This window comes from Streptomyces clavifer (assembly GCF_036345975.1).
GTDB classification, from domain to species: Bacteria; Actinomycetota; Actinomycetes; order Streptomycetales; family Streptomycetaceae; genus Streptomyces; species Streptomyces clavifer.
Genome location: NZ_CP107793.1, coordinates 2,177,027 through 2,289,129 on the forward strand (window position 1 = coordinate 2,177,027; position 112,103 = coordinate 2,289,129).

General features: G+C 71.8%; 105 protein-coding genes, 1 tRNA gene, 1 other RNA gene and 2 pseudogenes (1 of these 109 cut by a window edge). 56 read left to right on the top strand and 53 right to left on the bottom strand.

What is annotated here, in order from left to right:
* Positions 1 to 43: 43 nt before the first annotated feature.
* Together OG927_RS09315 and OG927_RS09320 are read left to right on the top strand one after the other, a co-directional pair.
* The gene (locus OG927_RS09315; protein WP_056784644.1) at positions 44 to 625 is read left to right on the top strand and encodes a GNAT family N-acetyltransferase; all 582 of its coding nucleotides are present in this window, start codon (positions 44 to 46) and stop codon (positions 623 to 625) included.
* A 611-nt stretch (positions 626 to 1,236) separates the two neighbouring features.
* On the top strand, positions 1,237 to 2,586 hold the full coding sequence (locus OG927_RS09320; protein WP_330319965.1) for an ABC transporter substrate-binding protein: 1,350 nt from the start codon (positions 1,237 to 1,239) through the stop codon (positions 2,584 to 2,586).
* Positions 2,587 to 2,839: 253 nt separating this feature from the next.
* Here the strand turns inward: OG927_RS09320 and OG927_RS09325 are convergent, their stop codons facing one another.
* Both OG927_RS09325 and OG927_RS09330 read right to left on the bottom strand, forming a co-directional pair.
* Entirely contained in the window at positions 2,840 to 3,310 is a 471-nt protein-coding gene (locus OG927_RS09325) for a GNAT family N-acetyltransferase (RefSeq protein ID WP_319101509.1), read from the bottom strand.
* A complete protein-coding gene (locus OG927_RS09330) occupies positions 3,304 to 5,166 on the bottom strand; it encodes a serine/threonine-protein kinase (RefSeq protein WP_330319966.1) in 1,863 nt (620 codons plus the stop codon). The genes OG927_RS09325 and OG927_RS09330 overlap by 7 nt, the downstream gene beginning before the upstream one ends.
* Before the next feature lie 228 nt (positions 5,167 to 5,394).
* Between OG927_RS09330 and OG927_RS09335 the strand changes: the two genes are divergently transcribed.
* Positions 5,395 to 6,609, top strand: a complete 1,215-nt coding sequence (locus OG927_RS09335) for a M23 family metallopeptidase (protein ID WP_408058127.1) — start codon at positions 5,395 to 5,397, stop codon at positions 6,607 to 6,609.
* 238 nt (positions 6,610 to 6,847) lie between these two features.
* On the opposite strand, the gene OG927_RS09340 is transcribed toward OG927_RS09335, so the two are convergent.
* From OG927_RS09340 to OG927_RS09375, 8 genes are all read right to left on the bottom strand, one after another.
* Positions 6,848 to 8,146: an NADase-type glycan-binding domain-containing protein gene (locus OG927_RS09340; RefSeq protein WP_330319968.1), complete on the bottom strand. Its 1,299-nt coding sequence runs from the start codon at positions 8,144 to 8,146 to the stop codon at positions 6,848 to 6,850.
* Entirely contained in the window at positions 8,143 to 8,742 is a 600-nt protein-coding gene (locus OG927_RS09345) for a phage tail protein (RefSeq protein ID WP_056785922.1), read from the bottom strand. Before OG927_RS09345 ends, OG927_RS09340 begins: the two co-directional genes overlap by 4 nt.
* A 62-nt stretch (positions 8,743 to 8,804) precedes the next feature.
* The gene (locus tag OG927_RS09350; RefSeq protein ID WP_056784668.1) at positions 8,805 to 10,763 is read right to left on the bottom strand and encodes a putative baseplate assembly protein; all 1,959 of its coding nucleotides are present in this window, start codon (positions 10,761 to 10,763) and stop codon (positions 8,805 to 8,807) included.
* Positions 10,763 to 11,206, bottom strand: a complete 444-nt coding sequence (locus OG927_RS09355) for a GPW/gp25 family protein (protein ID WP_056784671.1) — start codon at positions 11,204 to 11,206, stop codon at positions 10,763 to 10,765. The genes OG927_RS09350 and OG927_RS09355 overlap by 1 nt, the downstream gene beginning before the upstream one ends.
* On the bottom strand, positions 11,206 to 13,026 hold the full coding sequence (locus tag OG927_RS09360) for a VgrG-related protein (protein WP_056784675.1): 1,821 nt from the start codon (positions 13,024 to 13,026) through the stop codon (positions 11,206 to 11,208). The genes OG927_RS09355 and OG927_RS09360 overlap by 1 nt, the downstream gene beginning before the upstream one ends.
* On the bottom strand, positions 13,026 to 13,748 hold the full coding sequence (locus OG927_RS09365; RefSeq protein WP_056784679.1) for a CIS tube protein: 723 nt from the start codon (positions 13,746 to 13,748) through the stop codon (positions 13,026 to 13,028). Before OG927_RS09365 ends, OG927_RS09360 begins: the two co-directional genes overlap by 1 nt.
* A gap of 3 nt (positions 13,749 to 13,751) precedes the next feature.
* The gene (locus tag OG927_RS09370) at positions 13,752 to 14,189 is read right to left on the bottom strand and encodes a phage tail protein (protein WP_056784683.1); all 438 of its coding nucleotides are present in this window, start codon (positions 14,187 to 14,189) and stop codon (positions 13,752 to 13,754) included.
* Positions 14,190 to 14,313: 124 nt separating this feature from the next.
* The gene (locus OG927_RS09375) at positions 14,314 to 14,688 is read right to left on the bottom strand and encodes a hypothetical protein (RefSeq protein WP_330319969.1); all 375 of its coding nucleotides are present in this window, start codon (positions 14,686 to 14,688) and stop codon (positions 14,314 to 14,316) included.
* A gap of 643 nt (positions 14,689 to 15,331) precedes the next feature.
* Here OG927_RS09375 and OG927_RS09380 point away from each other — a divergent pair.
* Complete coding sequence (locus OG927_RS09380; RefSeq protein ID WP_330319970.1) at positions 15,332 to 16,828, top strand: hypothetical protein; 1,497 nt, start codon at positions 15,332 to 15,334, stop codon at positions 16,826 to 16,828.
* A gap of 1,420 nt (positions 16,829 to 18,248) precedes the next feature.
* Here OG927_RS09380 and OG927_RS09385 read toward each other — a convergent pair.
* From OG927_RS09385 to OG927_RS09400, 4 genes are all read right to left on the bottom strand, one after another.
* Positions 18,249 to 18,407: a DUF6760 family protein gene (locus tag OG927_RS09385; RefSeq protein WP_164494201.1), complete on the bottom strand. Its 159-nt coding sequence runs from the start codon at positions 18,405 to 18,407 to the stop codon at positions 18,249 to 18,251.
* Entirely contained in the window at positions 18,404 to 18,886 is a 483-nt protein-coding gene (locus OG927_RS09390) for a hypothetical protein (RefSeq protein WP_056784696.1), read from the bottom strand. Before OG927_RS09390 ends, OG927_RS09385 begins: the two co-directional genes overlap by 4 nt.
* The gene (locus OG927_RS09395; protein WP_056784699.1) at positions 18,886 to 19,329 is read right to left on the bottom strand and encodes a phage tail protein; all 444 of its coding nucleotides are present in this window, start codon (positions 19,327 to 19,329) and stop codon (positions 18,886 to 18,888) included. The genes OG927_RS09390 and OG927_RS09395 overlap by 1 nt, the downstream gene beginning before the upstream one ends.
* 75 nt (positions 19,330 to 19,404) lie before the next feature.
* Positions 19,405 to 21,027 carry a phage tail sheath family protein gene (locus OG927_RS09400; protein WP_330319971.1) on the bottom strand — a complete coding sequence of 541 codons (1,623 nt, stop codon included), beginning with the start codon at positions 21,025 to 21,027 and terminating at the stop codon, positions 19,405 to 19,407.
* Between the two features lie 344 nt (positions 21,028 to 21,371).
* On the opposite strand from OG927_RS09400, the gene OG927_RS09405 reads away from it, so the two are divergent.
* The gene (locus tag OG927_RS09405) at positions 21,372 to 22,922 is read left to right on the top strand and encodes a COG1470 family protein (RefSeq protein ID WP_330319972.1); all 1,551 of its coding nucleotides are present in this window, start codon (positions 21,372 to 21,374) and stop codon (positions 22,920 to 22,922) included.
* Between the two features lie 82 nt (positions 22,923 to 23,004).
* On the opposite strand, the gene OG927_RS09410 is transcribed toward OG927_RS09405, so the two are convergent.
* The 3 genes from OG927_RS09410 to OG927_RS09420 form a co-directional block, all read right to left on the bottom strand.
* On the bottom strand, positions 23,005 to 25,170 hold the full coding sequence (locus tag OG927_RS09410; protein ID WP_330319973.1) for an ATP-binding protein: 2,166 nt from the start codon (positions 25,168 to 25,170) through the stop codon (positions 23,005 to 23,007).
* A complete protein-coding gene (locus OG927_RS09415) occupies positions 25,167 to 25,856 on the bottom strand; it encodes a DUF4255 domain-containing protein (protein WP_056784712.1) in 690 nt (229 codons plus the stop codon). The genes OG927_RS09410 and OG927_RS09415 overlap by 4 nt, the downstream gene beginning before the upstream one ends.
* Positions 25,857 to 26,136: 280 nt before the next feature.
* Positions 26,137 to 26,775 carry a helix-turn-helix transcriptional regulator gene (locus OG927_RS09420; RefSeq protein ID WP_056784715.1) on the bottom strand — a complete coding sequence of 213 codons (639 nt, stop codon included), beginning with the start codon at positions 26,773 to 26,775 and terminating at the stop codon, positions 26,137 to 26,139.
* Positions 26,776 to 26,904: 129 nt separating this feature from the next.
* Between OG927_RS09420 and OG927_RS09425 the strand changes: the two genes are divergently transcribed.
* The gene (locus OG927_RS09425; protein ID WP_330319974.1) at positions 26,905 to 29,871 is read left to right on the top strand and encodes an AAA family ATPase; all 2,967 of its coding nucleotides are present in this window, start codon (positions 26,905 to 26,907) and stop codon (positions 29,869 to 29,871) included.
* A gap of 272 nt (positions 29,872 to 30,143) precedes the next feature.
* On the opposite strand, the gene rnpB is transcribed toward OG927_RS09425, so the two are convergent.
* Both rnpB and OG927_RS09435 read right to left on the bottom strand, forming a co-directional pair.
* An RNA gene (rnpB, locus tag OG927_RS09430) (RNase P RNA component class A) lies at positions 30,144 to 30,545 on the bottom strand.
* Positions 30,546 to 30,563: 18 nt separating this feature from the next.
* Positions 30,564 to 31,106: a TetR/AcrR family transcriptional regulator gene (locus tag OG927_RS09435; RefSeq protein WP_056784718.1), complete on the bottom strand. Its 543-nt coding sequence runs from the start codon at positions 31,104 to 31,106 to the stop codon at positions 30,564 to 30,566.
* 137 nt (positions 31,107 to 31,243) lie between these two features.
* Here OG927_RS09435 and OG927_RS09440 point away from each other — a divergent pair, with 137 nt between their 5' ends.
* Positions 31,244 to 31,996, top strand: coding sequence for a MerR family transcriptional regulator (locus OG927_RS09440; protein ID WP_209470621.1), 753 nt, complete (start codon positions 31,244 to 31,246; stop codon positions 31,994 to 31,996).
* A complete protein-coding gene (locus OG927_RS09445) occupies positions 31,993 to 32,850 on the top strand; it encodes a hypothetical protein (RefSeq protein WP_245376811.1) in 858 nt (285 codons plus the stop codon). Before OG927_RS09440 ends, OG927_RS09445 begins: the two co-directional genes overlap by 4 nt.
* Here OG927_RS09445 and OG927_RS09450 read toward each other — a convergent pair.
* Positions 32,801 to 34,240: an RNB domain-containing ribonuclease gene (locus OG927_RS09450; protein WP_245376810.1), complete on the bottom strand. Its 1,440-nt coding sequence runs from the start codon at positions 34,238 to 34,240 to the stop codon at positions 32,801 to 32,803. The genes OG927_RS09445 and OG927_RS09450 overlap by 50 nt on opposite strands.
* A gap of 144 nt (positions 34,241 to 34,384) precedes the next feature.
* Here OG927_RS09450 and yaaA point away from each other — a divergent pair, with 144 nt between their 5' ends.
* A complete protein-coding gene (yaaA, locus tag OG927_RS09455; RefSeq protein ID WP_056784727.1) occupies positions 34,385 to 35,185 on the top strand; it encodes a peroxide stress protein YaaA in 801 nt (266 codons plus the stop codon).
* Between the two features lie 63 nt (positions 35,186 to 35,248).
* A complete protein-coding gene (gene eda, locus OG927_RS09460; RefSeq protein WP_124282537.1) occupies positions 35,249 to 35,899 on the top strand; it encodes a bifunctional 4-hydroxy-2-oxoglutarate aldolase/2-dehydro-3-deoxy-phosphogluconate aldolase in 651 nt (216 codons plus the stop codon).
* A gap of 71 nt (positions 35,900 to 35,970) precedes the next feature.
* Here the strand turns inward: eda and OG927_RS09465 are convergent, their stop codons facing one another.
* Genes OG927_RS09465 through OG927_RS09480 form a run of 4 tightly spaced genes read right to left on the bottom strand, consistent with a single transcriptional unit; the run spans position 35,971 to position 39,578 of the window.
* Positions 35,971 to 36,759, bottom strand: coding sequence for a sulfite exporter TauE/SafE family protein (locus tag OG927_RS09465; RefSeq protein WP_056784732.1), 789 nt, complete (start codon positions 36,757 to 36,759; stop codon positions 35,971 to 35,973).
* Positions 36,760 to 36,766: 7 nt separating this feature from the next.
* The gene (locus tag OG927_RS09470) at positions 36,767 to 38,002 is read right to left on the bottom strand and encodes a bifunctional RNase H/acid phosphatase (RefSeq protein ID WP_056784736.1); all 1,236 of its coding nucleotides are present in this window, start codon (positions 38,000 to 38,002) and stop codon (positions 36,767 to 36,769) included.
* Entirely contained in the window at positions 38,002 to 38,745 is a 744-nt protein-coding gene (locus OG927_RS09475) for a zinc ribbon domain-containing protein (protein WP_199862856.1), read from the bottom strand. Before OG927_RS09475 ends, OG927_RS09470 begins: the two co-directional genes overlap by 1 nt.
* On the bottom strand, positions 38,742 to 39,578 hold the full coding sequence (locus tag OG927_RS09480) for a Nif3-like dinuclear metal center hexameric protein (protein ID WP_056784743.1): 837 nt from the start codon (positions 39,576 to 39,578) through the stop codon (positions 38,742 to 38,744). Before OG927_RS09480 ends, OG927_RS09475 begins: the two co-directional genes overlap by 4 nt.
* 885 nt (positions 39,579 to 40,463) lie before the next feature.
* On the opposite strand from OG927_RS09480, the gene OG927_RS09485 reads away from it, so the two are divergent.
* On the top strand, positions 40,464 to 41,723 hold the full coding sequence (locus OG927_RS09485; RefSeq protein WP_371613364.1) for a hypothetical protein: 1,260 nt from the start codon (positions 40,464 to 40,466) through the stop codon (positions 41,721 to 41,723).
* Positions 41,724 to 42,074: 351 nt separating this feature from the next.
* Here the strand turns inward: OG927_RS09485 and OG927_RS09490 are convergent, their stop codons facing one another.
* Positions 42,075 to 43,571 (bottom strand): MFS transporter, encoded by a 1,497-nt coding sequence (locus tag OG927_RS09490; protein WP_371612241.1) that lies wholly within the window; start codon positions 43,569 to 43,571, stop codon positions 42,075 to 42,077.
* Positions 43,572 to 43,812: 241 nt separating this feature from the next.
* On the opposite strand from OG927_RS09490, the gene OG927_RS09495 reads away from it, so the two are divergent.
* From OG927_RS09495 to OG927_RS09510, 4 genes are all read left to right on the top strand, one after another.
* A complete protein-coding gene (locus OG927_RS09495; protein ID WP_056784748.1) occupies positions 43,813 to 45,336 on the top strand; it encodes an MFS transporter in 1,524 nt (507 codons plus the stop codon).
* Between the two features lie 65 nt (positions 45,337 to 45,401).
* Complete coding sequence (locus OG927_RS09500) at positions 45,402 to 46,097, top strand: class I SAM-dependent methyltransferase (protein WP_371612242.1); 696 nt, start codon at positions 45,402 to 45,404, stop codon at positions 46,095 to 46,097.
* A gap of 22 nt (positions 46,098 to 46,119) precedes the next feature.
* Entirely contained in the window at positions 46,120 to 47,043 is a 924-nt protein-coding gene (locus tag OG927_RS09505) for an N-acetylmuramoyl-L-alanine amidase (protein WP_056784754.1), read from the top strand.
* Positions 47,044 to 47,228: 185 nt separating this feature from the next.
* The gene (locus OG927_RS09510; RefSeq protein ID WP_056784757.1) at positions 47,229 to 48,071 is read left to right on the top strand and encodes a DUF5336 domain-containing protein; all 843 of its coding nucleotides are present in this window, start codon (positions 47,229 to 47,231) and stop codon (positions 48,069 to 48,071) included.
* 59 nt (positions 48,072 to 48,130) lie between these two features.
* On the opposite strand, the gene OG927_RS09515 is transcribed toward OG927_RS09510, so the two are convergent.
* Entirely contained in the window at positions 48,131 to 48,910 is a 780-nt protein-coding gene (locus OG927_RS09515; protein WP_056784760.1) for a maleylpyruvate isomerase family mycothiol-dependent enzyme, read from the bottom strand.
* Positions 48,911 to 49,195: 285 nt separating this feature from the next.
* Here OG927_RS09515 and OG927_RS09520 point away from each other — a divergent pair, with 285 nt between their 5' ends.
* Positions 49,196 to 49,489, top strand: a complete 294-nt coding sequence (locus tag OG927_RS09520; protein WP_056784763.1) for a hypothetical protein — start codon at positions 49,196 to 49,198, stop codon at positions 49,487 to 49,489.
* A gap of 55 nt (positions 49,490 to 49,544) precedes the next feature.
* Here the strand turns inward: OG927_RS09520 and OG927_RS09525 are convergent, their stop codons facing one another.
* The 3 genes from OG927_RS09525 to OG927_RS09535 all read right to left on the bottom strand — a co-directional run bounded on the left by OG927_RS09525 (position 49,545) and on the right by OG927_RS09535 (position 52,737).
* A complete protein-coding gene (locus OG927_RS09525; RefSeq protein ID WP_056784765.1) occupies positions 49,545 to 50,627 on the bottom strand; it encodes a prenyltransferase in 1,083 nt (360 codons plus the stop codon).
* A complete protein-coding gene (locus OG927_RS09530; RefSeq protein WP_056784768.1) occupies positions 50,624 to 51,355 on the bottom strand; it encodes a class I SAM-dependent methyltransferase in 732 nt (243 codons plus the stop codon). The genes OG927_RS09525 and OG927_RS09530 overlap by 4 nt, the downstream gene beginning before the upstream one ends.
* Positions 51,356 to 51,423: 68 nt before the next feature.
* Positions 51,424 to 52,737 (bottom strand): glycosyltransferase family 4 protein, encoded by a 1,314-nt coding sequence (locus OG927_RS09535; protein WP_330319975.1) that lies wholly within the window; start codon positions 52,735 to 52,737, stop codon positions 51,424 to 51,426.
* Between the two features lie 276 nt (positions 52,738 to 53,013).
* Here OG927_RS09535 and OG927_RS09540 point away from each other — a divergent pair, with 276 nt between their 5' ends.
* On the top strand, positions 53,014 to 53,619 hold the full coding sequence (locus OG927_RS09540) for a TetR family transcriptional regulator (RefSeq protein ID WP_056785942.1): 606 nt from the start codon (positions 53,014 to 53,016) through the stop codon (positions 53,617 to 53,619).
* A 224-nt stretch (positions 53,620 to 53,843) separates the two neighbouring features.
* On the opposite strand, the gene OG927_RS09545 is transcribed toward OG927_RS09540, so the two are convergent.
* From OG927_RS09545 to OG927_RS09560, 3 genes are all read right to left on the bottom strand, one after another.
* Positions 53,844 to 55,811: a helix-turn-helix domain-containing protein gene (locus OG927_RS09545; protein WP_330319976.1), complete on the bottom strand. Its 1,968-nt coding sequence runs from the start codon at positions 55,809 to 55,811 to the stop codon at positions 53,844 to 53,846.
* 35 nt (positions 55,812 to 55,846) lie between these two features.
* The gene (locus tag OG927_RS09550; RefSeq protein ID WP_124282530.1) at positions 55,847 to 56,641 is read right to left on the bottom strand and encodes a 3-hydroxybutyrate dehydrogenase; all 795 of its coding nucleotides are present in this window, start codon (positions 56,639 to 56,641) and stop codon (positions 55,847 to 55,849) included.
* Between the two features lie 334 nt (positions 56,642 to 56,975).
* Positions 56,976 to 57,464 (bottom strand): hypothetical protein, encoded by a 489-nt coding sequence (locus OG927_RS09560; RefSeq protein ID WP_056784781.1) that lies wholly within the window; start codon positions 57,462 to 57,464, stop codon positions 56,976 to 56,978.
* A gap of 415 nt (positions 57,465 to 57,879) precedes the next feature.
* Between OG927_RS09560 and OG927_RS09565 the strand changes: the two genes are divergently transcribed.
* From OG927_RS09565 to OG927_RS09585, 5 genes are read left to right on the top strand one after another with little or no spacing between them, the layout of a single operon-like run.
* Entirely contained in the window at positions 57,880 to 59,133 is a 1,254-nt protein-coding gene (locus tag OG927_RS09565) for a prenyltransferase/squalene oxidase repeat-containing protein (RefSeq protein ID WP_330319977.1), read from the top strand.
* A complete protein-coding gene (locus OG927_RS09570; protein WP_330319978.1) occupies positions 59,130 to 59,810 on the top strand; it encodes an SCO2322 family protein in 681 nt (226 codons plus the stop codon). Before OG927_RS09565 ends, OG927_RS09570 begins: the two co-directional genes overlap by 4 nt.
* Positions 59,807 to 60,958, top strand: coding sequence for an energy-coupling factor transporter transmembrane component T (locus tag OG927_RS09575; RefSeq protein WP_056784794.1), 1,152 nt, complete (start codon positions 59,807 to 59,809; stop codon positions 60,956 to 60,958). The genes OG927_RS09570 and OG927_RS09575 overlap by 4 nt, the downstream gene beginning before the upstream one ends.
* A complete protein-coding gene (locus OG927_RS09580; protein ID WP_330319979.1) occupies positions 60,955 to 62,691 on the top strand; it encodes an ABC transporter ATP-binding protein in 1,737 nt (578 codons plus the stop codon). The genes OG927_RS09575 and OG927_RS09580 overlap by 4 nt, the downstream gene beginning before the upstream one ends.
* Positions 62,688 to 63,512 carry an ECF transporter S component gene (locus tag OG927_RS09585; RefSeq protein ID WP_330319980.1) on the top strand — a complete coding sequence of 275 codons (825 nt, stop codon included), beginning with the start codon at positions 62,688 to 62,690 and terminating at the stop codon, positions 63,510 to 63,512. Before OG927_RS09580 ends, OG927_RS09585 begins: the two co-directional genes overlap by 4 nt.
* Positions 63,513 to 63,614: 102 nt before the next feature.
* Here OG927_RS09585 and OG927_RS09590 read toward each other — a convergent pair whose 3' ends face one another.
* The 3 genes from OG927_RS09590 to OG927_RS09600 all read right to left on the bottom strand — a co-directional run bounded on the left by OG927_RS09590 (position 63,615) and on the right by OG927_RS09600 (position 66,560).
* A complete protein-coding gene (locus tag OG927_RS09590) occupies positions 63,615 to 65,405 on the bottom strand; it encodes a bifunctional sugar phosphate isomerase/epimerase/4-hydroxyphenylpyruvate dioxygenase family protein (protein ID WP_330319981.1) in 1,791 nt (596 codons plus the stop codon).
* 97 nt (positions 65,406 to 65,502) lie between these two features.
* Positions 65,503 to 66,366, bottom strand: a complete 864-nt coding sequence (locus OG927_RS09595; RefSeq protein WP_124282524.1) for a shikimate dehydrogenase — start codon at positions 66,364 to 66,366, stop codon at positions 65,503 to 65,505.
* Positions 66,363 to 66,560, bottom strand: coding sequence for a hypothetical protein (locus tag OG927_RS09600; protein ID WP_056784817.1), 198 nt, complete (start codon positions 66,558 to 66,560; stop codon positions 66,363 to 66,365). Before OG927_RS09600 ends, OG927_RS09595 begins: the two co-directional genes overlap by 4 nt.
* 206 nt (positions 66,561 to 66,766) lie before the next feature.
* Here OG927_RS09600 and OG927_RS09605 point away from each other — a divergent pair, with 206 nt between their 5' ends.
* The 3 genes from OG927_RS09605 to OG927_RS09615 all read left to right on the top strand — a co-directional run bounded on the left by OG927_RS09605 (position 66,767) and on the right by OG927_RS09615 (position 70,060).
* Positions 66,767 to 67,429, top strand: a complete 663-nt coding sequence (locus OG927_RS09605; RefSeq protein ID WP_056784820.1) for a TetR/AcrR family transcriptional regulator — start codon at positions 66,767 to 66,769, stop codon at positions 67,427 to 67,429.
* Between the two features lie 237 nt (positions 67,430 to 67,666).
* Positions 67,667 to 69,028, top strand: coding sequence for an MFS transporter (locus OG927_RS09610; protein ID WP_330319982.1), 1,362 nt, complete (start codon positions 67,667 to 67,669; stop codon positions 69,026 to 69,028).
* Between the two features lie 69 nt (positions 69,029 to 69,097).
* The gene (locus OG927_RS09615; RefSeq protein ID WP_408058054.1) at positions 69,098 to 70,060 is read left to right on the top strand and encodes an AEC family transporter; all 963 of its coding nucleotides are present in this window, start codon (positions 69,098 to 69,100) and stop codon (positions 70,058 to 70,060) included.
* Positions 70,061 to 70,182: 122 nt separating this feature from the next.
* Here the strand turns inward: OG927_RS09615 and OG927_RS09620 are convergent, their stop codons facing one another.
* Positions 70,183 to 72,264: a bifunctional glycosyltransferase 87/phosphatase PAP2 family protein gene (locus OG927_RS09620; protein ID WP_124282519.1), complete on the bottom strand. Its 2,082-nt coding sequence runs from the start codon at positions 72,262 to 72,264 to the stop codon at positions 70,183 to 70,185.
* Positions 72,265 to 72,519: 255 nt separating this feature from the next.
* Positions 72,520 to 73,626, bottom strand: a complete 1,107-nt coding sequence (locus OG927_RS09625) for a serpin family protein (protein WP_330319984.1) — start codon at positions 73,624 to 73,626, stop codon at positions 72,520 to 72,522.
* Between the two features lie 59 nt (positions 73,627 to 73,685).
* On the opposite strand from OG927_RS09625, the gene OG927_RS09630 reads away from it, so the two are divergent.
* Entirely contained in the window at positions 73,686 to 74,162 is a 477-nt protein-coding gene (locus OG927_RS09630) for a GNAT family N-acetyltransferase (protein WP_056784838.1), read from the top strand.
* Positions 74,163 to 74,205: 43 nt separating this feature from the next.
* Here OG927_RS09630 and OG927_RS09635 read toward each other — a convergent pair whose 3' ends face one another.
* Positions 74,206 to 76,248, bottom strand: a complete 2,043-nt coding sequence (locus tag OG927_RS09635; RefSeq protein WP_056784842.1) for an MDR family MFS transporter — start codon at positions 76,246 to 76,248, stop codon at positions 74,206 to 74,208.
* 138 nt (positions 76,249 to 76,386) lie between these two features.
* Here OG927_RS09635 and OG927_RS09640 point away from each other — a divergent pair, with 138 nt between their 5' ends.
* Positions 76,387 to 77,400: a peptidoglycan-binding domain-containing protein gene (locus OG927_RS09640; protein WP_056784845.1), complete on the top strand. Its 1,014-nt coding sequence runs from the start codon at positions 76,387 to 76,389 to the stop codon at positions 77,398 to 77,400.
* Positions 77,401 to 77,610: 210 nt separating this feature from the next.
* Positions 77,611 to 78,273: an HAD-IA family hydrolase gene (locus OG927_RS09645; protein WP_124282517.1), complete on the top strand. Its 663-nt coding sequence runs from the start codon at positions 77,611 to 77,613 to the stop codon at positions 78,271 to 78,273.
* 34 nt (positions 78,274 to 78,307) lie between these two features.
* Here OG927_RS09645 and OG927_RS09650 read toward each other — a convergent pair whose 3' ends face one another.
* Positions 78,308 to 79,042 (bottom strand): ABC transporter permease, encoded by a 735-nt coding sequence (locus OG927_RS09650; RefSeq protein ID WP_056784852.1) that lies wholly within the window; start codon positions 79,040 to 79,042, stop codon positions 78,308 to 78,310.
* A gap of 316 nt (positions 79,043 to 79,358) precedes the next feature.
* On the opposite strand from OG927_RS09650, the gene OG927_RS09655 reads away from it, so the two are divergent.
* From OG927_RS09655 to OG927_RS09670, 4 genes are all read left to right on the top strand, one after another.
* Positions 79,359 to 80,003: an HNH endonuclease family protein gene (locus OG927_RS09655; protein ID WP_056784855.1), complete on the top strand. Its 645-nt coding sequence runs from the start codon at positions 79,359 to 79,361 to the stop codon at positions 80,001 to 80,003.
* Between the two features lie 116 nt (positions 80,004 to 80,119).
* Positions 80,120 to 81,844: an alkaline phosphatase D family protein gene (locus OG927_RS09660; RefSeq protein ID WP_124282515.1), complete on the top strand. Its 1,725-nt coding sequence runs from the start codon at positions 80,120 to 80,122 to the stop codon at positions 81,842 to 81,844.
* A 108-nt stretch (positions 81,845 to 81,952) separates the two neighbouring features.
* Positions 81,953 to 82,411: a DoxX family protein gene (locus OG927_RS09665; RefSeq protein WP_124282514.1), complete on the top strand. Its 459-nt coding sequence runs from the start codon at positions 81,953 to 81,955 to the stop codon at positions 82,409 to 82,411.
* A 233-nt stretch (positions 82,412 to 82,644) separates the two neighbouring features.
* Entirely contained in the window at positions 82,645 to 83,289 is a 645-nt protein-coding gene (locus OG927_RS09670; RefSeq protein ID WP_164494200.1) for a DedA family protein, read from the top strand.
* 16 nt (positions 83,290 to 83,305) lie between these two features.
* Here OG927_RS09670 and OG927_RS09675 read toward each other — a convergent pair whose 3' ends face one another.
* The 5 genes from OG927_RS09675 to OG927_RS09695 all read right to left on the bottom strand — a co-directional run bounded on the left by OG927_RS09675 (position 83,306) and on the right by OG927_RS09695 (position 85,920).
* The gene (locus tag OG927_RS09675) at positions 83,306 to 83,527 is read right to left on the bottom strand and encodes a DUF2277 domain-containing protein (RefSeq protein WP_056784870.1); all 222 of its coding nucleotides are present in this window, start codon (positions 83,525 to 83,527) and stop codon (positions 83,306 to 83,308) included.
* Positions 83,528 to 83,568: 41 nt separating this feature from the next.
* Positions 83,569 to 84,918: a DUF1254 domain-containing protein gene (locus OG927_RS09680; protein WP_330319985.1), complete on the bottom strand. Its 1,350-nt coding sequence runs from the start codon at positions 84,916 to 84,918 to the stop codon at positions 83,569 to 83,571.
* A 1-nt stretch (position 84,919) separates the two neighbouring features.
* Entirely contained in the window at positions 84,920 to 85,177 is a 258-nt protein-coding gene (locus tag OG927_RS09685; protein ID WP_330319986.1) for a hypothetical protein, read from the bottom strand.
* Between the two features lie 177 nt (positions 85,178 to 85,354).
* Positions 85,355 to 85,699 (bottom strand): hypothetical protein, encoded by a 345-nt coding sequence (locus OG927_RS09690; RefSeq protein WP_209470604.1) that lies wholly within the window; start codon positions 85,697 to 85,699, stop codon positions 85,355 to 85,357.
* Positions 85,700 to 85,704: 5 nt separating this feature from the next.
* Positions 85,705 to 85,920, bottom strand: a complete 216-nt coding sequence (locus tag OG927_RS09695; protein WP_056784883.1) for a hypothetical protein — start codon at positions 85,918 to 85,920, stop codon at positions 85,705 to 85,707.
* Positions 85,921 to 86,107: 187 nt separating this feature from the next.
* On the opposite strand from OG927_RS09695, the gene OG927_RS09700 reads away from it, so the two are divergent.
* Positions 86,108 to 86,644: a hypothetical protein gene (locus tag OG927_RS09700; RefSeq protein ID WP_330319987.1), complete on the top strand. Its 537-nt coding sequence runs from the start codon at positions 86,108 to 86,110 to the stop codon at positions 86,642 to 86,644.
* A 241-nt stretch (positions 86,645 to 86,885) separates the two neighbouring features.
* On the top strand, positions 86,886 to 87,425 hold the full coding sequence (locus tag OG927_RS09705; protein ID WP_307840667.1) for a flavoprotein: 540 nt from the start codon (positions 86,886 to 86,888) through the stop codon (positions 87,423 to 87,425).
* A 99-nt stretch (positions 87,426 to 87,524) separates the two neighbouring features.
* On the opposite strand, the gene OG927_RS09710 is transcribed toward OG927_RS09705, so the two are convergent.
* Positions 87,525 to 87,845, bottom strand: coding sequence for a hypothetical protein (locus OG927_RS09710; RefSeq protein WP_242413185.1), 321 nt, complete (start codon positions 87,843 to 87,845; stop codon positions 87,525 to 87,527).
* Between the two features lie 1,060 nt (positions 87,846 to 88,905).
* On the opposite strand from OG927_RS09710, the gene OG927_RS09715 reads away from it, so the two are divergent.
* The 4 genes from OG927_RS09715 to OG927_RS09730 all read left to right on the top strand — a co-directional run bounded on the left by OG927_RS09715 (position 88,906) and on the right by OG927_RS09730 (position 90,812).
* Positions 88,906 to 89,178 carry a hypothetical protein gene (locus OG927_RS09715; RefSeq protein ID WP_056784896.1) on the top strand — a complete coding sequence of 91 codons (273 nt, stop codon included), beginning with the start codon at positions 88,906 to 88,908 and terminating at the stop codon, positions 89,176 to 89,178.
* Positions 89,179 to 89,271: 93 nt separating this feature from the next.
* Positions 89,272 to 90,180: a helix-turn-helix transcriptional regulator gene (locus OG927_RS09720; RefSeq protein WP_330319988.1), complete on the top strand. Its 909-nt coding sequence runs from the start codon at positions 89,272 to 89,274 to the stop codon at positions 90,178 to 90,180.
* Complete coding sequence (locus OG927_RS09725) at positions 90,177 to 90,665, top strand: hypothetical protein (RefSeq protein WP_330319989.1); 489 nt, start codon at positions 90,177 to 90,179, stop codon at positions 90,663 to 90,665. The genes OG927_RS09720 and OG927_RS09725 overlap by 4 nt, the downstream gene beginning before the upstream one ends.
* A gap of 24 nt (positions 90,666 to 90,689) precedes the next feature.
* Positions 90,690 to 90,812 (top strand): hypothetical protein, encoded by a 123-nt coding sequence (locus OG927_RS09730; RefSeq protein WP_330319990.1) that lies wholly within the window; start codon positions 90,690 to 90,692, stop codon positions 90,810 to 90,812.
* A gap of 672 nt (positions 90,813 to 91,484) precedes the next feature.
* On the opposite strand, the gene OG927_RS09735 is transcribed toward OG927_RS09730, so the two are convergent.
* Together OG927_RS09735 and OG927_RS09740 are read right to left on the bottom strand one after the other, a co-directional pair.
* A complete protein-coding gene (locus tag OG927_RS09735) occupies positions 91,485 to 92,033 on the bottom strand; it encodes a DUF6313 family protein (RefSeq protein WP_330319991.1) in 549 nt (182 codons plus the stop codon).
* 372 nt (positions 92,034 to 92,405) lie between these two features.
* Positions 92,406 to 92,567, bottom strand: a pseudogene (locus OG927_RS09740) (SAM-dependent methyltransferase); the annotation flags it as partial.
* A 910-nt stretch (positions 92,568 to 93,477) separates the two neighbouring features.
* On the opposite strand from OG927_RS09740, the gene OG927_RS09745 reads away from it, so the two are divergent.
* The gene (locus OG927_RS09745; protein ID WP_330319992.1) at positions 93,478 to 95,007 is read left to right on the top strand and encodes a ParB N-terminal domain-containing protein; all 1,530 of its coding nucleotides are present in this window, start codon (positions 93,478 to 93,480) and stop codon (positions 95,005 to 95,007) included.
* Positions 95,008 to 96,062: 1,055 nt separating this feature from the next.
* On the opposite strand, the gene OG927_RS09750 is transcribed toward OG927_RS09745, so the two are convergent.
* The 4 genes from OG927_RS09750 to OG927_RS09765 form a co-directional block, all read right to left on the bottom strand.
* Positions 96,063 to 97,028: an HNH endonuclease gene (locus tag OG927_RS09750; protein ID WP_330319993.1), complete on the bottom strand. Its 966-nt coding sequence runs from the start codon at positions 97,026 to 97,028 to the stop codon at positions 96,063 to 96,065.
* Between the two features lie 204 nt (positions 97,029 to 97,232).
* Positions 97,233 to 98,720, bottom strand: a complete 1,488-nt coding sequence (locus OG927_RS09755; RefSeq protein ID WP_330319994.1) for a hypothetical protein — start codon at positions 98,718 to 98,720, stop codon at positions 97,233 to 97,235.
* Between the two features lie 498 nt (positions 98,721 to 99,218).
* Entirely contained in the window at positions 99,219 to 99,593 is a 375-nt protein-coding gene (locus OG927_RS09760) for a hypothetical protein (protein WP_330319995.1), read from the bottom strand.
* Complete coding sequence (locus tag OG927_RS09765; RefSeq protein WP_330319996.1) at positions 99,590 to 100,060, bottom strand: NUDIX hydrolase; 471 nt, start codon at positions 100,058 to 100,060, stop codon at positions 99,590 to 99,592. The genes OG927_RS09760 and OG927_RS09765 overlap by 4 nt, the downstream gene beginning before the upstream one ends.
* Positions 100,061 to 100,078: 18 nt before the next feature.
* On the opposite strand from OG927_RS09765, the gene OG927_RS09770 reads away from it, so the two are divergent.
* The 13 genes and pseudogenes from OG927_RS09770 (at position 100,079) to OG927_RS09830 (ending at position 108,059) form a co-directional block, all read left to right on the top strand.
* Positions 100,079 to 100,858 carry a GntR family transcriptional regulator gene (locus OG927_RS09770; protein WP_330319997.1) on the top strand — a complete coding sequence of 260 codons (780 nt, stop codon included), beginning with the start codon at positions 100,079 to 100,081 and terminating at the stop codon, positions 100,856 to 100,858.
* Positions 100,859 to 100,997: 139 nt separating this feature from the next.
* Entirely contained in the window at positions 100,998 to 101,351 is a 354-nt protein-coding gene (locus OG927_RS09775) for an SCO3933 family regulatory protein (protein ID WP_330319998.1), read from the top strand.
* 2 nt (positions 101,352 to 101,353) lie between these two features.
* A complete protein-coding gene (locus OG927_RS09780) occupies positions 101,354 to 102,709 on the top strand; it encodes an FtsK/SpoIIIE domain-containing protein (RefSeq protein ID WP_330319999.1) in 1,356 nt (451 codons plus the stop codon).
* 84 nt (positions 102,710 to 102,793) lie between these two features.
* The gene (locus OG927_RS09785) at positions 102,794 to 102,979 is read left to right on the top strand and encodes a hypothetical protein (protein ID WP_030876218.1); all 186 of its coding nucleotides are present in this window, start codon (positions 102,794 to 102,796) and stop codon (positions 102,977 to 102,979) included.
* Positions 102,979 to 103,668, top strand: coding sequence for a DUF2637 domain-containing protein (locus OG927_RS09790; RefSeq protein ID WP_330320000.1), 690 nt, complete (start codon positions 102,979 to 102,981; stop codon positions 103,666 to 103,668). Before OG927_RS09785 ends, OG927_RS09790 begins: the two co-directional genes overlap by 1 nt.
* A gap of 21 nt (positions 103,669 to 103,689) precedes the next feature.
* Complete coding sequence (locus tag OG927_RS09795) at positions 103,690 to 103,881, top strand: mobile element transfer protein (RefSeq protein ID WP_330320001.1); 192 nt, start codon at positions 103,690 to 103,692, stop codon at positions 103,879 to 103,881.
* A gap of 19 nt (positions 103,882 to 103,900) precedes the next feature.
* Entirely contained in the window at positions 103,901 to 104,056 is a 156-nt protein-coding gene (locus OG927_RS09800) for a hypothetical protein (RefSeq protein ID WP_330320002.1), read from the top strand.
* 23 nt (positions 104,057 to 104,079) lie between these two features.
* Positions 104,080 to 104,391 carry a SpdD-like protein gene (locus OG927_RS09805; protein ID WP_330320003.1) on the top strand — a complete coding sequence of 104 codons (312 nt, stop codon included), beginning with the start codon at positions 104,080 to 104,082 and terminating at the stop codon, positions 104,389 to 104,391.
* 90 nt (positions 104,392 to 104,481) lie between these two features.
* Positions 104,482 to 105,033 (top strand): GGDEF domain-containing protein, encoded by a 552-nt coding sequence (locus OG927_RS09810; protein WP_330320004.1) that lies wholly within the window; start codon positions 104,482 to 104,484, stop codon positions 105,031 to 105,033.
* A gap of 103 nt (positions 105,034 to 105,136) precedes the next feature.
* Positions 105,137 to 105,334: a hypothetical protein gene (locus OG927_RS09815; protein WP_330320005.1), complete on the top strand. Its 198-nt coding sequence runs from the start codon at positions 105,137 to 105,139 to the stop codon at positions 105,332 to 105,334.
* 53 nt (positions 105,335 to 105,387) lie between these two features.
* Positions 105,388 to 106,714: pseudogene (gene repSA, locus OG927_RS09820) on the top strand (replication initiator protein RepSA).
* On the top strand, positions 106,711 to 106,923 hold the full coding sequence (locus OG927_RS09825; RefSeq protein WP_330320006.1) for an excisionase family DNA-binding protein: 213 nt from the start codon (positions 106,711 to 106,713) through the stop codon (positions 106,921 to 106,923). Before repSA ends, OG927_RS09825 begins: the two are co-directional and overlap by 4 nt.
* Complete coding sequence (locus OG927_RS09830) at positions 106,923 to 108,059, top strand: tyrosine-type recombinase/integrase (protein ID WP_330320007.1); 1,137 nt, start codon at positions 106,923 to 106,925, stop codon at positions 108,057 to 108,059. The genes OG927_RS09825 and OG927_RS09830 overlap by 1 nt, the downstream gene beginning before the upstream one ends.
* Positions 108,060 to 108,159: 100 nt before the next feature.
* On the opposite strand, the gene OG927_RS09835 is transcribed toward OG927_RS09830, so the two are convergent.
* Positions 108,160 to 108,234: transfer RNA gene (locus OG927_RS09835), tRNA-Val, on the bottom strand.
* Positions 108,235 to 108,455: 221 nt separating this feature from the next.
* Here OG927_RS09835 and OG927_RS09840 point away from each other — a divergent pair.
* From OG927_RS09840 to OG927_RS09855, 4 genes are all read left to right on the top strand, one after another.
* A complete protein-coding gene (locus tag OG927_RS09840) occupies positions 108,456 to 109,223 on the top strand; it encodes a DUF4097 family beta strand repeat-containing protein (RefSeq protein ID WP_319099841.1) in 768 nt (255 codons plus the stop codon).
* Positions 109,224 to 109,293: 70 nt separating this feature from the next.
* Entirely contained in the window at positions 109,294 to 110,661 is a 1,368-nt protein-coding gene (locus OG927_RS09845) for a hypothetical protein (RefSeq protein WP_056784927.1), read from the top strand.
* 282 nt (positions 110,662 to 110,943) lie between these two features.
* Positions 110,944 to 111,513: a DUF4383 domain-containing protein gene (locus OG927_RS09850; protein ID WP_056784930.1), complete on the top strand. Its 570-nt coding sequence runs from the start codon at positions 110,944 to 110,946 to the stop codon at positions 111,511 to 111,513.
* Positions 111,514 to 111,522: 9 nt separating this feature from the next.
* The gene (locus OG927_RS09855; RefSeq protein WP_330320008.1) at positions 111,523 to 111,744 is read left to right on the top strand and encodes an FmdB family zinc ribbon protein; all 222 of its coding nucleotides are present in this window, start codon (positions 111,523 to 111,525) and stop codon (positions 111,742 to 111,744) included.
* 166 nt (positions 111,745 to 111,910) lie between these two features.
* On the opposite strand, the gene OG927_RS09860 is transcribed toward OG927_RS09855, so the two are convergent.
* Positions 111,911 to 112,103, bottom strand: partial view of an HAD family hydrolase gene (locus OG927_RS09860; RefSeq protein ID WP_330321308.1) — the end only. 665 nt of this gene lie beyond the right edge of the window; 193 of the gene's 858 nt are visible here — the last part of the coding sequence; its start codon lies beyond the right edge, outside the window; it ends in the stop codon at positions 111,911 to 111,913.

Sequence of the window (112,103 nt, forward strand, 5' to 3'; positions counted from 1 at the left end):
GTCGCACCCAGTTCGCGGCCCCGTCCGGTACAGGATGACGGCCATGGCACAGCCCCTGACCGTCCCCAGCATGACCGCCGGCCCCGACTTCGTCCTCCGTCCCTGGGAGATGAGCGACCTGTCCCTCGTGCGCGAGGCGGCGGCGGACGACTACATCCCGCTGATCACGACCATCCCCTCGCCGTACTCGGACGAGGAGGCCGAGGCGTTCGTCCGGCGCCAGTGGGAGAGGGCGGAAACCGGTGCCGGATACCCGTTCGCGATCGTCCGCACCCGGGACCGGCGTCCGGTCGGCTCCATCGGACTCTGGCTCGGCGAGTCCGCCGAGGGCCGGGCGACGGTCGGCTACTGGATGACCGGCCCGGCCCGGCGGCAGGGGGTGGCGGGAGCGGCACTCCGCACGGTCACCACCTGGGCCCTGCACGAGCTGGGCATCCCGCGCGTCCAGCTCCTCGTCGAGCCCTGGAACACCGCGTCGGCGCGGACCGCCGAGAGCGCCGGGTACGTGAGTGAGGGGCTGCTGCGCAGCTGGCAGCGGATCGGTGACCGGCGCCGGGACATGGTCATGTACGTCCGGCTCGACGACGACCGCACCGCACAAGGGCCGTCGGCCGCCCGCGGCTGAGCGCACACCCTGCGTGGGACGGTGTCCTCGAACAACTCCGGGGCCGCCGCCCCCGCCCGTTCCGTTGACGGCCGGCGCACCTCCGCGGGCGCGTCACCGACTCCTCCGGCAGCCGGGCGCTCCCGGCCGGTACCTCCCACGGAGCTCCCACCACAGCCCACGGGTCGGACCCCCTCCGCGCCCCGGGCGCCACCGACCGCTGCGCCTGGCCGACCCCGCGGTATTCACCGGTCTCGGCCCGCCGGCCCCGCACAGGCCACGGATCGAGCCGCCGCACCGCTCAGCCGGCCCCGCCCGTACGGGTGTTGCGGAGGAAGCAGGGGCGACTGAGGGCTCGCCCTCGCGTCGTCACCCGAACCGACCAATCTTGACCGTACTCGAGCGGACGTGTAAACACGTTCCATCTCAAGTTAACTGCGCAGGTGACCAGTTGTAGCCGCGACCTGCAGCACGGTGGACTACCACCAGGCGGTTGCAGTGTCAACTACCTGCGCTTCAGGGCTGGCACGCTCACCCTCAGCCGGCGATGTGCCCTCCCGGACTTCCGTACGTCTACGTGCGGATCGCTCGACGGTTCATGAACCACCCTCACCACAACGGAGTAAAGCGATATGAGAACGACCACCAGACGCGCGATGCGCGGCGTCGGCCTGCTGTGTGCGGCTGCGCTGAGCCTCACGGCGTGCGGGTCCGACGGCACCGGTGACGACGCCGGTTCGGACAAGGCCGTAACGGGTGGTGATCTCCGGGCGGCTCTCAAGGAGGGCGGCTCGATCACGGTGTGGGCGTGGGAGCCGACGCTGAAGCAGGTGGTCAGCGATTTCCAGGAGAGGTATCCCAAGGTCAAGGTGAAGCTGGTCAACGCCGGTACCGGCAACGACCAGTACACCGCCCTGCAGAACGCCGTGCAGGCCGGAGCCGGTGTGCCGGACGTCGCGCAGGTCGAGTACTACGCCCTCGGTCAGTTCGCCCTCGGCAAGTCCCTCGAGGACCTCAGCAGGTACGGCGCCTCGGACTTCAAGCGCGACTACTCGCCGGGCCCGTGGAACGCCGTCACCATCGACGACGCCGTGTACGCCCTGCCCATGGACTCCGGCCCGATGGCGCTCTACTTCAACAAGAAGGTCCTGGACAAGCACCAGATCGCCACACCCACCACCTGGGACGAGTACCTGGACGCCGCGCGCAAGCTGCACGCCGCCGACCCGAACGCCTACATCACCAACGACACCGGTGACGCGGGCTTCACGACCAGCATGATCTGGCAGGCCGGCGGCACCCCGTTCAAGACCCGCGACACCAGCGTCACCGTCGACCTCGTCGCCGACAAGGGCGTCACCGCCTACACCGAGGTGTGGCAGAAGCTCATCGACGAGAAGCTCCTCGCGCCCATCAGCTCCTGGAGCGACGAGTGGTACGCGGGGCTGGCCGACGGCACCATAGCCACCCTCGCCACCGGCGCCTGGATGCCCGCGAACTTCGCCTCGGGTGTGAAGGCCGCCTCGGGTGACTGGCGCGCGGCCCCGCTCCCGCAGTGGGAGAAGGGCGCCGAGGTGAGCTCCGAGAACGGGGGCAGCTCCCTCGCGGTGATGAAGGCGGGCAAGAACAAGAAGCTGGCCTACGCGTTCAACGAGTACGCCAACCACTCGGAGGGCGTGCAGTCCCGGGTCGAGAACGGCGCCTTCCCGGCGACCACCGCGGACCTGACCTCCACGACGTTCCTCAGCACCACGTTCCCGTACTTCGGTGGCCAGAAGGCGAACGAGATCTTCGCCCTGTCCGCCACCCAGGTGCCGGAGGAGTGGTCCTACCTGCCCTTCCAGGTCTACGCCAACTCCATCTTCAACGACACCGTGGGCAAGGCGTACGCCACCGACACCACGCTGGCCGACGGACTGAAGGCCTGGCAGAAGGCCTCTGCCGACTACGGCACCGAACAGGGCTTCGACGTCAACAAGTGATGCGGTCCCTCCCCTTCGTCATGGTCCCGGCTGCTCGCGCACCGGCTTGACGGGGCTGTAGGTGGCACCTCGCCGTCCGTGCCCCCGAACCGGATCCGGTTCGGGGGCACGGACGTCTTGCACGGTCCAGCCCTCCGTGCCGGCAGAGCGGCACCGCCGGCCGGTACGGGGCGGGCACCTGCGGCAGCTTGCCGGAGTCGCGGGACGGCACCCGCTCGGCCCGGGGGCCGCGGGGCGCGGCCCCCGGGCCCGTTCAGGCGGCGGCTGTCCACCGGTACTGCACGTCGGGCTCCCTCTCCTCGTTGCGGCTGCCGTCGTCGTAGGCGACCGCGACGAACCCGTGCTGCTCGTAGAAGGCGCACGCGGCGGTGTTGCGGCGGAAGGTGTACAGGCTCAGCTCCCCGCGCGAGGCCGCCTTGACCCGGTCCAGCAGCCGCGTCCCGATGCCGCGCCGGAGTGCGTCGGGCCGCAGGTAGAGCTGGTCGAGCTCGTCGCCGTCCAGGGAGGCGAAGCCCAGCAGCTCCCCCGCGCCGTCCTCGGCGACCCATGTCCTGCTGCCGGGCAGCAGGACATGGGTGATCCAGGCACGGGTCTCCTCGTCGCTGTGGACCCGGGGGAGATAGGGCAGGACCGCCGCGCGCGAGTCCAGGAAGACCCGGGTGACGGCCTCCGCGTCCTCGGACGTCGCCGCGCGCAGCCGTATCCCGGCGGACGGTCCTAGCATTTCGTCAGCACCGGTTCACCCGGGGAGGGCTGCCTCATGACGGGCTCCAGGTGCCGGCCGTACAGCACGGCCCACGCGGAGGGCTTTCCGCCGGCCGGCTTCATGATGCTCGCCAGGGCGCCGCACACCTCCTTGTGCAGACCGGCCTCGTTCGCGTCCATCGCGACACCGTAACCTTCCGTACCGCCCTCGATGTTGTCGAGGGCCTTCGTCTTGTCGGAGTACTTGTCGGCGAGACCGGCGACGATGACGTCGTCCGTGGCCACGGCGTACACCGGGGTCGCGGGGTCCAGGAGCGCCTTGACGCAGTCCTCGAAGCCGGGGCGCAGCACCTGCTGGCCGGCCAGCCCCTCGTTCCTGATCCAGGTCTCGTATACCGACTTCCTGGCGGTGCAGACCTTCGCGCTGGGGTCGTTCCGCAGGTCGCTGACGTCGTTGTAGGGCCTGTTCTTGCGTACCAGGAGCCCTTTGAGGGCCTGGTAGTAGGGACCGGCGAAGACGACGCCGTCCTTCTTCTCGCGTTCGTCGTTGATGCTGTACGAGGCCAGCACGATGTCCGCCCGGTCGGCCGCCTTCAGGTAGTCGCTGCGGTTTCCGGAGTTGACGCGCACGAAACGCACCTGGTCCTCGTCGAAGCCCAGGTGCCGGGCGATCTCCTTGCCCAGGTCGACCTCGAAGCCCTTGAAGGTGCTTCCGTCCTGCACGCTCAGTCCCGGCTGGTCCTGTTTGACGCCGATCCGCAGGACCTGGTGCGTGTCACTGAACGTGGACGCGGCCCCGCTCCCGCCCGTCGTGCCCTTGCCGTGCGCCGCGTCGTCCCCCGTGCCCGTCCCGTCCTGCTGTCCCCAGACGTACCACGCCCCTCCCGCGAGGAGCGCCGTACAGAGCACGGCGACCGGCACCGCCCACCGGTCCCGGCGCCTGCGTGCGCGCACCTGGGGGCGGCCGCCGGAAGCGGGGGGCGGGTCGTGCCGGGCGGGCTCCGGGGGCCGCGGGCCGGCCGGTGTGTCGAGCGCGACGTCCCGGGTGACGGCCTGCAGCATCCGCTCCGCCGCGGCCGCGTCCGGGCGCTGCAAGGGGTCCTTCCGCAGCAGTCGTTCGACCAGCGGGGCGAGCGGCCCGGCGTACTGCATGGCCGGTACGGGCGACTCGCGCACGGCGATCAGCACCTCGTAGCCGGTGGATCCGTCGAAGGGCCGCCTGCCCTCCACCATCTCGTAGAGCGTGACGCCCAGCGCCCACAGGTCGGACGCCGCCGTCGCGGGATGGGGCTGCGCCGCCGTGCGGCTGAGCAGTTCGGGTGCGAGGTAGTGCGGCGTCCCGATGATCTCGTGCGACCGGGTCACCTGCACGGCGCCCTCGAAGGTGGAGATCCCGAAGTCCATCAGGAGGGCGCGCCCGTCGGGCCGGAACAGGATGTTGTGGGGCTTCACGTCACGGTGCAGGACTCCGGCCTCGTGCACGGCGGTCAGTCCGCGCAGCACCTGGAGCCCTATCCGTGCCGCGTGCGGCACGGACAACTGCTGCTGCTCCCGCAGGAGGTCGGCCAGGGAGCGGGAGTTGAGCAGCTCCATCACGATCCAGACCTGGTCGCCGTCCTCGATCACATCGTGCACGGCGACCACGTTCTGGTGCCCGATCCTGGCGATGGCCTGGGCCTCGCGCCGCGCCCGGTTGACCCACTGCCCCTGCGTGGCCGGTGTCACGGCCCCGGGGTACAGCAGGCCCTTCACGGCCACCTTCCGGTCGAGGCGGGTGTCGAGGGCCTCCCAGACCACTCCCATCCCGCCGCGTCCGAGCTGTCTCTGCAGTCTGTAGCGGTCGGCGATCACCGTGTCCGGACCGATGCCAGTCATGCCCTCGCCGTCCATCCGACCCCCCGGTTCGTGCTGTTGTGGTGAGCAACAATAGACGCTCCGTCAGGACGGCGGCGGGCGGTCGGAGAAGGGGTCCGAGCCCGTTCCCGGCGCTCGGGGGAGAGTGGGTTCCGAGGGGTGTCCGGGCCCTCCGCGGCGGATGGCATAGTGAGTCCCACCGCGACGGTCGAGTAGGGGAGTGTCGGACCTGTGAGGATCGCTCGCTGGATGGTGCCGGTCATCGTCGGGGTCGTGGTGACGCCGATATCGATCGGCGTCGGATCCGTTCTGCTCGGGACCTCCGACGACAGCGAGGCGGCCGGCGGAGACGTCCCCACGCCGATGAGCACCGAGCTGAAGGCGGGCGACGTGGGTGTTCCCGTCATGTACGCCAAGCTCTTGCGCGACGCCGCGGCCGACTGCGACGAGAAGCCGCTCACCGCGCCCGTGCTGGCAGCGCAGTTGAAGCGGGAGAGCAACTTCAACCCGAGGGCCAGGTCGGTCGCGGTCGACACGGCGACGGGCGACGAGGGCTCGCTGACGGACCCGCGGAGTGCGCAGCAGCGGGCGGAGGACGGGAAGACGGGCGAACAGCCGGTGGAGGACACCCTCTCCGGCGGAGGCACTCCCACCGCGCCCGGCTCGTCAGAGGTTCCTTCGGGCGAGGCTCCGCCCGACGTGGCGCAGGCCGCACGGCCCGTCACCCGGGGCATCGCGCAGTTCTCCGACGCCGACTGGGCGGCCGAGGGGGTCGACGGCAACAACGACGGCGTCAAGGACGTCCTGGACCCGGCGGACGCCATACCGTCCCAGGGCAGGAAGATGTGCGGACTCCTGCGGACCGCGGAGCAGCACCCCGGCTACCGGGGCACCCAGCTCGAACTGGCTCTGGCCGGCTACCACATGGGCTGGGAGACGGTGGAGCGGTACGGCGGTGTCCCGCGTGCCAGTGGAGCGGACGGGGAGACGTACGAGTACGTCAAGGCCGTCGTGAAGTCGTCCTCCCAGATGGTCGTCCCGGTCGGCGGTGACGTGGCCGGCGGCTGGACCCTGCCCGTCGAGGGACCGGCGGGCACCCCGTACCACCAGCGGGGCTCAGCCTGGTCGACCGGTCTGCACACCGGCGTCGACTTCGTGATCCCTGCCGGTACGCAGGTCAAGGCCGTCGGACCCGGCGAGGTCGTCACGGCGGGGGCGGGCGGCGACTACGGCAACCAGGTCGTCATCCGCCACGAGGACGGTACGTTCAGTCAGTACGCCCACCTCTCCGAGGTGAAGGCCGTCGTCGGCCAGAGCGTCCAGGGCGGCACACTCATCGGCTGGTCCGGCGATACCGGCAATTCCTCGGGGCCGCACCTGCACTTCGAGGTGCGTACGGGGCCCGGGTTCGGGAGCGACGTCCCGCCCGTCCCGTTCCTTCGCACCAAGGGCCTGATCCTCTGAGGCCGTGACGGTGGGAGGCGTGGAGCACGGCCTTGACGTCGTCGCGCCCGTCCGGTCGGGTGGTCCCCGGGCCTGTGACTCCCGGGCGTCCACCGGGGGTGCCGGTGCGGGGCATCCGCCCGGACGCGCCTCGGGCCTCGCGCCTCGGGCTTGAACGCGACCGCCTCCTCGCTGCGGCCCCTGGGAAGGGGCCGCAGCGAGGAGGCGGGGGCTGTTCGGGAGCGGCGGGGCAGGGCCCCTACGTGCCGCTGGTCGTGGCGCGGGTGAAGAACTCGATCTCGGCTATCGAGACCTGCTTGTCGGTTCCCGCGTTGAACGCCGAGCGGATGACGAAACGGACGCTGACGACGTTCTCCGCGCGGAACTTCCGCTGCTGGGGGCCGCTCACCTGGTCGAGTTTGATGTGGCGCGTCGTCTTCCTCCCGTCGGTCGTGGTGATGATCGCGTCCATGCGGTGCGGCAGCGCGGCCTCGGAGAGGTCGGCCGGCTTGACGGAGATTCCGGACGTGATGAGGATGTTCAGCAGACGGGTCGGTTCCTGGAAGCGCGCCTCGACCCATTCGCCCTCGGCGGACTGCGAGACGCCGGGTCCCCACCAACTGTTGTTGACCTTGTCGAAGAGCGCCTTCGGCGGATGGCCGCCGAAGGAACGGGACGCCTCGGCGGAGTCCGGAGTGACCGGCGCCCGCTTCGCGAAGTGGTCACGTGCCGCGTTCCACGCCGTACTCACGTTGAACGCCGCGTAGATCACCAGCCCGAGCGCGAGGCCGTACACGATCCAGGTGAAGATGCGGCCGATTCCCCGGCGCAGCCTCGGACGGTCGCCCGCCCACGGCGCGGGGCCGTTGCCGAAGTCCCGCATCCGGCGCCACCAGGGGCGCCGTGCCTCCGGGGCGCCGGGGCGGTCCGCGAGGGACATGGCGCAGCGCCGGCAGAAGTGCCGGTCGGGCCGGTTGGCGACCTCGCACCAGGGGCACGGGGGGCCGGTCTCGTCGGTCGGTCCGCTGCCGGGTGCCTGGACCAGGGGGCGGGCCGCGGCGGGCACGCCGGGGAGGACCGGGGCGACTTCCGGTGCCGGTGCGGCGGCACGCTGGTCGGCGACCGGCACGAGCAGCGCCCTGGCGCGCGCGCTCGCGTCCGGCTCCGGTTCCGGGGTGGGCGCCGGAGCGGCGGAGGTCACCGGGATCGTGGGCAGGGTGTCGTCCTCCTCGGGCGTCACCGCCGGCACGTCGGCGCGTACGGGTTCGCGCACCCCGTCCGTGCTCCCGGCCCCGGCATCCGCGTCGGCCGATGTGACCGGGCCGGGGTCGGAGCCCGGAGCGCCCGACGTGTCCGTGCCGGACTGCCGGCCTGCCGCGCCCGCCGCCCGGTCCCTCCTGTCCGGGGTCCAGCTCAGTACGGCGCCGCAGCCGTCGCAGAAGGACTGCCCCGGGGTCGGCGGCGTGCCGCACTCGGCGCAGTTACGTGGCTCGTTCCCCGCGCCGCCGGCCCCCGCGGTCGAGGGTGGCGTGGAGGGAGAAGCCTGCTGACTGGTCACCTGTCGGAAGTCCTTTCGGCGGAGGTCACATGGACCGTGTAAGGCATATGGGCGGGGCGAGCTGCCGCTACGAGACGCTCCAGCCGGTGTTCGGCGGCGGGGTCGGGCACCGGCAGCCGTACGGTGACGTGCAGATGGGGGCGGCTCTCGCCGGGGAACGGGCCCAGGGGCCTGGCGTCCCAGGCGGCGGCGCCGCTTTCGGTGATCTCCGGCTCCACGCCGAAGGCGAGCCGTACCGCCTCGGACAGTCCTTGCCGGGTGCCGCGGATGCGGTGCAGCCGGACGGCGGCGGTCACCGCGGCGCGCAGCGCCACGGTCGCCTCGGTGTCCTGCGGAGGGCCGGTGGACGGAGTGGTGGACGCGGCCTCCGTCAGGTCGCGGCCCGCGGCTTCGTCGGCGCGCCCGGCCGTGTCGGGACCTTCGGTCTCCGCGCCCACCCAGCCGCCGAGCCAGCGGGTGAAGTCCGCGGGCGCCAGCGACGGCGTGAAGTAGGCGTCCAGGCAGTCGAGCACGTTGTGGAGCGGCGCGAGGACCTCGTCGATACCCGCGACGAACCGCTGGGCGAGGTCGTCCTCGGCGAACACCGCCGGCAGCATCACGCCCAGCGGTGCCGAGGAACCGAGTCCGTCGACGGAGCCGCGCGTGCTCCCGCTCGTGGTCACGAGTCGTCCCCTATCACCCGGACGCGGTGGTCGAACGAGAAGACGAGCGCGGGGGGTTCGAGGTCGATCCGCTCCGTGGGGTCGCCGCGTTTGCCGCTGAGCGGGTCGGCGGGGTGCAGCAGCACCTCGTCCACCAGCTCGACGCCGGGCACCCGCTGCAGCACGGCGAACACCTCGCCCGCCTGTACCGGGCGGCCGAAGGGCCAGCCCGTGCCGTGGGCTCCGCCGGTCAGCGGGTCGAGGTGGCGGTACAGGGCGTCGTGCGCCTGCCGCCTGACCCGGTCGGTGTCGGTGCCGCGGAAGGCGTGCACCGTCGCGACGACCGTCACCCCCTGGTAGAACGGCGGCCCGACCGCCAGCCGGGTGCCGATCAGGCGCCGCTCGTCCAGGTACCGGGTGATGCGCCCCAGCAGGGCATCCCCGGGGACGAGCTGCTCGAAGCGCAGCCGGCCGCCCGGATCGGACACCGCCTGCGGGACGACCAGCACCCGGACGGCGTGCGCGCCGTGCTCGTCCGGCTCGGCCGCGAGGCAGGTGATGCGCGCGGTCTCGGGCGCCGCGCGCCGTGCGAGTTCCTCGTAGTCCCGCAGGGTCACGGCGCGGTCCTGCGCACTCAGCGCGATGGGCGCCCGGCGCTTCGCCTCCTCGACGGTCTCACCGTCGACCCCGCCGCGCGCGGCCTCCCGGTTGATGACGTCGGAGATGTAGGGGACCGAGTCGCGCAGCACCTGGATGGCACCCCGCGCGACGTTGCCCGCCTTCCCGCCACCCGTACGGTAGCGGCGGGCCCGGATGGGCGCGCCCTTGGGCGGCACGGCCCCGTACTGGCGCAGGGTGCCGTCCGGTTCACGGACGGACGGGCCGAAGGCGATCTCGCCGGTGGTCGCGTCCAGGGTGATGTGCCGGTCGGCGGGGCCCGAGGCGGCGAAGTGGCCGACGGTCTCCCAGTCGATCCAGCCGTCGCGCTCGGCGACCTGGAGGAGCAGGGGCTGCGCGCCGCCGACGACGGGGCTGTTGGCCAGCCGTAGCCGGTGTCCCGGCAGCCCGGTGGACTCCCCCAGGGCTTCGTCCCGCACCGTCTCGGCGTGCACGACGCCGGTGGTGCCGCCGATGCTGAACGCCTCGGCGGAACGGATGGTGGGCGAGGTGGTGTAGAAGGGCTGGCCCTGTGCGGGCTCGGTGACGCGGCAGCGCAGCCAGCCCGCCTCGCGCCGCCCCGTGCGGGAGAGCGCGTGGCCGCCGGGGACGTGCAGCACGACCTCACCGGGGCGGTTGAGTCCACCGGTGGTGTCCCGCTCGACGTCGCAGGCGATCCAGCCGTCGGCGGTCCACGCCTCCCAGGCGAGCGGCGGCTGCCTGGGGTCGACACCGACACCGTCCACCTGGCTGTCGAGCTCCAGGACGACCACGCACTCCGGTACGGCGGCGCTGAGCCCGAACAGCATGCGGTCACCGGGGTTCGGTGCCTCGGCGAAGCAGTGCACGTCCTTGGACTCGACGAGGTCCGAGGTGCGGTCGACCGCTTCCTGATCGGCCCGCTGGATCACGAGGTACGACAGCTCGCAGGGCACCACGGTGAGTTCGCGCTCGGTGGCGAAGACCACCGCGTCCTCGGTCTGGGTGCGCGCCGTGGCGACCTCGGTGCCCGTCGCGAGCACGACGGGCTGCTGCTGCGGGGCGGACAGCCAGAACGTGACGTCGGCGCGCGCCGCGGACGGAGGGAAGAGCGTGATCCCGATGAGGTCCAGGAACGCGAGGTGGTTCTTCTCGGGCACCCGGTTGAGCCGGTACACGATCTGGTCGGCCATGTGGGCGACCGTCTCGACGAGGGTCACGCCCGGGTCGGAGACGTTGTGGTCGGTCCACTCGGGGGCGCGCTGCTGGATGTAGCGCTTGGCGTCGTCGACGAACTGCTGGAAGCGCCGGTCGTCGAGGTTCGGGGAGGGCAGGGCCATCAGCGGTCGCTTCCAAAGTGCTCGTCGGGCGTGCCGGACCCCTCGGGCCCGTCGTGGGAGGGGATCACGTAGAACGGGAAAACCAGGCTGCGCGGGTTGTTGGTGCCCGTGATCGAGTAGCGGACGTCGATGAAGAGCACGCCCTGTTCCGCGCCGGCCGTCACCGTGACGTCGTCCACCTCGATGCGCGGTTCCCAGCGGTCCAGGCAGCTGTGCACCTCGTGCTGGATCCGGCCGGCGGTGGCTTCGTTGACGGGCGCGAAGACCATGTCGTGGATGGCGCAGCCGAACTCGGGCCGCATCGGCCGCTCACCGGGCGCGGTGGAGAGGACGAGCCGGATGGCCTCCTCGACCTCGCGTTCCCCGCTGACCAGGGCGATGCCGCCGGTGGGACCGATGCGCAGCGGGAAGGCCCATCCGGAGCCGACGAACTGTTCCGCCATCAGATCACCGGCTTCAGGTTGGAGGTGAGGATGCCGAAGGACTTGACGTTGAGCGCCTTCAGGCCGATGTCGATGGCCGCGGTCATCTGCAGGGAGGCCCCCGCGGTCAGGGACAGGGCGCTCGCCGCGCTGATGTTCATCGGCCCGCCGCTGCGGATCGTCAGGGAGCCCACCGCGTTCAGCGAGAGGTTGCCGCCCGCGTTGATGGCGACGGCGCCGGTCCCCCGGATGGAGACCTTTCCCTTGCTGTCCACGACGATCTCGGTCTTCGTCCGGTCCAGATTGATGGTCAGCCGGTTGTCGCCGGTGGAGAGCCGCACCCCGCGCTTGAGGCCGACGCTCTGGTCGAGCAGGTCGATACGGTTGTTGCTGCGGTCGGACAGGGTGCGCCGGGTGACCTTCCCGCGCGTCGGGTCGAACACCGGCACGTCGACGGGATCCGGCTTGTCGACGCCGTTGTAGAGGCCGCCGATGACGTACGGGTGGTCCAGGGCGCCGCGGTCGAACGCCACCAGCACCTCGTCGTCCACGTCCGGTGAGATCATGCTGCCGCCCTTGACCCCGCCGAACTGGACGGTCCGGGTCCAGTCGCTGACGTACATGTCGTCCAGCCACGGGAACCTCAGCTTGACCCTGCCCTGCCTCAACGGGTCCTTGATGTCGGTGACCAGGGCGTTGGCGACGCTCGGCAGGCCGGCCGGGCCCGTCCCGCCACCACCGGAGGTGAGCCCGTACAGCGAACGCCACTGACGGCCGCTGACGTTCAGGTACGTCTCGTAGTGCTCCTGGTCGCCGAAGGTGTGGCGGGCCGCCGTGACCGTGTACTTGCCCTGGAAGGGCTTGCCGACGTCCGTGACGGTGACGGCGACCCCGGGGCGCAGTTCGGTGTTGCCCCGCGCCGTGACCTCCACCTCGGCGAAGGAGGAGGTCACGTCGTCGGCCACGGCGTCGGCGGCGTGTTTGACCTCGTCCAGCTTGTCGTAGGGCGTGTCGGTCACGACTAGTTCGGCCTTGCCGAACGTCTTGGACACCTCGGACGGCGTCGTACCGATGGCGAAGCCGGTGTTGGCCAGAGCGGGCGACTTGGAGACCAGAGGCTGCTTGGTGGTGACGTTCCAGCCGCGTGCCTCGACGGCGGTCACCTGGTCGGCGGAGGTGACCGCCGCGCGGCAGCGCAGGATCTCCTCGCCTCCCCGCAGGAGGAGCGCGGCCTTCACGCTCGGCGTGCTCGGTGTGCTCTCCGGGGGAGCCGACGCCGCGTGCTGCCGCTTGACGAACTGGAATCTGCCCTTCGAGTTGATGGACATCACCATCTCGTTCTCGTCCGCGAGCCGTTGGACGAAATCCCAGTCCGTGACGTTGGCCTGACTGATGAACTCGTACTGGCCCTTGGTCCGTTGGGTCTTCCCCATCGGAATGCCGCTCTTGCGCGCCAGCTCGACCGCGATCTCGGTGGCGGTCTTGTTCCTGTACGCCGCCACCCTGCGCTGCCGCAGCATGCGGTGACCCTTGTCGTAACCGCGGATGACGGTGAACGTACCGGTGCGGTCGTAGTCGGTCTCCAGGGCGGTCACCTCCCCGGTGATCAGCGGCGTGCCCTTGCCGTCCGAGAAGGGGGCGATGACCACCGGCACGCCGATCTCGACGTTCAGGTTGGAGAGGATGTCCTTCTTCTCGTCACGGAAGGTGAGCTGGAACGCCCCGGGCACGCCCGCACCGAAGTCGACCCGGCCCGCCACCAGTTTCTTGTCGTCCGGGGACTTGAGCTTCTTGCCGGCGATCTGCACCGTGAGGATGTTGGAGAAGCCGATATCGGGCATCAGGCGCCGACCTCTTCAGCGGCGGGAAGCATCAGTTCGACGCCGGGCGTCAACGTCTTCGGGTCGTCGATGTCGTTGGCCTCGGCGATCGTGCGCCATGCGGTCGCGTCGCCGTACTCACGCCAGGCGAGGAGCGGGAGCGAGTCGCCGGCCACGACCCGGTGCACCCGGCGGGAGGTGAGCGCGCCGGAGGTGGGGTTCTGGCCGAGGGTACTGCTCGGGATCTCGTGGAGGTTCACCTGGCAGGTGGCCCGGATCGGCATCCCGTTGGTGTTGAAGAGGGTGTACTGGGCCTCCACGGAGCTGACGTAGGCGTTGAAGCGGGCCGTGGAGAACGCACCCCACTCGAAGATCACCCACGGAGTCGACGGCTGCTTCGCCGCGATGCTGGCAGTGGTCGTCTCGCAGCAGGAGAAGAGGGCTTCGACCTTCCTGCGCACATCGTTGCTGTCCGGTTCCTCGGAACGGTCGAGGAAGATCTCCACCGTCATCTCCCGGGGCTCGGGCCCCATGAACTCCGGGACCGCCCCGTCCCGCACCGCGGCGGTGGGCGTGGTCTTCCACTGGGCCCTGCGGGTCAGCGACAACTGGGACGGGTTGAAGTCGAAATCGAACGTCTTCATCAGCGCGCCGGGTTTGGTGCTGCTGCCGATCGGCGGCTGATGGATGGCGAGCGTCGCCCGCACCAGGCTGTCACCGATGCCGAAACTGGGGAACTTCATCGGCTACGCCTCCCCCGCGTCCGTGAACCCGTGGTGGGCGATCTCCAGGACCTCGGTGGCCACGGCGGGGCTCGCCGGGTCGAAGGAAGGTCCGCGCCAGCTCACCGGGAGTACGTCGATCAGCCCCCACTGGGCGACCATCGAGCCGTCCGCGCGCAGCGCGGCGATCTGCCCGGTGGGCCGGGTCACCCCCGTGGCCACGGAGGAGATCCACTCCGCCACCTTCGCGGTGTCCTCGGTGAGGGGGCGGGTCAGCGTGATGTTGGAGAAGGTGACACGGGTGGGCAGCTGCCAGACGAATCCGTTGTTGCCGCCCTCCTGCCGCTGCTCGATCTCGACCTGGGACGAGAGCCCTTCGCAACCGTTGAAGTTGCCCAGGCTCTCACCGTCGATGGTGAGGTTGAAGAAGATGGTGGAGCCTGCGTCGAGTTCCTGGGGCATCGGGTGGGGGCCTTCCTGCGGTTCCACGTGCGGTTGGGGCGGGTTCCGGCGGGGCCGGACCCATGGGCTTGCGGGACTGCGGGCTTACGGGACGGACCGTGCGGACCGGCGCTCGCGGGGGCTGTCAGTGGCGTGGGTCGCGCAGCTTGCCGATCCGCTCCCGGTCCAGCCGTAGCTCGGTGCGCAGCAGCCGGGTCATCGGCCCGATGAGCCGGTGGACCAGCTCCGCCACCTGGTCCTCCTTCAGATCACGCGGGTGGAACTGGCTCGTGACGGAGGGCGCGGGCCTGGCCGTGGAGCCCTGGCCGCCACTGCTCCTGTGCACGGCTACGGGCGCGGCGCGGCGCTGCACCCCCACTGGGGCGGGGGCGGGGGACGGCGCCCGGGCCGGAACCGGAGGCGCGGCCGGGGACTGGGAGGCCCGGGCTGCCGGGACGGCGGGCGCCCGCTGCACGGGGAGCGCGGCGGCCGGAGCGAGCCGGGCGGGTGCCAGGGACACGACGGGGCTCCGGACGGGCAGGTCCACGGAGGCGGCCGGGGCACCGGATGCTCCTGGAGCGTGGAGGGCCCGGGAGCCGCCGGGGGCGTCCGGCCCCGGCGTACGAGCGATCCCACCGGGGACGGGCGGCGCCGACGCGGACGCGGAGCGCTGAACGACCGGGAAGGCCGCGGCGGCGCTGTGGAGACGGTGCCCCCCGTCACCGGGTCCCCCGGGCGACGACGACACGGCGGGGGCAGCGGAACGGGCCGCCGACCCGCGCTCGGGACGGACAGCGCCAGGAGACGCCGACAACGGCACCGCGGAACGCTGGACCACCGGGAAGGCCGCGGCGGCACTGAGGAGACCGTGCCCCCCGTCACCGGGTCCCCCGGGCGACGACGACACGGCGGGAGGAGCGGAACGGGCCGCCGACCCGCGCTCGGGACGGACAGCGCCAGGAGACGCCGACAACGGCACCGCGGAACGCTGGACCACCGGGGAGGCCGCGTTCGGCGCCGGGGCGCGCTGGACCACCGGGGAGGCTTCGGCAGGCGCCGCCGAACGCTGAACGGCATGCGGGCGGGCGCCGACGGTTCCGCCGGCCCCGGAGGCCGAACCCGCGGAGGCCCCGGAGGCCGAACCCGCGGTGACCGAACCCGCGGTGACCGGACCTGCGGTGACCGGACCCGCGGTGACCGCGCTGCGGACGCGGTGCATACGCACGACGGGCGGGGCGCTCTTCGTCGTCGGCGCGGGGGCCGGCGACTGCGAGGTGCGTGGTGCGGCGCTGCGGACGCCGGGCAGGGCGGGCGCGCCGGGAACGGCGGCACGCTGGACAGCGGCCGGAGAGGCACCGGGCACCGGGGCCGCTGCGCGTCGCCGTGGCGCGGCTGCGGGAGCGTTGCCCACCGCGGCAGGGGCTGCGGGCCCCGTCCTCACCGGCGACGGGGTGAACCCGGCGGCCGTGACCGGCCGCGCGGACCCCACCAGCGGGGCGACCGGCATGGCCAGCGACTTCGGCGCCGGAGGAGCGTCGGCCGGCGGCGCGGGCACGGCAGAAGGAACGGAGGCGGCGGACGATCGCTGCACGGGAGGCAGGGACCTCGTCGGGGCCGCGAGGGTGCGGGAGGGCCGGGTGGCGGCGGGGATCCGGGGCGGGGTCCCGGGCGCGGGCGCGGGCGCGGGCTGGGCGAGGGGTGACCGCTGCACGGGCGGCGCGCCGCCCGGTCGGCCGGGTCCGGGTGCGTCGTCAGCGAAGGGCCGCACCGGCCGGCGACTCGCGGAGCCGGTGCCGGCTGCCGGACCGCCGCCGGATGCGGGCAGCGACCGTGTGGGGCTCACCGGCGGGACGGCCGAAGCCGCTCCCGGCCGCCGCACCGGCACGGCGGGCAGCGCAGCCCGCTGCACGGGCACCGCAGCGGTCGGCCGGGCCGCCCCGGATCCGCTCGTCGCCACGGACCGCGTCGAACTCGTCGTCGGCGCCTCCCTGTTCGCTCCGTCCCCGGCGGAGCCGCTCGTCAGCCGTACGGCCGCGCCGGGCACCGTCGCACCGGAGGCTGCTGCCGGACCACCGGCCACCGGGCCTGAACGGCGCACCGCAGCCGAAGGCGCCGGTTCCGAAGGAGCACCGGTGCGGGGGCCGGGCGCGGGCACCCGGCCCGCTGCGGGAAGCCGCCGCACCGACGGTTCACCCGTCGTACGGGGCCCACCACCCGGACCGCTCGGCGTCCGCACAGCACCGGGGCCGGCCGACCCCGGAGCGGCGAGCCGCTGTACCGGCGGTGAACCAACGGCCCTTCCCGCGGTCGTACCGGACACCACCGCGGAGTTCGCACGCGTCGGCACCACGGGTGCTCCCGTGGTGCCGGGCCCCGCCACGACGCCGCTCGCACGCGTACCGGAGACGGAGGAGCCGGAAGAGACCGAGGGGCCGGAGGACTTGGGGAGGCCGGGCCCGGGAACCGGACCCGTCCCGGTGCTCGTGGGCCGTTGCCCGCTCGACGACGCGCCGTCGGCAACGGCGCGCCGCTGTACGGGCAACGCCGGTGCGGAAGCGGAAGGCGGCGCCACGGGCCCCGGCGCCGGCCGCGCGGGCGGCGCCGGGAGGGCGCTCGGCCGGCCGCCGGCCGCCGACGAACGCTGTACGTGGGGTGCGTGACCGGGAGCCGGGGCACCGGCCTGCCGACGCACCGCCGGGGCAGCCGCCGGGTTCGCCGCCCGAGCGTCGGCGGGGCGGCTCGACGGAGCGCCCAGTCCGGGCCGGACGACCGGACGCGGCGCGGGTGCGCTCGTCCCGGACGTACCGGCCCCGGGTGTCACCGACGGACCGGCCGTGCGCGCAACAGCATCCGGCCCGGCCGGGGGTGTCCTGCGTACGGGAGGCGTTGCGCTCTTCCCGCTGCCGCCGAACGCAGGGGCCCGCCCCGACGGCGCTTCGCCCCCGGAGGTGCCCAGGGGCGTGACGGCCGGCGATGCCGGTGCTTGCGGGGACGGTCGTACGACGGGAGCGGCGATACCGGGACGCTGCTGCGCCGGGGAGGTCCGCGCGGCCGGTGGCGTCGGGGGCGCCACCGGTCCCGACGACGGAGGGCCGAGCAGCGGGCGCCGGGGTGGCGTGGAGCCCGCCGGTCCGGCCGACCGGCCGGGAGCGCTCGCCGCGCGTCGCTGCACGGGGAGTGAGGAGGTGGGTGCCGGAGGAGTCCTGTCGGACGGCGACGCGGCCCCCGAAGCCCCCGTCGGGCCCGGCCGCCGGGGGGCCGGCGGCTCGATCCGCGCGGATCCGCCGCGGGGGCCGTCCTGCTCCCCGTCCGAGCGCTGGACGTGGGCAGCGGAAGCCGGAGGACCGGAGGCAGGAGCAAGGGGGGAACGGGCGGCGAGGACCGGAGCAGGTGTGGCGGAGGGCGGGGACACGGGCTTCGGAGCGCTCGTCGGCGCGGACACCCGTGCGCCTGCCCCGGCAGCCGGGGCAGGCGTCGTCGCCCGCGGTGCCACCGCGGGCAGCACTCTGCGCCGGACCGTCGCCGGAGCGGAGGCCCGGGTCAGCGCGGAGGGCGTGGGCGCCGGCCGAGGCCGGACGGGCGCGACCCGCGGGCCCTGGGCGCGCTGGACCGAAGGCCCCTGCCAGTCGCCCCGGCCACCCGGATCGCCGCCCTCCCTGTCACCGCCGCTGGGGACAGCGGCGGCCGGGAAGAGCCTGGTCCCGCCGGGGGACACCGGCCCGGAGCCCAGGGCGAACGACGCCACGTCCTTGATGAGTCCGGTCGGAGCGTCGTCCAGGACCGCGTGCGAGAGGGTCCCGGAGAAGGAGTGGTTCTGCCAGGAGGCCAGCGAACCGGCGAATTCCGCGGACGCGACCGTCTGCCGCGCCGGCGCGAGCATCGCGCGCTGGATCGGCGGCAGACCGGCCCAGCCCCCTCCCCGGCCGGAGACACCGGCACCGCCGCCGACGGACGCCTCGGGGGCCGAGGCAGGGGCGGGAGCGAGGGCGGGGGCGGGTGCCGCACCGCCCGCACTCCGCTCCCGGCCCCGACCCTGGTCACTGCCTCGGTCCCGGCCCTTGAGCCGGTCGAATATGCCCATCACCGCTCCGTTGCAGCACGCGTCACCAACGTGGCGATCTGCTCGGCGTACCGCCGACGCTCACGGTGTTCCATGTCCAGAATGTCGTCCAGGTTCCAGTGGAAGTGGTAGGCGATGTACGCGATCTCCTCATGGATCCGGTCGGTCGCGTACGTCACGATTCCCCCAGGCGGCTCCCGCCGAGCTCGACCTCGAAGGCCTGCTCGCAGTGCGGGCAGGACACGCCGGCCCTGGTGTGGCCCTCGGCGTTGACCTGACGGTAGAAGTCCTGCAGGAAGGCGAGGTCGGAGGCGAACATGTTCTCCACCACGCCGTCGTGCATGTGTGCCACGGTGCCCAACTGGGTGATGACCCGGCCGAGCAGTACCACCGAGAGGTACGCGGGGTTCTCCTGCACCCGCATGTCCCGCAGCGGGATCAGCTCGTCCCGGGCGGTCGCGAGCCGCATGACGCCCTCGCGGTGCACGGTCCCCATGTCGTCCACGTACCCGCGCGGCAGCTCGAACGCGAACTCGGTCCGCAACTGCTGCCGTGCGGGCGGTGCTTCCGCCGGTGCGACGGCCGGGGCCGCCACGTCCGCGAGAGCGGACGGGGCGGCAGCGGCGTCGGCGGCGGGCCTGGCAGGTCCGCGGCGCATTACTCGGTGACCAGCTCTTCGTAGACGATCGTGACGGTCTCGGTCATCACGGAGGCCTCGCCGGCCGTGGCGGCCGCACCCATGACCTTGGTGCACCAGGCGTTGCGCAGGTGCTGCCGCCTGACCGGGTTGTACTGGTAGTCCATGTAGATGATGCTCGCGTTCTTGCGGGCGGAGCCCATGTCACCGCGCAGCGAGGCGTTGATCCACTCGGTGAAGGCGGCGGACTGCTCCATACCGCGCGTGACCGTGGTCTCGCCGGCCTTCTTCACGCCGGGCATCTTCTTGGTGATCGGCTGGCCGTTCGCCGAGACCTGCTGGTACTCGATGACGTCCTGCTCCATCCCCACCTCACCCACGGCGTGGAGGTACTCGACCATGACTCCGTCGATCTGGAGGCCGAAGTTATGGGTAGTGAGGGCGTCACCCTGGGAGAGGGTCATGAAAGCCAATCCTTCTACTGGTGCTGGGGCCGGTGGCCGTACTCGGGATCAAGCGCCTGCGGAGTGTGTGACGTCCTACTCCTCCAACTCGCCGCTGCCGCCGGAGAACTGCGCCAGCCGGAAGATCACGAACTCGGCGGGCTTGACCGGCGAGACTCCGATCTGGCAGATGACGCGTCCCAGGTCGACCGACTCAGGCGGGTTGGTCTCGGCGTCGCACTTCACGTAGTAGGCGTCCTCGGGCGTGGCGCCGAACAGTGCGCCGCTGCGCCACTCCGTCACCAGGAACGCGGAGATGTTCCGCCTGATCCGGGCCCACAGCGCCTGGTCGTTGGGCTCGAACACCACCCACTGCGTGCCGTTGAGGATCGACTCCTCCAGGTAGTTGAAGTACCTGCGGACGTTGAGGTAGCGCCAGGCCGGGTCGGAGGAGAGGGTGCGCGCACCCCAGACGCGGATGCCGCGGCCGGGGAAGGTGCGGATGCAGTTGACGCCGATCGGGTTGAGCAGGTCCTGCTCGCCCCGGGTGATCTGCATCTCCAGGTCCACGGCGCCGCGTACGACCTCGTTGGCGGGGGCCTTGTGCACACCGCGCTCGGAGTCGTTGCGGGCCCAGATGCCGGCGATGTGTCCGCTCGGCGGGATCAGCCGGGTCTGGCCGCCGGCCGGGTCGAAGACCTTGATCCACGGGTAGTAGAGGGCGGCGTACTTGGAGTCGTAGTTGGACGTCTCCTGACGCCACACCCGGACCTGCCGGGCGTTGAGACCGGGCGGCGGGTCGATGATCGCCAGCCGGTCGCCCATCAGCTCGCAGTGGGCGATCAGACCGAGCTGGACGGCCTTCACGGCCTCCAGGTCGATCGCGCCACGCTGGTAGGCGGCCATCAGGTCGGGGACGGCGACCATCGAGATCTCGTCCACCGCTTCGAGCCCGCCGAAACCGGTGCGGTCCGAGGAGTCGCCCAGGTACTCGGCGATGCCGACCGACTCGGCCTCCGCCGCGTCCGGGACCGCGGGGGTCTCCGCGGCGACGGGCACCTCGAGTGCGACCGTCTGGTTGTCGGGGCGGGCGAGCTGCGAGGCGGCGGCGCCCTCCTGCACGACGATCAGCTTGGAGCGTTCCTTGACCTGCGTGACCACGTAGTTGCGGGCGCTCTTCTTCGCCGAGACGTCGAAGGTCTCGACCGGCTTCGTGCCGTCCTTGACGACCAGCCGGAAACGCTCCGCGGGGCCCTCGCCCTCGGCGTCCGTGACCTCGACACTGAGGGTGCCGCTCTCGCCGGGCGCGACGGCCGACACCTTGAACGTACCCAGCGTCTGGGCCGCCCCGGCCGTCAGCGCGGCGGGCGCCGCGGCACCGGCGACGGCCGACCGGCCGCGCTGTCCGCCGATCGAGGCGGCGCCCTCGCCCGGCGCGCCCGTCACTCCGCCGCGCGCTCCGCCCACGCGGACCACGTAGGCGGCGGACCCTCCGTTGTTGAAGAAGCCGTACACCGAGTGCGCCAGGAAGTACCCGTCGGTGAACTCACCGAAGGAGGCGACGTACTGGGTCCAGTTGGTGACCAGCGTCGGCTCGTTCAGAGGGCCGTCGGGCGCCAGCCCGACGAATGCGGCAACGGAGGTGCCGACCCCTTCGATCGGACGAGAGCCGCTGGCCACCTCTTCCACGTACACGCCCGGCGACAGGTAAGACGGCATGCTCTGCTCTCCTCGGGGTACCGATACAAGACCAGACTCACCCTCTCGGTTCGGGCTCGCGCGCGTAAACGTCCTCCGGTGCCTCATCGAGGGCACCGCATATGCCCCCAGGGGCAATCGAGGACGCCCTCGAGGCCTTCCCGCGCGACCGGGGCCCACGGTGGGACGGAGCGGTGGGGCACCGGGTGCCGCGCCCCGGAGGGCGGCCACGGACGCGGTCGCACGCCCCGCGGCCGGAGCCGCACGCGAAGGGGGTTCGAGGGCAGCGAGCGTTACCTTTAGGGCAGCCGCCCTACCCCGCTGCCCCTGCCCTCGCCCCTCCCGGGGGCAGTAGCGTCCGTCGGGTGACCACCTGGACATCTCTGGAGCCCGCCTCGACCACGGTCGACCCGGGCAGCAGCACCTCCGTTCGACTACGTCTGCGCAACACCGGTGACGTCGTCGATGAGTACCGCTTCGAAACGGTCGGCGACGTCGCCCCGTACGTCTCGGTGGAACCGCCGTCCATCCGGCTCTTTCCAGGAACCACCGGCATCGTCCAGCTGACGTTCGCCCCGCCCCGTACCCCGGACGCGACGGCCGGGCCGCACCCGTACGGGGTGCGCATCCTGCCCACCGAGCACCCCGAGGCCGCCACGGTCGCCGAGGGGAACGTCACCTTCACCACCTTCATGGAGGTACGGGCAGAGCTGGTCCCGCAGACCGTCAAGGGCCGCTTCAGGGGCCGGCCCAAGCTCGCCGTCGACAACCTCGGCAACACCGTGCTCACGGCGTCGATCGGCGGCGGGGACAAGGCCATCGACGACCTCTCGTACGAGATCGTCCCGGCCAACGTCCAGATCCAGCCGGGCCGCGCCGCCTTCGTCGACGCGACGCTCAAGCCCCGGCAGATCACCTGGGTGGGCCAGAAGCAGGAGAGGCCCTACGAACTCTCGGTGCGGCGCTCCGGGTTCGAACCCCTGGCGGTGAACGGGACGTACGTGCAGCGCAGTCTGCTGCCGCTCTGGCTGATGACCACGCTGAGTCTGCTGCTCGCTCTCACCATCACCGGCCTCGTCCTCTGGTTCACCTACAAGGCGCCGGTTCGCACCCTCGCGAAGGAGGAGCTCCAGAAGACGGCGGCCACCACGTTGCCGGAGGAACCGCCGGAGCTGCCGACCCCCAAGCCCACGCAGGACACCGAGCCCGCCGGGAAGCCCGAGGGGTCGGACGGCGGCGGTGGCGGCGGCGAGGAGAAGGAGGAGGAGAAGCCCAAGGAGAAGGAGGAGGAGCCCGCGCGGGGTCCGCTCCCCATCACGTCGGCGGACAAGCCGAACCTCTTCGTGCAGTTCGCACAGGCACGGCTGGTCGAGGGGGCGGGCGGCTGCAAGCTGACCGCCGCGCACACGGTGGGCAAGCTGGACGCCGCGACCCAGCAGGCGCTGACGTGCTTCCAGCAGTCCAACGACTCGACGTACGGCGCTTTCAGCGCGCTGGTGGAGACCGATGGAGCCGGGAACCTGGGCCGCTCCACGATGACGGCGCTCCTCGCGGCGCACTTCGGCGCCGTGAAGACGGTGACGCTGAACGCGAACGACGCCAGCCCGGAGGTGCCGTGGGTGCGGAACATGCTGCTCTGGGGCACGCAGGCCGAGATCGACGACGGCGACCTGGCGAGCACGGTCGCCTACACGAAGGCCAACATCGACTACCTGCAGAAGGGCATACAGCTCAAGGAGAAGCCGACCCCGGGCCTCTTCGACAGGATCAAGGAGTACCAGGGCCTGTTCCTGGCCGAGCGGACCGGGGTCCTCGACGAGATGACGCTCAACAAGACGAAGCTGGGCTGGATCAACGGGCAGGACAAGCCGGGCACGGTGGTGGCCAAGGACTGGCTCCCCGCCCCTGTGCAGTAGGCGGCCCCGGTCGCAGCGCCACGGGCCCGCGGCCGCCGGACATCCTCCGTCCGGCGGCCGCGGGCCCGTCTGCGCGGTGTGCCTACCAGGACGCGTCGTCCAGGACCAGCCGGCCCGCCTTGCGGTATTCGCGCCGGGCGCCCGCCAGCAGGTCCGACGTCGATACGCCGTCGCCGCGCTCCGCGGCCGCGTACGCGGCCGTGACGACCGCGCTGCGGATGGAACCGCCCGCCAGCTCGAAGTCCGCCGCGCAGGACGCCGGATCGATGTCGTCGGCGCACGGGACATGGGCCAGGCTGTGCCGCCAGAGCGCCAGGCGCTGCTTCTCGTCGGGGAAGGGGAAGTCGACCACCAGGTCCAGCCGGCGGGTGAAGGCGTCGTCGATGTTCGAGCGCAGGTTCGTGGTCAGCAGGGCGATGCCGTCGAACGACTCCAGGCGCTGGAGGAGATAGGCGCTCTCCATGTTCGCGTGGCGGTCGTTGGAGCTGCTGACCTCGGAGCGCTTGCCGAACACGGCGTCCGCCTCGTCGAAGAGGAGCACCGCGTCCGTGCGGTCGGCCTCGGAGAAGATCCTCTCCAGGTTCTTCTCCGTCTCACCGACGTACTTGTCCACGACCGACGGCAGCTGCACGACGTAGAGGTCGAGGCCGAGCTCACCGGCGACCACCTCGGCCGAAAGGGTCTTCCCGGTGCCGGAATCGCCTGCGAACAGCCCCACCACACCCCGCCCGCGCCCGCCGCCCGCGCTCAGCCGCCAGTCGCCGAGCACCCGGTCGCGGTGCTGGGCCCGAAGGACGAGCTCCCGTAGCTGTCCCAAGGGGCCCTCGGGCAGGACGAGGTCCCTCCAGCCGACGTCGGGCCGGATACGGCGGGCGTGCCGCTCGAGGCCCGACGCGGACTGCTGCCGGGCCGCGAGCCGCAGATGGGCGGCGGACAGTCTCGTACCGTCGAACGCGGCGAGGTCCAGTGCCGCGCGGGACGCGCGGTCGATCCCGCCGGGTCCGAGCCGGTACGCGGCGACGACGGGCGCCAGGTCGAACTCCGGCTCCTCGGGGCCGAGCGCCGCCCGCCAGGCGTCGAGGTCGCCGGCACGCTGCCGGGGCGCGTCCAGCACGATGGGGTCGCGCCCCCTGTCGCACCACTGCGGGTCGTACGGGCGGGGGTCCGCGAACAGCACCGGGACGTCGCTCACCGCGAGCGCCCGGATCAGCTCTTCGGGCTTCTCGGGCAGCGGGCTCACCACGATCGCCCGGCCGGTCAACCGTGCCTCGCGCAGCAGTTCCCGGTACGGGAGGCGCTTCTGCGCCGCGTGTTCCACCGGCGCGTACTCCTCGGGGCGCTGGTCCCCCCGTCGTTCCCCGGGGACGAGGTGCAGGGCCGGGACACCGGCCGCGCCCAGGGCGACGGTGGCGAAGGCGAGCCCGTCGCCGTCGCGGTGCTCACGCAGGTAGACGGTGAGCGGGCGGACCGAGAGCTGCTCGGCCAGCTTCCGTGCCGGCGGTCCGACGGCGTGCGCCCGGCCGGTGCCCGCCGCACCCTCCGGGCTCTCCGCGTCCGCTTCCACGGGCAGGTACGGAAGCAGGCGCACGGTCCCGTCCAGCGCCGGGTCCGGGGTGTCGTCGCCGAGCAGGTGGGCCACGACCCGGTCGGGTACGCGCAAGGAGCGGCTGGGAAGGGGGCGTTCGGGGTCGTCCACCTCGATCAGCCCGGACGCGACCAGCCGCGCGGCCGGATGGAACCGGGCCCGTCCGGCGGCGGAGTGCGCGGGCACCCCGCACAGGTCGAGCGCGAGCGCGACGGTCGCCCGGCGACGTGTGACGTCGTCGTTGAGGTAGCCGTACAGCGACTCGAAGGTGCGGTCCAGGTCGGGGGCCAGCGCGATCAGCAGGATCTGGGTGTCGAGCGGGCTGAGGCGCAGCCAGTGGGCGAGCCGTCGGAGGCGGTCGGAGTCCGGCCCCACCGGGCCGGACTCCTCCGGATCGAAGGATCCCGGCTCGGAGGACTCGAGCTCGGAGGACTCGGGCTCGGGGGACTCCGGTGCGAAGGGCTCCGGTTCGTCCGGGCCGAGGGGGTACGCGTCCCCCGGGCTCCCGGACAGCAGATGACGGATCGCTTCGTCCGTCAGATACATCCCGCGCATGGGATCGGTGGCCGTCGGGTCGGTGGCGCTGCGACGCTCGACGAGGAGTGCCACCCGCTCGCGCAGTCCAGCGAGCCGTGCGAGCAGGGGGCCGGAGGAGTCACTCACGTCCGCCGCTCCTGGGGCGATCCTGCCGAGCCGTGCCTCGTGGCGAAGTCCTCCCTGGCGACCTCGAGGCTCTTCGCGCTGTGGTGACGCACCGGACTGTCGTCGGGCGGCCCCTCCGTCCCGCGCACCTGAACACCGAGCCCTTCGGTGACGGGCGGACCGACCCGGTACTCGGGGTAGGCCAGGAACGGCGCGGTGATCACCACGTCGAGGGAGGGCTTGAGCTCTCCGCCGAGCGCGGACCAGACGTCCGCGAGCGAGCGCGCCTCGGTGTGCAGCCCCGCGACGGTCAGCGGGATGGAGAGGCCCAGTCCGGCGAGAGTGCCGGTCAGGTCCTCCGGCGGGAGGATCTCCTTGGGCAGCAGCGTGTGCAGTACGGCGGAGAGCATCCGGTGTTCGTCCTGCGGTCGCTTGGTCCAGGCCGTGACGAGATACGAGAGACGGAACCAGCGTGGCGGCTGATGCTGTTTGAGGACGATCCCCTGCTCGTCGCGGAGCGACATCTTGCCGCGCTGGCGCCGCTTGGTGTCCTCGCGGATGTCGTAGAGGTACGCGTCGATGGTCGGGGCGTTCCGCCGGGCCGCCCACTCGCGCGTCGGGGCGTCGAAGGTGACCTCGACGTCCGACCCGGCGAAGGCGCCGCGGACGAGCAGCCCCCTCAGGATGTCATCGACCTCGTGGATCACGGTCGTCCTGCCCTTCACTGTGACGGCCCGACGCGGAACCGGTCGTCGCCGGACGGCCCGCCGCGGAACGACCTGTCATGTATCGATCTGTCACTGCACTCGGCCGGACCGTCCGTGATCCGGCCCGACGCGGGCCGACCTCGGCGCGGAGCGCCCCAGCCCATCGTCGCCGTCGGGGCACGGCCCCGGGAGGCACCCGGGGGACGATCAAGGGGCAGTCCCCCTACCCCGGCGTCGCCCCTCTCCTGCCCTCAGGGCCCTTGCGCCGGCGCACGGTCCATCAGATGTAGCCTTCCCGCAAGGCATAGGCCACGGCATGAGCACGGTTGCGGAGCTGCAGCCGGGTCGTCAGACCGTGCATGACGTTCTTGACCGTGCGTTCGGAGTACGACAGTTTGCTGGCAATCTCCCCGGTATCCATTCCCTCGGCCACCAGCCGGAGCACATCGACCTCGCGTGGCGCCAGGCCGGATGCCGTGGCACCCGACAGGCTGGTCGTGCCGCGCTGCAACGTGCCAACCTGGGCTATCAGCCGCCCGAGCAGGTCCGACGGCAGGTCCCCGTCACCCCGTGAGGCCGCGACGACCGCTCGGAGGAGGCGATGGCCGGTGGCCTCGCGCCGCCAGACGATCGCGCCGACGCCGTACTCGATCACCTGGAGCAGCTCCGCCTCGCGGATCAGGCTCGTGACGAGGACGGCCTTGGTGCCGTCCGCGCGTGTCAGCCGCCTGAGCTGCGACAGCGTGGCCTCGTCCAGCGCCTCGGCCAGCAGGACCGCGACCGTGCCCGGCCGGCCCGCTCCCTCGTCGATCAGCTCGACCTCGGAGTGCCGGCGAAGCTGGCTGACCGCTCCGTCCAGGGACAGCGGGTCCGATGCGTGGATCTCCACGGGGATTCTGACCGGGGCCCGGTGAACCATGGCTCTACGTCCTCGCGTCCTGCCTCATGGGAACAACCCGTTCCTGTTCCTCCCATCCTTCCGTCGTCGAAAGGACGACCACAACGTGGCCGACCACGAGACCGACCACGAGATCGGCGGCACGTCCCCGTGACAGCGTTACCCCGACAGCCAGGGCTCCGTCCGCCGGTCCCGGCCCCGCTGTCCGATCCGGGCCCCGCCTCCGCCGGTCTGCTCGAACGCGAGTCGGCGCTGGAGCTGCTGGCAGCGGAGGCCGCCAGGGCCGTCGACGGATCCGGCCGGCTGGTCCTGTTCCGCGCGCCCACCGGTACGGGCCGCAGCGCGCTGCTGGAGGCCGCCGCCGACCTGGGTACGAAGCGCGGCATGCGGGTCCTGCGGGCCCATGCCTCCGCCGAGAGCTCCGGAATCCCCCTCTCCCTGGTCGCTCAGCTCCTCGACGCGCCACACGACTTCGACGACTCCCAGGACGACGACCACGAGACCCCGCACCACCTCCACCACCCGTCCCGCCTGTGGCAGTTGCTGTGCGAGCTCGCGGCCGGGTCGCCCCTGCTGCTGGCCGTCGACGACGCGCACCTCGCCGACCAGGAATCCCTGCGCTGGCTGACCGAGGGCGCCCGCCGGCTGACCGGGATGCCGGTCCTGATGGTGGTGACCGAGCGCGGGCAGTACGACATCACCCCGCCCGCACCGGGCCTCGCCTACGCGCTGCCCCCAGGCGTGGTCCGGATGCACGCGGTGGCGCCGCTGAGCCGTGCCGCCGCCGAGGAGCTCGTACGCGGCGCCCTGGGCCCGGACACCAGCGACACCTGGGTGGACGGCTGTGTACGGGCGGGCGCCGGCAACCCCCTGCTGCTGCGCGCCCTGCTGGACGACCTGCGGGCGGTCTTCCCGCACGGCAACGGCCCCGAGCCGGAGCTGCCCGAGAACTGCGCCGAGCTGTATTCGGGGTCGTTCGTGGCGGCGGTCGCGTGGTGGCTGAGGAGCGCGGGCGAGGAGAGCATCGTGGTGGCCCGCGCGCTGGCCGAACTGGAGGAATCGGCAGGGTACTTCGAGGGGGGCGAGGACGAGGTGGAGCCGGGGCACGGGTTCCCCGGCACTCCCGGCCCCCGCCCGGGACCCGCCGTGCACGGCGGCCCCGGTCCGGGCCACGGCCTCGGCGACGACTTCGGCGACTTCCTCTCCGAACTCACGCGTACCGACCCCGAACGCGTCGGCGGCTGGGTCACCGCGATGATCCGGCTCGGACTGCTGCGCCGCTCCCCCGGCAGCGGCGTTCCGCGTTTCGCGCACCCCCTGCTGCGCGGAGCGGTCCTCGACGGCTGGCCCCGCTCGCACCGGCACGCACTGCACCTGCGTGCGGCCGAACTGCGCCGGCACCGGGGCGACGGAGTCGAAGCCGTGGCGGGGCACCTGCTGCGTACCACCCCCGGCGGTACGGAGCGCGTCGCCGAGGCACTCCTGGACGCGGCTTCCGACGCGTCCAGGGCCGGCAGGACCGGCGCCGCCGCCCGCTACCTGCGCCGCGCCCTGGACGAGCCGATGCCGCGCGAGCGCCGGGCCGCGGTACTCACGGAGCTGGGCGAACTGGAGTTCGCCACCCTGCGGACCGGCGGGATACCCCGGCTGGCCGAGGCGCTGCGCCTCCAGGAGCGTCCCAGGGACCGGGTGCTGGCCGCGGTCAACCTGGGCAACGCCCTGGCCAACCGGGGCAAGCCGCACGCCGCGCTCGACGTCATGCGCGATCTGGGCTCGCTGGACGGGGAACCCGTCCTCGCCCGCACCGCCCAGACGGCGTCCGCGTTCTTCTCCGACCACGACCCGGAGATCCGGCGGGCGGTCTACACCCGGCTGCGCGAGCGCGCCGAGCGCTCCCCGGAATGGATCAGCCCGGCCCTCCGTGCCCTGCTGATCCGCTACGAGGCCACGGCCGGGCTGGTGTCCGCCGAGTCGGCCATGCGGCAGATCCGGCGGCTGCTGACGGCCCCGGAGGATCCGCTCCTGGTGCCCTACCTGCTGGGTGCGGCCGCCGCGGTGGCGCAGTGGGCCGACGCCCCGGAGGACGCCGAACGCGTCGTCCGGACCGGGTTGACCGAGCACTGGCTGTCGCCACTGCACCCCGTCCACCGGTCGCTGCTCAACGCGCGGGTGGACACCGCTGCCGCACGCGGCCACTTCCGGTGGGTGCTGGAGGAGACCGCCGGCAGGCCGGGGGCCACCGGCGGCTCGCCCCGCACGGGTGCGAGCAACTTCCTGGCCCACCGCGTCATCGCACTCGTCGAGTGCGGCCGTTCCGCCGAGGCCGAACAGCTCGTCGCCGGTGTCAACGTCGACGAGGAGGCGCTGGGCAGCTGGGAGCAGAATCGGTTCCTCTACGCGCGCGGTGTCCTGCGTGCGTCCGTCGGCGATCCCGCGGGCGCCCTGGACGACTTCCGGGAGTGCGGCAGGCGTCAGACCGGCCGCGACGTACAGAGCCCCGTCGTCACACCCTGGCGTTCGGCCGCCGCCGAATGCCATCTCCTCCTGGGGGAGACGCCGGAGGCCCTCGCGCTCGCCGAGGAGGAGAGCCGGTACGCCGCCGTGTGGGACACGCCCCGGGTCCGGGGCCGCGCCCTGCGCGTCCTCGGCACGGCCACCGGCGGCCGACGCGGTCTCGCGCTCACCGCCGAGGCCGTCGGCCTCCTGCGCGGCACGTCCCTCGACATCGAGCTGGTCCCCGCGCTCATCGCCCACGGGGTCCAGCTCACGGCCGCCGGACAGCCCCGCAGCGCCCGCCCGCTGCTCAGGGAGGCCGCGACGGCGGCCGAACGGCTGGGAGCCGTCCGGCTGTCCGGCCGCGCGGAAGTGGCCCTGCGCGCCAGCGGCGCCCGCCGCGGGAACACCACCCTCACGGGCCGCGGCTCACTGACCGCCGGCGAACTCCGCATCGCGACGCTGGCCTCCGACGGCCGTACGAACGCGGAGATCTCGGCGCTGCTGCACCTGGCGCGGCGTACCGTGGAAACCCATCTGACCAGCACCTACCGCAAACTCGGCATACGGCGGAGGGGAGACCTTCCGGCCGCGCTGAACAGTGCCGCCGATGAGCCCATGTGACCGGCCGGGCCGAAGCCGCCTCCCCACCGGGTGTCCGGGCCCACCCGGCCGGGCCGGACGCCGGTGAGGGCTGCGAAGGCTGCAGGCGAACGGCTCCGGCGCTCGGGATCGGCCACGGCGTGTTCGACGGTGATGCGCCGGGCTGAGGGCCGGTGTCGTGCCCCTCGTTCCGCCGAGGGTCTCCCGCTGCCTGCCGTGGGCGAGCCCACGGAGGAACACGAAGGGCCTCCGACGCAGGCCAACGGCATATCAGGCAAAGCCGCAGGTGGCGGCAGACGAGTCGGGCTGTACGCCGGGTTCTGTCGCCCGGTCGCCTCGCGGCGGCCGGGGAGACGGCCATCCATCTAGGACCGGCATTGCTGCCGGTCTCGTGCGGTCTACCCGCGAACTCGGGCGGGCAGCCCTCGGACGTTCGCGCAGGACCGTCTCTCGACGGTCCCTCTTGACCTTGCTCCGGGTGGGGTTTACCTAGCCGCCTGAGTCACCTCAGACGCTGGTGGTCTCTTACACCACCGTTTCACCCTTACCCGGGACCGAGGTCCCGGGCGGTCTGTTTTCTGTGGCACTGTCCCGCGGGTCACCCCGGGTGGCCGTTAGCCATCACCCTGCCCTGTGGAGCCCGGACGTTCCTCGGGAGGATCCGGAGATCCTCACGCGGCCGTCCGCCCGGCTCGTCTGCCGTGCTGCCCATGCTACCCGGCGCCTTCCAGGCCCCGGACCGCGAAGGCCGCGATACCGGCCTCCCAGGCGGCCGCGAGGTCGGTGCCGGGGAGGAAGCGGCCGTTGAGCTCCAGGACCACCATGCCGTGGGCGAACGCCCAGGCCGCCCGCGCCCGGCCCTCGTCACCGCCCGCCGCGCGGAACAGCGGGGCGGCCGCGGCGGCCGCCGCCCCCACGGGCAGGACCGCGCTGCCCATGGTGAGGAGGTAGAGGTGCGGGTGGGCCAGTGCGTGGGCGCGGTAGGCGGTGGCGAGCCCCACGAAGGAACCGGGGTGGTCCCGCTCCGCGGCCTCCAGCACACCGGCGGTCTCCCGGAGCATCTCGCCGGCCAGGGCCGTCACCACGGACGACTTGTCCGGGAAGTGCTTGTAGAGCGTGGGGGCCTTCACTCCCACCCGGTCGGCCAGCCGGCGCATGGTGAGCGCCTCGGCGCCCTCCTCCTCCAGGAGCGTGCGTGCGGCGGCGATGATCTGCCGGGGCCGGCCGGCCGTGAGGCCGGGGGCGAGGTCACTCATGCGTGAGCCTCCTTCGGACGGAGTCGGGACGGTGTCGGTACGCGGTCCGTATCCGAAGACGTGATCGTACGAGAGGGGGACAAGCCGGTCGTCGGGGACCTTGACCTTGCCGCAGCGTCAGGGTTTCTACTGGCCCCATGCGTATCGGAGAGATCGCCGCGCTCGTCGGAGTCACCTCCCGGGCGATCCGGCACTACCACCACATCGGCCTGCTCCCCGAGCCCGGGCGCCGGACCAACGGCTACCGGGCGTACAGCGTGCGCCACGCGGTCCTGCTGGCGAGGATCCGACGGCTCACCGAGCTCGGTCTCGGCCTCGACGAGGTGCGGGACGTGGTGGCCGACGACGCAGGGCGCGAGCTGGTCGAGGTGCTGGGCGAGCTGGACGCCGACCTGGCCCGCCAGGAGGAGGAGATCGGGGAGCGGCGGCGCCGGCTGGCCCTGCTGATGGCCGGTCCGGTGAACGGCCGGGAGCCGGTGTCCCCCGCCCTCGCCGAACTGCTCGGGGCCACGCCCGCCACGGACTCCCCCACCGCCACGAAGGACCGCGAACACCTGGCGCTGCTGGACGGGGCGGAGGGCGCCGACGAGATCTTCGGCGCGTTGCGGCCGATGGCCGAGGACCCCTCCGTCCTGGAGCTGTACGAGCGGCTGGACGCGTTGGCGACGGCATCCCCGGACGACCCCCGGATCGCCCCGCTCGCCGCCGACCTGGTCGCCGCCGTGCCCGCCGGGGTGCTCGACGCGATCCCGTCCGGCCTCCCGTCCGGCCTCCCGGCCGGGTCGGGCTTCGCGGAGGCGCTGCTGGCCGACTACGCACCGGCGCAGGCCGAGGTGGTGCGCCGGATGATGGCCGGGGTGGCCGCGCGGCTGGACGGGGCGGGGCGATGAGTGTGCGGATCGCCCGTGCGGCGGCGTGGGCGGTCCTGCCCGGTGAACTGGCCCTGGTGGTCTGTCTGGTGGCCGGCGTACGGATACCGCTCGCCGTCCTCCTGGGCGCCGAGGTCCTCGTGGCCGCGGTGCTGGTGGTGGAGGGCGTGACGCTGTGGCCCCTGTACGCGGCGGGGAGGCGGGCGGGTGCGGGACGCCGCGAGGCGCTGCGGACGGCGCTGCGGGCCCTGGTCCCGTTGACGGTCCGGCGGCTGGTGGCGCACGAGGTACGGGCCCTGCACAGTCTCGGGCTGTGGGTGCTGCGGCGCCGTCACGGCGTACCGGAGGGGGCGCTGGCCGTCCCCTACACCGGGCCGCAGACGGCGATGATGTACGGGCTGGTCTTCGTGTCCCTGATCGAGACGGTGATGCTGGCCCTGCTGATCCCCTGGCCGGTCGTGCACCGCGTGCTGCTCGTGGTCGATGTGTACGGGGTGGTCCTGCTCCTCTCCCTGCACGCGGCCTGCGTGACCCGGCCGCACGTGGTGGGCGAGGACGGTTCGCTGCGCCTGCGCCTCGGCGGGCTGTTCGATCTGCGGATCCCGGCGGCCTCGGTGGCCGGGGCCCGGGTGGACCGGCGCTACCCGGAGGGCCGGCCGGTCCTGCTGCACCCCGACGGCGTACTCGACCTGTCCGTGGGCAGCCAGACCACGGTGACGGTGGAACTCACGGGTCCGGTCGCGTTCGTACGGCCGATGGGGAAGCCCGGTACGGCGCACACGGTCCGCTTCCACGCGGACGACCCCCGTGCCGTCGTCTCCGCGCTCACTCGGGTGCGAACCGCACCTTCGCCGAGCCCGGGTCGGCCTGGGTGAGCCGGACCCGCAGGCGTTCGCCGAGCGGGAGCGGGGAGTCGGACTCGATCCGGGCGACGATCGCGGGGTCCTCGATGTGGACGGTGCCCACGGACGGCCGTTCGTCGTCGACGTCGATCACGAAGCCGTCGAAGGCCGAGCCCACCCGGTCCTGGAGCAGTGCCGCCTCGACGAGGTCGACGCACTCGCGCTCCACGGTGTTGGCGCGGCGGGTGCCCTCCGCCATCTCCCGGGGCAGGCCGGGCAGTGCCTGGAGCACCCATTCGGGCGGTTCCCGGTCCGCGGTCGCGGCGAGGCACAGCTCGGCGGCGTACCGGTCGACGAGGCGGCGCAGCGGCGCGGTGCAGTGCGTGTAGAGCGCGGCGACGGCGGCGTGCACGGCGGGGTCCGGGAGATCGCCGTGCTCGAAGACGGTGTAGCCGGCGCCGCGCAGGAGGGTGGTGCACTCCTCGAGGAACGCGGCGTGGACGGTGTTCCGCGGGTCGAGCGAGCGGACGACCTCGGCGTACGGGACGTGGTGCGGCCAGTCGATGCGCAGGGCCTGCGCGGTGCGGCGCAGGCGGGTGACGGCTCCGTCGGGGGCGACCGGCAGGGTGCGGAGGATGCCCGTTCCCGAGTCCGCCATGATCCGGGCGGCGGCCATGCCGGTGAGGAGGGAGATCTGGGCGTTCCAGCCGTCGGCGGGCAGGGGCGCGCGGTAGTCGAGGCCGTAGCCGCCGCCACGCTCGACGATCTCCTGTTCGGGGACGTCGAGCGAGATGCCGCCGCGGACCGTCTCCTGCTCCTCGCGCAGGAGGCCGATGTCCCTGAGCAGGGCGAGCGGTTCCTCCGCGGTACCGGCGTCGATCTGCCGCTGGGCGCCGGCGTAGTCGAGCTTGGCACGGCTGCGTACGAGCGCGCGGCTCACTTCGGTGGAGACCGGGCGGCCCTCGGGGTCGAGGTCGATCCGCCACAGGGCGGCGGGGCGGGTCTCGCCGGGGAGGAGACTGGCGGCGCCCTCCGAGAGCGCGGCCGGGTGCAGGGGGACCTTGCCGTCGGGGAAGTACAGGGTCGTGACCCGCCGGTGGGCCTCCGCGTCCAGAGCCCCGCCGGGTCGTACGAAGGCGGCGGTGTCGGCGATGGCGTAGTGCACCCGGAATCCGTGCGGCCGCCGTTCCAGGTGCAGAGCCTGGTCGAGGTCCCGGGAGGTGGGCGGGTCGATGGTGAACAACGGCAGGTCCGTGGCGTCGCGGTGGTCCGACAGGTCCGGGGACCTCAGGGCGTCGGCCGCCTCGGCGAGGACGTCGGGCGGGAAGTCCGCCGTCAGGCCCAGCTCGGTGCGCAGGGCTCGCAGGGCCGCCCGCAGCGGGCTGTCGGCGGCGCCGGTCATGTGGAGCTGGCGGCGGGGCATGCCACCGAGCGTAGGCGGGGGCGGTGCGGTCGGCATCCCGGCCCGGGCCCGGGCGGACGGCGGGCACGTCGTCGCCGGCCCGTACCCTTGGCGAAGGGTTCCCGTGCCACCGGGGACCCTCTGTCACGTACGAAGGAGACACCCGTGCTCGTGCTGTTGCCGCCCTCCGAAGGAAAGGCCGCCTCGGGGCGCGGGGCACCCCTGAAGCCGGAGTCGCTGTCCCTGTCCGGCCTCGCCGGGGCGCGGGAGGCGGTCCTCGACGAACTGGTGGAGCTGTGCCTGACGGACGAGGACGGGGCCCGCGAGGTGCTCGGTCTGAGCGAGGGGCTCCGCGGCGAGATCGCGAAGAACGCGGAGCTGCGCACGGCCGGGACCAGGCCGGCCGGGGAGATCTACACCGGTGTGCTGTACGACGCCCTCGGTCTGGCCACGCTGGACGCGGCGGCCAGGAGGCGGGCCGGGAAGTCGCTGCTGGTCTTCTCGGGCCTGTGGGGCGCGGTGCGGGTGGGCGACCGCATCCCGTCGTACCGCTGCTCGATGGGGGTGAAGCTGCCGGGGGTGGGCGCGCTCGGCGCGCACTGGCGCGCTCCCATGGCGTCGGTCCTGCCGGAGGCGGCCGGGGACGGGCTCGTCCTGGACCTGCGGTCGTCGGCGTACACCGGGGCGTGGAAGCCGGCGGGCGCGGTCGCGGAGCGCACCGCGAGCGTGCGCGTGCTGCAGTCCCAGGTGGTGAACGGCGTGGAGAAGCGGTCGGTGGTCAGCCACTTCAACAAGGCGACCAAGGGCCGGATGGTCCGCGATCTGCTCGTGGCCGGGGCGAAGCCGAAGGGTCCCGCGGAGCTGGTGGAGGTGCTGCGCGACCTCGGCTACACGGTCGAGGCGCAGGCCCCTGCGCGGGCCGGGCGGCCGTGGGCGCTCGACGTGGTGGTCACGGAGATCCACTAGCGTTCGTTGCAGCATACGCAACGGTCATTGCGTAGATTGCGCCTCGCGCGGCAGGATGGGCCCATGACCTCCTCCGCGCCCGCCGCCCTGCCCGCGTCCGCCTCCGTCCTGGACCTCGCGCCCGTCGTCCCCGTCGTCGTCCTGGAGGACGCGGCCGACGCGGTCCCGCTGGCCCGGGCGCTCGTGGCGGGCGGGCTTCCGGCGATCGAGGTGACGCTGCGCACCGCCGCCGCGCTCGACGCGATCCGGGCGATCGCCGCCGAGGTCCCGGGCGCCGTCGTGGGTGCGGGCACGGTGATCTCCGCGCGGCACGTGACCGAGACGGTCTCCGCCGGCGCGCGCTTCCTGGTGAGTCCGGGCTGGACGGACACCCTGCTGGACGCGATGGAGGCGTCGGGCGTGCCGTTCCTGCCGGGGGTCTCCACGACGTCCGAGGTGGTCGCGCTGCTGGAGCGCGGGGTCACCGAGATGAAGTTCTTCCCGGCCGAGGCGGCCGGCGGCACCGCCTACCTCAAGGCCCTGTCCTCGCCGCTGCCCCAGGCCCGGTTCTGCCCGACCGGCGGCATCTCGCCCGCTTCGGCACCTGCCTATCTGGCCCTGCCGAACGTCGGTTGTGTGGGCGGCAGTTGGATGGTCCCCGGTGACGCGATCGCGTCGAAGGACTGGGCGCGGGTGCAGCGACTGGCCCGCGAGGCGTCCGCGCTGCGCGGCTGACCGGCGGACGCGGATCCCGACCGGCGGGCAGGATCCCGACCGGCGGGCGGCACCCCGGAGCCGGGCGCCGGTCAGCCCCGCAGCGCCTGGACGGCGTACAGCGTGCCGATGCCCAGGGCGAGGCCGCCCAGCAGGAGCCGCAGCGCCGTTTCGGGCAGGCGTGGCTGGAGGCGGGCCCCCAGGTAGCCGCCGCAGAGTCCGCCGAGACCGCAGGCCAGCCCCAGGGCCCAGTCCGGCGCGATGTCGCCCGTGGCGGTCAGGGACAGCAGGGCGTACGTGGCCGCTCCCGCCAGGGAGGTCACGAACGTGCAGGCGAGGGCGGCCGGCGCGACCTTCGCGACCGGGACCCCGCGCCCGACGAGGATCGGCCCGAGCAGCGAACCGCCGCCGATCCCGTAGACCCCGCCCGCGACGCCGACGGCCAGGGCGAGGCCGGTGGTGGCGCGCGGGGACGGCGGCGCGGCGACGGCACCGCGGCGCGAGGGGCGCAGGGTGCGGGCACACAGCCAGGCGCCCAGGGGGAGCAGCAGGACGGCGATGAACAGGCGGAAGACCGCCGGGCCGGGCACGGCGAAGACCCGGATCACCGCGCCGGCCACCACCCCCGGTACCGCGCCCATGACGAGCAGCCCGGTCAGCCGCCCGCGCAGCAGGCCGCTGTTGCGGTAGCGCAGGAGTGCGCCGGGGCACGACACCACGTTGTACAGCAGGTTGGTGGGGGTCACGGCGGGACTCGGCACTCCGAGCACACTGACCTGCACCGGCAGCAGGAACACCGCGCCGGACACGCCCACAGGTGCGGTCGCGACCGAGATCAGCAGCCCGGCGAGGAAGCCGAGCAGCCCCGTGGACCAGGTCACGCCCCCGCTACCGGAGGTGCGAGGTGTCGTTGAGCAGCCGCAACGACGGATTGCCGTCCGCGTAGTACGCGACCGTCGAGACGGAGGCGGGCGAGAGCTCCATGCGGAACAGGGACTCCGGCGGGGCGCCCAGCGCCAGCCGGACCAGGGTCTTGATCGGGGTGACGTGCGTGACCAGCAGTGCCGTGCGGCCCGCGCAGCGGGCGATCAGGCGGTCGCGCGCCGCCGACACCCGGTCCGCCACCTCCGCGAAGCTCTCGCCGCCGCCCGTGGGCGCCGTGTCGGCGGACCCGAGCCATGCGGTCAGGTCGGCGCCGTGGCGTTCCCGCACCTCGGCGAAGGTGAGGCCCTCCCACGCACCGAAGTCCGTCTCGCGCAGCCCGTCCTCGATGCGGACCTCCAGGCCGAGCCGGTCGGCGACGGCGGCGGCCGTCTCGCGGCAGCGGCGCAGCGGGGAACTGATGATCTCCTGGACCGTGCCCCGGGCGGCGAACGCCTCGGCGGCGCAGGCCGCCTGGTGGCGGCCTGCGGCGGAGAGTTCGGGGTCGCTGCCGCCGCTTCCGGAGAACCGCTTCTCGGGGGTGAGTGCCGTCTCGCCGTGCCGGAGCAGGAAGAAGGTGGCGGGCGCCCCCAGGTCGGCGGCGACCCCCCAGCCCACCTGCGGTGCCGCCGACGCGGGCCGGGCCGCGGCCAGCGCGGCGCGGACCTTCGCCGCGCCCGCGACCGGGTCGCCGGGCGGACCGGCCGGATCCGCCGCGGCGGGTGTGGGCCGCGGGGAGTCCAGGGCTGCCGTCGACGACGACGGTTCCCACTGCCTGCCCCGCCTGCCCGCGTCCATCGCCTCGTTGGCGAGCCGGTCCGCGTGCTTGTTCTCGTTGCGCGGGATCCACTCGTACGTGACGGAGGAGGCCGGCAGGATGCTCGCCGCCTCCGCCGCGAGCGGCTTCATGTCGGGGTGCTTGATCTTCCAGCGGCCCGACATCTGTTCGACCACCAGCTTGGAGTCCATCCGGACGTGCACCTGGACGGGCACGTCCGGGAACAACGCCTTCGCCGCCTTCAGGCCGGCGATCAGGCCCTTGTACTCGGCGACGTTGTTGGTCGCGACACCGATGTACTCGGCGGCCTCGGCCAGCGTCTGCGCGCCGTCCGGGTCGAGGACGACCGCGCCGTAGCCGGCGGGCCCCGGGTTGCCCCGGGATCCGCCGTCGGCCTCGACGACCAGCCGGCGGGGTGCGGGCATTACAGACCCGACTCCGAGGTGCGGACCAGGATGCGGTGGCAGTTCTCGCAGCGCAGCACGGTGTCGGGGGACGCCGCCTTCACGTCGTTGACCTCGGTGATGTTCAGCTCGAGCCGGCAGCCCTCGCAGCGGCGCTGGTAGAGCCGGGCGGCGCCGACACCGCCCTGCTGGGTGCGCAGCTTGTCGTACAGCTTCAGCAGGTCGGCGGGGACGGCACCCGAGACGACCTCGCGGTCCTTGGCGACGACGGCCGCCTCGGCGTCGAGCTCGCGGGTCGCCGCGTCCCGGCGGCCGGTCGCGTCGTCGACCTTCGCCTGGACGGCGCCGACGCGCTCGGTCAGCTCCGCTACGCGCTCCTGCGCGGACTCACGGCGCTCCATGATCTCCAGGACGACGTCCTCGAGGTCGCCCTGGCGCTTGGCCAGCGAGGTGATCTCGCGCTGCAGGCTCTCCAGGTCCTTCGGCGAGGAAACCGCACCGGAGTCGAGCCGCTGCTGGTCGCGGACGGCGCGCTGGCGCACCTGGTCCACGTCCTGCTCCGCCTTGGTCTGCTCGCGGGTGGTGTCGCTCTCCTCGGTCTGCGAGGCGACCAGCAGGTCGCGCAGCTGCGCGAGGTCGCTGTTGAGCGAGTCGATCTCCGCGTGCTCGGGCAGGGAGGTGCGCCGGTGGGCGAGCTGCGACAGACGTACGTCGAGGGCCTGGACTTCGAGGAGTCGGATCTGGTCGGCGGGCGCGGCGTTCAGTTGGGGGCTCCAGAAGAGTGGTGGGTGGTCCAGGGGTCGGTGACCTGCTTCGAGACATGGACCCGCAGGTCCCATCCGTGGCGGTCGGAAATCGCGTCGAGCTGTGCGGCGGCCTGCTCGCACCAGGGCCACTCGGTGGCCCAGTGTGCGGCATCGATCAGGCCGAGCGGCGAGTGCTGGACGGCCTCGGAGGCCGGGTGGTGGCGCAGATCCGCTGTGAGGAAGGCGTCGACGCCCGCCGCCCGTACGGCGTCGAAGAGGCTGTCGCCGGAGCCGCCGCTCACGGCGACGCGCCGGACCAGGGCGTCCGGGTCGCCCGCGAGCCGGACGCCCTGCGCGGTGGCGGGCAGCCGGGCAGCCGCGCGGGCGGCGAGGTCGCGGAGGGTCTGGGGGTGGTCGAGCTCGCAGATCCGGCCGAGGCCGCGGCGGCCCTCGGGATCGGTGGGGTCCGGCACGAGGGGGCCGGTGACCCGCAGGTCGAGGGCCGCGGCGAGGGCGTCGGAGACACCCGGGTCGGCACTGTCGGCGTTGGTGTGCGCGACGTGGAGGGCGATGTCGTGCTTGATCAGCCCGTGCACGACGCGGCCCTTGAAGGAGGACGCCGCGACCGTCGTCGTACCGCGCAGATAGAGCGGGTGGTGGGTGACGATCAGCTGCGCGCCGAGGGTGCGGGCCTCGTCGGCGATCTGCTCGACGGGGTCGACGGCGAAGAGGACCCGGTCCACCTGCGCCTCCGGATCGCCGCAGACCGTGCCGACCGCGTCCCAACCCTCGGCCCGCTCGGGGGGCCAGAGGGCGTCGAGCTCGGCGATGACTTCAGACAGACGGGGCACGGGGGAAAGGCTACCTGTCCGGCGCACCCCGTCGGCCCTGGCTGCGGGCACCCGTGCGGGCGGACCCGCAGCCGGTCATGAATCGTTACGTCCGGTCACTTCACGCGACGTCCCGGAGGCCGTCCGGAGGCCGTCGGCGCCGGACGCGCAGGTGACACCGGGCCGGGCGCGGGTCCCGCCGGATGCACCCTCGCCCGGCCGTGGCCCTCGACCGCGCCGACCCTGGTGCACCGCGGTGCCGGCGTGGGGCGGTGGCACGGGCGGGGGCACCGAAGCACAGTCACCCCTCACTCCTCAGGCGAATCAGGACATCACCACCCTTATGTGTGAAGTGCGGTGGCTGGTGTTGTTCGGCAGGAAGTGCGAAAACTAGCTTCGGTTGCCGGAGGTGACCGCATCATGACTGCCTGTGCCATCGAGAACGAGACCGCCGGAGCGGCGGCGGGTGCCGCGACGCCGGAACCAGAGCCCGAGCCCGCGAGACCGGACGAGCCCGCGGAGCCGGAGGAACCCCGCGCGACCGCCGGCGCGGAAGGAGCTGCGGGGCCCGGTGGGGCCGACCGCCCGGACGGGGAGCCCGGCGGGGGCGGAGCGTCCGGAGCCCCACCGCCGGTGGACGGCGGGCCGGCGCGGGCACCGTCCGCCGACGGCCGCTCCCCCGGTGCGGCCACCCCGTCGACCGGTGTCATCGGCAACGGCTGGACACGCGTGGCCACGTCCGCCACGAACCGGGGAACCGGCACAGGCACCGGCCCGGCCCGGGAAACCGGACGACCGGGTCCTGCGGGGGCCCTCGGCGAGTCGGCCGGGGCCACCCCGCCCGGCCGTGCCGACGAGCGGCACGAAGCCGCCGCGCCACCGCGGCCCCCCGCAGACCACGGGCCACTGCCCCACCGCACGTTCGACGAAGACGAAAGGGAGGGGCCGCTCCCGCACGCCGGGCCCCACGGAGGCGGGAGGCCGCTCCCGCACCCCGGGTCCGGACGCCCCCCGCTCCCCCGGGCCGCCGGGCAGGCCGGCCCCCCGCCGCTGTCCGGCGTCCCCCAGCGCCTCCTGCCGCCCGCGCTCACGATCGCCGCCGACCACTCGTACGCGGCCCGGCTCACCACCGCCGCCGGGGCCGAGCCCGCCTGGTTCCCCGAGCGCTGGACGCTCGACGGCCCCGAGCCGTACGCCGTGAACCTCCCCCTCGACCAGCCGGAGGAGGCCGACTCCGATGTGCTGCCACTCTCCGACGGGCGGGTGCTGATCCGGCGACGGGTGGCCGACCGGCACACCTTCTCGCTGCTCTGTCCGACCGGGCCCGGCACGGGCGAACTCCACCTCGGCGCCGTCGAGTGCGTGGACCTGGTCCTTCTCCCGCCGTCCCCCGACGGCATGAGCGCGTTCGCCCTGGTCCCCGGTGACCGCTCCACCGCCGTCTGGCTGGTCGCGGGCGGCGCCTTCGGTCCGGAGCACGTCGCGGACGTGCCGGGGCGCTGCTCGGGCGGGGCCTGGCTGGACCGGGAAGGGCGGTTGCTGGCCCTGGACCGGCAGCTGCCGGGCGGCGGGCCGGTGAAGACGGTCGCCGTGGATCTGGTGCGGGGCGGGGAGGTCACACCGCTGCTGCAGATCGCTCCGGGCAGCGACGACCGGCTGCTGCTGGCCGATGCCGACAGCGGGCTGCTGCTGATCCGTTCCGACGCCCCGGGCCACGACCGTCTCGGCTGGGGCGTGCTCGGCAGTTGCCTGCCGGTGCGCTTCCCGGAGTGCCTGCGCCCGGCGGACGTGGCCGTGACGCCGTTCGCCGTGCAGCCGGGCCAGATGCTCATGCCGGAGAGCTGCGCGGTGGCGCTGCGCCTCGACGGCCCGGAGGGCAGCTGGGTGGGACTGTGGCGGCCGGCCGGACGGCGCCTGCACCAGTTCGCGGCACCCGCGGGCTGGCTGGCCGGGGCCGGCTTCTGGAGCCGGGAGGGAATCCTGCACCTGCCGTACGAGCAGGCCGGTACGCCCTGTGCGGTGGCGCTGATGGAAGCCCCCGCGGACGAGGAACACCGACCTGCCACGAACGGAACGCAACCATCCGCGGCGGCCGTGTCTCCTGGTGTGTGCAGGCCCGTTCCACTCGGCCGGGCGCCCCTCACCGGCCGCACAGCACCTGGATGAGCCCGGCCGGGGCCACGCGGTCGTTCCGCGCGGGGTACCGACGGTCGCCGCGCCGGGTCACGGGCGGGGCCTGCGCCACACACGTACGCGATCTCGACGGGGTGACTTCCCACATGTCTGAAGCCCGAACCGACACGACCCAGACGCGTCCGCCGGGGGCGGACGCGGAACGGGGCGGAGCCGGCTCCGGAAAACACCGAGGGGGCGCGTCGGCGGAGAGCGCGGCCGTGCAGCCGCACGGCCGCCACCGGCGCCCCTCCGAAGGGGGTGGCAGAGCGGCGGCCTGAACGGCGCGGCACCCGAGGGCCGTCACCGCCGCCAGGCCGCGACGGCCCTCGGGTGCCGCGCGGCCTACACGTCCCTGCCGACGGGCGCGTGCACGTCGGCCCCGACCGGGACGGCCGTCCCGGCCCGCTCCTCCGGGCGCCTCCGCGGGCGCCCCGGGAGCCAGAGCAGCATCAGCGCCGCCCCGGCCAGCAGCACGACGGTGGCCGTGCGGAACGCCAGCGCGTAACCGGCCGTGATCTCCACCGCCCCGGAGGAACCGCCGGTACGGGCTGCCGCGACCGTGGAGAGCACCGCGAGGCCCAGTGCACCGCCCATCGTGCGGGAGGTGTTGACCAGACCGGAGACGAGTCCGGCGTCGCCCGGCGCCGCGCCGGACGTGGCGAGCGCGGCCAGCGGGGTGGACGCCAGTCCGGCCCCGGCCATCATCAGGAGCCCCGGGAGACAGATCGCGGTGAGATACGAGCCGTGCACCCCCATCGTGGACTGCCAGCCGAAGCCGGCCGCGGCGACCAGGACGCCGAGGACGGCCAGGCTCTTGGCGCCGGTCCGCGCCATGATGCGGGGCGCGGCCTTCGAGGCGAGCACGACGGCGGCGGACGTCGGCATCAGGGCGAGTCCGGCCTCCAACGGGGAGTAGCCCAGCACGTTCTGGGCGTAGACGGTCATGAAGTACCACATGGAGAACGTCGCCGACCCCATGAGCAGCATCGACACGTTCGCCGACGAGACGGCCCGCACGCCGAGCACCCGCAGCGGCATCAGCGGGGCCGCCGTCCTCGACTCCACCAGGACGAAGACGCCCAGCAGTGCCAGCCCGCCGAGCAGGGGGACCAGGGTCGCGGCGGCGGTCCAGCCCGCGGCCTCGGTCTGCACGATGCCGTACGCCACCGCGGCGAGGCCCGCCGTGACGAGCACCGCGCCCGGCAGGTCGACGCGGCGCCGGTCACCGGCCCGGCCCTCGGCCAGCCACAGCGCGGCACCCACCAGCACGAGCGCGCCGACGGGCACGTTGATGAGGAGGACCCACCGCCAGGAGAGGACGTCGGTGAGCACCCCGCCGATCAGGCCGCCCGCGGCTCCGCCGCCGGCCCCGACGGCCATCCAGGTGCTGATCGCCCTGGTGCGGGCGGGGCCCTCGGGGACGGCCGCGGTGAGGATGGTGAGGGTCGCCGGGGAGAGCACGGCGGCGCCGAGCCCCTGTGCGGCACGGGCGGCGAGCAGTTGCCAGCCCTCCTGGGCGAGTCCGCCCGCCAGCGAGGCGGCGGTGAAGAGGCCCAGCCCTATCAGGAACATCCTCTTGCGGCCGTATATGTCGGCGGCGCGGCCGCCGAGCAGCATGAAGCCGGCGAAGGCGATGGAGTAGGCGTTGACGACCCACTGCAGTCCGGTGGCGCTCAGACCCAGGTCGGTGCGCATGGAGGGCATCGCCACATTGACGACGGACACGTCGAGGACGACCAGGAACTGGCCGGTGCAGGCCGCCACGACCACGGCCCAGGTGCGGGTCCTCGACCGGTCGGGCAGCCGCGTGGGCGGAAAGACGTCAGGCATGGGTGTCATACTCTCAGGCGCTCCGTGCCCCGTACATCGGTTCGGGGTCCCGACCGGGTCTCGGTCCGAGGGCGTAGGACTTCGTCCGGTCAGCCGGACGTTGCCCGGCGTTCGCCGGAATACCTCGCGCGTACGGAAGCGTTCAGTGTGCACACACTTGGCGGTCGGTGCTGCCCGTCGGCACACCCCCGCACGCCCGATCCCGCTCCTCCCCCGCCCCCTTCTTCTGCCCTGCCCGGAGGCCCCACGTATGCAACGGACGACGAACGAACAGCGGACCGGGGGACTGCCCGGTCCGCGCAAGAGGGGCCGGGCCGGCGGCGTGGTCCCCGTGCTCGCGTTCGCGGGGATCACCGTCGCGGTGATGCAGACCCTGCTCGTCCCCGTCATCAAGGACCTGCCGGTCCTCCTCGGCACCGACCCGGCCAACGCGACCTGGGTGATGACGGCCACCCTGCTCGCCGGCGCCGTCTCGACCCCGATCATGGGACGGCTGGGCGATCTGTACGGCAAGCGCCGGATGCTGCTCGCCAGCCTGGCCGTGATGGTGGTCGGCTCCCTGGTCTGCGCCTCCACCGACGATCTCGTGGTCATGATCGTCGGCCGTGCGCTCCAGGGCTTCGCCATGGGCGCGATCCCGCTCGGCATCGGCATCATGCGTGACGTCCTGCCGCGCGAGAAGCTCGGCTCGGCGATGGCCCTGATGAGCTCCTCGATAGGCGTCGGCGGCGGACTCGCGCTGCCCGCTGCCGCGCTCGTGGCCCAGCACGCCGACTGGCACGCGCTCTTCATCGGATCGGCGGTCCTGGGCGTGGTGGCCATGGCGCTCACCGCCCTCGTCGTCCCGGAGCCGCCCCTGCGCGCCCCCGGGCGCTTCGACGCCGTCGGAGCGCTGGGCCTGTCGCTCGGCCTGGTCTGCCTGCTGCTCCCCGTCACCAAGGGCAGCGACTGGGGCTGGACCTCGCCCACCACGCTCGGTCTGATCGCCGCGTCCCTGGTGATCCTGGTGCTGTGGGGACTGTTCGAACTGCGCAGCCCGGCACCGCTCGTCGACCTGCGCACCAGCGCCCGCCGTGAGGTGCTGCTCACCAACCTCGTGTCGATCATGGTCGGTGTCGCCTTCTACGCCGTCTCACTCGTCCTGCCGCAGCTCCTCCAGCTGCCCGCTGCCACCGGGTACGGCCTCGGGCAGTCGATGGTGGTGGCCGGACTCTGCGTGGCACCGCTGGGCCTGACGATGATGTTCGTGGCCCCGCTGTACGCCCGCCTCTCCGCCCGCCGCGGTCCGAAGGCCACCCTGATGCTCGGCATGCTCGTCATCGCGATCGGCTACGGGGCGGGGCTGGGCCTGATGAGCGCCGCCTGGCAGACCGTGGTGATCGCGGTGGTGCTCGGGGCCGGGATCGGGCTCGCCTACTCCTCGCTGCCCGCGCTGATCATCGGGGCCGTGGACCCGTCCGAGACCGGTGCGGCCAACGGCCTGAACACGCTGATGCGGTCGATCGGCACCTCGCTGTCGAGCGCGGTCATCGGCATGGTCCTCGCGAACACCTCGGTACGGATGGGGTCGGTGGACGTACCCACCATGGACGGCTTCCGGACCTCGTTCATGATCGCCACGGGTGCGGTGCTGATCGGCCTGGTGCTGGCCGCGTTCCTGCCGGCGCAACGGCCCACACGGCCGGTGCTGCTGGCGAGCAGCGCGGGCGACGCGGCGGAGGCCGCGGCATCCGCACCCGCACCCGCACCGGTCACGGCTCCCCAGCAGCGCTGAAGCGCAGGTCCGGGCGGTCACGCCGTACGCCCCCGCCGGGATCTCCGGCGGGGGCGTACGGCACGATGGGGCGCCGAACGCCCGGACCCCACCTGGAGGAAGACGTGACCGCCGAGTCCGCAGCCGCACCCGAGCCCGAGGTCCTCGCCGCCTTCGAGGCCGCCAAGGGCTTCATGCCGCTGCGCGAGGGGCTCGCCCTGTACGCCGCCGCCTCCGATGCCGCCGCGCTCGGACTTCCGCTGCTGGAGGTCGGCACCTACTGCGGGCGGTCGACGATCCTGCTGGCCGCCGCGGCCCGTGCGGCCGGGGTGACGGCGCTGACCGTCGACCACCACCGCGGCAGCGAGGAGCAGCAGCCCGGCTGGGAGTACCACGACCCGTCCGTGGTGGATCCCGAGGTCGGTCTGATGGACACGCTGCCGGCCTTCCGCCGGACGCTGTTCGCGGCGGGCCTGGAGGAACACGTGGTGGCGCTCGTCGGACGGTCCCCGCAGGTGGCGGCCGTCTGGGGCGGACAGCTCGGCTTCGTCTTCATCGACGGCGGGCACACCGACGAGCACGCGGGCGGTGACTACGAGGGCTGGGCCCCGAAGGTCGCCGAGGGCGGGCTGCTGGTCATCCACGACGTCTTCCCCGACCCGGCGGACGGCGGCCAGGCGCCGTACCGTGTCCACCAACGCGCCCTGGAATCGGGGGCGTTCACCGAGATCGCGGTGACGGACTCGCTGCGCGTCCTTCGGCGTACGGGAACAGGCGTCTGAGGGTCACGGATAGCATCGCGGCGTGCGTGAAGACGAGAGCGTTCCCCCCCGTTCGCGCCAGGCGGCGCGCCTCAGGCCCCTGCTCACCGCGGCGGCCCTGGCGACCGTCTGCCTGATCACGGCCGGCTGCGGGGACGACGGCACCGGCCGTGCCGAGCCGCGCCCCGGCACGGCGGCTCCGTCCGGGGCCCCCTCGTCCGCCCCGGCCGGGACGGCGTCGGCCTCGAAGAGCCCGTCCCCCGCGCCCACTTCCGGGAAGCCGCTGCCCCGGGGCCCGTTGACCGGCCGCACCGTGGTGATCGACCCCGGGCACAACCCGCGCAACCGCGACCACACCCGGGAGATCAACAGCCAGGTGGACATCGGCACCGGGCGCAAGGAGTGCGACACCACGGGCACCGCCACCGACGCGGGCTACCCGGAGGCCCGGTTCACGCTCGACGTGTCGCGCCGGCTCCGCACCCTGCTGGAGGCCGAGGGCGCGAAGGTCGTCCTCACCCAGGACGACGACCGCCCGTTCGGCCCGTGCATCGACGAGCGGGCCCGGATCGGCAACGAGGCCGGCGCCGACGCCGTCGTCTCGGTCCACGCGGACGGCTCGGCGGTGGGCAACCGGGGCTTCCACATGATCCTTCCCGCGGCGGTGCGCGGTGGTGCCGCGGACACCGCGGGGATCGTGGCCGCCTCCCGTGATCTCGGAGAACGGATCGCGGGTAATTTCGTACGCGTCACCGGAAGCGCCCCCTCCAATTACGTCGGCGGCAATACCGGCTTGGACACCCGTGAGGATCTCGGCGGACTGAATCTGTCGACCGTGCCCAAAGTCTTCATCGAATGCGGCAATATGCGTGATCCGAAGGATGCCGCCCTGCTCACGAGCGCGGACTGGCGCCAGAAGGCGGCCCTCGGTATAGCCGAGGGCATCGGCAGCTATCTGAAGAGGTAGTTCTGCGGGGATGGTGGCGACCTTGGGGGGATAGCCGGTCCGAGGTCCGGGCAGGATCACAACCCGCCCAGGCAGACGATAGATTCATCCGTACGATGGGGAGCCGCCCCGAGCTTCGCGCCGTACCCGCCGTACAGGCGGCATCGACGACCGCCCCGACGAGACGACCGACTAAGGACCTTCACGTGAATATCCGCTCCCTCACTCGAGGCGACGGCGTGGTGATCGGAGCAGCGGTCGTGCTGTTCATCGCCTCTTTCCTCGACCTCTCCGGCTTCGACTGCCCCTCGGGCGTCGACTGCTCCGGCTACAGCGCGAACGCCTGGGACTCGCTCTCGCTCCTGATGAGCATCTACCTGGCGGGCATCATCGGTGCGGCACTGCTGATCGTGAGCCGCGCCCTCCCGGGCCGCAAGGTCGTCGGTTTCGAACTCGGCCAGTTCGGCGCCGCGTTCACCGTGTTCGCCCTGTGGACCATGTTCTGGACGATCATCGACGCCAACGACGCCGGTGCCGGTCTGATCCTCGGACTGCTCGCGACCCTCGCCCTGGCCGGTGCCGCGGTGGCCACCCCGCTGGTTCCCGCGCTCAAGGCCCCGCTCGTCGGCGCCCCGCGTCCGGCCCAGGCGGTGCAGCCGCCGTACGGCCAGCAGCCCAGCCAGGGTTACGGCTACCCCAGCGGCCAGCAGCAGCCCTTCGGCGCGCAGCAGGGCCAGTCACAGCCGTACGGCGCGCAGCCGGGCCAGTCGGGACAGCCCGGCCAGCCCGCTCAGGCCGAGCCCCAGCAGGCGGCCCAGCAGCCGTCGCAGGGCGGCGGTGGGCCGGCCGGTGACTTCACGCCGTTCTGGTTCGCGGTGCCGGTGGCACGACCGCTGTACGGCGAGGACGGCACCCCGACCCCGATCGCGGAGCTCGCGCCGGGCACGTGGTACCTCGCGGTCGAGCAGCGCGGTCCGGGGCTCATCGCCCAGACGCAGGACGGCCGTCGTGGTGTGCTGCAGGACACCACGGGCATCCAGCGCGGCTGATCCCCCACGCGCGACGGCCCCCGCCCCCAAGGGCGGGGGCCGTCGTCGTCACGGGGCACTCAGCCGAACGACGAGCGCTCCAGCCAGAAGTCGAGCAGGCCGCCGTCCCCCAGCACCTCCAGTCCGCCCTCGTCCGGCTTCTGCCGGCGGTTGAACGCCAGCATCAGTTCCGTCAGCGGGCCCCGCAGGGCCACGGTCGCCCTCTCGTGGGCGTGGCGCCAGGTGAAGCCGTCCTCGTCGAACTCGATCAGCCATTCCGCGCCCGGCACGTCCGTGGCGTGCAGGTGCAGGGACTTCCCGGCGCCGCGCAGTTCAGCGGCCTCCGGGTCGCCGCTCTGCTGGGCGAAGGAGACGATCTGCAGCCATTCGGTGACGGTGTCGGCGGCCAGATCGGGTGCCACCTCGTAGGCGGCCCCCGTGGTGAGGGCGGCGTCCGCGCGGTGGACGGCGGTCTCGTGCGCCATGCGGCGGGCCCAGAAGGCCGTACGCCGTTCCCCTGCCCAGGTCCAGACGGCTGTGTCCGGACCGGCCTCGCGCAGGGCGGCCACCGTCGCGGCGGCGCCTTCGGCCAGCCAGGCACCGAGTGCGGCCGGGTCGCCCCCGGACGGGCCCTCGGCGTCCGGTACCCGCTCGTCCGGCAGCTCCACGGCGGACCGGGTCCGGACGATCTCCCCGGCCCAGCGGTGTGCGCCGCCGACGTGGACGACGAGCTCACGCAGGCTCCAGTCGGGGCAGCCGGGCACACGCGCGGTGAGGTCCGCTCCGTCGACGGCAGCCCTCAACCGGTCGGTCTGGAAGAGGATTTCGTCGCAGTAGCGGTCGTGCGTGAGGAGGGTCATGCCCGCACCCTAGTGCGGGCACCCGCAGGCGCTCATCCGTATATCCGGCCGGGGGCGGGCACGGCCTCGGCACTCACCCGCCCCGGCGTCCCCGCTGCCGTCGACGGCGCTCCCGGACGCAACAGCGGCCGGGCCAGGGGGAGTCGGCGGACCGCCCCGACCTGGCCTGCCACGGCGGGTGGCCCGCTTCGGCACTCGTCGCCGGGCCCACCCCCGCGGGGGCGGGCCGCCACCCGGCACCCGTCGTACGGGTTTCACCCTCCGCAAAGCGGCAATCCGGAGAGCATGTCTCCCAGAACAGGCTCAGGAAGCAGTACCGCCGCACGTGTCATAGCCGTCGTCGCGGACATCATGGCCTTCATCATCATCCTGTGGATCCTGATGTACCTGCTCGACGCCAACCGGGCCAACGACCTGGTGCAGTTCGTCCAGGAGTCGGCCCACTGGCTGGCCGGCTGGTCGTACGACCTGTTCACGTTCGACGAAGCGTGGGCGCGGGTCGTCGCCGGTTACGGTCTGGCCGCAGTGGTCTACCTCTTCATCGGCCACGCCGTGGCCGGCAGGGTCCGCCGCTTCTAGGGACCCTGCTTCCCGCTCCTGGGCCGGCCCCCTCGGGCCCGGCCCAGGAGCGGCCTCAGGCGTCCTGACGGCAGCAGTCCGGTTCCAGGCCGGACGGCAGCCGTTCGCCTCCGAAGACCGCGGTGGTCGCCTCGTCCCCCCCGAGCGCGGCCACCGCGAGCAGCAGTGATCCCGCCGTCCACGTGGTGAGTTCCTCCGGCCAGAAGGCCCGCTCGCCCTCGAAGACGTACCCCGTCCAGTACATTCCGCCCTCGGCACGCAGGTGCTGGACGGACTGCAGGATCTCCAGGGCCCGGTCGGACTCGCCCGTCACCCAGAGGGCCAGGGCCAGTTCGCAGCTCTCGCCGCCCGTGACCCACGGGTTGGGCAGCACGCAGCGCACTCCGAGGCCGGGGACGACGAAGCTGTCCCAGCCCTCCTGGATCCGCCGGGTGGCGGCGGGTCCGGTGAGCGCGCCGCCCAGGACCGGGTAGTACCAGTCCATGGAGTAGCGGCTCTTGTCCAGGAAGCGCTCGGGGTGGCTGCGGATCGCATGGCCGAGTGCTCCGGTCGCGAGCTCCCAGTCGGGCTGCGGTTCCTCGCGCTCCTCGGCCAGCGCCAGGGCGCAGCGCAGCGCCTGGTGAATCGAGGACGAGCCGGTCAGCAGGGCGTCGTCGACGGGGGTGCCGTCGGCCTCGCGCTTCCAGCCGATCTGGCCGCCGGGCTGCTGGAGCCGCAGCACGAACTCGATCGCGGCGTACACCATCGGCCACATCCGGTCGACGAACGCGTCGTCGCCGGTGGCGAGGTAGTGGTGCCAGACACCGACGGCCACGTAGGCGCAGAAGTTGGTCTCGCGCCCGAGGTCCGTGGGCCGCTCGGCGTCGCCGTCGTGGTACGCCGCGTACCAGGAGCCGTCCTCGTTCTGGTGGCGGGCCAGCCAGGCGTAGGCGCGTGCGGCGGCCTCGTGCTCGCCGGACGCGTCGAGGGCCATGGCGGCCTCGGTGTGGTCCCACGGGTCGAGGTGGTGCCCGCGGAACCAGGGCAGTGCCCCGTCCTCGCGCTGCACCGCGAGCAGCGCAGCGACGGTCTCGGCGGCCTGCTCGGCGGTGAGGACTCCGGGCAGGACGAGGTGCTCGGTCCGCTCGGGGGTGCTCACGCCTGGGCCCGGGAGAGGTGGGGCTTGGTCGCGTACGCCACGAAGCTCTTTCCGACGACGGGGTTGAGCAGCTGCTCGGCGACCCGGGTGGCCAGGGGCTTCTTCATGATGTCCCAGACCAGCAGCTTGTGGTAGGCCCGCACCGGGAGTGCCTTGTCGTTGTCCACCCCGAAGGCGCACTTGAGCCACCAGTACGGGCTGTGCAGGGCGTGTGCGTGGTGGGTGCCGTAGGGCTTGAGGCCGGCCTCGCGGATCTTGCCCAGCAGCTCGTCGGCCTTGTAGATCCGGATGTGCCCGCCCTCGACCTCGTGGTACGCGTCGGAGAGCGTCCAGCAGACCTTCTCGGGGCCGTAGCGGGGCACGGTGATCGCGATCCGGCCGCCCGGCCTGAGGACGCGGACCATCTCGGCGAGCACACCCTTGTCGTCGGGGATGTGCTCCATCACCTCGGAGATGATCACGACGTCGAACGACTCGTCGGGGAACGGCAGGTTGAGCGCGTCGCCCTCCATCGCGGTGGCGGTGGCGCCCTCGGGGGCCTCACCCGCCTCCTTCATCGCGGCGAACCACTTCGCGACCTCGCGGATCTCCTCGGCGTTCCGGTCGAGTGCCACCACCTGGGCGCCGCGCCGGTAGCACTCGAACGCGTGACGGCCGGCGCCGCAGCCCAGGTCGAGCACCCGGTCGCCTGCGGCGAGCGGGAAGCGGGTGAAGTCGACGGTCAGCACGGGGGCCTGCCTTCGAGGTCGGAGGTACGGGGTTCGGTGGATACGGGTTCAGGGGGTCACGGGGACGGTCACCCGCGGACACCCCGGGCGGCGATCGCCCGACGGTACAGCTCGACGGTGCCGAGGGCGGCCCGGGCCCAGGTGAAACGGTCCAGCACCCGGTCCCGGCCGGCCGCACCGAGGCGGGCGCGCAGGTCCGGGTCGCCGAGCAGCCGGCCGAGCGCGGCGGCCAGGGCCCCCGCGTCGCCGGGCGGGACGGCCAGGCAGGTCTCCCCGTCGGGGCCGGTGACCTCCGGGATCGCGCCACCGGTCGTGGCGACGAGCGGTGTGCCGGTGGCCATCGCTTCGGCGGCGGGCAGCGAGAAGCCCTCGTACAGCGAGGGGACGCAGGCGACCTGGGCGCTGCGGACCAGGTCGACGAGTTCGGCGTCGCTGATGCCCTTGACGAACTCGACGGCGTCCTGGAGCCCGTAGCGCTCGATGGCCTGGGCGACGGGTCCGTCCTCGGCCCGCTTGCCGACGACGACGAGGTGCGCCCGCGGGTTCTCCGTACGGAGCTTGGCGAGCGCCTCCACGAGGTGCACGAGTCCCTTGAGCGGGACGTCGGCGCTGGAGGTGGTGACGATGCGGCCGGGTACCTCGGCGACCGAGGGATCGGGCGACCACAGGCCGGTGTCGGCCCCGATGTGCACGACCCGGACCCGGTCCCGGCGCACGCCGAGGTGCTCGACGATCTCCTGCTGCGAGGACCCGGAGACGGTGAGGACGGACGGCAGCCGGCGGGCCACGCGCTTCTGCATGCGGGTGAAGCCGTACCAGCGGCGCACGGACAGCCGGCGGCGGACGGATTCGGCGGCTTCCAGGTCCAGTTGCCGGTCGACGGTGATGGGGTGGTGGATCGTGGTGACGAGGGGGGCGCCGAGGTCGCCCAGCAGCCCGTAGCCGAGCGTCTGGTTGTCGTGCACGATGTCGAAGTCGCCGCGCCGGGCGCGGAGATGGCGACGGGCCCGCAGGCTGAAGGTGAGGGGCTCGGGGAAGCCGCCGGTCCACATGGTGGCGACCTCGGCGAGGTCGATCCAGTCGCGGTACTCACCGCGTCCGGGGGTGCGGAAGGGATCGGGCTGCCGGTACAGGTCGAGGCTGGGCAGCTCGGTGAGCGGGACGCCCTCGTCGAGTACGGGGTAGGGCTGGGCGCCTATGACCTCGACGCTGTGCCCGAGGCGGGCCAGCTCCCGGCCGAGGTGGCGCACGTAGACGCCCTGGCCGCCGCAGAAGGGGTTGCCCTTGTACGTGAGGAGTGCGATGCGCAACGGCCGGTCACCGTCGGTGCCCGACGCGGCGCCGCCCTCGAAGGGGCCTGTCTCTATGGCCTCAGCGGTCACACTCGGCCCCCTTCGTCACTGCGTTTTCGCCGGAGCGTAACCGGTCGCGCTAATCTAGAACAAGTTTCAGACTTGTTCATTCAACAAGCATCGAATCTACCGGCAGGTAGGTCGGCGATGACGGCCGGATCAGGTGATTCGCGCCACGGCGGGCGCCCCTGGCATGCTGTGCGCGCCCGGAAGACCGCGCCCGGCCGGACAGGGAACCGGTTCCCTTGATACGGCGCGGACCGCGACGCGGATGCCGGTGCGGACGGAAGCCTTGGACGGGTGCAGATGACAGCGGAAGCCAGAGCGGCGGCATCCCCCCTGACGGAACGCCAGGAGGCCCGTCGGCGCGGCATCCTGCAGGCCGGCGCGCAGCTCGCCGGGCGGGGCGGCTTCGAGGCCGTGCAGATGCGCGAGGTGGCGGATGCCGCCGGGGTCGCCCTGGGCACGCTGTACCGCTACTTCCCCTCCAAGATCCATCTGCTGGTCGCCGTGATGCAGGACCAGCTCCAGCACCTGCGGCTCACCCTCCGCAGGCGTCCGCCCGCCGGGGAGGGCCCCGCCGAGCGGGTCGCCGAGACCCTGATGCGGGCCTTCCGGGCACTCCAGCGCGAGCCGCACCTGGCGGACGCGATGGTGCGGGCGCTGACGTTCGCGGACCGCGGTGTGAGCCCCGAGGTGGACGCCGTCTCCCGGCTGACGACGGCGATCATCCTGGACGCCATGGAGCTGGAGGACCCCACCCAGGAGCAGCTGTCCGTGGTCCGCGTCATCGAGCACACCTGGCACTCGGCGCTGATCACCTGGTTGTCGGGGCGGGAGTCGATCGCTCAGGTGAAGCGGGACATCGAGACGGTCTGCGGGCTGATCGGCCCGGCGGCGGACACGCGCTGAGGCGTGCCCCTGTGCGGTGCCCACCCCGGCACCCGCCCGGGTGAGGTGGCCTGCACGTGGGTGGCCTGCACCAGGTCGGCGGCGCCACTGTGTTCCTACGGTGCGGCCGGCATCATCGGCCCCGAACCGGGGTCCGCCCCGGTCGCCGGAGGCGAGCTGGAGCACGCCGGCCTGCCCGGGGACACCACCTGAGGGGCGGGGCTGCCCCCGGAGGACGGTCGGGACTACCCCTCCCGGCCGCCCGACAGCAGCTGGAGCCGCAGCGCCAGCTGCAGCTCCAGAGCCCGGTCGGGCTCGTTCCAGTCGTGGCCCAGCAGCACCTGGATCCGGTCCAGGCGCTGCACCACCGTGTTGACGTGCACGTGCAGTTCGTCCTTCGCCCGGATCAGGCTGCCGCCCGCGCGGAAGTACGCCCGCAGCGTCCGCACCAGGTGGGTGCCGCGCCGCTCGTCGTACCGCAGGAGCGGCCCCAGCACCGCCGTGACGAAGCCGTCCACGTCCTTCGCGTCGCCCAGGACGACTCCGAGGAAGCCGAGTTCGTCGACGCAGGCACCCTCTCCCGTGCGCCCGAGCACCCGCATCGCCCGGAGGCAGCGCGCCGCTTCCCCGTAGGCGGCGGCGAGTTCGCGCGCGCCCCGGGCGGGACCCGTTCCGGCGACGGTGACGGGTGCCTGGACGAGGTGGCCGAGCTGGGCGGCCGCCGCACGCGCGGCATCGCCGCCCGCCCCGTCGCCGTCGATCAGCAGCACGACCGTCCCCGCGTGTTCGGCGCTCACCCCGTGGACGTCCCCGCCGAACAGGTAGCGCATCGCGGCGCCGCCGAGCTTCTCCCGGGCCGCCGCCTCCGCCACCAGCAGCAGGTGCGGCCGGTCCAGGTCGACGCCCAGGCGCCGGCCCCGCTCGGCCAGTCCGGCCGGATCGCGTTCGGGGTCGCTGAGCAGGTCGCTGATCAGCTCGCCCCGTATCCGGTTCTCGGTCTCGGCGACCGTGCGGCGCAGCAGCAGGAGCAGGCCGGTGACGACACCGGCGCGCTCGAAGAGCCGGCGGTCGGAGTCGTCGAGCCGGTCCGCCCGGTGCAGGACGAGGCCGGCCAGGAGTTCCTGCCCGGCGAGCACGGCACACACCCACCGGCCGTCGCTGTGCACGGCGCGCGCGCCGCGCCGGGACTCCTCCACGGCCCCGGCGAGCCGGTCCGCGTCCGGGCCGTCGGCGGTGTGCGCGGAGCCGTCGGGCCGGACGGCGGCCAGCGGCCGGCCGGCCGGGTCGTGGATGGTGAGCGGGCTGTCCAGCAGCCCGGCGACGGACGCGGCGACGTCCGTGACGTCGCCGCCCCGCAGCACCAGGTCGGTGAGCCGGTCGTGGGCCTCCTCGGCCCGCTGCATGGCGGCCGAGTGCGCGCGTACGGCGGCGTTGGCCTCGGCCAGTTCGGCGTTCGCCCCGGCCAGTTCCGCGAGGGCCGACCGGGTGTCGTCCAGGGCCCGGGCGGTGTCGATCGCGATCGCCGCGTGGGCGGCGAGCGAGCAGAGCAGGGCGACCTCGTCGGGGCTGAAGACGCGCGGGGCGCGGTCGGCCGCGAACAGGACGCCGATGACCTTCCCCGCACCCCCGCGGCTGGAGCCGAGGAGCAGGGGGACGCCGAGGATCGCGACGAGCCCTTCGTCCAGCACACCGGCGTTGATGTTGCGGGTGTGGCGGAAACGCTCGTCGGTGCGGTAGTCGGGGGTCGCGTACGGACTCGCGGTCTGCGCCACCAGTCCGCCGAGCCCTTCGCCCAGTTCGAGCCGGAGCCGTTGGAAGAGCACGGACACCGAACCGTCGGTGACCCGCATGTAGGTGTCCCCCGCCTCCTCGTCGGGGAGCGTGAGGTAGGCGGTGTCGGTGCCCAGCAGCATCCGGGCCCGGCGGACGATCGCCTTCAGCACGTCGCCCAGGTCCCGGGACGCCGCCAGGTCGCCCGCGGTGTCGAAGAGGGCGGTGAGCTGGAGTTCCCGCCGCCGGTGCTGGCGCAGGGCGCCCCTGATCCGCAGGGCGGTGGCGGCCGCCCGCTCCACCTCGGCCAGTTCGGCGGCGGGCACCCCGGCGGCCCTGGCCTCCGAGGTGACGGCGCCGAGCGCCTCGGCGGGGGCGTCGTCGGCCAGCAGGTCGAGGAGGCGGGCCAGCAGGGGCGCGGCGGAGGGGGACGGCTCGGACATGGGCGGCCCTGTCGTTCGTCGGGAGCGGCGGAGGGTCAGTGGGCGGTCCAGCCGCCGTCCATCGAGAGGGAGGTGCCGGTGATGTGCCCCGTGCCGGGGCCGCACAGCCACAGGACGGCTCCGGCCACGTCGCCGGGCTCGATGAGCCGCTTGACGGCGCTGCGCTCCAGCATGACGCGGCCCACCACCTCCTGTTCCGAGATGCCGTGGCTGCGGGCCTGGTCGGCGATCTGGTCCTCGACCAGGGGCGTGCGCACGTAGCCGGGGCTGACGCAGTTGCTCGTCACCCCGTGGGGTGCCGCTTCGAGCGCGACCACCTTGCTCAGTCCCTCCAGTGCGTGCTTGGCCGACACGTAGGCCGACTTGTAGGGGCTGGCGCGCAGCCCGTGGACGGACGAGATGTTGACGACGCGCCCCCAGCCGCGTTCGTACATGCCCGGGAGCGTCCGGCGCAAGATGCGGAACGGTGCCTCCACCATCACCCGGTGGATCAGGGTGAAGCGGTCGGGCGGGAAGTCGTGCACCGGTGCCACGTGCTGCAGGCCCGCGTTGTTGACCACGATGTCCGCGTCGGCGGGCAGCGCGTCCACCGCTTCGGCGACGGAGAGGTCGGCCACCCAGGCCGTCCCGCCGATCCGCCGGGCCAGCTCCCGGGCGGCTTCGGCGGCCTTGTCCACGACGTGCACGTGGGCGCCCGCCGCGGCGAGCGCCTCCGCGCAGGCCAGTCCGATGCCGCCGGCGGCACCGGTGACCAGGGCGGTGCGCCCGGCCAGAGGCCGGTCCGCGGGGTGCGTCTGCGGGTCGTTGTCCGGGGTCCGGGAAGTCTGCATGGGCGTCACCGTAAGGACGTCGCCGCCCGCATCACACGGGGTCGGTGCACACACCCTCGGGTGCCGGCATGGTGGCGGCGTACATGGTGCGTGGCGGGCGCCGGGAACGCGGTCCCGGCGGTGCTCCCCGGCCCGCGGCGGGTGCAAGGGGAGCGCCGCACACAGGGCGGCACCGCGCGTGTCGGCCTGCCCCATGGGCGGGGTGGGCGCGCGCCTCGGGCGGGTGCGTCCACGCGAACGGCTCCGGGCGTTACATGGGCCTGTACAACGTGTTCGTCACCCACACGCTCAGGGAGTCACCGGCGGGCCACTTCGTGATCGCCGACTCCGGCTGTCAGGCCGGGTCCTCGTAGTCGCCCCTGATCTCCTCGGGCAGTTCGCAGCCGTCCTCGACCGCCGTGAGCGACACGACCTGCTCCGCGCCGAAGCCCTCCATCGCGTAGTGCCGGGCGTACACCTTCCAGCCCCGCTTGGCGAGCGTGCGGTAGGTGACGTCCTGCTCCGCGTGGCTGGAGACGATCTCCCATTCCTGCTGGCGCAGCTGCCGCACGGCCGCCTCGAAGGCGTCGGCGGCGCCCGCGGCGGGCGCGTCCCCCATCCAGGGCGCGACGCAGTCCTGCCAGTCGCCCGCCGGCAGGCCGGCCGTGGAGGTGTCTCCGGCGGGGAGCCCCGCGGTCCCGGCGACGACGGCCATCTCGCCGGTCACCGCCTCCTTGGTGAACGGCAGGGCCGGTTCGCGCGACGGCTTCGGCGCGGGCTCGTCCTCGCCCACCAGACCGCAGCCCGCCGTGACCGTCATGACTGCACTCACCACGGCGGTCACGGCCGCCGTTCCTCTTGTACGCACTGGTGCTTCCCGCCCCGGTCGTCCCTGTCCACGGGCGCCCGCCCGCTGAACCCCCCGCCGGAGTCTCGCATGCGCTTTGACCTGCTGGGAAGGCCTCTCCCCGCGGATCACCGCGGGCCTCGGCGGCCGTGCGCCCGGGGAGCGCGCGGAACGCCCCGGTACAGTGAGCGGGTCGTCATCATGCCCGTACGGGGGGAAGCCGGTGCGAATCCGGCGCTGACCCGCAACCGTCATCCGTCCGCAGGGCGGTCAGCCGGAATGCCCCGTCCGTGAGCGTGACCGGCTCGTACCACCGGGTCCCCGGTGGACGGCACCGTCGAGGTATACGGGGCCGGAGCCCGGTGCATCCGTGTGCCCGAGCCCGGTCCTCGCAGGAGAGGCCCAGCCCGTCATGACCGTACGCAGCCGCGCGGCGACGCTCGCGATCACCGCCGTGCTCTGTGCCGGGGCCGCCCCCGCGGCGGTCGCCGCCCCGAGCCCGGCCCCCTCCCCGTCCGCGGATCTGCCGCCCGGTCTGTACGGCACGAAGGACCCGACGTACGACGGTGTGTGGCGCCAGTCGGTGGCCTTCCTGGCCCAGAAGATCGAGCTCGTCACGCCCGCCACGCAGTCGGTGGACTGGCTCGTCGGGCAGCAGTGCGCCGACGGGGCCTTCGCGTCGTACCGCGACGCCTCCGTGCCCTGCGACGACAAGACGGTGGCGGACACCAACGCGACCGCCGCGGCGGTGCAGGCCATGGTGGAGCTGGCCGTGCACCGCGAGGTCGTGGACAAGGGTGTCGCCTGGCTGAAGTCCGTACAGAACGAGGACGGCGGCTGGGGCTACAACCCGGGCAGCCCGAGCGACGCCAACTCCACCGCCGTCGTGATCGGCGCCCTGGCCAGGGCGGGCGTGCCGCTGGCCGCCCTCACCAAGGAGGGCGGCCGCACGCCGTACACGGCGCTGCAGTCGTTCGCCCTGCCGTGCGGCGGCAAGGACGGCGGGGCGTTCGCGTACCAGCCGGACAAGAACGGCAAGCTCACGGCCAACGCGGACGCCACGGCGGCCGCGGTCCTCGGCTCGATGGGCAAGGGCATGGCGGCCGGCACGTCCAACGCGGTGAAGGCGCCCATGTGCCACAAGGGCACGGACCCGACCCCCGAGCAGTCCGCGCAGAACGGCGCCCACTACCTCGCGGGCGCGCTGGCCGCCTCCGGTCATCTGGAGCTGCCGCCGATGCCGGGCGCCGAGGAGACCGAGCCGCAGCCGGACTTCGGCAACACCGCCGACGCCGTCGTCGCCCTGGCGGCGTCCGGCCACACGGACAAGGCGGCCGGAGCGGTCGCGTACCTGGAGAAGAACGCGCAGGGCTGGGCGAAGGAGGGCGGCCCGGCCGCCACCGCCCAGCTGGTGCTCGCCGCGCACGCGACCGGCGCCGACGCCCGTGACTTCGGCGGTGTCGACCTGGTCGCGCAGCTCAACGCGACGGGGCCCGCGCCCGCGGCCACCGCCGTCCCCTCTCCGACCGCGACCGCGCAGGAGCCGAAGGACACCAGCGGCGACGACGGCGGCCTCGGCGTCTGGTGGCTGGTCGGTATCGGTCTCGCCTGCGGCGCGGGCATCGGCTTCCTGCTCAGCGGACGCCGGAAGAACCAGCAGCTGTGAGGCGCCCGCCGGGCACCGGGGCGCTCCTCCTCCTCATCGGCTGTCTGCTGACCGTGCTGGGCGCGGGAAGCGCGCAGGCGGCCGGGTACCGCTACTGGTCGTTCTGGGAGGGCGACGGCGGGAAGAACTGGACGTACGCCACGCAGGGCCCCTCCCTGGTGCGGCCCGACGACGGCGCGGTGCAGGGTTTCCGCTTCTCGGTGAGCCAGGACTCCCAGGACTCGGCGCAGCCGCGGCGCGCCCCGGACTTCGGGGCGGTCTGCGCGGGGACCCCGGCGAAAGACGGCCTCAAGCGGATCGCGCTGGTCATCGACCCCAGCACGGCGGCGGACGCCCCGGACGGCGGGACACCGCCGCCGCTGCGCACCGCGTGTGCGCGGGTGGCGCCGGACGCGAGCACCGCCGAGGCACTGGCCTCGGTGGCGAAGCCGCTGCGGTACGACAGTTCCGCGATGCTCTGCGCGATCTCGGGCTATCCGGCGTCCGGCTGCGGTGAGCAGGTCGCCGGGGACTCCGGCGGCGCGGACTCGGACGCCACGGACCCCGGTGGCTCGGCCCCCGCGTCCGCCGCGGACGGCGACTCCGGCGGCGGTCCGTCGGCCGGTGTGCTCACCGGGATCGGCGCGGTGCTCCTGCTCGGTGTCGCCGCGGTGCTGCAGGCCCGTCGCCGCCGATGACCCGCACCACCGGCGCGGCCCGGCTCAGCCGTGCCCTGCGCGCTCCCGAGGCGACCCGCGGCAACGCGCTTCCGGCCGGCGCCTGGTGGCTGTGGGCCCTCGGCCTCGCGGCGGCCGCGTCCCGCACGACCAATCCGCTGCTGCTCGGCCTGCTGGTCGGCGTGGCGGGCTATGTGGTGGCGGCCCGCCGGACGGATGCGCCGTGGGCCCGTTCCTACGGGGCGTTCCTCAAGCTGGGGCTGTTCGTCATCGGTGTGCGGCTGCTCTTCTCCGTCTTCCTCGGCTCGCCGGTCCCGGGCACGCACACCCTGTTCACCCTCCCCGGACTGCCCCTGCCCGACTGGGCGCAGGGCGTCAGGATCGGCGGCCGGGTCACCGCGGAGCAGGTGGTGTTCGCCCTCTACGACGGGGCGAAGCTGGCAGCCCTGCTGATCTGCGTCGGTGCGGCGAACTCGCTCGCCAACCCGGCCCGGCTCCTGAAGTCGCTGCCGGGAGCGCTGTACGAGGCGGGGGTGGCGGTCGTCGTCGCGATGACCTTCGCACCGAATCTGGTCGCCGACGTGGTGCGGCTGCGGACCGCCCGCCGGCTGCGGGGCCGCCCGACCGGCGGGATCGGGGCGGTGCTCCAGATCGGGCTTCCGGTGCTGGAGGGTGCCCTGGAGCGTTCGGTGGCGGTAGCGGCGTCGATGGACGCGCGGGGATACGGCCGCACGGCCCGGGTCCCGGCCTCGGTCCGCCGCACCACGAACGCGCTGACCCTGGGCGGACTGCTGGGCGTGTGCGCGGGAACGTACGGGCTGCTGGCCGCCGAGGGCGCCGTGTACGGGCTGCCGCTGCTGCTGGCCGGGCTGGTCGCCGCCCTCGCCGGGCTCCGGCTGGGCGGCCGCCGCACGGTCCGTACCCGCTACCGGCCGGACCGGTGGGGCGCGCGCGCCTGGCTGGTCGCGGGCTCGGGTGCGGCCGTGGCGGCGGCGATGATCTGGGCGGCCGCCGCCGATCCCGCGGCGCTGCACCCCGGTGTGGTGCCGCTGACCGCTCCCGTACTGCCGCTGTGGCCCGCCGCCGCGGTGCTGATCGGGCTGTTGCCCGCCGCCGTGGCGCCCGTCCCGCCGCCGGCCTCCCCCAAGGACTCCGAGGAGCAGTCGTGATCCGGTTCGAACAGGTTTCGGTGCGGTACGAGGGCACGGACCGTCCCACGCTCTCGGGGGTCGACCTCACGGTCCCCGAGGGCGAGCTCGTGCTGCTCGTCGGCCCGTCCGGAGTCGGCAAGTCGACCCTGCTGGGCGCCGTCTCCGGTCTCGTACCGCACTTCACCGGCGGTGTGCTGACCGGCCGGGTCACGGTCGACGGCCGGGACACCCGCACCCACAAGCCCCGTGAGCTCGCCGATCTGGTCGGCACGGTGGGCCAGGACCCGCTCGCGCACTTCGTCACCGACACCGTCGAGGACGAGCTGGCGTACGGCATGGAGTCGCTGGGCCTGGCCCCCGGCGTGATGCGGCGGCGGGTCGAGGAGACGCTGGACCTGCTGGGCCTGGCGGAGCTGCGCGACCGGCCGATCGCCACGCTCTCCGGCGGCCAGCAGCAGCGGGTCGCGATCGGCTCGGTCCTCACCCCGCACCCGAAGGTCCTGGTCCTGGACGAGCCGACGTCCGCCCTGGACCCGGCTGCCGCCGAGGACGTCCTGGCGGTGCTGCAGCGGCTGGTGCACGACCTGGGCACGACGGTGCTGATGGCCGAGCACCGGCTGGAGCGTGTGGTGCAGTACGCCGACCAGGTCGTCCTCCTCCCGTCGCCGGGCGCCTCCCCGGTGATGGGTACGCCCGCGGACGTCATGGCCGTCTCGCCCGTGCGCCCGCCGGTCGTGGCCCTGGGCCGGCTGGCCGGCTGGGAGCCGCTTCCGCTGTCGGTGCGCGACGCACGGCGGCGGGCGGCTGGCCTCCGGGAACGGCTGGCACGGATACCGCTCCCGGCGCCCGAAGGGCCGTCCCCCTCCCCCGCGCCCCCGGAACCGCTCCCCGCTCCCGCCGCCGTACCTCCCACGTTCCTGGGCAGGCTCCTCGGCCGCCGCCCGCACACCGCCCCCGGTCCCCTCCCGGACGGCGACGTCACCCGGGTCGAGGGCCTCGGGGTGCGGCGGGGCCGCGTCGAGGCGCTGCGCCGGGTGTCGCTGTCCGTCGCGCCCGGGGAGACCGTGGCCCTGATGGGCCGCAACGGTGCGGGCAAGTCGACCCTGCTGACCACACTCGTCGGGATGATCGAGCCGACCACGGGTTCGGTCCTCGTCGGCGGCCTGCCCCCGTCCCGGACGGAGCCGCGCACCATGGCGCGCCGGGTCGGACTCGTGCCGCAGGAGCCGCGCGACCTGCTGTACGCGGACACGGTCGCCGCCGAGTGCGCGGCGGCCGACTCGGACGCGGGCGCGCCTGCGGGCAGTTGCCGGGCCCTGGTGTCCGAGCTGCTGCCGGGCGTGCCGGACGACACCCATCCCCGTGACCTGTCCGAGGGGCAGCGGCTCGCCCTCGCCCTCGCCCTGGTGCTCACCGCCCGTCCCCCGCTCCTCCTCCTGGACGAGCCGACGCGCGGCCTCGACTACGCGGCGAAGGCCCGGCTGGTCGGCGTGCTGCGGAGGCTGGCCTCGAAGGGGCACGCGATCGTCCTGGCCACGCACGACGTGGAGCTGACGGCGGAGCTGGCCCACCGGGTGGTGATCCTCGCCGACGGCGAGGTCGTCGCCGACGGGCCGACCCGGCAGGTCGTGGTCTCCTCCCCCGCGTTCGCCCCGCAGACCGCGAAGATCCTGGCGCCGCAGGAGTGGCTGACCGTGGCCCAGGTACGCGCGGCGCTGGAAGCGCCCGTACCCGGGGAGCACACCGCATGACCCCTTCCCGGCCGGTACGCCCGGTCCGTATCGGCCCGCGTTCCGCCGCCGCACTCGTCCTGGTCAGCGCGATCGGGGTGATCGCCTTCGGCTGGCCGCTGCTGGCCGGCGAGGGCTCCGGGGTCACGGCCCACGCGCAGAGCGCGCCGTGGCTGTTCGCCGCGCTGCTCGTCCTGCTCGTCGGTGTGGTCGTCGCGACGGTCGCGGACGGCGGCCTGGACGCGAAGGCGGTCGCGATGCTCGGCGTCCTCGCGGCGGTGGGCGCCGCGCTGCGTCCCCTGGGGGCGGGGACAGCGGGCCTGGAACCCATGTTCTTCCTGATGGTGCTGAGCGGCCGTGTCCTGGGGCCCGGCTTCGCCTTCGTGCTGGGCTCGGTGACGCTGTTCGCCTCCGCCCTGCTCACCGGAGGGGTGGGTCCGTGGATGCCGTTCCAGATGCTGTCGATGGGCTGGTTCGCGATGGGCGCGGGCCTGCTGCCCGGCCCGGAGCGGCTGCGCGGCCGGGGCGAGGTGCTGATGCTGGCGGCGTACGGGTGTGTGGCGGCGTTCGCGTACGGCACGGTGATGAATCTGCAGGGCTGGACGCTCGTGTCGGGGCTCGGTTCCGGGATCTCCTTCGTCGAGGGCGCCCCGCTGCACGAGAACCTGGTCCGCTTCCTCGCGTACTGCCTGGCGACCTCGCTCGGCTGGGACCTGGGCCGCGCCGTCCTCACCGTGGTCCTGACCCTCACGATCGGACCCACCCTGCTGAAGGCCCTGCGACGGGCCACCCGGCGTGCGGCCTTCGAGGCCCGGGTCACCTTCGAGGCCCCGAAGGGGTGAGGTCGCCCCGCGGGGTACGCCCCCGGTACGACGGCCGGTACCGGCCCACCGCACCTCCCGGAGGGCCCAGGTGCGTCCGTGCCCCGGTGCGTCCGGGCGCGCTCACGCCCGCTGGGCGGCGAGCCTGACGGGGGCGTTCCGGGCGCCGTAGCCGTCGTATCCCCCGGTGCGCTCGACGAGTTCGAAGAACAGGCGGCCGGTCGTCAGGGTGTAGCAGTGCCGGAACTCCCCCTTCTCGTCCCGGTCGTAGAGGATGCCGAGCTCGCGGTACGTCTCCAGCTCGCCGGGGGCGAACGTGTGGCAGGCGGCGAGGTCGTCGTAGTAGTTGGCCGGGACGGGCAGCAGCCGGGCCCCCGCCGCCCGGGCCCCGCGGACCGCGGCGACGAGGTCGTCGGTGGCGAGGGCGATGTGCTGGGGGCGGGCGGGGTCGTCCGTGGGGGAGGCTCCCACCCCGAGGGCGATGCGGACCGTTCCCTCGGCGTTGCTGGCGGCGCGGCTGCGGAGCAGGCCGTACGGATCGGCCAGGTCGACGCTCGCGTGCGGGTGGAGACCGAGGACGCTGCGGTGGAAGAGGACCGCCTCGTCGAACTGGTGCCAGGGCTGGGTCAGCGCGACGTGGTCGATGCGCGTGACCCCGATACCGGCCGGGGCCTGCGGAGTGGGGGCCCGCGGGGCCGGGGCGAAGTCGCCGGTCCAGTCCGCGTGTCCCCGGCGGCCCGTGGCGCAGAAGAAGAACTCGGTGCCGTCGGGCGCCGCCACCGCGTCCAGCGGGGCGTCCTCCGGGGCGCGGCGCCTGGGCAGGACGGGGGCAAGCAGCGACTCGGCCCGGGCGGACGCCGCCTCCGGGGCGGGGGTCTCCAGGCCGACGGCGGTGAGCGAGAGGTCCGGCTTGTGGCCGCTGGTGTCGGTGTTGAGCAGGATGCGGGCCTCACCCTGCTCCCAGAGGTCCACCGGCTTTCCGGAGTGCCTGGCCGTACGGGAGAAGCCGAGGGCGGACAGGAGCGGGGTGATCCTCGCCGTGTCGGCGGTGGCGATCTCGGCGAACGCGAAACCGGTGGGGACCACCGGTGCCGGGGGCGCGGTCAGCCCCGCCGACTCCTGGAGCAGCGCGAGGGAGCGCTGGGCGTCCACGGCGGTGCGGCCCGCCTCCGCCTGACGGAAGACGTCGTTGAAGACTTCGAGGGAGAGGGGCCCGTCGTATCCGGCCCGGACCGCCGCCCGGACCAGCCCGGCGACGTCGAGGTCCCCCTGCCCCGGGAAGCAGCGGTAGTGGCGGCTCCACTGCAGGACGTCCAGGGCCATCAGCGGGGCGTCGGCGAGCTGGAGGAAGAAGATCCTGTCACCGGGGATGGCCTCGATGCCCGTGGGGTCGGAGCCCCGGGCGAGGATGTGGAAGCTGTCCAGGCAGACGCCGAGCGCCGGATGGTCCGCCGCTTCGACGATGCGCCAGGCGTGGTCGTACGTGCTGACGTGCCGGCCCCAGGCGAGCGCCTCGTACGCCACGCGGACGCCGGACTCCTGGGCGAGGGCGGCCAGTCGGCGGAGCTGCCCGGCGGCGAGTGCGTCGTCGTCCACGGCGTGCGGGGACACGCTGGAGCAGACCAGCACGGTGTCGGCGCCGAGCCGCCGCATCAGCCGGAACTTGTGCGCGGCGCGGCGCAGGTTGCGGGCGAACTCGGCCTCGGGGACGGCCTCGATGTCGCGCATCGGCTGGTAGAGGTCGATCGTCAGGCCGAGGTCTGCCGCCCGGTCCCTGATCTCCTCGGGGGTGAGCGGGCTGCCGATCAGGTCGTTCTCGAAGATCTCGACGCCGTCGAAACCCGCGCGCGCGGCGGCGGTGAGCTTCTCGGTGAGGGTTCCGCTGAGCGAGACGGTGGCGATGGACGTACGCATGTCGGCCCTCCTGGGGGCTTCGGCGGGCGGCTTCGGTGAGGGGCTTCCGTGGGCGCCTCGGAGCGGGCGGCTCCCGTCGGAGGGGAGGCGGACGGCTTCAGCGGGTGGACGTGAGATCGGCGATGTCGGCGAGCATGCGCGCGGTGTCGGGTTCACGGCCGGTGAAGAGCCGGAAGGAGTCGGCGGCCTGGTAGGCGGCCATGCCGCCGCCGTCCAGGGTGGGGCAGCCGAGCGCGCGGGCGGTGCGCACGAGGGCGGTCTCCAGGGGCCGGTAGACGACTTCGGCGACCCACTGCGCGGGGTGCAACAGCTCGGCCGGAAGCGGCAGTCCGGGGTGGGCGGCCATCCCGACCGGGGTCGCGTTGACGAGGCCGTCGGCGCCGGCCGTCCGCGCGGCGATGTCGAGGAGGTCGGCGGCGGCGGCCCGCCCCGGGCCGAAGTGCCGGTTCAGGGAGTCCACGAGGCCGGCCGCACGCTCGGGCACGGCGTCCAGCACGGTGAGCCGTGCCGCGCCGAGGGCGAGCAGCGCGTGGGCGACGGCCGCGCCCGCCCCGCCGGCGCCCAGCTGCACGACCCGCTCCAGGGGCGCGTCGGGCAGGCCGCGGGCGAAGGAGGCGGCGAAGCCCGTGGCGTCGGTGTTGTGGCCGATCGCCCGACTGCCGTCGAAGACGACGGTGTTGACGGCGCCGAGCGCCTCCGCCTGCGGGGAGAGCGCGTCGAGGTGGGCGAGGACCTGCTGTTTGCACGGGTGGGTGACGTTGAGCCCGTCGTATCCCATGTCACGGGCCGCACGGACGAGTTCACCGGTCCGCTCCGGCGGGACACCGAGCGTGCCGATGTCGATGAGGCGGTAGAGGTAGCGCAGGCCCTGCCGGTCCGCCTCCCGTTCGTGGAGCGCGGGGCTGAGCGAGGGGCCGATGCCGGAACCGATGAGGCCGACGAGGTACGAGTCCGGACTCAACGGTTCTCCTCCGGGAGCTGGGCGAGGTGGGTGAGGGCCATGGCGCAGCCGTGGGAGCCGGCACCGCAGATGACGGCGTCGGCGAGGGTGCCCCTGCCGTACACCGTGGGCTCGCGCAGGCCGAGCGGTCCGGGATCGGGCCCGTTCAGCACGAGGACCGGGGCGCCCCGGGGGGTGTGGGCGTGGTTCGGCATCGCTCACTTTCCGTTAATGTACGGACTGGTTAGTTAGTCATACCGACAGTCATACCCAAAGGCAGCCGTCCTGGGAAGACCCCGGCCGGCACCGGACCCGCGACCCGGCCCCTCGGGCCCGGTCCCGGACGTGGCCCGCATCGGCCGCCCGGGGCCCCGGCTCCTAGAATCGCGAGCACGCGACCGTCTGCCCGTGAAGGATCCGGATGACCAGCACCGAAGGCCCCGCGCAGCCCGCCGGGCGCACCCGCGACGCGGCACGCACGCGGGCCGAGATCCTCGCCGTGGCGACGCGGGAGTTCGCCCGCCTCGGTTACGCGGGAGCCCGGGTCGACGAGATCGCCGCCCGCACCCGCACCACCAAGCGGATGATCTACTACTACTTCGGCGGCAAGGAGCAGCTCTTCACCGCGGTACTGGAGCGGGCGTACTCCCGGATCCGGGAGGCGGAACAACTGCTGGACGTCGAGCACCTGGACCCCGTGGCCGCGGTGCGGCGGCTGGCAGAGCTGACCTTCGACCACCACGAGGCCCATCCGGACTTCATCCGCCTGGTCAGCATCGAGAACATCCACGAGGCCGAACACATCGCGGCCTCGGCCGAGTTGAGCCGTATCAGCTCACCCGCGATCAATGTACTCACGCGCATCCTCGACACCGGGCGGGAGTCGGGGCTGTTCACGGCGGACGTGGACGCCGTGGACCTGCACGCGATGATCAGCTCCTTCTGCTTCTTCCGGATCGCCAACCGGCACACCTTCGGCGCGCTGTTCGGCCGCGACCTGGTCGCCGCCGGACAGCGGGAGCACTACCGCACGATGCTGGGCGACATGATCATCGCCTACCTGACGGCCGACCGGGCGGCCTGAGCCTCCGGACGGGGGCGTCCGACGGTCCGACGGCCGGGCGGTGCGGTCCGACAGCCGGGCGGTCCGGCGACGGCCGGGCGGTCAACCGGCGGCACACCGGGGTTTCTGCGCGAACCCTTGACACGGGCGCCTTCTCCTCGCAGCATCCGTAGCCACCCGCAACTAACTAACCAGTGCGTTAATTAGCGCCCCGGGCCGCTCGCCTCCCCGCACGGAACGTCCCCGAAGGAGTACGACGTGACCGTTCACGACCCTGCCGCCGGGCCCCCGCCGCCGCAGGCCCAGCCCCGCAAGGCCGCACTCGCCGCCTGGATCGGCAGCGCGCTGGAGTACTACGACTTCTTCATCTACGGCAGCGCGGCGGCGCTGATCTTCCCGAAGGTCTTCTTCGACGAGTCCGACCCGGCGAACGCGACCCTGCTGTCCCTCGCCACCTTCGGTGTCGCCTACGCGGCCCGGCCCATCGGCGCGCTCTTCCTCGGCCACGTCGGGGACCGGCTCGGCCGCAAGAAGATCATGGTCTTCACCCTGATGCTGATGGGCGTCTCGACGTTCCTCATCGGCTGTCTGCCCACCCGGGAGCAGATCGGCGGTGCCGCACCCGTGCTGCTCGTCCTGCTGCGCGTGCTGCAGGGCATCTCCGCTGCGGGTGAGCAGGCCAGCGCCAACTCGATGAGCCTGGAACACGCCCCGCAGCACCGGCGGGGCTACTTCACCAGCTTCACCATCAACGGGACCCAGGCCGGCCAGCTGATCGCCACCCTGGCCTTCATCCCGGTCGCCGCCCTCCCCGAGGAGCAGCTCCTCTCCTGGGGCTGGCGCATCCCGTTCTGGCTGAGCGTCGCCGTCGCCGTGACCGGGTACGTCATCCGGCGCACCCTGGAGGAGACTCCCGTCTTCACGAAGCAGGCGGCGACCGGGGGCGTGGCGAAGATGCCGCTGGCCGTGCTGTTCCGCGACCACTGGGCCGATGTGCTGCGGGTCGTCGCCGCCGCCGTGATCGCCACGGTCAGCACGATCTTCACCGTCTGGGCGCTGGCGTACGCGACGAGCGACGCCGTGGGCATGAGCCGTACCGGCATGCTGTGGGTCGGCGCGCTCGCCAATCTGGTCGCCCTGTTCACCATTCCCCTGTGGGCCCGGCTCTCCGACCGAATCGGACGCCGGCCGGTGTTCCTGATGGGCGCCGTCGGCAGCGCGGTGGTGATGCCGCTCTACCTGTGGGCCATCTCGACCGGCAGCTATCCCCTGGTCCTGGGCCTCGGGATACTCGTGTTCGGCGTCGTCTACAGCGCCGCCAACGGCGTCTGGCCCTCGTTCTACGGAGAGATGTTCCCGACCAGGGTCAGGCTCTCGGGCATGGCGATCGGCACCCAGACCGGCTTCGCCATCGCCGGTTTCGCGGTGGCCTTCGCCTCGCAGATCGCCGGCCCCGACGGGGACGACTGGGCCGGGGTCGCGCTCTTCGCGGCGGCGCTCTGCCTGCCGCCGGTCGTCGCGGCGTTCACGGCACGCGAGACGGCGCACGTGGAGACGGAGCACCTCGGGGAGCGGAGCGGGAAGGTGGACTCCGGGACCGGGGCCCCGCTCGGAGTCTGATCCCGGCCGGGTGCGCCCGCATCGCTTCGGCCCGGCCCTCCTGCCGGGCCGCCGGACGCCCCGGGGATCATGAGGCACATGAACGCCCTGCTCTCCGGCTTCGCCCCCGTCTGGACGCTGACCGCCATCGGTTACGCGGCCGGGCGGGGGCGGCTGCTCGGGGAGCGGGCGGAGGAGGTGCTCGGCCGGTTCGTCTTCCATGTGGCCATGCCCGCCGCCCTGTTCATGATGGTGTCGCGCGCCGATCTGGGCTCGTTCGTGAACGCGTCGCTGACCGTGTTCGGCGCGGGATCGGTCCTCGTATCGGCCCTCGGTCTGCTACTGGTCCGGCGCTTCTTCGGCCGCAAGACGGCCGACGGGGCGATCGGCGGCATGGCGTCGGGGTACGTGAACTCCGCCAACCTCGGCATCCCGGTGGCCGTCCAGGTGCTGGGCGACGCGTCGTTCATCGCCCAGGTCATCCTGTTCCAGGTGCTGTTGATGTCCCCGGTGGTCCTGATCCTGCTGGACTCCGGCACGGACCGGGGCCGCACCCACTGGCGGGCGGGGCTGCGCCGCATGCTGACCATGCCGGTCCGCAATCCCGTCATCGTGGCGTCCCTCCTCGGCGTGGCCGTGTCGGCGACCGGGCTGCGGCTGCCCGGAGCGCTGGCCCGCAGCGGCGACCTGCTCGGTGCCGCCGCCGTACCCGCGGCCCTGATCACGCTCGGCCTCTCGCTGCACCGCCGGCCGGACCCCGCGGACCCGGTCGCCGCGCCCGGAGGCCGGGCGGAGGTGGCCGTGGTGGTGGCCCTCAAGACGCTCGTCCAGCCCGTGGTCGCCCTCGTCCTCGGCGGCCCGCTGCTCATGGACCTGCCCGGCGACCAGCTCCTCGCGGTGGTGCTGTGCTCCGCGCTGCCGACCGCCCAGAACGCGTTCGTCTACGCCCGTGAGTACGGCCTGGACACCACACTCGCCCGCCATGCCGTGGTGGCGTCGACGCTCGTGTCGATGTGCACGCTGTCCTTGGCCGCGCACGCACTGTCTTCCTAGGCCGTCCGAGTGGCGGACCCGCGGTCGCGGGCGGATGCCGACCGGACACGGCGATCCGGGCCGATGGGGCTGCCGGGACGGCTCCCACCGTCCCGGCACCCCCTTCGGCCCCGTGTGCGGGTCTACCGCTTGCCGGCCGCGGGTCCGGACACCAGCACCGGGTCGCCGCCGTCCTCGTCCGCCGTGCGTCCGGGCGGTGGTTCCGCCGTGTCGCCGGTCCGGGGCAGCAGCCTCCGCGGCCCGGCCAGCACATGGGTGAGACCGAAGCCCAGGGCGACGACCACCGCACCGCCGACCGCGTCCAGCACCCAGTGGTTGCCCGTGGCGATGATGGCGGAGACGGTGAACAGCGGGTGCAGCAGGCCGAGGGCCTTCATCCACGTCCTCGGCGCGAGCAGCACGATCACCACGCCGCACCACAGCGACCAGCCGAAGTGCAGCGACGGCATGGCCGCGTACTGGTTGGTCATCGCGGTCAGGGCCCCGAAGTCGGGGCTCGAGAGGTCCTGCACCCCGTGGACCGTGTCGATGAAGCCGAGGCCCGGCATCAGGCGCGGCGGGGCCAGCGGGTAGAGCCAGAATCCGACCAGGGCCAGGACCGTGGCGAAGCCGATGGAACTGCGGGCCCAGCGGTAGTCCGGGGGCCGGCGCACGTACAGCACACCGAGGATCGCGAGCGGCACGATGAAGTGGAACGTCGAGTAGTAGTAGTCGAAGAAGTCCCGCAGCCAGGTGATGTCCACGACCGCGTGGTTGACCCGGTGCTCGATGTCGATGCGCAGCCACTGCTCGATGGAGTGGATCTGCCGGCCGTGCTCCTCAGCGGTGGCACGGCCCGCGGTCGCCGCCAGCCGGACCTGTGCGTACGCGGAGTAGACGACCCGGATCAGCAGGAGTTCCAGCAGCAGGTTGGGGCGGCCGAGCACCCGTCTCCAGAAGGGCACCAGCGGCACCCGGGCGAAGCGGGACGGGACCGGCCGGGCGTGGTCCGTGGGTACGGGCCGCTGCCAGTGGGGCGACGTACGGGACAGGAACGGCACCGCGCAGGCCGCACCGAGGGCCGCGACGAGCAGCATGTTGTCGCGTACGGGAAGGAGCACCCCGACGTTCGGGAGCAGCATCTTGCCCGGCAGGGTGACGACCAGCACCACGACGGCCGGCCACACCAGCCGGTCCGAGGCCCTGGTACCGACCCGGCCGACGGCGGCGAGCAGCACCCAGAGGAGCTGGTGCTGCCAGGCGGCGGGCGAGACGGCGACGGCCACGCAGCCGGTGACGGCCACCGCGAGGAGGAGCTGCCCGTCCCGCGCGTAGCGGGCCGCGCGCCGCAGTCCGACGACGGTGACGGCTGCGGCCAGCACCAGGAACAGCGCGATCTCCAGCGGGCCTTCGAACCCGAGGCGGAGCAGCGCACCGTGCAGGGACTGGTTGGCCAGGCTGTCCGGTCGTTCGCCGAGTCCGGCGCCGGCGAGGTGGCGGAGCCAGTACGTCCACGAGTCCTGCGGCATCGCCGCCCAGGCCAGCGCGGTGCAGACGGCGAAGGCCGCGCCACCGGCCGCCCCGGCCCGGCGCCGGCCGGTGAGCCAGAACAGGACGGCGAAGAGCAGGACGGTGGGCTGCAGGGCGGCGGCGACGCCGGTCAGGACGCCGGGGAGCCGTTCACCACGTGCCACGAACCAGGCGAGGACCACCAGCAGGACGGGCAGGATGCTGGTCTGGCCCAGGTACAGGGTGTTGCGTACGGGCAGCGACACCATGAGCAGGGTGAGGGCGACCGGGGCCGCGAGGATCGCGGTGCGGCGGCCGACGGGACCGGGCAGGGCGCGGGCCGCGACGAGGCCGAGGGCCACGACGAGCAGCAGCGAACCGAAGGTCCAGGCGACGCCGAGGGCCTGTTCGGCCGAGGCGGTCAGGGGCTTCAGCACCAGCCCCGCGAACGGCGTGCCGGTGAACCTGCCGGGGTCGTAGAGGGAGCCCGCGGTGTGCAGGACGCCGTCGCCACCCGTCCAGGACGCGAGGTCGGCGAGGCGTTCGCCGGGCTGCTCCCGCAGCACCACCGCCATCTGCCGTACCGCCAGCACGGCGACGACCAGCCACAGGACGACGCGGGCCGCCCCGGCCCTCGTCCCCGGGTCCGCCGCCACGTTCCCCCGCACACTGCGCTCCGCGTCTGCCACGCTGTGCCGACCCTCCCACCGTTCCATGCACTGTCCCCTCGGCCCGGGTTTGTGCGGATGAAGCCTCGCATTGCCCTATGAGGTAGACACAATCAACCCCCTCTTAGCCTGACTGTCACCACGCTTCTGCCCGAAGAACGCTCGGAGCGTGGACGCCGCGCCCGCCCGCCGGCCGGAATCCGGCCACTCGTCCGATCACCTGTCCGGCCGCGGGAGCGCGGACCTCCGGCGGAGACGGCCGTACGGCGCGGGAACGGCCCGAGCCGCTGCCACCGCCCGACGTCAGCCCTCGTACGCGGGGGTGCCGGCCTGCCAGCCCGCGAAGAGGGGGACGTCCGAGGCTCCGTCCAGGACGACGACCCCGAAGGGGCGGTCGAACGCGATGTGCCGCACCACCCGAGGGCGGGGGGCCGCCCTCGCCCGCATCGCCACGACCGTGACCGCCGCGGCCTCCACCCCTTCCTCGGCGATCTTCAGCACGGTCTCCTGCACCACGTCGGAGATGTACAGGGGCAGGGGCGAGAGTCCCGAGAAGTCCGCACCGGCCGCACGGGTCGCGAGCCGCACACCGAGCGCGGGCAGTTGCCCCGTGACGTGGACCTTCGTGCGGAGGGTGAAACGCGGGACCCCGACGGTCACCCGGTCCGCGGCCGTCGGGGTGCGCTCCGCGGAAGGCGCCCACGCCGCGGGCAGCACCTGCGCGGGCCCGGCACCCGGCTCCCCCAGGACGAGCCTGATCCGCGCCGGGGCGGAGCCGTCGGCCTCCGTGCGGCAGCGCAGCTCCACGACGTCCGCGCCCGCCGCCGTCCAGGCGTCCCGCACCGGCACCGGGGCGTGCATCGTGGCCACCGGGCGGGTCGTGCCCGCCGCGTCGGTGAACGGCACCTCGTGGGTGCGGTCCGCGTCGAACCGGGTCTCCCACAGCGCCTTCAGCGCCAGTGCGTTGACCAGCGCCAGTGCCACGTCACCGTCCAGGTCCAGCGGCAGCCGCTCGATCAGGCCGCCGGTCCACTCGCACACCCAGGCGTCGATCCCGTCCGCGTCCACCGGCCCGAAAGCGATGTCGGGCAGCGACTGCTCGTATGCGGGCAGGACGGGCACCCGGGCCCACACCCGGGTCGCCACGTGCAGCGCCCCGGTCCGCCCCCAGTCCCGGGCCGCTCCCGTCACGACGGCAGCGGCCTCCCGGTCCGCCACTCCCAGCAGAGCCCGCAGTTCGCCGGCCGTCTCCCCGCGGGCTCCGGCCGCGACGGCGGCCAGGGCCAGCCAGAGCCCGGCGGGCGAGCACACGAAGCTTTCGCCACCGGGGCTCGCCAGCTCCCGTATCCACTGCTCGCCGAGCCGCCGGACCGCTGCGTCCCGGGTCGCCGGGCTCGTGTCCCGCACCATCCCTGCTCCCTACACACCATTGGTTCGTCATCCGGTCGTACCGGAGCCAGAATGACCCAATGACGTGGACCGTGGCCCCCGAACGCTTCGACACCCCCGACGCGGCGCTGCTGCGGCGGGACTACTACGACGAGGTGGCGAGCCGCTACTGGGGACGTCCGGCGACCTCCGAGGAGATCGACGAGGGGCTCGCCGACGACGGCGTCGAACGCCTCGCGCCGCCCACCGGGGAGTTCCTCGTGGGCCGTCACGCGCACGAGCCGGCGAGCTGCACGGGACTCGTGGTGGTGGACCCGCACACCGCGGAGCTGACCCGGGTGTTCGTGCGCCCGGCGTTCCGCGGCACGGGCGGCGGCGGGCTGATGCTCGCGGCCGCCGAGCGCGCGGCGCGGTCCCTCGGGGTGCGGCGGATCCGGCTGGACACCCGCGACGACCTGGTGGAGGCGCGGGCGCTCTACACCAAGCACGGGTACAGGGAGGTCCCCGCGTTCAACCAGGGGCCGTACGCGGAACACTGGTTCGCCAAGGAGCTGTGACCCCTCGGGGCGCGGGCCCTCCGGGGACGGAGCGCCCGCGCCCTCAGGCCGAGTGGTCCCGGGGCGGTTCGGGTGTGTGCGGGCGTTCCTTGCTCGACCCGCTCACCTCCGCGGTCAGTTCCGTGACGAGGCGGACCAGGTCGGTCGGGCGCTCGGGGCCCCACCAGTCGCCCAGCATCTCGGCCAGGGACTCCTCGCGGGCCTGCGACAGCCGGACCACGGCCTCGGCGCCCCGGTCGGTGAGCACCAGCCCCAGGCCCTCCCGGCGGGCCAGGCCGCGCTCCTCCACCTGCCGGGACGCCTCGGTGATCACCTTCAGCGGCACGGGGGCGACGTCGGCGAGCCGGGAGGGTTCGACGGTGCCGTGCCGTTTGATCCGCAGCAGCAGCCAGCTGGCGGCGGGCAGCAGGTCGTACCCGGCCCGGGCGGTGATCTCCACGTAGATCTCCCGGCGCCCCTCACGGGTGGCCAGCACCGACAGGGCGCGGGCGCACTCGTCGTACGAGGAGCGCTGCACCGGGTTCGACGCCAGGGTCTCGCTGGAGTCGGGGGCCGTCACCGAACCCCTGAGGGGGTCCTCCTTGAGGAACCAGGCGAAGACGAAGGCGATCACGACGACGGGGGCTGCGTAGAGGAAGACATCGGTGATCGATGTCGAGTAGGCACTGAGCACCGAGGGGCGCAGATCCGCGGGGAGGCGGCCGATGGCCCGGGGGTCGGCGGCGAGGGCCTCGGCGTCGACCCCGGGCGGCAGGGAGCGGCCGGCGAGCGCCTCGCCGAGTTTGCCGGTGAGCCGGTTGGTGAAGATGGTGCCGAAGACGGCCACGCCGAAGGAGGCGCCGATGGACCGGAAGAACGTCGCTCCGGACGTGGCGACACCGAGGTCCTCGTAGCTGACGGAGTTCTGGGCGACCAGCACCAGCACCTGCATCACCAGGCCGAGTCCGGCGCCGAAGACGAAGAAGCAGAGGCTCATCTGCAGGGTGGAGCTGTTCTCCGTCAGCCGGTGCAGCAGCAGCAGGCCGATCGCGGTGAGGGCCGTGCCCACGACCGGGAAGATCTTCCAGCGGCCCGTGCGGCTGACGATCTGCCCGGAGCCGGTCGAGGTGAGGAGCATGCCGAACACCATCGGCAGCATGTGCACACCGGACAGGGTCGGCGTGATGCCGTGGACCACCTGGAGGAAGGTCGGCAGATAGGTCATCGCACCGAACATCGCGAACCCGATGATGAAACTGATGACGGCGACGAGGCTGAACGTCCTGATGTGGAACAGCTTGAGCGGCAGCACGGGTTCCGCGGCCCGGCGCTCGGTGTGGACGAACGCCACGAGGAGCACCACGGCGAGGACCGCCAGACCGATGATCTGTACGGAGTCCCAGGCCCAGGTGGTGCCCCCCAGGGAGGCCACGAGGACCAGGCAGGTGGCGACGGCGGCGATGAGGAAGGTGCCCAGGTAGTCGATGGTGTGCTTGGTGCGCCGCACCGGGATGTGCAGGACGGCGGCGATGACGAGCAGGGCGACGACGCCGATCGGGAGATTGATGTAGAAGACCCAGCGCCAGCTGAGGTGCTCGGTGAAGAACCCGCCGAGGAGCGGTCCCAGGACACTGGTCACCCCGAATACCGCACCGAACAGGCCCTGGTACTTGCCTCGTTCGCGCGGGGTGACGATGTCTCCGACGATGGCCATGGACAGGACCATCAGCCCGCCGCCGCCGAGCCCCTGCAGCGCGCGGAAGCCGATCAGCTGCGGCATGTTCTGGGCCACGCCGCAGAGGGCCGAACCGATGAGGAAGATGACGATGGCCGTCTGGAAGAGCTTCTTCCTGCCGTACTGGTCGCCGAGCTTGCCCCAGAGGGGGGTCGCCGCCGTCGCCGCCAGCATGTAGGCGGTGACCACCCACGACAGGTGGTCGAGGCCACCCAGCTCGCTGACGATGGTCGGCAGGGCGGTGGAGACGATCGTCTGATCGAGTGCGGCGAGCAGCATGCCGAGGAGCAGTGCGCCGATGGCCACCAGGACGCCCCGCCGGGACCTGCCCTCACCGGGTGCAAGGGGCTGCGGGCTCAGCTGCTGGGCCATGAACATCTCCTCGGGTCCGCTTCCACCCCATCCTGGCCGCTGTGCCCCGTTATGGCCTGCCGAGCAGCGGTGCGGGCGTTGGGCTTCCCGGCGGCGGCCTGCATAATCGCAGCAGTTCAAAGGGGAGGGGAACCCACGATGACCGGACATATATGCCCGGAGTGCGGTGGCGAGCAGGGCACGAGACCGGGGGCGGATGCGCACCCCGGGAGCTCGGGGCCCACATGCGCCTGCGGTGCCGCCCGTACGGCCCGGCAGCAGGGCGAGGACCACCGGGCCGCGCGCTCCGCGGAGATGGCCGCGGCCGAGGACTTCGACCCGTTGCGGATCCGGCCGTACGTGACACTGTCGGGCGACGACACGCCGGCGCACACCGCACCCGCCGCGGACACGACGATGCCGCTCTTCCTGGGCGGCGTGGCCGGCGGCGGCACGGCGGGCGGCCCCGCGGGCCCGCCGCCGGACTCCGACGCGGCGGACGAGACACATCGGCGTACCGCCGCGGCCTACGCGGGAGGCGGCCCCGAGCCCGTCCAGCCGCGACGCCGACGGCCGTTCGCCGCCCTGGCCGTGGGGGCGGCCGTGGTCGCGGTGGTGGGGACGGCCGCCTTCGCCGGCGGCCTGTTCGACCGGGACGAGAGACGGGAGGAGGCCATGCCCGAGATCGCGTCGAGCATTCCGGACGCGAGCGACGGGCCGGCCGACTCCGTGTCGGAGTCGCCGTCGGCCTCCGCGTCGCCGTCGCCCTCCCGGTCTGCCTCGGCGTCACCGTCCGCCTCGGAGAGCCCGTCGGCCTCCGCCTCGGAGAGCCCGTCGGCGTCCCCCTCCGCCACCACCGCCGACACGACCCCGTCGCCCTCGGCGTCGGCCCCGGAGGCCCCGAGCGCGTCGGCGGCTCCGCCCGCGCAGATCGCCGGACCCACGCTGCGGCGCGGCGACCGGGGCCCGGAGGTCGCCGAGCTCCAGCGCCGACTGCAGGAGATCTGGGTCTACCGGGAGGACGACGACGGCAGCTACTCGGACCGGGTGGAGCGGGCCGTGCGCGACTTCCAGGGCTGGGTGTCCGTCCAGAACGACCCGCCGGGCGTGTACGGGCCGGAGACCCGCAGCGCGCTGGAGGCGCGGACCACCGGCGAGGGGCGGAACCACTGACACCACGGGTGTCCGGGGGCTCGCCCGGGGTCGGTCCGGGCTCCCGCGGGGGCGGCCCGGGCTGCGGGATTGGCGTTCCGGCGACGGTTTTTGTATCGTGATGGAACAAAGTAGCCTCCGCCCGTTTTCCCTGACCGGCGGGCGGGGCTGCTTGTTCTCCTGGACAGCGCGTACGCGCTGTCCGCTGTTCCCCCGTTCTGGAGCCTGCCGATGTCGGCCACCGTCCTCGAAGCCCGCGCCCTCCTTCTGGACATGGACGGCACCCTGGTCAACTCCGACGCGGTGGTGGAGCGCTGCTGGCGCCGCTGGGCGCTCGCCCAGGGCCTCGACCCCGAGGCGGCGCTCAAGGTGGTCCACGGACGCCAGGGGTACGCCACGATGGCCGCCCTGCTGCCGGACCGCCCCATGGAGCAGAACTACGCGGAGAACCGGATCATGCTCGCCGAGGAGACCGCCGACATCGACGGCGTGGTGCCCATCGCGGGTGCCGCCGCGTTCATGGCGTCCCTCGCCGCCCTCCCGCACGCGCTGGTGACCTCGGCCGACGAGGCGCTCGCCCAGGCCCGGATGGGGGCCGCCGCCCTGCCGGTGCCGGAGATCCGGGTGACCGCCGAGCTGGTCGGCGCCAGCAAGCCTGACCCCGAGGGCTTCCTCAAGGGCGCGGCGGAGCTGGGCTTCGACCCGGCGGACTGCATCGTCTTCGAGGACTCCGAGGCCGGCATCGCGGCCGGTCGGGCGGCCGGCATGCGGATCGTGGGCATCGGCCCGCGCGCCGCGGCCCTCTCCCCCGACGCCCACGTCGAGGACCTGACGCAGCTCAGGGTGGAAGCGGCCGGCGACGGCTCGATCCGCCTGCACATCGACGCCCGCTAGCGACGCACCCCCGAAGAGCCCCGCCCGGCCGCCGTCACCTCCGGTGCATCCGCCCCCGGGCCACCAGCTCCAGCACCAGCGCGACGGCCACCGCCTGCACCGCCATCAGCGCCACCAGGACGAACAGCTGCACGGCGCCCGCCTCCACCGGTGAGGCGCCGCCCAGCAGCATGCCCACGAAGGCCCCGGGCAGGGTGACGATCCCCACGGTCCGGGTCTGGTCCAGCCCCGGCAACAGGGCGTCCGAGGCCGCCGGCCGGGCCACCTCCAGCCGGGCGTCCCGGTCGAGCAGGCCGAGCGCCATCCCGGCCTCCACCTCCCCCCGGCGGATCCCGAGCTCGTCCAGGGCCCGCCGCCCGCCGAGCACGGTCGCGGTGAGCGCGCCCCCGATGAGGATCCCCGCGACCGGGATCAGCGCGAGGCCACGCACCTCGACGAGCCCGGTGAGCAGCAGCAGACCCACCACGGGCACGACACCGGCACCGATCGGCAGCACGGCCCACCACCAGGTCCTGTTGGCGGTGATCCGGCGCCCGGCCGTCCACACCGCCACGGCGAACATCAGCGCGACGAAGCCGAGCAGCGGCCCCAGCGAGTGCACCACCCAGCCGATGAGCAGGGACACGGCGCCCAGTTGCAGGGCGGCCCGCAGACCGGCGACGAGGATCTCGCGCGCGCGGCCGAGCGAAGCCCCCGCGGCGACGGCGGCGGCGAACACCAGAAGGACGGCGAGCACGACGCCGAGCGCGGGGGTGACCGGAAGCAGCACGCGGCCACGATAGGTCCGCCGAGCCGCGCCGGAGCCCTGGGCGTCCACCGTCCGGACACCCGGTGGCGCCCCGGCCGCCGAGCCGTCACACCGTCACGAACCCCCCCTATACACCCTCTTGCACCTGCGACCGTCCACGCCTCGCCGTCGAACAGATTTCGGACGGGACGTCAGACCTACTTCCCTACCTCTTGATGTGACGTGCGCATGTCGCCACTCTGTTACCTGGCGACCATCCCGCAGAAACCCGGCGCCGCCACGATGGCCTGGCCCACAGGCCGTCCGCCCAAGGTCCCCCCACATCAAGGGAGTTCGCATGTCAGGTATCTACGCGCGTCGCATAGCCGTCGTCGCGGCCTCCGCCGCACTCGCCGCCACCACCGGGCTGCTCACCGCCCCGACCGCCCAGGCCGCGATGCCCACCCCGGTCAGCGCCGCGACCGCCCGCACCTACCTCGGCCAGCTCACCGTCTCGGCGGAGGGTTCGTCCACCGGCTACAGCCGCGACAAGTTCCCGCACTGGATCACCCAGTCGGGCGCCTGCAACACCCGCGAAGTGGTCCTGAAGCGCGACGGCACCAACGTCGTCCAGGACTCCGCCTGCGCCGCGACCAGCGGCAGTTGGTACTCGCAGTACGACGGCGCCACCTGGAGCGCCGCCTCCGACGTGGACATCGACCACATGGTGCCGCTCGCCGAGGCCTGGCGCTCCGGCGCGAGCAGCTGGACCACGGCACAGCGCCAGTCCTTCGCCAACGACCTGACCCGGCCCCAGCTCATCGCGGTCACGGACAACGTCAACCAGTCCAAGAGCGACCAGGACCCGGGCGAGTGGCTGCCGCCGCGCACGGCCTACCGCTGCACGTACGCGCGCGCCTGGGTGCACGTGAAGCACTACTACGGCATGACGGTGGACTCGACCGAGAAGAGCGCGCTCCAGTCCGTGCTGAACGGCTGCTGACCCACCTCGCGCCTCCGGCCGCCGGACACCCTGACCACGGCCGGAACCAACCCGCCCTCCTCCGTCGTTCCGTACCCTACGGAGCCATCGGTCACGGCGACGCGAGGAGGGCACACATGGCCGGGCTACGCCTGGGACCACTGCTGCGGTACGTCGACTGGGAGACCGGCTCCCGGGCCACCGTCTGGGTCGAGACGACCCGTCCCTGCACCGCGGTGGTCCGCTGCGCCGACGGGTCGTCGGGCTCGTCCCCCACCTTCGCGGTCGAGGGGCACCACTACGCGCTGGTCGTGGTGACGGGGCTGACGCCCGGCTCGTCGACGGCGTACGAGGTGCTGCTCGACGGCCGCCGCGCCTGGCCGCTCGAAGGCTCCCGCTTCCCACCGAGCACGATCACCACCCCCGCCGTGCCGCAGCCGGAGGAGGCCGGACCCGTCCGCATCGCCTTCGGCTCCTGCCGTTGGGCGGCTCCGCCCGCCGGGGGGCACGACCTGTCCCCGGGCTCTCGGCTGCGCTCGAGCGAGGAGGACGCCATCGGCCCGGACGCCCTCGACACCCTGGCCGCACGGCTCGCCGCCGATCCCACCGCCGTACGCCCCGACGTGCTGCTGCTGCTCGGCGATCAGGTCTACGCGGACGAGACGTCCAAGGCCACCCGGCAGCGGATCGCGGCCCGGCGCGACCTCGGGGAGCCACCCGGGGCCGAGGTCGCGGACTACGAGGAGTACACCCACCTCTACGACGAGTCCTGGCGCGACCCGGACGTGCGGTGGCTGCTGAGCACGGTCCCCAGCTGCATGATCTTCGACGACCACGACGTCATCGACGACTGGAACACCAGCGGCGCCTGGCTGGAGGACATGCGGCGCACGCCGTGGTGGCACGAGCGGATCGTCAGCGGACTCATGTCGTACTGGGTCTACCAGCACCTCGGCAACCTCTCCCCCGACGCCCTGGCCGCCGACCCCCTGTACGCGGCGGTGCGCGCCGCGCCGGACGCCACCGAGACGCTGCGCCGGCACGCCGCCGAGGCCGACGCCGATCCTGCGGGCACCCGGTGGAGCTACCGGCGCGTTTTCGGCCGAGTACGGCTGCTCATGGTGGACACCCGTGCGGCCCGTGTCCTGGACGAGCAGGAGCGGTCGATGCTCGACGCCGGTGAGGCCCGCTGGCTGCGCGACGAGGTCCTCACCGACCGGGCCGCGTACGACCACCTGCTCATCGGCACCTCGCTGCCGTGGCTGCTGCCGCCGCTCGTCCACCACGCGGAGACGTGGAACGCGGCGCTGTGCCGGGGGGAGCGCGGCGGCCCGGACGGGCGCTGGGCGCGGATCGGCGAGAAGGTGAGGCGCGCCTGTGACCTGGAACATTGGGCGGCGTTCCCGGAGTCCTTCCGTCAGCTGTCGGAGCTGCTGCGGGAGGCGGGCCGCGGGCCCGGCGCCCCTGCCACGGTTTGCGTGCTCTCGGGTGATGTGCACCACGCGTACGTCGCGGAACCCCGCTGGTCCGATTCCGTCCCGGACGACACGAGCGGCGCACGGATCCTGCAGCTGACCTGCTCTCCCGTGCACAACTCGATCCCCGCCACGATAAGGGCCGGCTTCCGCCTGGGCTGGAGCAGGGCGGGCCGATGGCTCGGTCGCGGGCTGGCCCTCCACGGGCGGACGGGGGCCGCACCGATGGACTGGCGCAAGACGGGCGGACCCTGGTTCGGCAACCAGCTGATGACCCTGACCCTGCATGGCCGGAAAGCTGTTCTGACATTGGTTCAGGCCAGAGAAAGGCCGACGGGGGCACAGCTGGAGACCGTTCTGGAACGCACGCTGACGTCGAACGGATGAACGAGTTTCAGCCAGTCACGGAATGTTGAACTTGCAAGCAATCATGAGGCGTACCTAACGTGTGGGGCCCGCTCGGTTCACGTCCCCAGACCGAAGGAGCCACCCCCCATGTTCATACGCTTGGACAAGGCCCAACCCTATGCACTCGGCCTCTTCCGTGCCGTCATCGGTTTCCTCTTCGCCTGCCACGGCGCCGCCTCTCTGTTCGGCGTCCTCGGCGGCGCCATGGGCGGCGGCACCGTCCCCGCCGGCACGTGGCCCGGCTGGTACGCAGCCGTGATCCAGCTCGTCGGCGGCACCCTGGTCGCCCTCGGCCTCGGCACCCGCCTCGCCGCCTTCATCGCCTCCGGTTCCATGGCGTACGCGTACTTCAAGGTTCACCAGCCTGAATCGCTGTTCCCCCTGCAGAACGGCGGCGAGGCCTCCGCCCTCTTCTGCTGGGCGTTCCTGCTGCTCGTCTTCACGGGCCCGGGCGCCCTGGCCGTGGACCGGCTGTTCTCCTCCCGCGCCCGTTCCACGCACGAGGGCGAGCCCCGGCGCGAAAAGGCGTCGGCCGTCTCGGTCTGACCGGCCCGCCCCGCTCCGCACCCACGCGCCCCGGCCGCCGTAGTCACAGGCGGCCGGGGCGTACGTGACCTGCACGACATCGCCGGCCCTCGGGCGAATACCGGGCGAACCGCAGGCGTATTCTGGAGAGTCGGCCCAGCCGCTCCTGCCGCTCCCCTGCGACGTCGCGGCGTCGACACATCGATACGTCGCTACGTCGCTACGGAACGGGGAGTAGGAAAGTGCTCGAGAGTATGGGTGCGCTGACTGGCAGCCCATGGATCTACGCGGTGGTCGCCCTCTCGGTACTCCTGGACGTCCTGCTGCCCGTCCTGCCCAGTGGGGTCCTGGTGATCGCGGCCGCCACGGCGGCAGCGGGCACGACCACCGTCACGGCGACCGCCGGTGAGGCCACCCGGCAGGTCCCGTCCCTGCTGGTGCTCGTCCTGAGCGCGGCCACGGCCTCGGTGCTAGGCGACTTCCTGGCCTACCGCCTCGCCTGGCGGGGCGGCGAGCGCCTGGACCGGGCCATCGCCCGGTCCCGCCGCCTGACCACCGCACAGGCCCGCCTCGGCGCGGCACTGAGCCGGGGCGGCGGCGCACTCGTCGTGATCGCCCGTTTCGCCCCGGCCGGCCGCTCGGTCGTCTCGCTGGGCGCGGGCGCCGCCCACCGCCGAGCGAAGGACTTCCTGCCGTGGTCGGCACTCGCCGGAGTGGCCTGGGCCGGCTACAGCGTGGGCCTCGGCTACTTCGGCGGGCAGTGGCTGGGCGCGACCTGGCTGGGCACGGCCGTCTCCGTGCTCGCCCTGTTCCTGGCGGGCGCCCTGGCAGCACTCGTCGTCCGGCGGCCCGCCCGCATACCGGAGGCGGTACCCGCCGGGGTCCCGGCCGGCCTCTGACCGCACGCTCCGCGGCTCACGCCCGGGCGGCTCCCCGCACCTCCAGGCCGTCCAGCAGACGCCGGGTCGCCTCCGCGATCTCGGCGACGGCGCGGTCGAAGACCTCCTCGTTGTGCGCGGCGGGCGCTCGGAAGCCGGACACCTTGCGCACGTACTGCAGGGCGGCTGCTCTCATCTCCTCCTCGGTGGCCTCGTCGGGGATGGCGGGCGGGCGGAGGGTCTTGATACTGCGGCACATGTCTCCAGTGTGGACCGCGCCACTGACAAGGGGCCCGGCTGTCACACACCCTCGACCCGCTCGACGGCCGGGATGACGTAGGTCCCGTCGAGAACCGCCTGCTCGGGCAGGTGGAGCCGCATCACGGGCCCGAATCCCCCGGCGGGCGCCGGCAGCCAGTTGGCCGCACGGGCGGGATCCGCCGGCGGATCAGCGGACAGGTGGAGGGTCAGCGAACCGTCTGCGTCGTGGACGAGTCCCGGCGTGTGGTCGCCGATCGCGTACCGGTCGACCGGATTCGCGACCAGATGGTGTCCCGGGGTGTCGTACATGGTCACCGACCAGAACGCCCGGACCGGCGGTGGCTCGGCCAGGCGCAGCACATAGCGGTGCGCACCGTCGAGCGGGCGCCCCCGGGAGTCGTGGGCGGTGTGCGCGTACACGGCCTCGTACCCGTGGGGCGTCCACAGGGCCTCCCGCGCCGCCACCGCCCTGACCAGATACGACGCCTCCCGGTCCGCGGTCTGCCACTCCGACGGGCCGATCGTGCCGACGCCGTGGCGGTCGAGGCCGCGGTCCCCCGGGTGGGGACGCACCTCCCACGCACCCGGCGGCCCGTGCGCGGCTTCCTGCGAGCGGACCGCCTCCTCCACCCGCGATCTGCCCAGCGCAAGCCCTTCCCCCAGCGCACGGACGAGCCGGGGCCCGGCCGACACGTAGGGCGAGGGCCCTTCCTCCAGGAGTCCCAGGGGCTGGAACCGGTCCTGATAGGCGCGGTCGGGCGCGGCGGGCGGGAAATCGGCCGCCCACACCCGGAGCTGCTCGAAGAAGCGCAGGGCCTCCGGTACGTCCGGGTCGGGCGCGGGCAGTCCGGTACGGTGCGCCCGCGCGCCCAGGTGCGTCAGGGTGAGCTCCTGCTGCAGCGCGCGCACCCGGGGCAGGTCCCGCGGGTCGGCGCACGCGATCCGCCCGACGAGGGACACCACGGACGTGGGTGCGTCGATCACGCCCGCCACCCCGTCGGGCACCGTCCCGGACCACCCGGGCGGCACGACGAGCCATTCCCCCTCGCCCGTGCCGGTCGCCCGGCTGCCGAGGTAGGTGAAGGAATTGCTCCACGTGTCCACGAACTGCAGCACGTAGTACGCACCGCCGGTGTCGGGCACGTGCAGCCGGACCGGGCCGCCGGACAGATCGAGCTGAGCGAGCGCCTCGACGAGGTCACTCGCGCCCCACGGGACGCGGGCGGCCGGTGTGGCCGGCCCCTCCGCGTGGGCGAAGTCGTTGAAGGGCGCCGGCCCCAGCACCCCGAAGCCCTCCTGGAGGCCGGCCTGGACCGCGCACAGCTCGCGGACCAGCGGCGACCCGTAGACGTACGCGTCGGCGGCGAGGAGGGCCGTTCCCGGTCCCACGTCAGACGGCCGCCTTCGAGCGGTCCGTGCACAGGGCCCGGAGCGGGACGGTACCGCTCGCTGTCGCGACGGTCGCCCCCGGTGGCAGGTACGGCAGCCGGCCGGGACGCAGCCCCGGGCCCGGGCCCGCGGGGTCGACACCCATCGCGCGGGCCCTCGGGGAACGACGCGGGACGCCGGGGCCGGACGGCAGCGGCTCACCGGGGACGGCCGATCGCGGGGCACCGGAGCCGGGTGCGGACGGTGCTGACGAGGCCATGGCTTCCTCCACTCGACGGACGCTTCACGGCGGCCCGGCGGAGTCCGGGGGTGGTCGGGCCCCGCGCGACGGCTTCACCCGGACGTCAGGAAGGCACCGGTGCGCCGGGGCGGGGCCGCCGCGGACGCCTCCCGGACGCGGCGCACGCGCGACGCTCTCGGGGGCGGTGTACGCCCCTCAGGGAGCACCGACGGTCACCACCTGTCCCTGGGCGTCCACGGTGAGGGCGATGCGCTCGACCTTGTTCGTCGCGGCCAGCACCGCCCATACGAGGCCCCACGCACAGCACGAGAAGACGGTCAGGAGGGCGTGCAGCACATGGTTGAGCGGCTGCCCCCGCACGAGAACGGCCTGGCTCCCCGACCGGGACTCAACCCGCCACCCGGCGGCGATCCGCCGGCTGACCACCCAGTCCAGGATGAGGCCGCGCTGCGCGGCGTCGGGCTCCGCGCCACCGGCTCCGTAGTACCCCGGAGGCGGCTGGATGGACACCTCGCCCCGGGGGGCTCCACGCGGCTTCATGGGGCTCACCTCCAGGTGTCGAGGTCTCCGCCTCGCCACTCGATCAACTCCGGCTGATCCAGGTCGATCTCCTCGGCACCGTCGGCGAGCCCGGACCGCCGGAGGAACGCGGCCACGTCCCCGCGCCCGTGCGCGAGCCCGACGATCTGCCCGCGCACGGTCACCCGCCGCCCGCCGGACGGCGAGGGCGGGTACACGATCACATGCGGATGACCGGACATGCCTCCACGGTCCCCCGGCCCCCGGCGGACCGCATCCCGGGAGCCTGCGGCGCCGCCGGTCCGCGTCCGTCGACGGTCCCTTCGCGCCCGATCCCGGGACGCCCGGACCACCGAACGGGCAGGATGGACCGGCCGCGTACAGAGCAGCGGCCCGACTGCCGGGCGGGCAGCGACCTCAGGGGGAACAGTGGGCCGGCACGACGCAGAGGACGACCGTGAGAAGTGGGCGCAAGAGGCCTATGCGGTACTGATCGACGTAGCGCGGACCTACCACGCCGTCATCACCTACAAGGAGCTGGGGGAAGAGGTGCAGCAGAGGTCCGGCATCCACACCCGGTCCCTGCTCCACAACTGGATCGGTTCCGTCCTCGCGAAGGTGGTCCGTGAGGCGCACCGGAGGGGTGACCCCCCGTTGACCGCACTGGTCGTGCACAAGGACGACGGCATGGTGGGCGTGGGCTACAAGGAAGTTCTTGAGATCGCCGGGCAGCCGCCCCTGCAGGGGGTGGAGGAACGCGAACGGCACGCTGCCGAAGCGCGGTTCACGTGTTACCAGAGGTTCGGTGCGACGCTCCCTCCGGACGGGGGAAGGCCGGCGCTCGCCCCCAGGTACCAGGCAGCCGTCGAACGTCGGCGCAGCCGAGCTCCGGAGCCACCGCCGCGCGTGTGTGCGGGGTGCTTCGTCCAGCTGCCGGCAACCGGCGTCTGCGACTCCTGCGGCTGAGCGACCGGGCCGCCGCGCCCACGGGGGTGTGCGTCCACGGCATCCGTGTCGGTGCCTGTGTGGCCTCGGAGCAAGCCATCCTCCGGCCGGAGCGCTTCCCCGCACCGCAACCCCCTGCTCCACGGGCGGCCTTCACCGCTCCGGTCATGGCGCGTCTCTGCTGTACTGCTGGTCCTGGAGACGCAATCGACGCGGGGGCGGTGGGACTGTGCGGGCATACGACCGCGGGGTACTGGGAGTCGTGGGCTCGGCAGCCGACGGAGTCGAGCAGCTGCGCTCCGGGCTCGTGGAGCCGGCCATCGCCCTCGGCTGGCAGGTGGCCGTGACCCTGACACCGAATGCCGGCCGATGGCTGAGGGCGAACGGCGAGCTGGACCGGCTGGAGACACTGACCGGCCTGCCGGTTCGGGATTCACCGCGCCTGCCGGCCGAACCCCGACCCCACCCGGTCGCCACCTGCTACGTCGTCGCCCCGGCCACCGCGAACTACGTGGCCAAGCTCGCCACCGGCATCGCGGACAACCAGGCACTGACACAGGTGAGCGAGGGCATCGGCACCCTCGGCGTCCCCGTGGTGCTGTTCCCTCGGATCAACGCGGCGCACGCCCGCCATCCGGCGTGGAAGCAGCACATCGGGGCCCTGAGCGCGGCGGGTGTGCACCTCGTCCACGGACCGGACGTGTGGCCGCTCCACGAGCCCCGCGAGGGTCCGGCGGCTCAGCCGTTGCCATGGCGGGCGATTCTGACGTCCCTTCCCGGCGGCGGTCGGACGGGCTCATGACCCGCGACTGCCGAGCCGGCGGGCTCATCGCCGCAACCTGCGCGATGCCGGTCCGCGCCGGCGGTCATCCCGCCCGCCCGGGGCCGCCGCAGTACCGCTCTACTCGCCATCGCGCTGCCGCTCCTCCTGGACGGCCGGGGCAGGCACGGAGTCCGAGCGCCGCTGCCGCGCCACGAAGACCGCCGCCACGACCGACACGACCAGGAAGAGCAGGGCGCTCACACCCGACATGACCGCCAGCAGCGCGGCCCCGCCGCCACCGACATCCTCTTCCCGTGCGACGACCTGCGGGTCGTCCGCCTGGTACCGGACGGTCAGCCGCGTGCCGACAGAGTCCTTGCCACCGCCACTGCCCGTCGGCAGGTCCGCAACCACGGTCCGCCCGGCCGCCTCGAACCTGACCTGACACTGACCCGCCATGCATGCACCCCGCGTGTGCAGCGTCCCTCGAGCCCGTTCGCCGTCCGCCAGGGAGCGCAGGTGCTGAGCCGCCGGGACCATCACCAGCGCCGACAACGCGCCCAGCAGCAGTGCCAGCACCAGACATGCGACGAGAGACGTACGAGGACTCAAGCCGCCTGTGGACGCGTTCCGCTCATGCGCACCGGAGACGCCCCCGCTTGCCGTGTTGTTCAAGTCCCCCACCCCTTGGTTCCATTGCCGCGACGTCACGCACCCGCCCCACCTCTGGGCTCCGTCTCGCCACCGCCCTGCTGGCAAAGGTATGCGGCGGGTCCGGTTGGCATCATGGGGTGATGTCGGCACTCCGGTCACGGTCCGGCTGCCTGCTGTCGGCAACGAAGGGGACGATCCCTCTCCTGCGGTTCCCGTTCGGGCACCAAAGGCCTCGTTCCACGACAGCCGCGCGTCCCGCTCGTGTTCCGCATCGCCTCCGGATCTGCGCGGACCCCGCGGCGCCGGCCCTCCCGGAAGATTCCGGCAGAAGCCGGTGCCGGTGCCGACCGCTGCCCCATGGCACCCCGACGGGCGGGCGTAGACCCTCGCGCCCGCCCCTATCCGGAGCAGGTGCTGACAGGTACGAATATCAACCGGGTCGGGTGACACTTCGGTTCAATTGCCCGAGTCACTCGAGAAGTAGACCTCTTCATTTCGAACTGGCACGGTCACCGCACTCCTGATCAAAATGATCAACACTTACTCGCCATATCGTCGGCGGAATCCCGCCAAGACGGCACGCAATCAATCGACGCCCGCGTACACAACCTGCGCGAATCTGGCACGACGACCGCGTTCTTCCGACGAGATGTCCGCCATTTGGAGTATCCTGCCGACGTCGGAGCGTCACCACTCCGATAGATGAATGATCTTGCCCTCGAGGTTCGTTCGTCACTTCATGCGGCCGGTACCAGAGGAGCGCAATCTCCAGTGACCCACGCTCGCCCCAGCGTCAGAGTTACGCGGATTGCGGGGTTCCGGCCATATGCCACACCCGCCGCTCACAGCCGGGGGCGGTGAGCGGATGGTGGGACGCGAACTCAAACCGTCGGAGCACCCGAAGAAGGACGTGCGACACGTCCTGGAGAAGTGGGCGTCCCAGGGCTGGGTAGTCCGCAAGGAAGGACACTGGGGCAAGCTGTACTGCCCCTGCGAGGGCCTGTGCACGGCCATCCCGATCGCGGGATCACCCCAGAACGAGGGGGCGCACGCCCGCAAGGTGGACCGCCTCGCCTCGCGCTGCCCACTCCCCCCGGACGCACCGAACCGGAGCCTCACCGGCAGAGCGCGGGATTGAAGCGCGACCACCATTGCCCATCTTTGCCCCTATTTCACTGTTGACGAATGACAACAGCTCTGGGATGCTGACGCCACGACTAGGGGGCACATCATGGACTTCGACCTCACTTTTGTTGTCTCGGGAGTGACCGTTGATGACGATGCTGCCGTAGACGTACTGCTTGAACGGTGCGACGCGCTACTGGCGAGAGCCGGCGGCGTCGACCTGTTGAGTGTCACGTGGTCGGGCGACTCCGCCGTTCAGGCCGCTTTGGAGGCGGCAGCCGCAGCGCATGCCGCAGTGCCGCAACTGCACGTGCGCCGACTGGATCGCGATCTCGTGGGGATCCACGAGATCGCCGACCGCACGGGCCGTTCCCGGCAGAATGTCAGCCAATGGGTGACTGGGACCCGCAAAGCCGGCGGGGCACCGTTCCCTGCCGCCGAGGGAACGGTCGGGCGGTCACAGGCATGGCTCTGGACCGAGGTCAACCATTGGCTGTCCGAGCACAGCCTCGACGACGGCTCCACGTACCCCAGCCGCAAAGAGATGACGGAAATCGACTTCGCGCTGGCGAACGCGGTTCGCCTGGCCTTCCGATACGCAGAGACATCGGGCTTCACGGAAGGTCGCGAGCGGGTAATCGACGAGCTGCACAACAAGCACATCCCCGGTTTCCTGAACTTCCTGTCGGGACTTGACGGCACGATCGATGAACTGGGGCAGCACATCCTCATCGTGGCCGACCAGCACGAATCGGCCCGGGGTGTGATGGAGTGCGTCTCGAGTTTCCAGCACGACGTCGTACTCGTCACGTCAACGGATCAGTTCACAGCCATGATTCTCTCGACTCGCCGCCTCAGTGGTCCGACCAAAATCGTCGGAGTTCCCGAACTCGCGTCGGTCAGGGACTGGCTGCGCCTGGTTCAGGACAACCCGCAGGCAGCATTCGCGCTCGAGGCAGCCGAGGCCCTTGCGAAGGTGCCGCCCATCCAACGCCGCTTGGCCATCGCCGCGTGAGTGACGAGCCCTTCGACGAGGAACCTGCCGAGCACCACCGCTACCGCCGCTACCTGCAGGACCTGGAAGACGTCCCGGAGGCGGACGAAGCCGCCCTGGTGGCCACCGTGCTGCGTGACCCGGTCTCGTCGATGGCGGAGGCCGCGGTCAACCGCCATCTTGAGTGCCGGGCTTCCAAACTGCTGACCGACCCGGCGTTCACCGCCTGGGCCCGCAGCATGGCCACGGTCATCTGGGACCGTCCCTTCCTCACCCGCCGTCTGCGCGAGTGGACCCTGCTCAGGGCAATCGCGCGGGACGAGCCGTGGACCGCCGAGGAAGTCACCACCGCATCCGACTGGTTCCAGCGCACAGCATCGGCCGCACAGATCGTCACCTCGGCCGAGGCCCTCAGGCTGCTCGCTGAGCGGGGGCGAAGTCGCCGCGTTCGCAACGCAGCAAGCCGCCGACTGCACCATCCGGATCAGCAACCGACCGTGGGCTGATGCAGCGAGTGGGGGACTCCTTCAGTGCCTACCTCACAGATCTACCAGCACCTGGTGAACGGCCGTGACCAGGTGATCGCCGCGCACGTCGACGGCCAGATCAGAAAGGTCCGGCCGGCAGAGCCCGGCGACGCATCTGGCACGTGACTGGCACGACACCTCTCCCTGCCCCCGCGGCTGAGGAACGAACAAGGCCCAGGCTCCCGGTTCTGCACCGGTGACCTGGGCCTTTGTCGTGCTGCCTATGGGTGGGCGCGGACGGTTTCGAACCGCCGACATCTGCGTTGTAAGTTCGTCCGGGCGCGAGGCGCACGTGGAGACCACTTTAGAGGGCAGCCCCAGACGCGCCTCGCGTGAACGTCTATGACTGCACTCGTGTGCAGACGTTGCCGTCAAGAAGTGCCGTCACGTCCGGGGCTGTTCCCCTTCGCCTCCTAGCGATGCAAGGTCAGAAGGGTGGCTCACGCCGTCGCCGCGGCTCCCCCGGTGGATGATCGGGGTCGGGTGGCGGCTCGGACCCAGGAGGCCGGAACGGCAGTTCCGGACCTTCTTCTGGTCTCGACCAAGTCCTCCACCAGGCAGTAGGCCCGCTGGGAAGTGACTGCCGGTCTGCCAGCTCCGGGGCCGGTGCACCTGAGACAACAAGCAGATCCAACAACATTCTTCGCGTCAGGGCTTGGTCAAGGTGCTCCGCAACACCTTCCGCTCCCCACCGAACCACAAGTTCCGCCGCCCTTGATAGGCCTTCGGCTGAGGCACCAGGGAAGGCGAGAGCGAGAGACGCCCTCACGATCTCAACTGCGTCTTCTGCCCGCACGCCTAGCGCCTCCGCTCACACACGATGCAAATACCCATCTGGGCGGTTATCACCAATGCTAGGTGCGCCGTGTCTTTGGCCTGCTTCAGGCATTCGTGTCGGTCCAGGTGAGCAAACTGCTGAGTGGAGAGGACATCACGTATGAATACCTCCCAGTGGTCTTGTGCTCGGCTCCAGTCGTTCCGATGGGCTACCCGCACCCAGGCATCAACGAAGTTCTGCTGCGCGTAGGTGCCGTGGAAGTATCCGCGCAGGTCAGGAATGCGGCCAGGCGGCTTGAGCCGCTGCCCCCAGGTGCGTCGACGGAATAGCCTCTCGGTGGAGATGGCCTTAACACTGCTGATGCGCTGCGCAATAACATGGCCAGCGACGCCACCGATAATTGCCGGCACGAGCAGCCAGCCGAGGAGGGACGGTAGCCAAAGCGCAAGGCGGTCAGGCGGGTCAATGAGTGTGAAGGCTCTGTAGACCGCTTTGGCTGATGTCGTACTAGCTGCGTACATGAAGAGAAGCGTCGCGCCGAAGGCAAGCGGCACGCCCCAGTCGATCACCCACTGAGTCAGACCCTTGAGCGCCTTTCTCGACCGCCTGACGCGGCGCAACTTCCCCACAAGTCCGCCCTTGCCAGGAGCCAGTTTGAGGTCAGGCGGAATCGGAAGTGGTCCCCCGGGCACAGTTTCCCCCGATCTGCTGGGCACGCAGTAGTGCAGCTGATGCTGCGGCGTGCCCTGGTGAACGGGATTCTGCATCAAGAACGGGAGCTAAGCCAACTAGCCAAGGAATGAGGGGAGTCGGTCGCACCATTCTTGCGAGGAGGCCGCCGTCACTCGCTTCCGGCTGGACTTCCGCCTGCCAGGACTCCGGGCTTAGGCATGGTTCATCCAGTGCCGTAGACGGCCCGGCGCCATGGCCCCGTCCGCAGGTCAGGGCCATTGGTCGGCACTGCCGGCGGGAACCGTACCGACGGCCAAGAGGTGCGAGCTGACGGCGAGGAGTTCCGGGTATGGCTCTGCCATACGGGCCGCGTCCATGGCTGAGGCGATCAGCTCATCCGTGGGACCTTCGCCCGGCTGCTGCTCCTGGCCAGTGAGCTTCCAACGATCCGGGCAGTCACGGACGGTGTTCTACCTCGTGCCCACAAATCGCCTGTGCGCCGCCTGCGGAACCCGAACTCGTGGGGGAGGTTCCACCCGGCGCAGGGCGATACCGCCGGACGGCTGCCGTCACCTACTACCGTCAACGCCCCCGCAGCGGCTCGCTGCGGGGGCGTTCTGGCTGGTGGGCGCGGACGGTTTCGAACCGCCGACATCTGCTTTGTAAGCCTGGCGTCGAGCGTGGATACGTCCTCGCTGGTCGTCGTGCGTGCCACGTGTCGAGCCTGCCGCCGGGTGTCAGCCTCGCAACGGGCTCCGAGTGTCCGTGGTTGACCGCTTGATCTGGCACGGATCTGGCACGAGAGCACGCCGAACTGAGGCTCTACTCGACGATGTTGCTTCGGTGCCAGGCGAAGTATGGGTATGGGACCCGGTGTTCGCTGTACCCGCCGACCGGGGTTGCCCGCGAGCTGGTCGGCGGCTTCCTTGAGCGCGGGGTGCTCGCCAACCTTGCCGCTGACAGCTACGTGGCCAGTTTAAGAGCGCCTGCCGTTGTCGAACATCATGCCGAAAGCCGGTCTGCCACTTTCTTGGGACTCAGCCCTCCTTGCACGAGATCGAGCGCGAGGCCCACGAGGAGACGTCGGCCGGCGAAGCCGCCCGGCAGACGCAGGCGACTGCAGTTGCCGAGCCGGGCTCGCTCAGATCCTCGGCCCCTCGCTTAACTGCAACGTTTGGTCCACGGCCAGCGGTACACGTCGAGGAGGCACGCCCACGTCTGTTGCCTCCGGGAGGCGGCCTCCGGCGCTACCTATAGAAGCTGCGTCAAATTAGAAGCCCACTGAGTCTGTCGCTGCTAGCATGATCGCCGGGTGTAGTCGAGAGTGGCTGGGAGCAGCGAATGCGGATTGAATGCCTACGTTCTAGCATCTCAAGCGGGAACAAGGTCTTCCCCATCTACATAGGGTTCGCCTCTGCAGCAGAAATCTCAAACATCGCAGTTGCTCCCGCTTTTACGCGGCAGACCGACCATCAGCAGATCGCAGCAAATATTACCGCGCAGCCCGTCCGAGATTGGCAACGCCCAATTAACCATGATCGCGTTGCGCAGATCGCCGAAGTTTTCGACGACTCAGGCGCAATTATGCCAAATCCAGTGCTACTAGCAAAGAATGCTTTCACCTCTGGCATCGAAATTCGACCCAAGCGTATTGATGCCACCTCGTACAATACGGGGACTTATATCGTCGAGGTACGAGATGACGTGAAAGACCCTACCCAAAAACCGCTCTGGATTCTTGACGGACAGCACCGGATCACCGGACTCAGTAAATCTGCCCAGTCTGGAGACCCTGTTCCTGTCGTGCTCCTCCTAGATGATGGAAGTAACGCCTATAGCAGCCCCTTGCTTGCAAACCTGTTCGCTCAAGTGACAACAGCAGCTACGAAGCTGGACGAGCTGCACAACGAATGGCTAACCTACGCTTTCGACTTGGGGAAATATTCACCGAGTCGAAACTCTAGCGACGCCTCCAAGCGTGCCTTTGAAACTGTTGTCGAACTGTGCCGCACCCCTACATTTCGCGGCGAATCGAACCCGTTCTTTAATAACGTTCAGTTCAACGAACACAGGACGGCGAGTCCAACTTTTGGAGGATTCGCGTTCAAGTGCAGCGCGCTCGGCGATTTGATTAGTCGTCACTACTACAATCAGCCCGTGCAGAACCGGGCGCACCTCAACCCATCCGAACTCGCGGCAGAATTGAGTCACGCCTACATTGCCCTCCATCAAACCGTAGGAAATCATGCTACGTCGGTTTTCTTCGGGAAGGGACAAAGCCAACAGGCCATCATGCAAGAGGCATTTCTAGTCGGCACCCTAGCGCGGAACCTGGCCTATGGATCGACGGCAGATTACTCATCCCTGCTGCAGGATCTAAAATTCCAGAACACGAACTGGGACTTTTCGTGGGTTCGCACTCTCAGTGGCCCAGCCAACACTGTCAGCAAGCGAATTGCTCGAAGCGTCCTCGAAGACGCACTGGTTTATGGCAAACTCCCCGAAGCCAGCGGAAACCTGGCTGATCACCTTAAGGGGAACGGGGCCGCTGTCGTTCTTACCTTCAGCGAGCTGACGCCAGCAGGCCGCCCGGCCAAGCAGGGGAAAGAGCAGTACAAGATGCTGCGAGGGGCCACAGGAAGCCATAACGCGGGGACGACAACGCATGTAAAGGTGACCGGGCAGACCTCCAACGTCGGCGATTACGAGATCCTGGATGCGAAAACCATCGGTCGCCCATTGCGCTATAAGGAGATGGAAGGGAAGGGTTTGCATTTGAGTAGCAACTATGCAAACCCGCTTGAAATCGTGGTGGTGATGAAACACTACGGCGATTTGTCCAGTCAGTCGGAGTTGCAGATCAACTGGTGATCGACGTAGAGATTATGCGTCTGCGTTTTCAATGCGCCTTCAGCTACTTAGAGACCGTAAATCAACTTGATGGTATTTCAGCTGAAATGTGGGAAGTCCGCTACGCGGACGCATGCGCTCGCCGATCCCTACCCTCAGCGTTGGCTCTCATCAACCCACTGGTCACCCCTCTCTCGCGGGAGGAGTGGGCGAAATGTATCGGATCCCGTTCGTTCAGCGTCGTTCGCCCGAGAATTACTCGTTGTGCATCGCGCCTCATATGGGGGTACGACTGTCCAAGACTGCATGCGACTCATCAGATTGATCACTTTTGGCCCTACAGTCTAGGTGGCCGAAGTGCTGTAGAAAACGGGCTTTGGCTTTGCGAGGTTCATAATCGAGCAAAGTCGGATGATGTTCATTTCTACGCCTGGGAAGAGGAGGGATTTCCCTCCTGGCTCTCCATTACCCTTTCTCGTATTGAATCCCACTTGGGGTGAGAGCTTGAACATTTTGGTTGCCGTGGCATCTCCCGAACTGCTCGGGCAAATTTGATCTTATGCGCGCTCGGAATATTCTAACAAGCATCGGCGCTGGCGCTGTGCCACTGGAAGTCAGCAGACCACGCTTTTTTCGCTTGCGACAACACTCAACTGTGGACCGCAGCACCGATCTGTTGTGGAGGGGCTTCTGCTCGTCCGAACTGGGCAAGGCAGATTCGTATCCGCTTTATAGGACCCATGCCCGGCAGCGACTCGATGATGTCGGCCTGAAGGGATTGGGCCATTGGTCGGGTTCACCAGGGTCGTCGCCGCCTACTTGGAAGTGAGCGATCACGGCGTGTGCCGGAGACGTCTCCGGCCAGTCGAAAGGTACGTCCTGCATGGCAGCATCTCCCCGTGCTCTGACGGCCAGCGTCCGTCCCGGGGATCTGCGCGGGCTGCGCTTGGGAGACACCTGTTTTGTAAGTTTGACCGGAGGTAGTTGAGCGCCCTGTCGGGCCCTACCTCGGCTGCCGTCCAGGGTTCTTCGGGGCTACCGTTGTGCGCCGTCGTTGATGGGCATTGAATGTCAGCTCACGGGTTCGGCATCTGCTCGTCAGCTGCCCTGCGCGGTCGCGTCAAAGCCGCCGCGGCCCGCCTGTCGTCTGCATGCTTCTGCTCTATCGAGGCGCTCAGCTCTCCAGGAGTCGGCCATGGCGCACGCCGGTGGATCATGCGGTGACAGTTGGCGCAGATGAGGGCGAGATCGCTGAGCTTGGTGCGGCCTTCCCCCGCTACGTGGAGGGGAAGGGCGTGATGGCACTCGATGTACCCGGCACCGCGGTCCCCGTAGATCTTCTCGAAGTCGAAGCCACACGCCTCACAAGCGAGCTGTCTGCCACGCTGAAGAACAGAAGCGATCTTCTTCTTGCGCAGGCTCTTGTTCCGTTCACGCGCCCTGTGCCGGCGCATGAGCAGCCGCCCCTCGGGCGCGCTGAAATCGTCGCCAAACTCCTCGTCCTCAGTCGGCGCGAAGGACTGCAATTCGCCGGTCGTGATGCCCTGACGGATCAGCCGCGCGGCCTCGGTCATCCCCTGTGGCCGGGCAAGGAACTCGTGCAGCACAGCGACATCCAGCGCGCCACCATTGGTGGGCTTCCCTCGGTACTCCGGGTGGCGAGTGGCGATGTCGAACGTCTTGCGTGCGACACCGTTGGAGTTGCGGAACTTCTCGTTGCGGTCCACCTCCGCGAAGATGGGAAGCAACTGGAGGAGGGCAGACTTCTTGATGGCCTTGACCTGGAAGCCCACTCGCTTGAGCCATGCCGCGGCATGATCCTTGCCACCACTGAACTCGACCGGCTTGAGGGCCCGCCCCTGATCCCACTTGTGGGCCACCCCGGCAACGGCCTTGGAGTCGTACTCCTGGCCCTCGTGCACCAGGACGTAGGACCGCGCCTCCCCGAACCCATACTTCGACAGGAATGCTTCACGCCCCAACTCGTCATGCTCCGCCAGGACCTTGAGCACGGACTCCCGCGTGATCGCTCCTCTTTGCATAGAGGGATCGTAGGGCCGAGCACTGACAACACCCTCGGCGTCCAACAGACGCACCGTCGTGGCGCACAACCTCTTCGTCCCGACGGAGTGCTCGCTGGCCCTGGGTTGCTGTGTCTGTCACCTGCACTGATGGTCCGCTGACGTCCACAGTTGTTTCGCGGTTGCGCGTCGCGGTTGTCACGCAATTGGACACTCACCCGGACCTCAGCTGACAAGGAGCTTGTAGCGCTCACGCAAGATCGGGTAGTCCACCACACGCGGAGGAACCTCGGGCTGCTTAGGCGGCCCCCCTGGAGGAGTCCAATTGATGGCAGTCTTGACCTCTTCCACCAGCTGGGACATGTCGTCGTCGTCCAGGGCTACGACGAACCCTCGGCGGTCGAGGGCGGTGTCGCGGCACCGGGCCAGGAATCGATCCTTATTCTTGAATGAGCGGCACGCAAGAATTCCGAACTTCCCTCGCAGCGGAGAGAAGCGAGATGAAAGCTGGTCAAGCTCCGGATTGTTGACTTCGTGCCCGTAGTTCTTGCATTCGACAAAGATATACTGCCCAGGAATTTTGTGGCGAATCAGAAATTCGAAGAATCCGTCTTTCGCGTTGTTCGTGTAAGTGATGTCGATCCGCTTGCGGCCCTGGTGGATCTCGTGTTCCATCTCAGGCATGATGAGCGACGGATAGAACAGCGCTGTCAGGAGTGCCTCCACACGTGCGTGATAGTTATTCGCCTCGGCGTTCCCGGTCGGAGTTTCCAGTACAGCCTGAAGGAGTGCATCGTAGTCTGGCAATGGCGTGTTATTGGCTGCGCTTAGGTCTGCGTGGGACATCACGTCAGGCGCCACTTTATTTTTGATCTCTTTGAAGTTTCGGTAGACCGAAGGACGTACAAGCGTTTCGCGCCTTACGTCAGGCTTCTTCGTCCCGTATTTCCCTTCGATCTCCTTCTTGTACACCTTCCTCCTGCCGCCCTTAAGGACCCTGACTAGCTTGCTGCGAGGATCCGCCTCCTCCTCGGCCTGCAGCGTTGGCACCAGGTGATTGCTGTAGTAGTCCGACTGCGAAAGGTGCAGATCGCGGCGCACTATTACTTTTGGCACAAGGAGCAGCTTCTTGCCGTCCGGGAGTGGCAAATCGATGAGCCCATTCTCCCACTTGAGTTTTTGTGGATTCCAGACTGGCCCGCTGTCGACGCCTTTGATTAGAGGGATCCCAAGGGCGAGAGCCATCTGATGCGTGTACGCGATTAGGGGGCCTCGGATGATGTTTGTTGTGACGTCCGAGATTATGTCTTTTCCGACCTTATCAATAAAGAAGGCCGTGTCTTCCAGGTCCTCAATCAGCCCCGTCTTCGCGGCCTGGCTTTGCGCCAGCTTGGAGGCAAACTCCTCCCGCATCCATTTCCCGAAACCTCTTCCTGCGCTAGCCCCTATGGACATTCCTAGATGAGTCTCGTTTGGCTCCCCTAGGTTTCCGAGAAGGTAGTCAGCGCGAGGCTTGTCATTTTGGCGTACCGCATCGAGAACGCTGTCGAAGAACGTAGTGAGCATTCGAATACATTCTTTGCCCCAGTCATCCGAAAGGTGCCGGATTGTGCTCGGGTCAATGTAAACAGGAACGTCTTTCACTATGTCTACGTCGACGAAATCCAGCGTCCCTTGGTTTCGGCTGAGGCCGTAGAACTCTGAAACTCGCATGCTTCCCCCCACGGTACGCAGTACTGATGACCTTGGCGTACCCATGCGTTCACTCTGCGTAAACCATGCATCTCCGTGACACCTTAGGGAGCTGCACTCCCACCACTCACCCCAGCTCCCATCCCGTCCGCCTTCGACCCACACGTCGTGGAGCGGGCGTGGTTCAGGGCGTCAAGGTGGAGCGCGCCACTGTACGAACGACCTTGACGCCCTGGGCCGCGACTGCTCGGCTTGCCTGGGTCGAAGGTGGTCGGGATGGGAGCCCCCACGACGCTCACCACGAATCCGCCGGCACTCGCGAACGGCGCCGCATTCATCCCGGAGTCTGAGCGCCCCCGCCGGAGGCATGTTCTGAGCCGCGGATGGCTTCCTCGCTTCCACCCGCAGCACGAGCGCGCCGCCGGGCGCGGCCAGCCGGGGCGGAGACAGAGGCAGGCCGCGCCGCTGAGGCGGCGCGTGCCCGCGCCGTGCGCGGGTCTTGATGAAGTAGAGAAAGTCTTACCGCGCTTGTGGGCTTCGCTCGTCCTTGAACTTGTCCAACAGGTCGAAGAACAGGTCCAGGGCCGACGTGTCCGCTGCTTCTGCCGCCTTCGTTATCTCGACGGCCCACCCCACTGGGCTGCCGTAGCTACGGCCGAGCTCAGGCCACAGCCACTCCGCGAATGGTCCTTCGTGCTCGAAGTCCGTCACTGCCTGGGGGCCGTAGATCTCGGAGGCAACTCGGTAGCCGTACAGGATCGCCTGTAGTTCCAAGAGCGACCCTCCGCGTACGAACATCCCCGGTCTCATGCGGACTTGATCCAGGAACTCGTATATGTCGCGTCCCTCGCCGACCGGCTTGGCGCCTGTTGGCCGGCCAGGGTTCACGGTCATGCGGACTTCCCTAGGAGGTGTCGGCCATCGTGGCTCCGCACATGAGGGCCAGCCCCGTCCAGGGCGTCGAGTAGGCGGATCGCGTAGACCTCGGACATCCGCTCGGTGATCTGCTCCGGCGTGAGCCAGTCAACCGCGGTGGACTCGGATGACGTGCGTTCGGTGCCACCGGAAGGCTTGCATCGGAAGACCATGGCGACCACACCCCTTGTGGTGTTCTTGTAGACCCCGGTGAGCTCGTCGACCTCGACGTGAATGCCGGTTTCTTCCCAGACCTCGCGGCTGACGCCCTGCTCCGGGGACTCCTCCAGCTCCAGCACTCCGCCCGGCAGCTCCCATGTCCCGTTGTCCGCGCGGCGGATCGCCAGGAGTCGGCCGTCCTCGCGCACGACAGCCCCCGCCACGGACACACTGTGCTTCGGCGTTGACGGGGCTTCTTGGGCGCTGTTACTCATGTACAGGAGCATAGGAGAGTGAGTAGGTCGATGGGAACAGCAGTAGGAGGTGGCAGGGCCGTACCTCGGTACGTTCAGATCGCCGACGAGATCGTTCAGCAGATCCGGGCAGGCGTCCTCAAGCCTGGTGACATGGTGCCGAGTGAGACCGAGCTGGTCGACCGCTACGGGGTATCCGGCGGCACGATTCGCAAGGCCATGGTGGAGGTCCGCGCAAGCGGCCTGGTGGAGACCCGGCACGGCAAGGGATCCTTGGTAAAGGCTCGGCCTCCGGTACGTCATCGGTCTTCGGACCGGTTCCGGCGCTCGCATCGCAAGGGTGGCAAGGCCGCGTACCTCGCGGAGTCGGAGCAGGCCGGCGCGACCGCCAAGGTAAGCGTGTTGTTCATCGGTCCGGCCGACGCACCCGACGACGTCGCGGAGCGCCTTGGCGTGGATCCCGGAGCCAAGGTGCTGGCCCGCCGCCGTCTCTACTTCCGCAACGGCACTCCGGTCGAGACTGCTACGTCCTACTTGCCGTGGGACGTAGTGAAGGACATCCCGGAGCTGTTCTCCGAGAACCCCGGCCCGGGTGGAATCTACGCCCGACTCGAAGACGACGGCCATGTCTTCGCGGAGTTCGTCGAGACTCTCCAGGCGCGGCCGGCCTCGAAGGCGGAGTCTTCCGAACTCGCTTTGAGCCCCGGCTCCCCGGTCGTTCACCTCATCCGAGATGCCGTGACCGAAGAGGGCCGCGTGGTCGAGGTCTGCGACACCCTCATGGCCGCTGACCAGTTCGTCTTCAGCTACAGGATCCCCGCCACCGACTGACGCGCACTCAACTCACCTCAACCCGCTGCGATTTCTTCTTCGTAGCGGGTTGACTCATGTACAGGAGTGCTGCACTCTTCTTCATGTCACTCCTATACATGAGTGACGGAGTTAGGCACCTACAGAGGAGTGATCTGCTGTGCGCCAGATTCCCGTCGACACCACGAACGCGACCGTGATGGTCGCCAAGGCTCCCCAGCCGAAGGTCAAGGACCGCCGTAGCGGTGAGATCGCGCTCGACAAGGACGGCGTGACGTTGATGACGGTGGAGGTCATGTTCTCCACGCCGGATGAGGTGGAGATCCTCAAGCTCACCGTTCCCCAGCCGGGTGTCTCCGAGGACCTGACCATGGGCACCCCGGTCGCGCTGACGGGGCTGGTCGCCTCGGCGTGGGAGAACGAGTTCAACGGGCAGAAGCGGCACGGGATCGCGTTCCGCGCGGTCGCGGTCACCTCGCTCGCCGCCGCGTCATCGGCCTCGAAGGCGGCCTGATCATGACCGGCTTCACGGTCGCCCTGGTGCTGGTTGTCGCTGTCGCAGTGATCCTGCGGTGGCGGCGCCCCGCCTGGTACTGGCTGGCCTTCGGCGCGGCTCTCGCCGCTGGGCGAGTGCTGGTCCGCTACGTCTCCGTGATGGACGCGTGCGGGCTGACCGTCCCGCCCTCCCGCTGGCGCCTGGCGTTAGCGCGGATGACCAACCGGCCCGTGCCGGAGTCCCGCGCCCCGCGCATCCTGCGCGTCCACCCCACCCGCACCGGCCTGGTGCTCCGCCTCAAGCTCCGCCCCGGACAGGACGCCTTCGACGTCTCCGCCGCCACGGACCGACTGCGCCACTCCTTCGGCATGTACGGCGTGACCTCACGCGAACTGCGCTCAGGCGTAGTTGAAGTACGCATGACCGGCTACGACGTCCTCAAGCGCGTGCAGATGCCCGCCAAGACCGACCCGGCACTGATGCGGGTCCCGGTCGCCCTGCGTGAGGACGGGGCAGTCCACTACCGGGATTACCGTGCCGTGCCGCACGGGCTCACCCTCGGTGCCACCGAGTCGGGGAAGTCCGTCTATCAGCGCAATCTGGTGGCCGGCCTCGCGCCGATGGATGTGGCGCTGGTCGGGATCGACTGCAAGCAGGGCGTGGAACTCTTCCCGCTGGCCCGCCGGTTCTCCGCGCTCGCCGACAACCCCGACACCGCCTTGGAGCTCCTCGACGCGCTCGTCTCGCACATGGAGGACGTCTACCAACTGATCCGGGCCGAACAGCGGATCACGGTGAACGTGCCGGACGCGGAGATAGCCGCCGACATCTGGGACCTCCCTGACCACCTGCGCCCCGTGCCGGTCGTGGTCCTGGTGGACGAGGTCGCCGAACTCGCCCTCTTCGCCACGAAGGACGAGGAGAAGCGCCGGGACCGGATCATCACCGCCCTGGTCCGCCTCGCCCAGCTCGGCCGTGCCGCTGGGATCTACCTGGAGATCTGCGGCCAGCGCTTCGGCTCCGAACTCGGCAAGGGCATCACCATGCTCCGCGCCCAGCTCACTGGCCGCACCGCACACCGGGTCAACGACGAGTCCTCCGCCAACATGGCCTTCGGCGACATCGCCCCAGACGCCGTCCTCGCCGCTATCCAGATCCCCACCGAGACTCCCGGCATCGCCGTCACCGGTGATTCCTCCGGAGGATGGGCCCGCATCCGCGCCCCGCACACCTCGCTCCGAGCGGCCGTGAACATCTGCAACCGGCATGCCGACCGCACCCCGGACCTGCCCGTCCTCGCAGCCTTCCGGCCCGCCGTCGGTTCCCTGGCTCCGGCCTCCGAGCCGCTCACCAAGGCTGCCCCGGCGACGGCCTGACTCCTCCCGCACCACCGGTCGGCGTGACCGCATCGCGCCAGGTCCCTACCCGCTCCATGCCTCAAGGAAGGGAGAGCGACTCCCATGTGTGAGCACATCGAGGACTTCCACCGCACCGTCCTGATGCTCGGCGCCCTGGCCCTGTACGCCGAGATCCCCGGCGCCGACGACGACTTCATCGACACCATCGGCCCGTCCCTGGCCGTATCGCTTCCGGAGCCGCCGCCGGGCATGTTCCCGCCCGGCTACGACCCCATCGGCGGCGTCTGATGGCCCGGCCCCGCTTCCGGGTGGATGCCGTCCTGGTCCAGGCCGTCATCGCCGGTGCTCTGTCCTTCGCCCACCTCCACGACCTCGCCGCCGCCGCTGGCCAGGACGGATGGAAAGCCTGGGCCTACCCGATCTCGGTGGACCTGCTCCTGGTCGCTGCCTGGCGTCGCCTGCGCAGTGAGGGCCCGTCCCGGCTGGCCTGGTGCTGGTTCCTCATTGCGCTGTTCGCCTCGCTGGGTGCCAACGTCGCGACCGCCGGGTTCCTCGACCTCGCCCACCCGCCGGCCTGGCTGCGCTTCGGCATCGCGGGATGGCCCGCCCTCGCCTTCCTCGGCGGCACCCTCCTCGCCCACTCCCACACCACCGAGGATCTGGAGACGGAGACGGAGACGGTTTCGCCGGCACCCGCAGCCCCGGAGCCCACTCCGGAAGTCGAGCGAGAGACCGCCCCCGCTCTGCGACCGGAGCCCGAGCCCATCGCCGCGGCTGCCGAGGACGTCCCGGCACTCGCTCCCGCTCCCGTCGCTCCGGCTGGTCCGTCGGTCCCGGCCGCGTTGGTCGACCACGCCCGCAAGCTCGCCGACGACCACCACGCCCGCACCGGCGCCCGGATCGACACCGACACCCTGCGCGCCCGCCTCGGCGTCCCGCCCCAGCTCGCCGAGACCATCGCCGCCCAACTCGCCTGACCAGAAGGGAGAAACACCGCCATGCCCACTCGTGACCACTTCCACTCCGTGATGCGGATCGGCCCCGTGCAGATCGGCACCCACCGCGACCGCCACGGCCGCACCAAACACGCCGCCGTCTGCAGCGCCGACCGCTGCGGCTGGTCCGCCGACTACTCCAGCCAGAGCGCCGCCCAGCTCGCCGCCCGCACCCACCGCTGCACCGCCCGCTGACCATCAAGGAGATCGCGTCATGGACGTCCCACTCTGGCTCGCCCTGATCATCGTCGGCGCTCTCGGCATCAAGCTCATCCGCCCGCCGCTGTGGCTGGTCGCCGTCCTGGTCCTGGGCGGCTACCTCCTCGCGGACAGCTTCCTCGCCCCTGCCATCGACAGCGTCACCAAGTAACCGTCCGCGAAGGGAGAGCCACCATGTTCAAGCCTAAGGTCCCCACCATGCCTCAGCCCACCGGCCTCATCACCCCGCCGGCCGTCGTCGAGCCGACCGCCGTGGTCCAGCAGAGCCCCACGCCGCTGGTCGCCTCGATTCCTGCGGCCCGGCCGACCGTCCAGCTCACGCCCGGCTCCGCTCTCGCCCTCGTGGGTGGTGGGGCGGCTGTCGTCCTGGTCGTCGGCGCGGTCCTGGTCTCGATGCTCCTCGCGGTCGCGATCACCGGCGCATCCGTCGCCATCTGCGCCCTGGTCATCCGCTCACTGATCGCCTCCGCAGACCAGCACCGCTGACCGGCCTCCGGGCGGTGCCACAAGCCGCCAAGCATCGCCACTGCCCGGACGGCCCACGCACTTCCCTTCCAACCGCATCGAAGGAGAACCGTGGACACCCAAGCGCTCGCCCTCGCCTTACCGCTCATCGGCTGGGCCTCCCACACCGCCCTGCTCACCCACCGGCTCGCCACCGCCCGCCGGGACCCCCTCACTGGCCTGCGCACCCGCGCCGGATGGACCGCCCTCGCCGAGCGCATCATCCGCCGGCACCGGGACGCTGTCGTTCTGCTGCTCGACCTCGACGACTTCAAAAGCCTCAACGACTCCCACGGCCACGCCGCCGGGGACTTCGTCCTGGTCGTCACCGCCGAACGCCTCGCCACCTGGTGCGGCCGCCACGGCATCGCCGGACGCCTCGGCGGAGACGAATTCGTCGCCATCGCCCGCCAGGCCCCGGATCTCGAAAGCCTCCACCGCGCCCTGAACCAGCCCGTGGCCTACGCCGGACACCGGCTCCCGGTCTCCGTGTCCGTCGGCTCCTGCCACGTGAAAGACCTGCCGGTCCGCAGCCTCTCCGACGCGCTCGCCACCGCCGACAGTGCGATGTACGCGGCCAAGGGAACGTCCGGCCGACGCGGCCCCCGCACGCTCAACCGCTGATCTCAGCGCTCTGACCGGCCTCCGGACGGCGCACAAGCCGCCAAGCATCGCCGCCGCCCGGACGGTCCGGCCCCTTCCAACCGCAATCGAAAGGACCACCATCATGGCCCAGCACACCCCTGCCCCGACGCGTATCTGCCCGGACTGCGACGGCTTCCCCGTCGTCGCCATCGACACCGGCACCCTCCTCGAGGACGGCACCCGCGCCACCCTCACCGTCACCTGCCGCCCCTGCCACGGCACCGGCACCACCCGCACCACTGCGACTCCGGCGCCGGTCGTCCAGCGGGAGCACGCGTGACGGACACGATCCTTACAAGTCTGGACCCGGCCACCCTCGGCGACCTGCTGCGGGTGGCCGGGTCCACCGGCTTCGACCGCTGGCAGGACCAGATCCGCCGCACCGGCGGCTGCTCCAACCCCATCCACCTCTCCGGCTGGACCCTCACCAAGGACCGCACCACCGGCCAGACCCTGCACCACTACTCCACCGAAACCGAGCCCGGCGGACGGCTCCGCGTCGCCTGCGGCAACCGCCGCGCCTCACGCTGCCCGGCCTGCGCCTGGACCTACTCCGCCGACACCTACCACCTCATCCGCGCCGGACTCGCGGGCGACCAGGACAAGGACATCCCCACCACCGTCCGCGACCACCCCCGCGTCTTCGCCACCCTCACCGCCCCGTCCTTCGGCCCCGTCCACAACCGCCCCGACACCGGCCGCTGCCGCTGCGGGCACCACCCACTGCCCCGACGACGACACCCTCGGCACCCCGCTCGACCCCGACTCCTACGACTACGCCGGGGCGGTCCTCTTCAACAACCACGCCGGGGACCTCTGGCAGCGCTTCACCAACCGCCTCCGCCGCGAGATCGCCGCCCGCGCCGGCCTCACCCAACGCGAACTCAAGGAAACCGCACGGGTCTCCTACGGCAAGGTCGCCGAGTTCCAAAAGCGCGGGGCCGTCCACTTCCACGCCGTCCTACGCCTCGACGGCCCGGACGGACCCGACAGCCCGCCGCCCTCCTGGGCCTCCGTGCAGCTGCTCGACGACTCCATCCGCGCCGCCGTCGCGCACTCGTACACGACCATCACCGTCCCGGCCGCCGCCGGCCAACCCACCCGCGAACTGCGCTGGGGCACCCAGCTCGACATCCGCCCCATCCGCGCCTTCGACGCCGGGACCGACATCACCGAACAGGCCGTCGCCTCCTACGTCGCCAAGTACGCCACCAAAGCCGCCGAGACGACCGGCACCATCGACCGCCGCGTCGGCAACCGTGAGGCCCTGGTCCTCCTCGAGGTACCCGACCACCCGCGCCGACTGATCGAAGCCTGCTTCGACCTTGACGCGCTCTACCCCGACCGGCGGCTGAGCGCGTGGGCACACATGCTCGGCTTCCGCGGCCACTTCTCCTCCAAGTCCCGCCGCTACTCCACCACCCTTGGCGCACTCCGCCAGATCCGCGCCGACTACCGCGCAGCCCAACAGCGCGAGGAACTCGGCCTGCCCGACCCCGACCAGGACCCGACCGTCCTCGTCCTCACCGACTGGCAGTACGCCGGACAGGGCCACAGCCCCGGCGAATCCGTCCTCGCCGCCTCGATGGCCAGAGACCTGCAACTCAACCGCGAAACCGCACGCGAAGCCCTCGCCCTGGAAGGAGACATGGCCGCATGACTGACCGACTGCTCACGGTGGAGGAGGCCGCTCAACTCCTCGGTACAACCGCGCGCTTCCCGCGTCGACTGATAGCCGAACGGCGCATCGTGTTCGTGAAGGTGGGGCGGCATGTCCGCATCCCTGAGCGCGCGTTGGCTGACTTCATCGCGGCCAACACCGTCCAGCCCATCGTCACAAGCCGGCGGCAGTTCGGGGCGGTGGCCTGATGGCGAACCAGAGGGGCAAGCGACGCCGGTTCGGTTCGGTCCGCAAGCTGCCGTCTGGCCGCTTTCAGGCCCGGTATCCCGGCCCGGATGGTCTACTGCGTTCGGCGCCGGAGACCTTCCCCACTCAGACCGACGCTGACCGGTGGCTGGTCCGCAAGGAAGCGGAGATCCTCGACGGCCGGTGGAAGAACCCGGACGACAAGGTCCTGTTCGGCGTGTACACCGACGCCTGGTTCAAGGAACGCGACTACGCGGCAACCACTCGCGAACGCAACGGCAGCGCGCTACGACTCCACATCCTGCCGACCTTCGCGGACGTGGTCCTGAGCGAGATCACGACGCCGCAGATTCGCCGCTGGCGTGCCGGCCTCCTGGAGTCCGGTGTCGGTGAGGCGACGGTCGCCAAGGCGTATCAGATCCTCCGCGCCATCATGAACACTGCGGTCGACGACGAGGTGATCCAGCGCAACCCCTGCCGTATCAAGGGCGCCGGTGCGGCCAAGACTGCCGAGCGGCCGTTCCTCGATGTCACCGAGGTCTTCCAGCTCGCCGACGCAGTGCCGGCGCGCTTCCGGGTGTTCATCCTCCTGGCGGCCTTCACCGGCCTCCGCTTCGGGGAGCTCGCCGCGCTCCAGCGCCATGACGTCGACCTCGAACGGCAGACCGTCGCCGTACGGCGTGCCCTGGCCGAGACCCGCACGGACGGCATCCTGGTCAAGGCACCCAAGAGCGCGGCCGGTGTGCGGACCGTCGCCTTCCCGGCCTCGTTGGCGGAAAGCCTGGCTGCTCACCTCGCCGCCTATGCCGAGCCGGGTCGTACCGGGCTGGTCTTCACGGGAGCGAGGGGCGGGCAGCTTCGCCGGAACAACTTCCGCCGTCTGTGGCTGCGGGCGCTGGAGACGACCGGTCTGGGAGACGTCCACTTCCACGATCTGCGCCACACCGGGAACACCCTCGCCGCGACCGGCGGTGCGACCACACGTGAGCTGATGCAGCGGATGGGCCACTCGTCGGTGCGTGCCGCGCTGATCTACCAGCACCTGGTGAACGGCCGTGACCACGCGATCGCCGCTCACGTCGACGAGCAGATCAGGAAGGTCCGGCCGGCGGAGTCCGACGGGGCATGTGGCACGTAAGTGGCACAACGCCTCTCCCCCGCCCCCGCGGCTGAGAAACGAACAAGGCCCAGGCGCCCGGTTCTGTACCGGTGACCTGGGCCTTCGTCGTGCTTCCTGCTGGTGGGCGCGGACGGTTTCGAACCGCCGACATCTGCTTTGTAAGAGCAGCGCTCTACCCCTGAGCTACGCACCCGTGGATGAAGCAACAGGTTACATGGCCTACCGCCCCGGCCGGCAATCCGGTTATGGGCCCATCCGGTGCCGGCGCCTCCGGAGCCGGCGGGGCGGCGGCGGGCCGTGGCATGCGGGGGATATCCCCACCCCGGAGACGGTAGCCGTCCGGATCGTCCCGGGGGCCTGGCCCTCCTTACCGTGGAACCACACCGGCAGCGCTACCAGGGGGACCCGATCACGATGACCAGCCGTACCCGCACCCACGCACTCGTGACCACCGGGGCAACCGCCCTCCTCCTTGTGGCCCTCAGCGGTTGCGGATCGGGCACGGACGGTGCGCCCGCCGAGCAGAAGTCGTTCCCGTACAGCGGGAAGGCCCTCACCATCGACAGCGGGAACTCCAGGGTGGACGTCGTTCCGGCCGATGTGGAGCAGATCGAGGTGACCCGCCGGGTCGACGGGTGGGTCGTGTTCGGCAGCGGCCCGGATGCCACCTGGAAGCTGGAGGGCGGCACACTGACGCTCAAGGTGAAGTGCAGTGCGGTGATCAGCAACTGCGACGCCCACCACGAGGTGAAGGTGCCCCGCGGGACCGCGCTGACGGTGGACGCGGACAACGGCAAGGTCACCGCCTCCGGGTTCGCCACCCCCCTCAGGCTGTCCGCCGGCAACGGCGAAGTCGTCGTACGTGATTCCAGTGGGCCGCTGGAGCTGACCGCGGACAACGGCTCCGTCCTGGCCGAGCGGGTCTCCGGGGCTTCCGTGGTCGCGCGTTCGGAGAACGGAGAGGTGACGCTCGGGTTCAGCCGGGTGCCGGATCTCGTGGACACCGCCAGTGACAACGGGAGCATCACCATCGGCCTGCCGGCGAGCGGCGGAGCGTACGCGGTGTCCGCCTCGGCCGCCAACGGCGAGGTCCACGTCGACGTGCCGCGCAGCGAAGACAGCAAGCACGTGGTGAAGGCGCGCAGCGAGAACGGGGAAGTCAACGTCCGAACAGCGAACTAACCGGCCCGTGTATTCGTCCTTACTGGTGGGAGAATGAACCCGGCAGGGCGAAACGGCACGGGAGAGGGATGTGACGGCGACACACGCGCGGCCGCAGGCGAAAGCGAGTGGTGGTTCCGCCGTCAAGGACGTCCTGGTGCTGATGCTGCTGCCGGTTCCGCTGATCACGGCCTCGCTGTCGGCGGCCTTCGCCGGCGGGGGTACGCGCCGTTGGTTCGGGGGGCGCGGGGAGAGTCAGCGCGCCGACGCGCAGGCGGCGAAGGATGACGCCGCTGCCGCCTTCTACGAGCTCGACACCGCTCAGCGGGACCTCAAGATCTCCATCGAGACGATCACCGCCGTGGACCATTCACCCCGCGCCCGCAAGGCGGCGGAGGACTTCGCGGCACTCGGCCGACGGATCGACGAGGTCAGCCACACGTACATCACGGCGGTCGATGCGCACGACCTCGACCGGGACGATCTGGAGCCGTCGGCCGCGGCCGGTGCGCGGACACAGCTGACCCGTGCCAAGGACGATCTCGTACGGGTGAAGGGCGAGCTCGACCGCTTCGCCCAGGGGCTCGGAACGCTGCTGGGCAGTGCGGAGACGCAGCTCGCCAGGCTCGCGCCCGCCGTGGAGCGCGCCCGTCAGGCACTCCTCGGCGCGAGCAACGCCTTGGACGCGGTACGCGCTTCCGGGTTGCGGGCGGACGACCTCGCGGCTCGGCTGGCGGCCCTCGCCCCGGAGCTGACCAAGCTCAACCAGGGCGCCGGGCGGCACGGTGTGGCCGAGACCCTGCAGCGGGCGGATCAGGTGCTGAGGGACGCGGAGGCGGTGCGTGCCGAGGCGGACCGGCTGCCCGAGCGAGCTGCGGAGATCGACCGGCGGCTGGTGTCGCTGCGCACCCGGGCCCAGGCGCTGACGACGCGCGCCGGACAGGTCGAGCCGGTGCTCAGCGAGCTGCGGCGACGCTTCTCGGCCGCCTGCTGGCAGGATCTGCAGCCGGTTCCCGATCAGGCCGCGGCCAATGTGCGGCAGGCCGAGGAGAAGCTGGCGGAGGCCGCCACGGCGCGGGCCGAGCAGCGCTGGGCGGACGCGACGGCCCAGCTGAGTACGGTGCGTGCGCTGCTCAACGCCACGGATGAGGCGGTGTCCGCCGCCGGTGACAGGCTGCAGCGGCTGAACGCCGTGGCCAAGGATCCACAGACGGAGATCGACCGCACCCGGTTCGCGATCCGGGACGCCCAGCGCCTTGCCATGGCCGGGCGGCACACTCCCGATCCGCGCCATGCGCGTCCGCTGGACGAGGCCGTGGCCCGGCTGGACCGGGCGATCAGCGGACTGGAGGGGCGGCACCCCGACTACTGGCACTTCCTCACCGAGACGGAGGCCGTGCGGCAGTCGACGACCCGGGTGGTCTCCGCGATCCGCGAGGAGCTGGGCGGCGGCGCCTGAGCCGTACGGGGCAACGTACGGAGCAACGGGTCCAGGGCCCGGAGACGGAAGGCCGCCCGCCCCGGCCGCGCGTGAGGTCTCCGAGCACGAAGAGCTCCGTACGCCGCTGAGCTCAGCGGCCCGCGGAGCTCCGAGCCCGCCGGCCCCGGGCCGAAGGACCGTCCCCGCAGCCCGGCCGCCACCCGCCCGATTTGTCCCCCACCCCGGACGGGCAGATGCTGAAGGTGCGCAGCGGGCTCCCGCTGAGGCGTTTCTGGCCGCACGCGGCCGAAGGAGGCCGTCATGGCCACACAGGTTCTGCGCCCCACGGGCCGACGCCGTAAGGCGACCAGGCTCGACGAACACCTGCCGGTCGACCACCGGCTCAGTCGGGTCTACCGGGTGGGGGCCGGCCTGATGGGGTTGGTGCTCCTCGTCTTCGGCATCCTGGGGCTGATCGACCGCATCGGCTTCTTCGACACCGGCGGCGACACGGTGGGCGGCCTCAACACCAACGGTGCGCTCAGCGTGCTGTCGATCTGTGTCGGGCTGATGCTCTTCGCCGGAATGATGGTCGGCGGGAATCTCGCCTCGACCCTGAACATGGTCCTGGGCATCGCCTTCATCCTCAGTGGGTTCGTGAATCTGGCGCTGCTGGACACGGGCCTCAACTTCCTCGCCTTCGAGATGCAGAACGTGTTGTTCAGCTTCGTGGTCGGGGTACTGCTGATGATGTTCGGCATGTACGGGAGGGTCAGCGGCGGTCTGTCCCACGACAATCCGTACTGGCGGGCCCGCCACCCCGAGCAGGCTGCCCGTGAGGAACGCCGCAGGCGGCCCCCGATGCCCGAGATCACGCGGGAGAGGCCCTAATCTGGGGCCATGCCTCGCTACGAGTACCGCTGCCGCCCCTGCGACGAGACGTTCGAAGTCAGCCGGCCCATGGCCGAGTCCTCCGCTCCGGCCTCCTGCCCCTCCGGACACGAGGACACCGTGAAACTGCTCTCCACCGTGGCCGTCGGCGGCTCCGCCGCGTCGTCCGCCCCCGCTACGTCGGCCGGTGGCGGTGGTGGTGGCTGCTGCGGCGGCGGTTGCTGCGGCTGAACCGCGACCACACACCCCACACGACCCGCACGCCCCGCCCGCGCCGGCACCCCCGCGCCGGCACCGGGCCCGCACACCGCAGCCTCCTGCGCGCGCGTGCCCCTGAGCCCGTGAGCCCGTCCGTCACCACCGGCAGCACGCCGGCCGGGGTGCCTCCGGAGGCCGCTCAGCGACCCGCTCGCCGCTGCCGGTCGGCGGCGAGCAGGAAGCGGCGGAGGATCTCCTCGCCGGCTGCGACGCCCCGCTGTCGGAGCACCTCGGTGTTGGGGGCGCCCCAGCCGCTGTCGGCCAGCTCGCCGTGGCCCGGGCGCCAGCCGTGGTCGGCGGCGAGGAGCAGATCGGCGTCCAGGAGCGAGTCA

Bases quoted from the DNA above. Each gene is read 5' to 3' on its own strand.
- OG927_RS09315 (WP_056784644.1), top strand. From the start codon at position 44: ATGGCACAGCCCCTGACCGTCCCCAGCATGACCGCCGGCCCCGACTTC.
- OG927_RS09320 (WP_330319965.1), top strand. From the start codon at position 1,237: ATGAGAACGACCACCAGACGCGCGATGCGCGGCGTCGGCCTGCTGTGT.
- OG927_RS09325 (WP_319101509.1), bottom strand. From the start codon at position 3,310: ATGCTAGGACCGTCCGCCGGGATACGGCTGCGCGCGGCGACGTCCGAG.
- OG927_RS09330 (WP_330319966.1), bottom strand. From the start codon at position 5,166: ATGACTGGCATCGGTCCGGACACGGTGATCGCCGACCGCTACAGACTG.
- OG927_RS09335 (WP_408058127.1), top strand. From the start codon at position 5,395: ATGGTGCCGGTCATCGTCGGGGTCGTGGTGACGCCGATATCGATCGGC.
- OG927_RS09345 (WP_056785922.1), bottom strand. From the start codon at position 8,742: ATGCTGCCGGCGGTGTTCGCCGAGGACGACCTCGCCCAGCGGTTCGTC.
- OG927_RS09350 (WP_056784668.1), bottom strand. From the start codon at position 10,763: ATGGCCCTGCCCTCCCCGAACCTCGACGACCGGCGCTTCCAGCAGTTC.
- OG927_RS09355 (WP_056784671.1), bottom strand. From the start codon at position 11,206: ATGGCGGAACAGTTCGTCGGCTCCGGATGGGCCTTCCCGCTGCGCATC.
- OG927_RS09360 (WP_056784675.1), bottom strand. From the start codon at position 13,026: ATGCCCGATATCGGCTTCTCCAACATCCTCACGGTGCAGATCGCCGGC.
- OG927_RS09365 (WP_056784679.1), bottom strand. From the start codon at position 13,748: ATGAAGTTCCCCAGTTTCGGCATCGGTGACAGCCTGGTGCGGGCGACG.
- OG927_RS09370 (WP_056784683.1), bottom strand. From the start codon at position 14,189: ATGCCCCAGGAACTCGACGCAGGCTCCACCATCTTCTTCAACCTCACC.
- OG927_RS09390 (WP_056784696.1), bottom strand. From the start codon at position 18,886: ATGCGCCGCGGACCTGCCAGGCCCGCCGCCGACGCCGCTGCCGCCCCG.
- OG927_RS09395 (WP_056784699.1), bottom strand. From the start codon at position 19,329: ATGACCCTCTCCCAGGGTGACGCCCTCACTACCCATAACTTCGGCCTC.
- OG927_RS09400 (WP_330319971.1), bottom strand. From the start codon at position 21,027: ATGCCGTCTTACCTGTCGCCGGGCGTGTACGTGGAAGAGGTGGCCAGC.
- OG927_RS09420 (WP_056784715.1), bottom strand. From the start codon at position 26,775: ATGGTTCACCGGGCCCCGGTCAGAATCCCCGTGGAGATCCACGCATCG.
- OG927_RS09435 (WP_056784718.1), bottom strand. From the start codon at position 31,106: ATGAGTGACCTCGCCCCCGGCCTCACGGCCGGCCGGCCCCGGCAGATC.
- OG927_RS09440 (WP_209470621.1), top strand. From the start codon at position 31,244: ATGCGTATCGGAGAGATCGCCGCGCTCGTCGGAGTCACCTCCCGGGCG.
- OG927_RS09445 (WP_245376811.1), top strand. From the start codon at position 31,993: ATGAGTGTGCGGATCGCCCGTGCGGCGGCGTGGGCGGTCCTGCCCGGT.
- OG927_RS09450 (WP_245376810.1), bottom strand. From the start codon at position 34,240: ATGCCCCGCCGCCAGCTCCACATGACCGGCGCCGCCGACAGCCCGCTG.
- eda (WP_124282537.1), top strand. From the start codon at position 35,249: ATGACCTCCTCCGCGCCCGCCGCCCTGCCCGCGTCCGCCTCCGTCCTG.
- OG927_RS09470 (WP_056784736.1), bottom strand. From the start codon at position 38,002: ATGCCCGCACCCCGCCGGCTGGTCGTCGAGGCCGACGGCGGATCCCGG.
- OG927_RS09490 (WP_371612241.1), bottom strand. From the start codon at position 43,571: ATGACACCCATGCCTGACGTCTTTCCGCCCACGCGGCTGCCCGACCGG.
- OG927_RS09495 (WP_056784748.1), top strand. From the start codon at position 43,813: ATGCAACGGACGACGAACGAACAGCGGACCGGGGGACTGCCCGGTCCG.
- OG927_RS09500 (WP_371612242.1), top strand. From the start codon at position 45,402: ATGGGGCGCCGAACGCCCGGACCCCACCTGGAGGAAGACGTGACCGCC.
- OG927_RS09515 (WP_056784760.1), bottom strand. From the start codon at position 48,910: ATGACCCTCCTCACGCACGACCGCTACTGCGACGAAATCCTCTTCCAG.
- OG927_RS09520 (WP_056784763.1), top strand. From the start codon at position 49,196: ATGTCTCCCAGAACAGGCTCAGGAAGCAGTACCGCCGCACGTGTCATA.
- OG927_RS09540 (WP_056785942.1), top strand. From the start codon at position 53,014: ATGACAGCGGAAGCCAGAGCGGCGGCATCCCCCCTGACGGAACGCCAG.
- OG927_RS09545 (WP_330319976.1), bottom strand. From the start codon at position 55,811: ATGTCCGAGCCGTCCCCCTCCGCCGCGCCCCTGCTGGCCCGCCTCCTC.
- OG927_RS09550 (WP_124282530.1), bottom strand. From the start codon at position 56,641: ATGCAGACTTCCCGGACCCCGGACAACGACCCGCAGACGCACCCCGCG.
- OG927_RS09565 (WP_330319977.1), top strand. From the start codon at position 57,880: ATGACCGTACGCAGCCGCGCGGCGACGCTCGCGATCACCGCCGTGCTC.
- OG927_RS09575 (WP_056784794.1), top strand. From the start codon at position 59,807: ATGACCCGCACCACCGGCGCGGCCCGGCTCAGCCGTGCCCTGCGCGCT.
- OG927_RS09585 (WP_330319980.1), top strand. From the start codon at position 62,688: ATGACCCCTTCCCGGCCGGTACGCCCGGTCCGTATCGGCCCGCGTTCC.
- OG927_RS09590 (WP_330319981.1), bottom strand. From the start codon at position 65,405: ATGCGTACGTCCATCGCCACCGTCTCGCTCAGCGGAACCCTCACCGAG.
- OG927_RS09600 (WP_056784817.1), bottom strand. From the start codon at position 66,560: ATGCCGAACCACGCCCACACCCCCCGGGGCGCCCCGGTCCTCGTGCTG.
- OG927_RS09605 (WP_056784820.1), top strand. From the start codon at position 66,767: ATGACCAGCACCGAAGGCCCCGCGCAGCCCGCCGGGCGCACCCGCGAC.
- OG927_RS09615 (WP_408058054.1), top strand. From the start codon at position 69,098: ATGAGGCACATGAACGCCCTGCTCTCCGGCTTCGCCCCCGTCTGGACG.
- OG927_RS09620 (WP_124282519.1), bottom strand. From the start codon at position 72,264: ATGGAACGGTGGGAGGGTCGGCACAGCGTGGCAGACGCGGAGCGCAGT.
- OG927_RS09625 (WP_330319984.1), bottom strand. From the start codon at position 73,626: ATGGTGCGGGACACGAGCCCGGCGACCCGGGACGCAGCGGTCCGGCGG.
- OG927_RS09630 (WP_056784838.1), top strand. From the start codon at position 73,686: ATGACGTGGACCGTGGCCCCCGAACGCTTCGACACCCCCGACGCGGCG.
- OG927_RS09635 (WP_056784842.1), bottom strand. From the start codon at position 76,248: ATGGCCCAGCAGCTGAGCCCGCAGCCCCTTGCACCCGGTGAGGGCAGG.
- OG927_RS09640 (WP_056784845.1), top strand. From the start codon at position 76,387: ATGACCGGACATATATGCCCGGAGTGCGGTGGCGAGCAGGGCACGAGA.
- OG927_RS09645 (WP_124282517.1), top strand. From the start codon at position 77,611: ATGTCGGCCACCGTCCTCGAAGCCCGCGCCCTCCTTCTGGACATGGAC.
- OG927_RS09655 (WP_056784855.1), top strand. From the start codon at position 79,359: ATGTCAGGTATCTACGCGCGTCGCATAGCCGTCGTCGCGGCCTCCGCC.
- OG927_RS09660 (WP_124282515.1), top strand. From the start codon at position 80,120: ATGGCCGGGCTACGCCTGGGACCACTGCTGCGGTACGTCGACTGGGAG.
- OG927_RS09665 (WP_124282514.1), top strand. From the start codon at position 81,953: ATGTTCATACGCTTGGACAAGGCCCAACCCTATGCACTCGGCCTCTTC.
- OG927_RS09670 (WP_164494200.1), top strand. From the start codon at position 82,645: ATGGGTGCGCTGACTGGCAGCCCATGGATCTACGCGGTGGTCGCCCTC.
- OG927_RS09675 (WP_056784870.1), bottom strand. From the start codon at position 83,527: ATGTGCCGCAGTATCAAGACCCTCCGCCCGCCCGCCATCCCCGACGAG.
- OG927_RS09685 (WP_330319986.1), bottom strand. From the start codon at position 85,177: ATGGCCTCGTCAGCACCGTCCGCACCCGGCTCCGGTGCCCCGCGATCG.
- OG927_RS09690 (WP_209470604.1), bottom strand. From the start codon at position 85,699: ATGAAGCCGCGTGGAGCCCCCCGGGGCGAGGTGTCCATCCAGCCGCCT.
- OG927_RS09695 (WP_056784883.1), bottom strand. From the start codon at position 85,920: ATGTCCGGTCATCCGCATGTGATCGTGTACCCGCCCTCGCCGTCCGGC.
- OG927_RS09710 (WP_242413185.1), bottom strand. From the start codon at position 87,845: ATGGCGGGTCAGTGTCAGGTCAGGTTCGAGGCGGCCGGGCGGACCGTG.
- OG927_RS09715 (WP_056784896.1), top strand. From the start codon at position 88,906: ATGGTGGGACGCGAACTCAAACCGTCGGAGCACCCGAAGAAGGACGTG.
- OG927_RS09720 (WP_330319988.1), top strand. From the start codon at position 89,272: ATGGACTTCGACCTCACTTTTGTTGTCTCGGGAGTGACCGTTGATGAC.
- OG927_RS09745 (WP_330319992.1), top strand. From the start codon at position 93,478: ATGCGGATTGAATGCCTACGTTCTAGCATCTCAAGCGGGAACAAGGTC.
- OG927_RS09750 (WP_330319993.1), bottom strand. From the start codon at position 97,028: ATGCAAAGAGGAGCGATCACGCGGGAGTCCGTGCTCAAGGTCCTGGCG.
- OG927_RS09755 (WP_330319994.1), bottom strand. From the start codon at position 98,720: ATGCGAGTTTCAGAGTTCTACGGCCTCAGCCGAAACCAAGGGACGCTG.
- OG927_RS09760 (WP_330319995.1), bottom strand. From the start codon at position 99,593: ATGACCGTGAACCCTGGCCGGCCAACAGGCGCCAAGCCGGTCGGCGAG.
- OG927_RS09765 (WP_330319996.1), bottom strand. From the start codon at position 100,060: ATGCTCCTGTACATGAGTAACAGCGCCCAAGAAGCCCCGTCAACGCCG.
- OG927_RS09770 (WP_330319997.1), top strand. From the start codon at position 100,079: ATGGGAACAGCAGTAGGAGGTGGCAGGGCCGTACCTCGGTACGTTCAG.
- OG927_RS09780 (WP_330319999.1), top strand. From the start codon at position 101,354: ATGACCGGCTTCACGGTCGCCCTGGTGCTGGTTGTCGCTGTCGCAGTG.
- OG927_RS09785 (WP_030876218.1), top strand. From the start codon at position 102,794: ATGTGTGAGCACATCGAGGACTTCCACCGCACCGTCCTGATGCTCGGC.
- OG927_RS09790 (WP_330320000.1), top strand. From the start codon at position 102,979: ATGGCCCGGCCCCGCTTCCGGGTGGATGCCGTCCTGGTCCAGGCCGTC.
- OG927_RS09795 (WP_330320001.1), top strand. From the start codon at position 103,690: ATGCCCACTCGTGACCACTTCCACTCCGTGATGCGGATCGGCCCCGTG.
- OG927_RS09800 (WP_330320002.1), top strand. From the start codon at position 103,901: ATGGACGTCCCACTCTGGCTCGCCCTGATCATCGTCGGCGCTCTCGGC.
- OG927_RS09805 (WP_330320003.1), top strand. From the start codon at position 104,080: ATGTTCAAGCCTAAGGTCCCCACCATGCCTCAGCCCACCGGCCTCATC.
- OG927_RS09815 (WP_330320005.1), top strand. From the start codon at position 105,137: ATGGCCCAGCACACCCCTGCCCCGACGCGTATCTGCCCGGACTGCGAC.
- OG927_RS09825 (WP_330320006.1), top strand. From the start codon at position 106,711: ATGACTGACCGACTGCTCACGGTGGAGGAGGCCGCTCAACTCCTCGGT.
- OG927_RS09830 (WP_330320007.1), top strand. From the start codon at position 106,923: ATGGCGAACCAGAGGGGCAAGCGACGCCGGTTCGGTTCGGTCCGCAAG.
- OG927_RS09840 (WP_319099841.1), top strand. From the start codon at position 108,456: ATGACCAGCCGTACCCGCACCCACGCACTCGTGACCACCGGGGCAACC.
- OG927_RS09850 (WP_056784930.1), top strand. From the start codon at position 110,944: ATGGCCACACAGGTTCTGCGCCCCACGGGCCGACGCCGTAAGGCGACC.
- OG927_RS09855 (WP_330320008.1), top strand. From the start codon at position 111,523: ATGCCTCGCTACGAGTACCGCTGCCGCCCCTGCGACGAGACGTTCGAA.